The 115,069-nt window shown below is 61.0% G+C and carries 105 protein-coding genes (2 of these 105 cut by a window edge); 53 read left to right on the top strand and 52 right to left on the bottom strand.

From position 1 onward, the window contains the following. On the top strand, positions 1-401 hold the end of the coding sequence (locus tag BM017_RS03445) for an aminotransferase class V-fold PLP-dependent enzyme (protein ID WP_092241260.1). It extends 781 nt beyond the left edge of the window; the window shows 401 of its 1,182 coding nt (coding positions 782-1,182); its start codon lies beyond the left edge, outside the window; the stop codon is at positions 399-401. On the opposite strand, the gene BM017_RS03440 is transcribed toward BM017_RS03445, so the two are convergent. Next, positions 398-739, bottom strand: a complete 342-nt coding sequence (locus BM017_RS03440) for an aspartate-semialdehyde dehydrogenase (RefSeq protein ID WP_092241258.1) — start codon at positions 737-739, stop codon at positions 398-400. The two genes, BM017_RS03445 and BM017_RS03440, sit on opposite strands and share 4 nt — an antisense overlap. 219 nt (positions 740-958) lie before the next feature. On the opposite strand from BM017_RS03440, the gene rapA reads away from it, so the two are divergent. Beyond that, the gene (gene rapA / locus BM017_RS03435; protein ID WP_092241256.1) at positions 959-3,805 is read left to right on the top strand and encodes an RNA polymerase-associated protein RapA; all 2,847 of its coding nucleotides are present in this window, start codon (positions 959-961) and stop codon (positions 3,803-3,805) included. A 167-nt stretch (positions 3,806-3,972) separates the two neighbouring features. Here the strand turns inward: rapA and BM017_RS03430 are convergent, their stop codons facing one another. After that, on the bottom strand, positions 3,973-5,319 hold the full coding sequence (locus BM017_RS03430) for a spinster family MFS transporter (protein WP_092241254.1): 1,347 nt from the start codon (positions 5,317-5,319) through the stop codon (positions 3,973-3,975). A gap of 251 nt (positions 5,320-5,570) precedes the next feature. Here BM017_RS03430 and BM017_RS03420 point away from each other — a divergent pair, with 251 nt between their 5' ends. The 3 genes from BM017_RS03420 to BM017_RS03410 all read left to right on the top strand — a co-directional run bounded on the left by BM017_RS03420 (position 5,571) and on the right by BM017_RS03410 (position 10,722). Beyond that, positions 5,571-5,936, top strand: a complete 366-nt coding sequence (locus BM017_RS03420; protein ID WP_071488855.1) for a YkgJ family cysteine cluster protein — start codon at positions 5,571-5,573, stop codon at positions 5,934-5,936. 139 nt (positions 5,937-6,075) lie between these two features. Next, the gene (locus BM017_RS03415; protein ID WP_092241250.1) at positions 6,076-8,340 is read left to right on the top strand and encodes a putative bifunctional diguanylate cyclase/phosphodiesterase; all 2,265 of its coding nucleotides are present in this window, start codon (positions 6,076-6,078) and stop codon (positions 8,338-8,340) included. 204 nt (positions 8,341-8,544) lie between these two features. Beyond that, complete coding sequence (locus BM017_RS03410; RefSeq protein ID WP_071488853.1) at positions 8,545-10,722, top strand: hypothetical protein; 2,178 nt, start codon at positions 8,545-8,547, stop codon at positions 10,720-10,722. Positions 10,723-11,010: 288 nt separating this feature from the next. On the opposite strand, the gene BM017_RS03405 is transcribed toward BM017_RS03410, so the two are convergent. Next, a complete protein-coding gene (locus BM017_RS03405) occupies positions 11,011-11,316 on the bottom strand; it encodes a DUF2288 domain-containing protein (protein WP_092241248.1) in 306 nt (101 codons plus the stop codon). 341 nt (positions 11,317-11,657) lie between these two features. On the opposite strand from BM017_RS03405, the gene BM017_RS03400 reads away from it, so the two are divergent. The 9 genes from BM017_RS03400 to BM017_RS03360 all read left to right on the top strand — a co-directional run bounded on the left by BM017_RS03400 (position 11,658) and on the right by BM017_RS03360 (position 19,318). Further along, a complete protein-coding gene (locus tag BM017_RS03400; RefSeq protein WP_058425228.1) occupies positions 11,658-12,785 on the top strand; it encodes a branched-chain amino acid ABC transporter substrate-binding protein in 1,128 nt (375 codons plus the stop codon). Positions 12,786-13,014: 229 nt separating this feature from the next. After that, positions 13,015-13,938 (top strand): high-affinity branched-chain amino acid ABC transporter permease LivH, encoded by a 924-nt coding sequence (gene livH, locus BM017_RS03395; protein WP_071488852.1) that lies wholly within the window; start codon positions 13,015-13,017, stop codon positions 13,936-13,938. Beyond that, complete coding sequence (locus BM017_RS03390) at positions 13,935-15,188, top strand: high-affinity branched-chain amino acid ABC transporter permease LivM (RefSeq protein WP_058425230.1); 1,254 nt, start codon at positions 13,935-13,937, stop codon at positions 15,186-15,188. The genes livH and BM017_RS03390 overlap by 4 nt, the downstream gene beginning before the upstream one ends. Next, the gene (gene livG / locus BM017_RS03385; protein WP_016975067.1) at positions 15,185-15,952 is read left to right on the top strand and encodes a high-affinity branched-chain amino acid ABC transporter ATP-binding protein LivG; all 768 of its coding nucleotides are present in this window, start codon (positions 15,185-15,187) and stop codon (positions 15,950-15,952) included. The genes BM017_RS03390 and livG overlap by 4 nt, the downstream gene beginning before the upstream one ends. 1 nt (position 15,953) lies before the next feature. After that, positions 15,954-16,655, top strand: coding sequence for an ABC transporter ATP-binding protein (locus BM017_RS03380; protein WP_017844798.1), 702 nt, complete (start codon positions 15,954-15,956; stop codon positions 16,653-16,655). A gap of 200 nt (positions 16,656-16,855) precedes the next feature. Further along, the gene (locus BM017_RS03375; RefSeq protein WP_092241246.1) at positions 16,856-17,161 is read left to right on the top strand and encodes a BufA1 family periplasmic bufferin-type metallophore; all 306 of its coding nucleotides are present in this window, start codon (positions 16,856-16,858) and stop codon (positions 17,159-17,161) included. Between the two features lie 23 nt (positions 17,162-17,184). After that, positions 17,185-18,063 (top strand): MNIO family bufferin maturase, encoded by an 879-nt coding sequence (locus tag BM017_RS03370; RefSeq protein WP_092241244.1) that lies wholly within the window; start codon positions 17,185-17,187, stop codon positions 18,061-18,063. Next, the gene (locus tag BM017_RS03365) at positions 18,060-18,836 is read left to right on the top strand and encodes an HvfC/BufC N-terminal domain-containing protein (RefSeq protein WP_092241242.1); all 777 of its coding nucleotides are present in this window, start codon (positions 18,060-18,062) and stop codon (positions 18,834-18,836) included. The genes BM017_RS03370 and BM017_RS03365 overlap by 4 nt, the downstream gene beginning before the upstream one ends. Continuing rightward, a complete protein-coding gene (locus BM017_RS03360) occupies positions 18,833-19,318 on the top strand; it encodes a DoxX family protein (protein WP_092241240.1) in 486 nt (161 codons plus the stop codon). Before BM017_RS03365 ends, BM017_RS03360 begins: the two co-directional genes overlap by 4 nt. Here the strand turns inward: BM017_RS03360 and BM017_RS03355 are convergent. After that, positions 19,315-20,223, bottom strand: a complete 909-nt coding sequence (locus tag BM017_RS03355; RefSeq protein ID WP_092241238.1) for a LysR family transcriptional regulator — start codon at positions 20,221-20,223, stop codon at positions 19,315-19,317. The two genes, BM017_RS03360 and BM017_RS03355, sit on opposite strands and share 4 nt — an antisense overlap. A gap of 103 nt (positions 20,224-20,326) precedes the next feature. On the opposite strand from BM017_RS03355, the gene BM017_RS03350 reads away from it, so the two are divergent. Continuing rightward, entirely contained in the window at positions 20,327-20,926 is a 600-nt protein-coding gene (locus tag BM017_RS03350; protein WP_092241236.1) for a short chain dehydrogenase, read from the top strand. On the opposite strand, the gene BM017_RS03345 is transcribed toward BM017_RS03350, so the two are convergent. Then, on the bottom strand, positions 20,911-21,291 hold the full coding sequence (locus BM017_RS03345; RefSeq protein WP_092241234.1) for a hypothetical protein: 381 nt from the start codon (positions 21,289-21,291) through the stop codon (positions 20,911-20,913). The two genes, BM017_RS03350 and BM017_RS03345, sit on opposite strands and share 16 nt — an antisense overlap. 181 nt (positions 21,292-21,472) lie before the next feature. Here BM017_RS03345 and BM017_RS03340 point away from each other — a divergent pair, with 181 nt between their 5' ends. Together BM017_RS03340 and BM017_RS03335 are read left to right on the top strand one after the other, a co-directional pair. After that, positions 21,473-22,144 carry a COG3650 family protein gene (locus BM017_RS03340; RefSeq protein ID WP_092241232.1) on the top strand — a complete coding sequence of 224 codons (672 nt, stop codon included), beginning with the start codon at positions 21,473-21,475 and terminating at the stop codon, positions 22,142-22,144. Positions 22,145-22,250: 106 nt separating this feature from the next. Beyond that, a complete protein-coding gene (locus BM017_RS03335) occupies positions 22,251-23,864 on the top strand; it encodes an NAD(P)/FAD-dependent oxidoreductase (RefSeq protein WP_092241230.1) in 1,614 nt (537 codons plus the stop codon). A 42-nt stretch (positions 23,865-23,906) separates the two neighbouring features. Here the strand turns inward: BM017_RS03335 and BM017_RS03330 are convergent, their stop codons facing one another. Beyond that, positions 23,907-25,001 carry a PLP-dependent cysteine synthase family protein gene (locus BM017_RS03330; RefSeq protein ID WP_092241228.1) on the bottom strand — a complete coding sequence of 365 codons (1,095 nt, stop codon included), beginning with the start codon at positions 24,999-25,001 and terminating at the stop codon, positions 23,907-23,909. A 216-nt stretch (positions 25,002-25,217) separates the two neighbouring features. On the opposite strand from BM017_RS03330, the gene nhaA reads away from it, so the two are divergent. After that, positions 25,218-26,405 (top strand): Na+/H+ antiporter NhaA, encoded by a 1,188-nt coding sequence (nhaA, locus tag BM017_RS03325; protein ID WP_092241226.1) that lies wholly within the window; start codon positions 25,218-25,220, stop codon positions 26,403-26,405. A 72-nt stretch (positions 26,406-26,477) separates the two neighbouring features. On the opposite strand, the gene BM017_RS03320 is transcribed toward nhaA, so the two are convergent. Next, positions 26,478-26,942: an outer membrane lipoprotein gene (locus BM017_RS03320; protein ID WP_003189251.1), complete on the bottom strand. Its 465-nt coding sequence runs from the start codon at positions 26,940-26,942 to the stop codon at positions 26,478-26,480. A gap of 157 nt (positions 26,943-27,099) precedes the next feature. Here BM017_RS03320 and BM017_RS03315 point away from each other — a divergent pair, with 157 nt between their 5' ends. Next, complete coding sequence (locus BM017_RS03315; protein WP_092241224.1) at positions 27,100-27,360, top strand: hypothetical protein; 261 nt, start codon at positions 27,100-27,102, stop codon at positions 27,358-27,360. A gap of 36 nt (positions 27,361-27,396) precedes the next feature. Here BM017_RS03315 and pdxH read toward each other — a convergent pair whose 3' ends face one another. From pdxH to dinG, 5 genes are all read right to left on the bottom strand, one after another. Then, positions 27,397-28,044, bottom strand: a complete 648-nt coding sequence (pdxH, locus tag BM017_RS03310; RefSeq protein ID WP_092241222.1) for a pyridoxamine 5'-phosphate oxidase — start codon at positions 28,042-28,044, stop codon at positions 27,397-27,399. A 27-nt stretch (positions 28,045-28,071) separates the two neighbouring features. Continuing rightward, a complete protein-coding gene (locus BM017_RS03305) occupies positions 28,072-29,232 on the bottom strand; it encodes an OmpA family protein (protein WP_092241220.1) in 1,161 nt (386 codons plus the stop codon). 142 nt (positions 29,233-29,374) lie between these two features. Beyond that, positions 29,375-30,520, bottom strand: a complete 1,146-nt coding sequence (locus tag BM017_RS03300; RefSeq protein WP_071489102.1) for a serine hydrolase domain-containing protein — start codon at positions 30,518-30,520, stop codon at positions 29,375-29,377. 82 nt (positions 30,521-30,602) lie between these two features. Then, positions 30,603-32,900, bottom strand: a complete 2,298-nt coding sequence (locus tag BM017_RS03295) for a beta-galactosidase (protein ID WP_092241219.1) — start codon at positions 32,898-32,900, stop codon at positions 30,603-30,605. 89 nt (positions 32,901-32,989) lie between these two features. Continuing rightward, positions 32,990-35,134 (bottom strand): ATP-dependent DNA helicase DinG, encoded by a 2,145-nt coding sequence (gene dinG / locus BM017_RS03290; RefSeq protein ID WP_071488837.1) that lies wholly within the window; start codon positions 35,132-35,134, stop codon positions 32,990-32,992. Between the two features lie 99 nt (positions 35,135-35,233). On the opposite strand from dinG, the gene BM017_RS03285 reads away from it, so the two are divergent. Further along, a complete protein-coding gene (locus BM017_RS03285) occupies positions 35,234-35,698 on the top strand; it encodes a CopD family protein (protein ID WP_092241217.1) in 465 nt (154 codons plus the stop codon). A 101-nt stretch (positions 35,699-35,799) separates the two neighbouring features. On the opposite strand, the gene BM017_RS03280 is transcribed toward BM017_RS03285, so the two are convergent. After that, positions 35,800-36,558: a hypothetical protein gene (locus BM017_RS03280; protein WP_092241390.1), complete on the bottom strand. Its 759-nt coding sequence runs from the start codon at positions 36,556-36,558 to the stop codon at positions 35,800-35,802. A gap of 159 nt (positions 36,559-36,717) precedes the next feature. Then, entirely contained in the window at positions 36,718-37,413 is a 696-nt protein-coding gene (locus BM017_RS03275) for a PA1041 family peptidoglycan-binding anchor lipoprotein (protein ID WP_092241215.1), read from the bottom strand. 190 nt (positions 37,414-37,603) lie between these two features. Between BM017_RS03275 and BM017_RS03270 the strand changes: the two genes are divergently transcribed. Genes BM017_RS03270 through BM017_RS03255 form a run of 4 tightly spaced genes read left to right on the top strand, consistent with a single transcriptional unit; the run spans position 37,604 to position 39,275 of the window. Further along, positions 37,604-38,101 carry a DUF6231 family protein gene (locus tag BM017_RS03270; protein WP_071488834.1) on the top strand — a complete coding sequence of 166 codons (498 nt, stop codon included), beginning with the start codon at positions 37,604-37,606 and terminating at the stop codon, positions 38,099-38,101. Positions 38,102-38,105: 4 nt separating this feature from the next. After that, complete coding sequence (locus BM017_RS03265) at positions 38,106-38,576, top strand: YchJ family protein (RefSeq protein WP_058425250.1); 471 nt, start codon at positions 38,106-38,108, stop codon at positions 38,574-38,576. Positions 38,577-38,595: 19 nt separating this feature from the next. Then, complete coding sequence (locus tag BM017_RS03260) at positions 38,596-39,078, top strand: LEA/WHy family protein (protein ID WP_092241213.1); 483 nt, start codon at positions 38,596-38,598, stop codon at positions 39,076-39,078. Then, a complete protein-coding gene (locus tag BM017_RS03255; protein WP_003189235.1) occupies positions 39,075-39,275 on the top strand; it encodes an SEC-C metal-binding domain-containing protein in 201 nt (66 codons plus the stop codon). The genes BM017_RS03260 and BM017_RS03255 overlap by 4 nt, the downstream gene beginning before the upstream one ends. 110 nt (positions 39,276-39,385) lie before the next feature. Here the strand turns inward: BM017_RS03255 and BM017_RS03250 are convergent, their stop codons facing one another. Together BM017_RS03250 and BM017_RS03245 are read right to left on the bottom strand one after the other, a co-directional pair. Further along, positions 39,386-40,771 (bottom strand): ATP-binding protein, encoded by a 1,386-nt coding sequence (locus BM017_RS03250; protein WP_092241211.1) that lies wholly within the window; start codon positions 40,769-40,771, stop codon positions 39,386-39,388. Then, positions 40,768-41,478, bottom strand: coding sequence for a response regulator (locus BM017_RS03245; protein ID WP_058425253.1), 711 nt, complete (start codon positions 41,476-41,478; stop codon positions 40,768-40,770). Before BM017_RS03245 ends, BM017_RS03250 begins: the two co-directional genes overlap by 4 nt. 197 nt (positions 41,479-41,675) lie before the next feature. Between BM017_RS03245 and BM017_RS03240 the strand changes: the two genes are divergently transcribed. The 15 genes from BM017_RS03240 (at position 41,676) to pdeM (ending at position 60,891) form a co-directional block, all read left to right on the top strand. Then, positions 41,676-44,066 (top strand): TonB-dependent receptor, encoded by a 2,391-nt coding sequence (locus BM017_RS03240; protein ID WP_092241209.1) that lies wholly within the window; start codon positions 41,676-41,678, stop codon positions 44,064-44,066. Between the two features lie 130 nt (positions 44,067-44,196). Further along, entirely contained in the window at positions 44,197-45,309 is a 1,113-nt protein-coding gene (locus BM017_RS03235; RefSeq protein ID WP_092241207.1) for an ABC transporter substrate-binding protein, read from the top strand. Continuing rightward, positions 45,306-46,364: a FecCD family ABC transporter permease gene (locus BM017_RS03230; protein ID WP_092241205.1), complete on the top strand. Its 1,059-nt coding sequence runs from the start codon at positions 45,306-45,308 to the stop codon at positions 46,362-46,364. Before BM017_RS03235 ends, BM017_RS03230 begins: the two co-directional genes overlap by 4 nt. Then, the gene (locus BM017_RS03225; RefSeq protein WP_092241203.1) at positions 46,361-47,146 is read left to right on the top strand and encodes an ABC transporter ATP-binding protein; all 786 of its coding nucleotides are present in this window, start codon (positions 46,361-46,363) and stop codon (positions 47,144-47,146) included. Before BM017_RS03230 ends, BM017_RS03225 begins: the two co-directional genes overlap by 4 nt. Positions 47,147-47,251: 105 nt before the next feature. Continuing rightward, a complete protein-coding gene (locus BM017_RS03220) occupies positions 47,252-47,896 on the top strand; it encodes a glutathione binding-like protein (protein ID WP_092241201.1) in 645 nt (214 codons plus the stop codon). Positions 47,897-47,998: 102 nt separating this feature from the next. After that, a complete protein-coding gene (locus tag BM017_RS03215) occupies positions 47,999-50,440 on the top strand; it encodes a penicillin acylase family protein (RefSeq protein WP_092241199.1) in 2,442 nt (813 codons plus the stop codon). A gap of 199 nt (positions 50,441-50,639) precedes the next feature. After that, entirely contained in the window at positions 50,640-51,644 is a 1,005-nt protein-coding gene (locus tag BM017_RS03210) for a ligase-associated DNA damage response exonuclease (protein ID WP_092241197.1), read from the top strand. After that, entirely contained in the window at positions 51,641-53,275 is a 1,635-nt protein-coding gene (locus BM017_RS03205; RefSeq protein ID WP_092241195.1) for an ATP-dependent DNA ligase, read from the top strand. Before BM017_RS03210 ends, BM017_RS03205 begins: the two co-directional genes overlap by 4 nt. 250 nt (positions 53,276-53,525) lie before the next feature. Continuing rightward, entirely contained in the window at positions 53,526-54,305 is a 780-nt protein-coding gene (locus BM017_RS03200) for a transporter substrate-binding domain-containing protein (protein WP_014717255.1), read from the top strand. 57 nt (positions 54,306-54,362) lie between these two features. Next, complete coding sequence (locus tag BM017_RS03195; RefSeq protein WP_071488823.1) at positions 54,363-55,091, top strand: ABC transporter permease; 729 nt, start codon at positions 54,363-54,365, stop codon at positions 55,089-55,091. After that, positions 55,088-55,798, top strand: a complete 711-nt coding sequence (locus BM017_RS03190; RefSeq protein ID WP_071488822.1) for an ABC transporter permease — start codon at positions 55,088-55,090, stop codon at positions 55,796-55,798. The genes BM017_RS03195 and BM017_RS03190 overlap by 4 nt, the downstream gene beginning before the upstream one ends. Before the next feature lie 9 nt (positions 55,799-55,807). Next, entirely contained in the window at positions 55,808-56,926 is a 1,119-nt protein-coding gene (locus BM017_RS03185; RefSeq protein WP_092241193.1) for a succinylglutamate desuccinylase/aspartoacylase family protein, read from the top strand. Positions 56,927-56,939: 13 nt separating this feature from the next. After that, a complete protein-coding gene (locus BM017_RS03180) occupies positions 56,940-57,704 on the top strand; it encodes an ABC transporter ATP-binding protein (RefSeq protein WP_092241191.1) in 765 nt (254 codons plus the stop codon). A gap of 56 nt (positions 57,705-57,760) precedes the next feature. Then, positions 57,761-60,241, top strand: coding sequence for a ligase-associated DNA damage response DEXH box helicase (locus BM017_RS03175; RefSeq protein ID WP_092241189.1), 2,481 nt, complete (start codon positions 57,761-57,763; stop codon positions 60,239-60,241). Continuing rightward, complete coding sequence (pdeM, locus tag BM017_RS03170; RefSeq protein ID WP_092241187.1) at positions 60,241-60,891, top strand: ligase-associated DNA damage response endonuclease PdeM; 651 nt, start codon at positions 60,241-60,243, stop codon at positions 60,889-60,891. Before BM017_RS03175 ends, pdeM begins: the two co-directional genes overlap by 1 nt. A gap of 3 nt (positions 60,892-60,894) precedes the next feature. On the opposite strand, the gene BM017_RS03165 is transcribed toward pdeM, so the two are convergent. Next, on the bottom strand, positions 60,895-61,092 hold the full coding sequence (locus BM017_RS03165; protein WP_058425267.1) for a hypothetical protein: 198 nt from the start codon (positions 61,090-61,092) through the stop codon (positions 60,895-60,897). A gap of 108 nt (positions 61,093-61,200) precedes the next feature. After that, complete coding sequence (gene dcd, locus BM017_RS03160; protein ID WP_071488817.1) at positions 61,201-61,767, bottom strand: dCTP deaminase; 567 nt, start codon at positions 61,765-61,767, stop codon at positions 61,201-61,203. 389 nt (positions 61,768-62,156) lie between these two features. Here dcd and BM017_RS03155 point away from each other — a divergent pair, with 389 nt between their 5' ends. Beyond that, a complete protein-coding gene (locus BM017_RS03155) occupies positions 62,157-62,366 on the top strand; it encodes a cold-shock protein (protein ID WP_002554837.1) in 210 nt (69 codons plus the stop codon). A gap of 212 nt (positions 62,367-62,578) precedes the next feature. Here the strand turns inward: BM017_RS03155 and rpoS are convergent, their stop codons facing one another. From rpoS to BM017_RS03115, 8 genes are all read right to left on the bottom strand, one after another. Further along, positions 62,579-63,583 carry an RNA polymerase sigma factor RpoS gene (gene rpoS / locus BM017_RS03150; protein WP_025855149.1) on the bottom strand — a complete coding sequence of 335 codons (1,005 nt, stop codon included), beginning with the start codon at positions 63,581-63,583 and terminating at the stop codon, positions 62,579-62,581. 106 nt (positions 63,584-63,689) lie between these two features. Continuing rightward, entirely contained in the window at positions 63,690-64,526 is an 837-nt protein-coding gene (locus BM017_RS03145; protein ID WP_092241185.1) for a peptidoglycan DD-metalloendopeptidase family protein, read from the bottom strand. Between the two features lie 209 nt (positions 64,527-64,735). Beyond that, the gene (locus tag BM017_RS03140; RefSeq protein ID WP_170856035.1) at positions 64,736-65,371 is read right to left on the bottom strand and encodes a protein-L-isoaspartate(D-aspartate) O-methyltransferase; all 636 of its coding nucleotides are present in this window, start codon (positions 65,369-65,371) and stop codon (positions 64,736-64,738) included. Positions 65,372-65,412: 41 nt separating this feature from the next. Next, complete coding sequence (gene surE / locus BM017_RS03135) at positions 65,413-66,162, bottom strand: 5'/3'-nucleotidase SurE (RefSeq protein ID WP_071488814.1); 750 nt, start codon at positions 66,160-66,162, stop codon at positions 65,413-65,415. Further along, complete coding sequence (truD, locus tag BM017_RS03130) at positions 66,150-67,208, bottom strand: tRNA pseudouridine(13) synthase TruD (protein ID WP_092241183.1); 1,059 nt, start codon at positions 67,206-67,208, stop codon at positions 66,150-66,152. Before truD ends, surE begins: the two co-directional genes overlap by 13 nt. Continuing rightward, complete coding sequence (gene ispF / locus BM017_RS03125; RefSeq protein ID WP_092241181.1) at positions 67,205-67,678, bottom strand: 2-C-methyl-D-erythritol 2,4-cyclodiphosphate synthase; 474 nt, start codon at positions 67,676-67,678, stop codon at positions 67,205-67,207. The genes truD and ispF overlap by 4 nt, the downstream gene beginning before the upstream one ends. Positions 67,679-67,732: 54 nt before the next feature. After that, positions 67,733-68,578, bottom strand: a complete 846-nt coding sequence (gene fghA, locus BM017_RS03120) for an S-formylglutathione hydrolase (protein WP_071488812.1) — start codon at positions 68,576-68,578, stop codon at positions 67,733-67,735. Positions 68,579-68,586: 8 nt separating this feature from the next. Then, on the bottom strand, positions 68,587-69,699 hold the full coding sequence (locus BM017_RS03115; RefSeq protein WP_071488811.1) for an S-(hydroxymethyl)glutathione dehydrogenase/class III alcohol dehydrogenase: 1,113 nt from the start codon (positions 69,697-69,699) through the stop codon (positions 68,587-68,589). A 110-nt stretch (positions 69,700-69,809) separates the two neighbouring features. On the opposite strand from BM017_RS03115, the gene BM017_RS03110 reads away from it, so the two are divergent. Then, positions 69,810-70,706 (top strand): LysR substrate-binding domain-containing protein, encoded by an 897-nt coding sequence (locus BM017_RS03110; protein WP_071488810.1) that lies wholly within the window; start codon positions 69,810-69,812, stop codon positions 70,704-70,706. Between the two features lie 112 nt (positions 70,707-70,818). Here the strand turns inward: BM017_RS03110 and ispD are convergent, their stop codons facing one another. From ispD to rpsB, 23 genes are all read right to left on the bottom strand, one after another. Further along, the gene (gene ispD, locus BM017_RS03105) at positions 70,819-71,526 is read right to left on the bottom strand and encodes a 2-C-methyl-D-erythritol 4-phosphate cytidylyltransferase (RefSeq protein WP_092241179.1); all 708 of its coding nucleotides are present in this window, start codon (positions 71,524-71,526) and stop codon (positions 70,819-70,821) included. Beyond that, the gene (gene ftsB, locus BM017_RS03100; RefSeq protein ID WP_003172294.1) at positions 71,523-71,801 is read right to left on the bottom strand and encodes a cell division protein FtsB; all 279 of its coding nucleotides are present in this window, start codon (positions 71,799-71,801) and stop codon (positions 71,523-71,525) included. Before ftsB ends, ispD begins: the two co-directional genes overlap by 4 nt. 184 nt (positions 71,802-71,985) lie before the next feature. Further along, positions 71,986-73,275, bottom strand: coding sequence for a phosphopyruvate hydratase (gene eno / locus BM017_RS03095; RefSeq protein ID WP_071488808.1), 1,290 nt, complete (start codon positions 73,273-73,275; stop codon positions 71,986-71,988). A gap of 157 nt (positions 73,276-73,432) precedes the next feature. After that, positions 73,433-74,278 carry a 3-deoxy-8-phosphooctulonate synthase gene (kdsA, locus tag BM017_RS03090; RefSeq protein ID WP_027604465.1) on the bottom strand — a complete coding sequence of 282 codons (846 nt, stop codon included), beginning with the start codon at positions 74,276-74,278 and terminating at the stop codon, positions 73,433-73,435. A 5-nt stretch (positions 74,279-74,283) separates the two neighbouring features. Then, positions 74,284-75,915: a CTP synthase gene (locus BM017_RS03085; RefSeq protein WP_071488807.1), complete on the bottom strand. Its 1,632-nt coding sequence runs from the start codon at positions 75,913-75,915 to the stop codon at positions 74,284-74,286. Between the two features lie 273 nt (positions 75,916-76,188). After that, positions 76,189-77,508 (bottom strand): tRNA lysidine(34) synthetase TilS, encoded by a 1,320-nt coding sequence (gene tilS, locus BM017_RS03080; RefSeq protein ID WP_092241177.1) that lies wholly within the window; start codon positions 77,506-77,508, stop codon positions 76,189-76,191. A gap of 101 nt (positions 77,509-77,609) precedes the next feature. Beyond that, the gene (locus BM017_RS03075; protein ID WP_058425278.1) at positions 77,610-78,557 is read right to left on the bottom strand and encodes an acetyl-CoA carboxylase carboxyltransferase subunit alpha; all 948 of its coding nucleotides are present in this window, start codon (positions 78,555-78,557) and stop codon (positions 77,610-77,612) included. A gap of 129 nt (positions 78,558-78,686) precedes the next feature. Then, positions 78,687-82,208 (bottom strand): DNA polymerase III subunit alpha, encoded by a 3,522-nt coding sequence (gene dnaE, locus BM017_RS03070; protein ID WP_071488805.1) that lies wholly within the window; start codon positions 82,206-82,208, stop codon positions 78,687-78,689. Positions 82,209-82,280: 72 nt separating this feature from the next. Beyond that, positions 82,281-82,913: a ribonuclease HII gene (rnhB, locus tag BM017_RS03065; RefSeq protein ID WP_071488804.1), complete on the bottom strand. Its 633-nt coding sequence runs from the start codon at positions 82,911-82,913 to the stop codon at positions 82,281-82,283. Next, a complete protein-coding gene (gene lpxB / locus BM017_RS03060) occupies positions 82,910-84,049 on the bottom strand; it encodes a lipid-A-disaccharide synthase (RefSeq protein ID WP_092241175.1) in 1,140 nt (379 codons plus the stop codon). Before lpxB ends, rnhB begins: the two co-directional genes overlap by 4 nt. Before the next feature lie 2 nt (positions 84,050-84,051). Beyond that, positions 84,052-84,828, bottom strand: coding sequence for an acyl-ACP--UDP-N-acetylglucosamine O-acyltransferase (gene lpxA / locus BM017_RS03055; RefSeq protein ID WP_071488802.1), 777 nt, complete (start codon positions 84,826-84,828; stop codon positions 84,052-84,054). Further along, positions 84,825-85,265: a 3-hydroxyacyl-ACP dehydratase FabZ gene (gene fabZ / locus BM017_RS03050; protein ID WP_003172281.1), complete on the bottom strand. Its 441-nt coding sequence runs from the start codon at positions 85,263-85,265 to the stop codon at positions 84,825-84,827. The genes lpxA and fabZ overlap by 4 nt, the downstream gene beginning before the upstream one ends. Positions 85,266-85,376: 111 nt before the next feature. Beyond that, on the bottom strand, positions 85,377-86,432 hold the full coding sequence (gene lpxD / locus BM017_RS03045) for a UDP-3-O-(3-hydroxymyristoyl)glucosamine N-acyltransferase (RefSeq protein WP_092241172.1): 1,056 nt from the start codon (positions 86,430-86,432) through the stop codon (positions 85,377-85,379). Between the two features lie 3 nt (positions 86,433-86,435). Further along, a complete protein-coding gene (locus BM017_RS03040; protein ID WP_003172279.1) occupies positions 86,436-86,939 on the bottom strand; it encodes an OmpH/Skp family outer membrane protein in 504 nt (167 codons plus the stop codon). Positions 86,940-86,984: 45 nt separating this feature from the next. Further along, positions 86,985-89,372, bottom strand: coding sequence for an outer membrane protein assembly factor BamA (gene bamA, locus BM017_RS03035; RefSeq protein ID WP_092241170.1), 2,388 nt, complete (start codon positions 89,370-89,372; stop codon positions 86,985-86,987). A gap of 74 nt (positions 89,373-89,446) precedes the next feature. Next, positions 89,447-90,799, bottom strand: coding sequence for a sigma E protease regulator RseP (rseP, locus tag BM017_RS03030; protein ID WP_092241168.1), 1,353 nt, complete (start codon positions 90,797-90,799; stop codon positions 89,447-89,449). A gap of 57 nt (positions 90,800-90,856) precedes the next feature. Then, positions 90,857-92,047: a 1-deoxy-D-xylulose-5-phosphate reductoisomerase gene (gene ispC, locus BM017_RS03025; protein ID WP_092241167.1), complete on the bottom strand. Its 1,191-nt coding sequence runs from the start codon at positions 92,045-92,047 to the stop codon at positions 90,857-90,859. Next, entirely contained in the window at positions 92,044-92,850 is an 807-nt protein-coding gene (locus BM017_RS03020) for a phosphatidate cytidylyltransferase (protein WP_092241166.1), read from the bottom strand. Before BM017_RS03020 ends, ispC begins: the two co-directional genes overlap by 4 nt. Beyond that, positions 92,851-93,606, bottom strand: coding sequence for a polyprenyl diphosphate synthase (uppS, locus tag BM017_RS03015; protein ID WP_016974405.1), 756 nt, complete (start codon positions 93,604-93,606; stop codon positions 92,851-92,853). A gap of 17 nt (positions 93,607-93,623) precedes the next feature. Beyond that, complete coding sequence (gene frr / locus BM017_RS03010) at positions 93,624-94,181, bottom strand: ribosome recycling factor (RefSeq protein ID WP_012722596.1); 558 nt, start codon at positions 94,179-94,181, stop codon at positions 93,624-93,626. Then, complete coding sequence (gene pyrH, locus BM017_RS03005) at positions 94,178-94,921, bottom strand: UMP kinase (RefSeq protein WP_003189161.1); 744 nt, start codon at positions 94,919-94,921, stop codon at positions 94,178-94,180. Before pyrH ends, frr begins: the two co-directional genes overlap by 4 nt. Before the next feature lie 212 nt (positions 94,922-95,133). Next, a complete protein-coding gene (gene tsf / locus BM017_RS03000; RefSeq protein ID WP_058425287.1) occupies positions 95,134-95,997 on the bottom strand; it encodes a translation elongation factor Ts in 864 nt (287 codons plus the stop codon). A 191-nt stretch (positions 95,998-96,188) separates the two neighbouring features. Continuing rightward, positions 96,189-96,926: a 30S ribosomal protein S2 gene (gene rpsB / locus BM017_RS02995; RefSeq protein WP_003189158.1), complete on the bottom strand. Its 738-nt coding sequence runs from the start codon at positions 96,924-96,926 to the stop codon at positions 96,189-96,191. A gap of 387 nt (positions 96,927-97,313) precedes the next feature. Here rpsB and map point away from each other — a divergent pair, with 387 nt between their 5' ends. The 3 genes from map (at position 97,314) to dapC (ending at position 102,239) form a co-directional block, all read left to right on the top strand. Further along, entirely contained in the window at positions 97,314-98,108 is a 795-nt protein-coding gene (gene map / locus BM017_RS02990; RefSeq protein WP_058425288.1) for a type I methionyl aminopeptidase, read from the top strand. Positions 98,109-98,173: 65 nt separating this feature from the next. After that, positions 98,174-100,876: a [protein-PII] uridylyltransferase gene (locus BM017_RS02985; RefSeq protein WP_092241163.1), complete on the top strand. Its 2,703-nt coding sequence runs from the start codon at positions 98,174-98,176 to the stop codon at positions 100,874-100,876. A 163-nt stretch (positions 100,877-101,039) separates the two neighbouring features. Further along, entirely contained in the window at positions 101,040-102,239 is a 1,200-nt protein-coding gene (dapC, locus tag BM017_RS02980; RefSeq protein WP_092241162.1) for a succinyldiaminopimelate transaminase, read from the top strand. Between the two features lie 12 nt (positions 102,240-102,251). Here the strand turns inward: dapC and BM017_RS02975 are convergent, their stop codons facing one another. Further along, on the bottom strand, positions 102,252-103,895 hold the full coding sequence (locus tag BM017_RS02975) for a Na+/H+ antiporter (protein WP_092241160.1): 1,644 nt from the start codon (positions 103,893-103,895) through the stop codon (positions 102,252-102,254). A 267-nt stretch (positions 103,896-104,162) separates the two neighbouring features. Between BM017_RS02975 and BM017_RS02970 the strand changes: the two genes are divergently transcribed. From BM017_RS02970 to BM017_RS02955, 4 genes are all read left to right on the top strand, one after another. Then, the gene (locus BM017_RS02970; RefSeq protein ID WP_231999482.1) at positions 104,163-104,471 is read left to right on the top strand and encodes an arsenate reductase; all 309 of its coding nucleotides are present in this window, start codon (positions 104,163-104,165) and stop codon (positions 104,469-104,471) included. Positions 104,472-104,504: 33 nt separating this feature from the next. Beyond that, positions 104,505-105,539, top strand: a complete 1,035-nt coding sequence (dapD, locus tag BM017_RS02965) for a 2,3,4,5-tetrahydropyridine-2,6-dicarboxylate N-succinyltransferase (RefSeq protein WP_058425293.1) — start codon at positions 104,505-104,507, stop codon at positions 105,537-105,539. A gap of 64 nt (positions 105,540-105,603) precedes the next feature. Then, entirely contained in the window at positions 105,604-106,809 is a 1,206-nt protein-coding gene (locus BM017_RS02960) for an aminotransferase class V-fold PLP-dependent enzyme (protein WP_092241158.1), read from the top strand. Next, positions 106,806-107,219, top strand: a complete 414-nt coding sequence (locus BM017_RS02955) for a SufE family protein (protein WP_092241156.1) — start codon at positions 106,806-106,808, stop codon at positions 107,217-107,219. Before BM017_RS02960 ends, BM017_RS02955 begins: the two co-directional genes overlap by 4 nt. A gap of 116 nt (positions 107,220-107,335) precedes the next feature. Here BM017_RS02955 and tcdA read toward each other — a convergent pair whose 3' ends face one another. Then, a complete protein-coding gene (tcdA, locus tag BM017_RS02950; RefSeq protein WP_083351546.1) occupies positions 107,336-108,151 on the bottom strand; it encodes a tRNA cyclic N6-threonylcarbamoyladenosine(37) synthase TcdA in 816 nt (271 codons plus the stop codon). A 212-nt stretch (positions 108,152-108,363) separates the two neighbouring features. Between tcdA and BM017_RS02945 the strand changes: the two genes are divergently transcribed. From BM017_RS02945 to BM017_RS02930, 4 genes are all read left to right on the top strand, one after another. Beyond that, positions 108,364-110,955, top strand: a complete 2,592-nt coding sequence (locus BM017_RS02945; protein WP_092241154.1) for a glycosyltransferase — start codon at positions 108,364-108,366, stop codon at positions 110,953-110,955. Between the two features lie 174 nt (positions 110,956-111,129). Further along, complete coding sequence (dapE, locus tag BM017_RS02940) at positions 111,130-112,281, top strand: succinyl-diaminopimelate desuccinylase (RefSeq protein WP_092241152.1); 1,152 nt, start codon at positions 111,130-111,132, stop codon at positions 112,279-112,281. Then, the gene (locus BM017_RS02935) at positions 112,281-113,090 is read left to right on the top strand and encodes a putative RNA methyltransferase (protein WP_071488790.1); all 810 of its coding nucleotides are present in this window, start codon (positions 112,281-112,283) and stop codon (positions 113,088-113,090) included. The genes dapE and BM017_RS02935 overlap by 1 nt, the downstream gene beginning before the upstream one ends. Before the next feature lie 54 nt (positions 113,091-113,144). Further along, complete coding sequence (locus BM017_RS02930; RefSeq protein WP_058425300.1) at positions 113,145-113,522, top strand: hypothetical protein; 378 nt, start codon at positions 113,145-113,147, stop codon at positions 113,520-113,522. 178 nt (positions 113,523-113,700) lie between these two features. Here the strand turns inward: BM017_RS02930 and BM017_RS02925 are convergent, their stop codons facing one another. Then, complete coding sequence (locus BM017_RS02925) at positions 113,701-113,910, bottom strand: cold-shock protein (protein ID WP_024073812.1); 210 nt, start codon at positions 113,908-113,910, stop codon at positions 113,701-113,703. A 182-nt stretch (positions 113,911-114,092) separates the two neighbouring features. Here BM017_RS02925 and plsB point away from each other — a divergent pair, with 182 nt between their 5' ends. After that, a protein-coding gene (plsB, locus tag BM017_RS02920; protein ID WP_092241150.1) for a glycerol-3-phosphate 1-O-acyltransferase PlsB crosses the window boundary here: on the top strand, positions 114,093-115,069 show its 5' end (the start). The gene runs 1,528 nt beyond the window's last position; the window shows 977 of its 2,505 coding nt (coding positions 1-977); the start codon lies at positions 114,093-114,095; its stop codon lies off the right edge, out of view.

The raw sequence follows: 115,069 nt of genomic DNA, 5'->3' as shown, positions 1-115,069 counted from the left end.
GCTTTGAAACCAGCGAGGCATCCTTCGCCTTGCTGGCCGGGCTGGGCAATGCGCTGCAGGAGATGAATCGGCTGGGGGTCGAGCGCGCCTGGGAGAGGGTTTCGCAGACCAGCGCGCAAATCCGTGAAGCGTTGCGTGGGATTGCGGGCATTACCCTGCATGACCTGGGCACTTGCCAATCCGGCTTGATCGCCTTCAACCTCGCCGGCTGGGATGCCTTTGAACTCAAGCGGCGCCTGGGCTTGAAACGCATCAATATCGGCGCCAACGGCGTGGCCTACACCCCGCTGGATATGCAGGCGCGTGGCCTGGAGAGCGTGGCGCGGATCTCGGTGAGCCCGCTCAACAACGAGCATGATATCCAGCTGCTGATAGCGGCTCTGCGTGAGTTGCGCGACTAAACCTCGACGTCCACCCAAAGGCCCTGGCGCGGTGCATCTTCGATCAGCGGCGCCACTGGCACGGTGTTGTCGGCATTCAACAAATCGCCCGGAATGGCCAGGTGCTGCTCCGGGTCTTCATCGGCTTCACGCCGGCGTCTCTGCTGTTCCTGCTGGCGGCGCTGTTCTTCGCGCAGCAAAAAGGTCGACGTCTCGGCATCGCCTTTTTTCAGGTCGATGGTGCTCTCGTTGGAGCCCGGCTGGACGGGCACCACGGGCGGTATGTCCGGCTTCTGGCGCACCGGATCGAGTTGTGACGTGACCGGCACAACGCTGACGGGCAGCATGGGTGGAAGCATAGTGATTATTCTCCTGATCAACAGGCTGTCGGCGGGTTGCAGGGTGACTTGAGCACAGGCTCGCCAACCTGTGACCCAGTCGACACTCCCAAGTGCCCGCCACCCGTCGATTCGGTTTCCGGCCCCCCACGCAAACGGAGTAGTTTTTGTCAGAGTCCTTGGGCGTGGGGGCTTGTTCCGTTAAGATAGTCGGCTTTTTCACGGCGGGAGTCAGGCAGCATGGCGCAGCAGTATCAACCGGGGCAACGCTGGATTAGTGACAGCGAAGCAGAGCTGGGGTTAGGCACCGTTCTGGCACAGGACGGGCGCTTGTTGACCGTGCTCTATCCGGCCACTGGCGACACTCGTCAGTATGCGCTACGGAATGCGCCCCTCACCCGCGTGAGGTTCTCGCCGGGCGACAGCATCACCCATTTCGAAGGCTGGAAAATGACCGTGCAGGAAGTCGACGACGTCGACGGCCTGCTGGTGTACCACGGCCTCAATGGGCAGAACGAGCAGGTCACCCTGCCGGAAACCCAACTCTCCAACTTCATCCAGTTCCGCCTGGCCAGCGACCGTCTGTTCGCCGGGCAGATCGACCCGCTGGCCTGGTTCTCGCTGCGCTATCACACCCTGGAACACACCAGCCGCCAGTTGCAGTCCTCGTTGTGGGGCCTGGGTGGCGTGCGTGCGCAGCCTATCGCGCACCAACTGCACATCGCCCGTGAAGTCGCCGACCGTATCGCGCCACGGGTCTTGCTGGCGGACGAAGTGGGCCTGGGCAAGACCATCGAAGCCGGCCTGGTGATCCATCGCCAACTGTTGTCGGGCCGCGCCAACCGCGTGTTGATCCTGGTTCCGGAAAACCTGCAGCACCAATGGCTGGTGGAAATGCGCCGCCGTTTCAACCTGCAGGTGGCGCTGTTCGACGAAGAACGTTTTATCGAAAGCGATGCCACCAACCCGTTCGAAGACACCCAGCTTGCGTTGGTCGCCCTGGAGTGGCTGGTCGACGACGAGAAGGCCCAGGACGCGCTATTTGCCGCCGGCTGGGACCTGCTGGTGGTCGACGAAGCCCACCACCTGGTGTGGCATGAAGACAAGGCCAGCCCCGAGTACGCGCTGGTCGAGCAACTGGCCGAAGTGATTCCCGGCGTGCTGCTGCTCACCGCCACCCCGGAGCAATTGGGCCAGGACAGCCACTTCGCGCGCCTGCGCCTGCTCGACCCGAACCGCTTCCATGACCTCGCCGCCTTCCGCGCCGAGAGCGAGAACTATCGCCCGGTGGCCGAAGCCGTGCAGGAGCTGCTGGACAAGGGTCGCCTGTCCCCTGCCGCACACAAGACCATCCAGGGTTTCCTCGGCGACGAAGGTGAAGCCCTGCTCACCGCCGTCAACGATGGCGACACCGAAGCCAGCGCGCGCCTGGTGCGTGAGCTGCTCGACCGCCACGGCACCGGCCGTGTGCTGTTCCGCAACACCCGCGCCGCCGTGCAGGGTTTCCCGGAGCGCAAGCTGCATGCCTACCCGCTGCCGAACCCGGACGAATACCTGGAGCTGCCGCTGGGCGAACACGCCGAGCTGTACCCCGAAGTCAGCTTCCAGGCGCAGCCGGACGTCGAAGAAGAAAATCGCTGGTGGCGCTTCGACCCTCGGGTCGAATGGCTGATCGACCAGCTGAAAATGCTCAAGCGCACCAAGGTCCTGGTGATCTGCGCCCACGCCGAAACTGCCATGGACCTGGAAGACGCCCTGCGCGTACGCTCCGGCATTCCGGCCACGGTGTTCCACGAGGGCATGAACATCCTCGAGCGTGACCGCGCCGCCGCCTACTTCGCCGATGAAGAGTTTGGCGCCCAGGTATTGATCTGCTCGGAAATCGGCAGTGAAGGCCGCAACTTCCAGTTCTCCCATCACCTGGTGCTGTTCGACCTGCCGTCCCACCCCGACCTGTTGGAACAGCGCATCGGCCGCCTGGACCGGATCGGCCAGAAACACGTGATCGAACTGCACGTGCCGTACCTGGAAACCAGCCCGCAAGAGCGCCTGTTCCAGTGGTACCACGAAGCGCTGAACGCGTTCCTCAACACCTGCCCGACCGGCAACGCCTTGCAGCATCAGTTCGGCCCGCGCCTGCTGCCGCTGCTGGAAAACGCCGACGACGGCGAGTGGCACGCCCTGATCGACGAGGCCCGTGCCGAGCGAGAGCGCCTGGAAGAAGAGCTGCACACCGGTCGCGACCGCCTGCTGGAACTCAATTCCGGCGGCGCGGGTGAAGGTGATGCCTTGGTCGAAGACATCCTCGAGCAGGACGACCAGTTCGCCCTGCCGATCTACATGGAAACCCTGTTCGACGCGTTCGGTATCGACAGCGAAGACCATTCGGAAAACGCGCTGATCCTCAAGCCCAGCGAAAAAATGCTCGACGCCAGCTTCCCCCTGGGCGACGACGAAGGGGTGACCATCACCTACGACCGTAACCAGGCACTGTCCCGTGAAGACATGCAGTTCATCACCTGGGAACACCCGATGGTGCAGGGCGGCATGGACTTGGTGCTGTCCGGCTCCATGGGCAACACCGCCGTGGCGCTGATCAAGAACAAGGCGCTCAAGCCGGGCACCGTGTTGCTGGAACTGCTCTACGTCAGCGAAGTGGTTGCCCCGCGCTCCCTGCAACTGGGCCGTTACCTGCCGCCGGCCGCCCTGCGCTGCCTGTTGGATGCGAACGGCAACGACCTGTCCAGCCGCGTGTCGTTCGAAACCCTCAACGACCAGTTGGAAAGCGTGCCACGCGCCAGCGCCAACAAGTTCGTGCAGGCCCAGCGCGATCAACTCACGCCACGGATCAACGCCGGTGAAGAGAAGATCACTCCGCGCCACGCCGAGCGTGTGGCCGAGGCCAAGCGTCGCCTGGCGGCGGACACCGACGAAGAACTGGCGCGCCTGACGGCGTTGCAGGCGGTCAACCCGACCGTGCGTGACAGTGAGCTGGTGGCCCTGCGCAATCAGCGCGAGCAAGGTTTGGCCATGCTGGACAAGGCGGCGCTGCGGTTGGAAGCAATTCGGGTGTTGGTGGCGGGTTGATCACCGCCCTGCCCTGTTAAATGAAAAAGACCCGCGCAATGCGGGTCTTTTTCATTGGCCTTGGAGGCCCCATCGGGGCAAGCCCCCTCCCACAACTGATCGGTGATCGACATGACAGCACCGTCAAATGTGGGAGGGGGCTTGCCCCCGATGGCGTCACCTCACTATCAGGCCGTTGCAGCAGCAGCCGGCACCTCAACCGTCCCCAACCCATCCTTCATCCGCTTGGAATCGCGCACAAAACTGCGCGACGCCTGGAACAGGAACAGCATGGTCAGGAACAACGCCACCGGAATCAGGTACATGGCATCGTGCAATCCCACCGCCTTGTAAGCCTCGGTCATCTGCTGCGCCCCCGCTGCATACATCGCCGAATGGGCAAAGTAGTCAGATAAGCCACCCACCACGATCGGCCCCATCCCGCCGCCCAGCAAATACAAGCCTGCGAAGAACAGCGCCATCGCCGTGGCCCGCAGGCGCGGCTCGACCACGTCCTGAATCGCTGTGTACACGCAGGTGTAGAAGTTGTAGGCAAACAACCAGCCCACGCTGAACAGCGCCACGAACACACCAATCTCGATGCGCCCGGCGTGCAAAGCCCACGCGGTGGTCACGGTAGAGATGATCAGACTGAACGCCGCAAACAAGAGACGGCCATTGGCGACCCGCTGATGGATCTTGTCGGCAACCCAGCCGCCCAGGGTCAGGCCCACCAGGCCGGTCAGGCCGACGATCACCCCGGTGGCGACCGCAGCGTCCTGCAAGGGCATCAGGAAGTAACGCTGCAACATCGGCACCAGGAACGAATTGCAGGCGTAGGTGGCGAAGTTGAAGCACAACCCCGCCAACACCAGCCACAGGAAGGTCGGCACCGCCAGCACGCGACGGATCGGGCGGTCGACACGCTCCTGGGAAACCTGCACGGTTTCTGCCGCGCCGCGCTTGGGCTCCTTGATATAGAACATGAACACCGCCAGGATCAACCCCGGCACAGCGGCGATAAAGAACGGAGCGCGCCAGCTGTCGAACGCCTTGACCATCCAACCGATGGTGAAGAATGCCAGCAGCAACCCCAACGGCAGGCCCAGCATGAAGATCCCCATGGCCCGCGCACGGCGGTGTGCCGGGAACAGATCGCCAATCAGCGAGTTGGCGGCCGGCGCATAGCTGGCCTCACCAATACCGATGCCCATGCGCACCAGCAGAAACGTCCAGAAACTGCCGACCAGGCCATTGACCGCCGTCAGCCCGCTCCAGGCGAACAGGCCCCAGCCCATCAGTTTGCTGCGTGAGCCGGTGTCGGCCAGCCGCCCGAGCGGTAGCCCGGCAATCGCGTAGACGATGGTGAAGGCGGTGCCGATAATACCGAGCTGAAAGTCGCTCAGGTGCCATTCCATGCGGATTGGCTCGATGATGATCGCCGGGATGGTGCGGTCGAAGAAGTTGAACAGGTTGGCGAGGAACAGCAGGAACAGAATGCGCCAGGCATTCGCCGCTTGGGTCGAGTTCTGCATGGGTCCGTCTCTTTTATTGTTATGAGAGCTGCGATGCCCGATGCATCCTGCCCGGTACCAGCAACATAGTCAGGCAGGGCCCGGTTGTCTGTAATGATTCGTAAAGCTGATAGGGCATGATTTCGCCCGGCAACACGGGACTTTCCCCACAAAAATATAAGTGCGCGCCCCCCTTCCCAACGGCCATGGCACGGATAGAATGGCGAGCCTTCCGTAGCATCCCCAACCTACTTTTCTTATTGATGACGCCCATGTCCGAAGCCAGTCCGTGTCTGAATTGCGGTGCCTGCTGTTCACACTTTCGTGTGTCTTTCTTCTGGGGTGAGTGCGCCTCGTCGGGGGGCACGGTGCCCGATGACCTGGTGGTGCAGATCAACCCGACCCGCGTTGCAATGATCGGCACCGACCAGAAACCCGCGCGCTGCTGCAGCCTTGAGGGCGAAGTGGGCCAGGGCACCCGTTGCACGATCTACGAACAGCGCTCAAGCGTGTGCCGCGAGTTCGAGTCCTCGTGGTACGAGGGCGTGCACAACGCCGATTGTGATGCAGCCCGTGCCGCCTTTGGCTTGGCACCGCTGGAACAGCCTTTGGAACTGGCGTTGCCGATCAGCGCTTAGCATCAAACGCTATGGACGGCATGCCAAAATCGTAGCAAAGCAAAATGCCATTATTCCTTGCGCATTCTCCTATGCTTCTATACTCGACCTCATAGGTCATCGCCTCAGGCAGTGACGTGACTCTATGACGGGACATGCTATGGAATGGCTAGGTCTGCATTTTTTTACCGAGCTTCCAGAGAGCGGGCACTTATTACTCAATTGCAGTCATAACCCCTTCCTGGTGCTGCTCGCCTATCTGGTCGCTTGCGCGGCCGGCTTCGGTACGCTGGACATGGCCGAACGTGTCGGCCATGTCGAGGACGCTACCGCCAGACGTCATTGGCGCTGGCTCGGCGCCGGTTGCCTGGCAGGCGGGATCTGGTCCACCCATTTCATCAGCATGCTGGCCTTCCAGGCCCCCATCGCAATCCACTACGAATTATTGATGACGTTTGCTTCGCTGTTGATTGCGTTGGTCGCCTCGTTGTTCGCCATGCAAACCCTCAGTCATTCCAACCTGCGTTTCCACCAGTACCTGCTGGCGTCGGTGTGGATGGGCATCGGCATCGCATTGATGCACTACGTCGGCATGTCTGCCATGCGCTCACAGGCCCAGGTCTATTTCGAGTCCGGACTGTTCATGGCCTCGGTGGGCATCGCCATCGGTGCCAGCCTGTCTGCGCTGTTGCTGTCGAGCTACCTGCGTACCGGCGCCGGTGTGTTCCATCAACTGCTCAAGTACGCTGCCAGCCTGGTACTCGGCGCCGGGATCCTGAGCATGCACTTTACCGGCATGGCGGCCATGCGACTCATCGTTCCCACCGGGGCCGACCTTTCGTTACCCCTGGATAACAACCCCATTCAACTGGGCCTGTCGGTGGCCGTTATCACCCTGCTGGTGATCGGCAGCAGCATCAGCGCCGCCCTGGCGGACAAGAAACTGCAGCACAAGGAACGCGACCTGCGGCGGGTCAACGCCCTGCTCAGCGAACTGGACCAGGCCCGAGCATCGCTGCAACAGGTGGCGCATTACGACGCCCTCACCAGCCTGCTCAATCGCCGCGGCTTCAACCAGATCTTTGCGGAGAAGCTCGCCGAAAAAACCGCGTCCAACGGCATGATGGCGGTGATCTTCCTCGATATCGACCACTTCAAGCGCATCAATGACAGCCTCGGGCATGACGCCGGCGACCAGTTGCTCACCGTGCTGGCCGGGCATATCAAGGGCTCGGTACGCAGCCACGCGGATGTGGTGGCGCGCTTTGGCGGCGATGAATTCTGCATCCTGATCAGCATCCACCACCGCGACGAAGCGCGGCACCTGGCCCAACGCATCATGCAGCAGATGAAAGAACCCATCGAACTGGCCGGCCGGCGCATGGTGATGACCACCAGTATTGGCATCAGCCTGTTCCCCGACGATGGCCTGACCTGCGAAGAGCTGCTGAAAACCGCCGACCTGGCGCTGTACCAGTCCAAGGACGCCGGGCGTAACAACCTGAATTTCTTCAGTTCCAACCTGAAGACCCGCGCGTTCCTCGAACTGCAACTGGAGGAAGAACTGCGCAGCGCCCTGCGCACCCGCAACCAACTGGTGTTGTTCTATCAACCGATCTTTGACATGAAACTCGGCAAGGTCACACGCCTGGAAGCCTTGGTGCGCTGGCAACATCCCCAGCATGGGTTGCTGGCGCCGGACCGGTTTATCGGTATCGCAGAAAGCAACGGGCTGATTGCCGAACTGGACCACTGGGTATTGCGCCAGGCCTGTCATGACCTGAGCCTGCTGTCTGACCGGGGCTACACCGATCTGACCATGGCGGTGAACTGCTCGGCCCTGAACCTGGCCCGTGACGAGCTGGCGGACGAAATCGAAGACGCCTTGCGCTTCAGTGGCATCGGCGCGAACCGCCTGGAACTGGAAGTCACCGAAAATGCACTGATGGGCAACATCAGCAGTACCCTGGCGTTACTGCGGCAAATCCGCGCGCTGGGCGTATCGCTGGCCATCGACGACTTTGGTACCGGCTACTCTTCCCTTGCCTACCTCAAGCGCCTGCCACTCAACACGTTGAAGATCGACCGCTCGTTTATCCAGGATATTCCCAGGTCCACCGCCGATATCGAGATTGTCCAGGCGGTTATCGGCATGGCCCATACCCTGCACCTGGAAGTCGTGACCGAAGGCGTGGAAACCCAGGCCCAGTTCGAGGTGCTGCTCAAGCATGGCTGCGATTTCGTCCAGGGTTACCTGCTGAGCCCGGCGGTGCCGGCCAGTGACATCGTTGGTGTGATGCAAGGCATCAACATGCGTAACCCGCTACACACAACCAGTACGCTGGCCGCCAAAGACATCAGTGCACCAAAGGAACCTGCCCCGGGTCGCGGTGGGTCCACGTCCATCGTCAGGCCAATTCGCTGACGCCGAATCTTTGGCATTTCGCCATCATTTGCCTAAAGAACTCCGACGAACGGCCGATTCACCAGAGTCCGGCCGTGTTTTCCCTGAAATCAAAGGGGTAAAACCCAATCGTCCAGGACAAGGACGCACTGCAAAGTCGCGAACACCCATTCCGTGATGGCCCCTTGATCTGTTTCAGCCATCCGCCCAGGCACATGGCGCACAATGACTTCTAAAAATAACTCTGCCACCGTGGTATCCGACGTATTGCTCCCAGCTCCTGCGGACACACCCCCAGGTTCAAAGTCATTGAGCACCGCCCGCCCGCTGGCCACCCAGCAATACCTGTACTTCACCGAAACCAATACCGACCGCATCCTCGACAACCTCGACGGCCTGCGCGACATGGTGTTCCCGCGCCCGCCCCACCTGGAAGGCGACAGCGACCCGCGCAACGAACAGGAATTCCCCTCGGTATGCCTGATCGGCCTGGGCCGCTGCGGTTCGAACATCGCGCTGGACGTAGCGGAACTGGTGTACAACGCGCGCAAGTTCTACCTGAACGAATTCAGCAATGAAGATAAGTCACAGGACAAGGGTTACAGCCCGGCCCAGTGGATCCGCAACAACCTGCGCCTGGGCAGCGGCAAGGCCAGCAAACCGGTATTCCTCGTCGAGCCGCTGGTGATGCTGGGCGACCTGGACAAGGACATCGCCGGACGTATCCGCTTCTCGCGCAAGGGCGAGAAAAGCGGTTTCCTGCGCGACTACAGCAAGATGAAAATCATGGACCTGTCGGAAGTCCATGCTGGCGGCGCCGGTAACGCGCCAATCCTCGGCCAGTACCTGGCCAAGATCATCCTGAACAAAGACACCCAGCGTTTTTCCAGCCCCGACTGGAAGATGATCCACTCGTACCTGATCGACTCCTGCGGTATCAAGGCCAACCAGTCGCGCCTGTACTTCTCGATCTTCAGCGCCGGCGGCGGCACGGGTTCAGGCATGGCCTCGGAATTCGGCCTGGCCCAGCAACACTCGTACATGAACAAGACCTTCGACACCAAGCCCGCCGATGAGCACGACAGCAAAAGCGGTCACGCCTTTGTGTTCGAGCCGATCTTCACCAGCGGCATCTGCGTGCTGCCGAACATTTCCGACCACCGCAGCGAAATGTCCGAGGCGCTGCACATCAACGCCGGGCGACTGCTGTGCAAATACCTGTCGGAAGAATGGGATTTCTCGTACAACTTCGCCAATGAAGACAGCAGCGAAGCCAGCGTGAAGGGACGGATCCGGCCGTGGAACGCGATGATGCTGATCTCCAATGACATCATGCGTTATGCCGAAGAAAGCGATGACGGCAATATCCAGAACATTGACGTCAATGCCATGGAAAAACACGCCAACCAGTATATTTCCCAGCAGATCTTCAACATCCTCACCGCCCAGGCCGTGACCACCGACTACGACCAGAACTACTTCCGGCGCGCTGGCATCGACATCGGCGAAACCATTCGCCTGGATGCCAACGACCTGTTCATGAGCCTGGCCGGCCCGGTGGCGATTGCCTACGCCGAGTCCGTGGTCCCGGAAACCCCGGCGCCGTCGAACGACAAGTTCAAGGTGTTCGAGAAAGAGCCGCAGCGCCTGAACATCGACGATCTGTTCTTCCGTTCCATCGACCTGCCGCACTTCAACAAGGTCACCCAGGCCATCGAAGGCATCAGCCTGTTGCCGATCGAATCCAAGCGCTACAAGGCGTCCCTGGAACAGTACAAGAACTCTGGCTACGACGCCGCCGCGCTGCATGACCTGCACTTCTTCAAGAACTGCTCGTCGGTGGTCTCGATTGTGTCGCTGCCCAAGGACTACAAGCTGTCCTACATGGACCTGAATCGGCTCAAGACCCACCTCAACAGCCTGTTCCCCAACACCACGCTCAAGCGCTACGCCCTGGTGATCGGCGCCTCGGCCAACCTGTCGCTGACCACCCTGATCGCCAAGAGCCCGTGCCTGTCGGATGACTTCCTCACATTGATCGTGGCCTTCATCAAACGCTGTTTTGCGCGCAACCCGTACCGCTTCGATGACACGCTGGATAACTCGATCCTGGACTTCATCATCCACGAGGACTTCGACGAAGATCGTATCGACGAGTTGCTCAACGAGTTCGAGAACCCGGCGAAGATCCTCGATACCAACTGGTACGCGATCAAGCCGATGTATGAGAAGAAGTACCGCGAGCTGATCAACGACAAGGAGAAGTTCGTGTCGATCAATGACATTCGCCTGTCACGGGATTGCGTGAAGAAGGCGATCAAGTACCTGCGTGAGATCTACCGCCACCGAATTGGCAAGACCAAAGTTATCTCCTTGAACAACCATACCGGCAAGACGGCTTAGACCGAGGCGCGCCCATCGCAGGCAAGCCAGCTCCCACACTTGGAATGCATTTCAAATGTGGGAGCTGGCTTGCCTGCGATGACGGCCTGTATTGCAAAAAAATGTATAGCCTTGCCACACCACGAAACAATTCTGCAGCCGTTTAGCCACCCGCCCAACTGTTCCCGTGACGCGCACGTCACCCTCGGCTGTGACCTTTCTCTACGGCAAGATGCCATCACCGCCTCAGCGGTTACTCCGCTACACACTTACCGCGGCAAAAAAGACGCACCTTTTTCGTGCGGGCTTTTATTGCGCCGCCCTTTCCTGGATCAGAATCCACGGCGAAACCACCACCGCCCACAGGCTCGGATCGCGCTCCACCAGGTCCAGCGCCCGCGTCGCAGACACTTCGCCAAGGCTCCCCGCAGCCAGCCACCCGGCGACTTTGTCGCGGTTATCCTCGGCCATGCCTTCGGCCGCTTCGATCAAATCCAGGCCAGCGTCGACCCACAATAGGGCACCCTTGGCAAAGAACGGCTCAAGCTCCTTCCAGGAAATTTCGGCAGTTTCACCGAGCAGCTTGGCATAGAGGGTGCTAGGTTCTTGCGTCATGGGAGTTCACCTGAATAAAAAATCGGCGCAATCATAACGTCGAGCGTCAGGCAGAAAAACCCAGTTGCAAATGCGTCATCGATTGAAAGGGTCAGGAAAGCCAAGGATTGCCCGGAACTCTGGCATCACCCCGCCGCAATTCTGTCTTTTTCTTTCATTTAAGCGACATACCCGGGTTTTGCCCCCAGCAGCCAGCTTTTCAAGCGATCAACCGGCGCTCTACACTGTACCGGTACAGTTGCCAGGGCACTGCCGGGGGGATATCCGAGATATCTGATCCGGTTCTGCAGCTCACAAGGCCGCTAGAACTATAAAAAATACAACAGTAAGAGTGGAGCACTATGAATAAGGCTACTAAGCAGATTTCCAAACTGTTTGCCGCTATGGTCCTGGCTGGGGTTGCCGGCCATTCGTTCGCAGCCGACACCATCAAGATCGGTATCGCAGGTCCTAAAACCGGTCCTGTGACGCAATACGGCGACATGCAATTCATGGGTGCCAAGCAAGCCATCGCCGACATCAACGCCAAGGGCGGCGTCGACGGCAAAATGCTTGAAGCCAAGGAGTACGACGACGCTTGCGATCCTAAACAAGCCGTTGCCGTGGCCAACAAAGTGGTCAACGACGGCGTCAAGTTCGTGGTCGGCCACCTCTGCTCCAGCTCCACTCAGCCAGCCTCCGACATCTATGAAGACGAAGGCGTGATCATGATCACCCCGGCTGCCACCAGCCCGGAAATCACTTCCCGTGGTTACAAACTGGTCTTCCGCACCATCGGCCTGGACAGCGCCCAAGGCCCTGCGGCCGGTAACTACATCGCCGACCACGTGAAGCCAAAAGTCGTTGCGGTCATTCACGACAAACAGCAGTACGGTGAAGGCATCGCCACCGCCGTTAAACAGACCCTCGAGAAGAAAGGCGTGAAAGTTGCCCTCTTCGAAGGCATCAACGCCGGCGACAAAGACTTCGGTTCGCTCATTCAGAAGCTCAAGCAAGCCAACGTCGACTTCGTCTACTACGGCGGCTACCACCCTGAGCTGGGTCTGATCCTGCGCCAAGCCAAGGAAAAAGGTGTGAACGCCAAGTTCATGGGCCCGGAAGGTGTCGGCAACGACTCCATCTCGCAAATCGCCCAGAACGCTTCCGAAGGCCTGCTGGTTACCCTGCCGAAGTCGTTCGACACCGATCCGGCCAACAAGGCCATCGTTGAAGAGTTCACCAAGAACAAGCAGGACCCTACCGGTCCGTTCGTGTTCCCGGCCTACTCGGCTGTTGAAGTCATCGCCGGCGGTATCGCTGCCGCGAAGTCCGAAGACACCGCCAAAGTGGCTGCGGCCATCCACGCTGGCACCTTCAAGACCCCAACCGGCGACCTGAGCTTCGACGCCAAGGGCGACCTGAAGGACTTCAAGTTCGTGGTCTACGAATGGCACTTCGGTAAACCAAAAACCGAAGTTTCCCCTCAGTAAGCCAGGCGTTACTGGTCCAACAAGCCCACTGTGAGAGCAGTGGGCTTTGTTTTACGAGGTTTATGGGCCTGACACCCGCGATCCGGGCGCTGGCTCACCTGAAAATCTTAAAACCGTCACCAGCGGTTCGCTGGCAAACGCTTTGTGCAAATGTGCTCACAGAACACAGCACGGGGCCGGAACATGACTCCACCAGTGAAATGCGTATCGGGTTTTTAGGAGCGCTGTAATGCCTGAGATCTATCATTTTTTCCAAACGCTGGTTAACGGCATGACCGTTGGCAGCACCTATGCCTTGATAGCCATTGGCTACACAATGGTTTACGGCATCATTGGAATGATTAACTTCGCCCATGGCGAGGTGTACATGATTGGCTCCTACGTGGCCTTCATCGCCCTTGCCGGGCTGGCCATGCTGGGTATCCACTCCCTGCCGCTGTTGATGACCGCTGCGTTCCTTGCATCGATCGTCGTGACCAGTGCCTATGGCTACAGTATCGAGCGTGTTGCCTACCGTCCCTTGCGTGGCAGCAACCGTTTGATCCCGCTGATTTCCGCCATCGGCATGTCGATTTTCCTGCAGAACACTGTACTGCTGTCCCAGGACTCCAAGGACAAGTCCATTCCCAACCTGATTCCGGGGAGCTTCTCCTTCGGCCCGGGTGGCGCACAAGAAGTGCTGGTTTCGTACATGCAGGTCCTGGTCTTCGTCGTCACCCTGGTGGCGATGCTGGGCCTGACCCTGTTCATCTCCCGCTCCCGTCTGGGGCGTGCCTGCCGGGCCTGCGCCGAAGACATCAAGATGGCCAACCTGTTGGGCATCAACACCAACAACATCATTGCCCTGACCTTCGTGATCGGTGCTGCGCTGGCCGCCGTCGCGGCGGTGCTGCTGAGCATGCAGTACGGCGTGATCAACCCCAACGCCGGTTTCCTGGTAGGCCTAAAGGCTTTCACCGCGGCGGTATTGGGCGGCATCGGCAGTATCCCGGGCGCGATGCTCGGTGGCCTGGTGCTGGGTGTGGCTGAAGCCTTTGGTGCCGATATCTTCGGTGACCAATACAAGGACGTCGTGGCGTTCGGCCTGTTGGTTCTGGTGCTGTTGTTCCGTCCGACCGGCATCCTGGGCCGTCCGGAGGTTGAGAAAGTATGAGCAGATATCTTAAATCGGCGTTTTTCAGCGCCTTGCTGGTATGGGCCGTGGCCTTCCCGGTACTCGGCCTCAAGCTGAGCATTGTCGGCATCAACCTTGAAGTGCATGGCACAGGGCCCGTCACCCTGACCGTCATCGCCCTGTGTTCGGTGCTGATGTTCCTGCGCGTGTTGTTCAGCGATCAGTTCAATGCCTTGCTCAAGAGCAACCGTGGTCCGTTGGTATCGCCCAAGGTCAGCCAATTCCTGACCCTGCCGCGCACCCAACGCTACATCATCATTGCCCTGATCATCGCCGCGTTGATCTGGCCGTTCTTCGGCTCGCGCGGTGCGGTCGACATCGCCACCCTGATCCTTATCTACGTGTTGCTGGGCCTGGGCCTGAACATCGTGGTGGGCCTGGCCGGCCTGCTCGACCTGGGTTACGTGGGCTTCTATGCCGTGGGTGCCTACACCTATGCGCTGCTCTCACATTACCTGGGCTGGAGCTTCTGGATCTGCCTGCCACTGGCTGGCATGGCGGCGGCGACGTTCGGCTTCCTGCTGGGCTTTCCGGTGCTGCGCCTGCGCGGTGACTACCTGGCGATCGTGACCCTGGGCTTCGGTGAAATCATCCGCCTGTTCCTGCGTAACCTCACCGATATCACCGGTGGCCCCAACGGCATCAGCAGCATCCCCAAGCCAACGTTCTTCGGGCTGTCGTTCGACCGTTCCGCCGCTGAAGGCATGCAGACGTTCCACGAGTACTTCGGGATCGACTACAACCCGGTGAGCAAAGTGGTGTTCCTGTACCTGGTGGCGCTGCTGCTGGCACTGGCCGCCCTGTTCGTGATCAACCGCCTGCTGCGCATGCCCATCGGCCGTGCATGGGAAGCGCTGCGCGAAGATGAGATCGCCTGCCGCGCACTGGGCCTGAACCCGACCATCATCAAGCTCTCCGCCTTTACCCTGGGCGCTGCGTTCGCCGGTTTCGCCGGCAGCTTCTTCGCCGCGCGCCAAGGCCTGGTGACCCCGGAGTCGTTCACCTTTATCGAGTCGGCGATCATCCTCGCCATCGTGGTACTGGGGGGCATGGGCTCGCAACTGGGCGTGATCCTCGCGGCGATCGTGATGATCCTGCTACCGGAAATGATGCGTGAGTTCAGCGAATACCGCATGTTGATGTTCGGCGCCATGATGGTGCTGATGATGATCTGGCGTCCTCAAGGTTTGCTCCCGATGCAACGCCCACACATGGAGTTGCGCAAATGAGCCGCGAGATCCTGAAAGTTGAAAACTTGAGCATGCGCTTCGGCGGCTTGCTGGCGGTCAACGGCGTGGCCCTGACCGTGAAAGAGAAACAAGTAGTCGCGCTCATCGGCCCCAACGGGGCCGGCAAGACCACGGTGTTCAACTGCCTCACCGGCTTCTACAAGCCGAGCGGTGGCAGCATCCTGCTGGACGGTCAGCCGATCCAGGGCCTGGCCGGTCACGAGATCGCCCGCAAGGGCGTGGTGCGGACCTTCCAGAACGTGCGCTTGTTCAAGGACATGACGGCGGTCGAGAACCTGTTGATCGCCCAGCATCGTCACCTGAACACCAACTTCTTTGCGGGACTGTTCAAGACCCCGGCGTTCCGCAAGAGCGAGCGCGAGGCCATGGAATACGCCGAGTACTGGCTGGACAAGGTCAACCTCACCGAGTTTGCCAACCGCCCTGCTGGCACCCTGGCCTACGGTCAGCAACGTCGCCTGGAAATCGCCCGCTGCATGATGACCCGTCCGCGGATCCTGATGCTCGACGAACCGGCCGCCGGCCTGAACCCCAAGGAAACCGAAGACCTCAAGGCGCTGATCAGCGTGTTGCGTGAAGAAAACAACGCCACGGTGTTGTTGATCGAACACGACATGAAGCTGGTCATGAGCATTTCCGACCACATCGTGGTGATCAACCAGGGCACGCCTTTGGCCGACGGGACACCGGAGCAGATCCGCGACAATCCTGAAGTGATCAAAGCCTATTTGGGGGAAGCGTAAAATGCTGCAATTCGAAAACGTTTCCACTTTCTACGGCAAGATCCAGGCCCTGCACAGCGTCAACGTGGAAGTGCGCCAAGGTGAGATCGTCACGCTGATCGGTGCCAACGGCGCCGGCAAGTCGACCTTGCTGATGACCTTGTGCGGATCGCCCCAGGCCCATAGCGGCAGCATCCGCTACATGGGTGAAGAGCTGGTGGGGCAGCAGTCGTCCCACATCATGCGCAAAAGCATTGCGGTAGTGCCGGAAGGCCGCCGCGTGTTCTCGCGCCTGACGGTCGAAGAAAACCTCGCCATGGGCGGCTTCTTCACCGACAAGGGCGACTACCAGGAGCAGATGGACAAGGTGCTGCACCTGTTCCCTCGGCTCAAGGAACGCTTCAGCCAGCGCGGCGGCACCATGTCCGGCGGCGAGCAGCAAATGCTCGCCATCGGCCGGGCGCTGATGAGCAAGCCCAAGCTGTTGCTGCTGGACGAACCTTCCCTGGGCCTGGCGCCGATCATCATCCAGCAGATCTTCGACATCATCGAACAACTGCGCAAGGACGGTGTGACGGTGTTCCTGGTGGAACAGAACGCCAACCAGGCCTTGAAGATTGCTGACCGCGCCTATGTGCTGGAAAACGGCCGGGTGGTGATGCAGGGCACGGGCGAGCAGTTGCTGACCGATCCGAAGGTACGTGAAGCGTACTTGGGCGGGTAATCGTTCTGCTCCTGAAAACGGCCTTTACAGGCCGTTTTTTTATGGGCGCTAGAACGGTCATCTCGACACAACAGTTCAATTTCCTACAAAAATAAAAGAAATTTCAAAACCGTCTGTAACGTACGAATCTCGACGTTCTCTAGTAGGTTAAGCATGCATCATCGCTTCCTTGACTCACCTTATCAAACTGGAGAAACACCATGAAAACTTCGAACCGTTCCCTGTCTGCAGCTTCCCTGATCCTGGCCTTGGGTTCTGCCCTGAGCCTATCCACTCTGACCACCACCGCCCATGCTGCCGACGACATGCAAAAATGCTACGGCGTCGCTGAAGCCGGCAAGAACGATTGCGCTGCAGGCGCCGGCACTTCCTGCGCCGGTACTTCGAAAGTCAAAGACCAGGCCAACGCCTGGAAGCTGGTTCCTGCCGGCACTTGCCTCAAAACCCCGAGCTCCACCTCGCCGACCGGTTACGGCCAGGAAGCGGCATTCACCGCCAAATCCTGATCCCTCGCAAAACCTGAGTACTGATGATGACTCTTTCATCCCTGCCAGCCGTCTCCCAGGCTCAGGCGCCCGGCCTTCCCGGCCGGGCCGGACTGGGGCTCAAGCATGAGCACTTCATTGAAGTGCTCGAGACCTCACCCGATATCGGTTTTTTTGAAGTGCACGCCGAAAACTACATGGTGGCCGGCGGCCCGTTTCATCATTACCTGGGGTTGATCCGCGCACAGTACCCACTGTCCTTGCACGGTGTGGGCCTGTCCATCGGTGGCGAAGCCCCACCGGACCGTGAGCACCTGGCACGGTTGGCGGCACTGATCGAGCGCTATCAACCTCATTCCTTTTCCGAACACTTGGCCTGGTCCAGCCACGGCCCGGTGTTTCTCAATGACCTGCTGCCCCTGGCTTACGACAACGCCACCCTGCAACGGGTGTGCGAACACGTAGACCAGGTGCAAAGCACGCTCAAGCGCACGATGCTGCTGGAAAACCCGTCGACCTACCTGCAATTCCAACGCTCCACCCTGGACGAAACCGACTTCATCAGTGAAATCATTCGCCGTACCGGCTGTGGCTTGCTGCTGGATGTGAATAACGTGTACGTGTCGTGCATCAATCATCAACGTGATCCGCAGTCCTACATCGATGCCTTGCCGTTGCACACGGTGGGAGAGATTCATCTGGCCGGGTTTGCCGAAGACACCGACAGCCTGGGTGATCGCTTGTTGATCGATGACCACGGCGCCTCTATCGATAACGCCGTGTGGCAACTCTACGAGTCGGTACTGGCACGCATCGGTCCAGTGGCAACGCTGATCGAGCGGGATAACCAGTTGCCCGCGTTCAGCGTGCTGCAAGCCGAGGCCCGACAAGCCGAATGGCATCTTTCACAGGTGACGCCATGAGCCGGCATGACGCTTTTACCGCCGCCTTGTTGGCACCCGAACTGCCTTGCCCCGATGGCCTTTTCAGCAGTAACGGCGCCGATCCGGCCAGCCGCTTCGCGGTGTACCGCAACAATGTGCACAGCTCACTGATCAACGCCTTGGCGGCGGCTTATCCCGTGACATTGCAACTGGTGGGCGACGCGTTTTTCCGCGCCATGGCCGGCCTTTATGCACAGGCGCACCCGCCCACCAGCCCATTGATGAGCGAGTACGGTAGCGCGTTCGCCTGCTTCATCGAGACGTTCGAACCGGCAGCCAGCGTGCCTTACCTCGCAGACATGGCCCGGTTGGAGCGCTTGCGGGTACAGGCCTACCACGCGGCGGACGAGCATCCCCTGGATCAGCAGACCGTACTGCAAGCGCTGCAAGGACAAGCGGAACTGGGCGAGCTGCGCCTGCAATGGCACCCCTCCCTGGCCACGCTGGATTCAGCCTATGGCGTAGTAGCGCTGTGGGCGGCGCACCAGACCGAGGGAGGTCTGGAAAACCTGGATCCCTGGCAGGCACAGAGTGCCCTGGTGTTGCGCCAGGGTCTGGAAGTCAAGGTATTCGCCGTCAGCCCTGCTGCAGTGGCGTTCATCAACAGCCTGGTCCGGGGCGCGACCTTGGAAAACGCCGTGGAGCGCGCGCTTGAGGCTGACGCCCAGTTTGACTTGCACCAATGCCTGGCGCTGCTGATCAGCCACAACGCCATTACTCATCTGCATCCAGAACAAGAGGTATCGCCATGAACACTCACCCTTCGGGTCTGATCAATCAGGTCATCGCACTTTTCGAGCAAATTCCCTACAGCCTGATCGCCTTTCTCGCGCGCTTTTCGATTGCCGCGGTGTTCTGGAAATCCGGGCAAACCAAAGTCGAAGGCTTTGCCGTGGACCTGATCAACGGCACCTTCCAATTCGGTGAACCGCGCCTCGCGGCCTCGACGCTGCCGCTGTTTCGCAGCGAATACCATGTGCCGTTGCTATCGCCGGAAGTCGCAGCGCACTTGGCTGCGTTTGCCGAGCACTTTTTCCCGGTGCTGATCCTTGTCGGGTTCGCCACGCGCTTCTCGGCCCTGGCTCTGATCGGCATGACTCTGACCATTCAATTGTTTGTCTACCCGGATGCTTACCCAACCCATGGCACCTGGCTCGCGTTATTGCTGTTGCTGGTCGCGAAAGGCCCGGGTCGCTTGTCGATCGATCACCTCATCGCTCGCCGCTACCGTTAAAGGCGGTCCAGGGCTTCGCCGCTACGCTTGAACCACTCCACCAGGTAGTCGGCCAACACCTGGGTGCGACGCGGCAAGCCGCCCTGATACGGATGCACCAGGTACATCGGCATGCTGCGCGTCTGATAATCGCGCAGGAGCCAACGCAATCGGCCTTCCGCCAATTCCGTCGGCAACACGTAGGACGGCAGCCGTGCAATGCCCGCTCCCACCAGCGCAGCCTTTTTCAGCAGGTTGTAGTGGTTGGACGCAAAGGTGCCGCTGACGCGTACTCGCAGTAATTCGTGCTGCTGGTGGTACAACCACTCTTCACGGCCGCTGTAGTGGCTGTTGAGCAGGCAAGCATGGTTGGCCAGGTCGGCCGGCGTCTCAGGTTCGCCGTGTTGCTCAAGGTAAGCCGGGCTGGCGCAAGTCATCTCACGCCAGGCCAGCAACGGCTTGACCACCAGGCGCTCGCTCTCAATGGAACCTGAGCGTACCCCCAGGTCGAACCCATCTCGCGCCAGGTCTCGATAGTTGTTATTGAGCTCCAGCTCAATTTGCACCTGCGGGTATTGCTTGGAAAACTCCAGCAGCAGCCCATCAAAAAAGGTTTCCCCCAAGGACACTGGCACCGTCATGCGCACTGGCCCGGCAAGATCGTCCTTGAGCCGGGCCAATGCCTGACGTGCACGATCCACCTGCACCACCAGGGCCTGGGCCTGGGGCAACAAGGCCGCACCGGCTGCCGTCAGGCTGAGCCTGCGCGTGGTGCGGTGCAGCAACACCACAGAGAACCGCGCTTCCATCTGGCTGATACGCTTGGACAATTGCCCTTTGCTACAGCCCAGTTGCTCGGCGGCGACGGTAAAACTGCCGGCTTCGATCAGCACGGCAAAGGCTGCCAAGTCATCCATCTCGCTCATGGATTGTTTCCAAAAGAAAACTAAAGGTTGCCTATTAGCGCGTTTATCCAGCAAAAAAGCCACTCTAGACTGAACCTTCACTTACTCCCGGAGGAACAGCACCATGAAAATCCTATTGATTGGCGCCAGCGGCACCGTCGGCTCGGCGGTCAAGGCGGAACTGGCTCAGCGTCACGAGGTGATCAGCATCGGCCGCAGCAGCGGTGACTTCCAGGTGGATATCAGCGACAGCGCGTCGATCCGCAAGCTGTTCGAACAGACCGGTAAATTCGACGCCCTGGTCTGCGCAGCAGGCAGCGTGAACTTCGTGGCATTGGGAGAAATGAGCGAGAGCGATTTCGAGCTGGGCTTGCGTGACAAGCTGATGGGCCAGGTCAATCTGCTGCTGATCGGCCGTGAGTTCGCCAACGATGGTGCCTCGTTCACCTTCACCAGCGGCATCCTCAACCGCGACCCGATCCGCACCGGCGCCTCGGCTGCATTGGTCAATGGCGCCATCGATGCCTTCGTCAAAGCGGCCGCCATCGAGCTGCCACGAGGCCTGCGCGTAAATGCTGTCAGCCCGACAGTGCTGGTGGAAGCCATGGGCAGCTATGCACCGTATTTTCGTGGTTTCAAACCCGCGGCAGGTGCTGACGTGGCGTTGGCCTACGCGAAGAGTGTCGAGGGTTTGCAGACCGGGCAGACCTACATCGTCGGTTGAGCGGCAACTGTCTCAGGTGATAACTGAGACATCCACTCAACCACCAGCGCACGCGGGGCTATAAGCCTTAACGCCCCGCCCAGTTGGCTGTGAACCCGGACCGTACTTATCTGATACCCGTCTACATAAAATGTGACGTACTTTAGGTAGGCCAGCAACGTGATGGATTTTGTCCTTGCTGTCGCCTCTGGGCTCAGTGAAACATTCACTTCGACATAACCCGGCACAGGGTGCTCACTTCCCTTGAGTATCACCGAAATATCCGTGAAATCGGTGGCTGACGAGTAGGAGAGCTGGGCGGGCTCGCCTGAGAAGGCTGCATTGGCCCAGAGCATGAGCACACAGATACACCATTTGATATTCATTGCTGCTCCCACTCAAAAGAGCTCGACGCTCTCATGCCTCTCCAAACCCAAGTGTAGGAAACGCCTGATCGGCGGCGCTACTTTTCCCATCCGTTCAGGGCCGATGGTTCAAACCATGTCACGGGCTTGTGATACGGCGCCGGCCTGAGTAACGTGACGGCACTTGCCTGGAGACCCGATAATGCGTGCCGCCCATACCCTGTTCCTGCTTGCCCTGCTTCCCTTGTTCGCTGCCTGCCAAATGTTCGAGAGTGATCCTGCCAGGCCGTCGCTGGCCGGGCTGACGCGCATGCAGGGTGAACTGACTGCGGTTGGCGGCAAACTGCTGTTCCAGCCGTGCAACGACAAGCGCAACTACGTGGTCAACGACACCGGTGGCACCAGCATCCTGCAGGAAGCGGCCTCCCTGGCCGGTCAGCAAGGCGCGTTGTTTGCCGACCTGCGCGGCAAGTTCTCCGGGGTTGCCAGCGGCACCGAGGGCAGCGTCGACCTGCAACAACTCTACCGCGTCGAGCGCTCTACCTCGGCCTGCGGCGACCCGGACTTCAAGCGCATGATCCTGCGCGCCAACGGCCACAAGCCGACCTGGGTGATGAACGTGACCGCCAAGGGCCTGGTGCTGGAACGCGAGGGCCAGCCACCACTGGCGGTGCCCTATGTGGAAGAGCAAATCGGTGACGGTCGCTTTAACCTGATGACCGAGGCCAACAATCAGCACGTGGAATTGTGGGTGACGCCGCAGCGTTGTGTCGACCCGGTCAGCGGCAGTTTGCAACACATGACCGCCGAGTTGCGCGTCAATGGCCAGGTCCAGCGCGGTTGCGCATCGTTCGGCGGCTCGCGCGACGACTGACGCGACGCCATGCTGTTTTAACATGACGGGAAACGGTCATTGGGGCTTATAATCGCCGGTTTGCAAAACAGCCGGCCTCTCTGCCCGCCGCCTACCGGATCCCGTCATGTTACGAATCACCGAACTCAAGCTGCCCATCGACCATCCCGAAGAAGACCTGCGGCCTGCCATCGTGCAGCGCCTGGGCATCGCCAGTGATGACCTGCTCGATTTCACCCTGTTCAAACGCAGCTACGATGCGCGCAAGAAGTCGTCGGAACTGTGCTTCATCTACACCATCGACCTGAACGTAAAGGGCGAAGCCGCCCTGCTGCTCAAATTCGCCGACGACCGCAACGTCAACCCGGCGCCGGATGTCAGCTACAAGGTCGTAGGCCAGGCACCGCAAGGCCTGACCGAACGCCCGATCGTCGTCGGCTTTGGCCCCTGTGGAATCTTCGCCGGGCTGCTGCTGGCGCAGATGGGCTTCAAGCCGATCATCCTCGAGCGCGGCAAGGAAGTGCGCCAGCGCACCAAGGACACCTGGGGCCTGTGGCGCAAAAGCGTGCTCAACCCCGAGTCCAACGTGCAGTTCGGTGAAGGCGGCGCCGGGACCTTTTCCGACGGCAAGCTGTACAGCCAGATCAAGGACCCGAAATTCCACGGCCGCAAAGTGCTGCACGAGTTCGTCAAGGCCGGTGCGCCGGAAGAAATCCTCTACGTCAGTAAACCGCACATCGGCACGTTCCGCCTGACCGGCGTGGTGGAAAACATGCGCGAGCAGATCATCGCCCTGGGCGGTGAAGTGCGCTTCGAGCAGCGGGTGACCGATGTGCTGATCGAAGACGGCCAGTTGAATGGGGTGGTCATCGATGACGGCGAACAGATCCTGTCCAAACATGTGATCCTGGCCTTGGGCCATAGCGCCCGTGACACCTTCCGCATGCTCCACTCCCGTGGCGTGTACATGGAAGCCAAGCCGTTCTCGGTGGGTTTCCGTATCGAACATCCGCAGTCGCTGATCGACGCCGCGCGCCTGGGCAAATACGCCGGGCACCCGAAACTCGGCGCCGCCGACTACAAGCTGGTGCACCACGCCAAGAACGGCCGCTCGGTGTACAGCTTCTGCATGTGCCCGGGCGGCACCGTGGTGGCGGCGACTTCCGAGCCGAACCGCGTGGTCACCAACGGCATGAGCCAGTACTCGCGCAACGAGCGCAACGCCAACTCCGGCATCGTGGTCGGTATCACCCCAGAGGTGGACTACCCAGGCGGCCCGCTGGCCGGTATCGAGTTGCAGGAACGCCTGGAGTCCCACGCCTATGTCCTCGGCGGCAGCAACTACGAGGCTCCCGCACAACTGGTAGGTGATTTCATCGCTGGCAAGCCGTCCACCGCGATTGGCAGCGTGGAGCCTTCCTACAAACCTGGCGTGTCTCTTGGCGATTTGGCCCTGGCCTTGCCCGACTTCGCCATTGAAGCGATCCGTGAAGCGTTGCCGGCGTTCGAGAAGCAGATCAAGGGCTACTCGCTGCACGACGCGGTGTTGACGGGTATCGAGACGCGCACCTCATCACCGTTGCGGATCACCCGTAACGAATCGATGCAGAGCTTGAACGTGAAAGGGCTGTTCCCTGCCGGTGAAGGCGCTGGTTACGCCGGTGGGATTCTATCGGCGGGCGTGGATGGGATTCGGATTGCCGAGGCGTTGGCGCGGGATATGCTGGGGCTGCACGGCTGACACATAACCTGTAGGAGCCCGGCAAGCCGGGCTCCTACAGATTCAGATATTGGCGCGCAAGATGCTGTCCGGCAACGGCTCGCCCCGTTCGACACTGGCAGCAACAGCCGCAATCAAACCGTCCAATTCATAACCCTGCCCCGCCAGCCAGGCCTGATCGTAGTACGTCGTCGCATACCGCTCACCACCGTCACACAATATCGCCACGATCGACCCCGACTCCCCCTCCGCTTTCATCTGCTGCGCCGCCACCAGGGCACCAATCAGGTTGGTCCCGCTGGAGCCACCGACCCGTCGTCCCAGCCGGTCGGCCAGGTAATGCATGGCCGCCAGCGACAGGGCATCCGGTACCTTGACCATCGCATCGATGACCTTGGGCAAAAACGATGCCTCGACCCGTGGTCGGCCAATGCCTTCAATCCGCGAACCGCAGTCCAGGCGCAAACTGGCATCACCACTCTGGTAGAAATCAAAGAACACCGAACGCTGCGCATCGGCACACAACACGCGGGTGCAATGCTGGCGATAACGCACATAACGACCGAGCGTAGCGGTGGTGCCGCCGGTGCCGGGGCTGGAGATCAACCAGCTCGGCTCCGGATGCTGCTCGAAACGCATCTGCTGGAAGATCGACTCGGCAATGTTGTTGTTCGCCCGCCAGTCGGTGGCACGTTCGGCGTAGGTGAACTGGTCCATGAAATGACCACCGCTTTCCCGCGCCAGGCGTTCGGATTCGGCGTAGATCTGCGTGGGATCCTGTACCAGGTGGCTCTTGCCGCCGTAGAAGGCAATCTGTGCGATTTTTTCCTGGGACGTGGTGGCTGGCATTACCGCAATAAACGGCAAACCCAGCAGACGCGCAAAGTAGGCTTCGGAAATCGCCGTCGAGCCACTGGATGCTTCGATCACCGGCGCACCAGGCTTGAGCCATCCATTACACAATGCGTACAGGAACAACGAGCGTGCCAGCCGATGCTTCAGGCTGCCGGTGGGATGGCTGGACTCGTCCTTGAAGTACAACTCGATACCCGGCAATCCTGGTAACGGCAAGGGAATCAGGTGCGTATCGGCACTACGCTGGAAGTCTGCTTCAATGATACGAATGGCTTCGCGGGCCCAGGGACGGTGGTCGCTCATGGAGAGTTTCTCTGAAGGTGTCAGCCCTGATTTTAGGGGGTTTCCTACACGCCACACAGATACAGTACCGACTCAATCAGACACACAATTGCTAGGCTTGGCGGCAACATCACCCCAGCCAGCCACTTATAACAAATAAGAATATAACTTTTGTTTTAACAACTAACGGTACGGGTTAGGGTACCCACCTATTGAACCTGGATTGGAGAGCATCCCTTGCCTCTGCGTAGCACTTTCACCCGTTTCTTCCAGCTGGAAGCCGCCAGCGGTCTGTTGTTGATCGCGGCTGCGGCCTTGGCGCTGATCATCAACAATTCACCGTTGTCGCACCTGTACAGCGCGTTTCTCGATGTGCCGGTGGTGGCGCAGATCGGCGCGCTGAAAATCGCCAAGCCCGCCCTGCTGTGGATCAATGATGGCCTGATGGCTCTGTTCTTCCTGCTGATCGGCCTGGAGGTCAAGCGCGAGTTGCTCGACGGCCACCTGTCCAAGCCCTCGCAAGTGGTGCTGCCTGGCGCCGCGGCCATCGGCGGCATGGTGGTGCCGGCGCTGATCTACTGGGCGATCAACAAGGACTACCCCGCCGCGCTTTCCGGTTGGGCGATTCCCATGGCCACCGACATTGCCTTCGCCCTCGGCGTACTGGCCTTGCTGGGCAAACGCGTGCCGGTGTCGCTGAAACTGTTCCTGATGACCCTGGCGATCATTGACGACCTCGGCGCGATCATCGTGATCGCCGTGTTCTATTCTGCCGATCTGTCCGGTGCCGCCCTGGCGGGTGCGGGCGCCTGCCTGATTGGGTTGATCGCGATGAACCGCCTGGGCGTGATCAAGCTCGGGCCGTACCTGATCGTCGGGCTGATCCTGTGGGTGTGCGTCCTAAAGAGTGGTGTGCACGCAACGCTGGCCGGTGTGACATTGGCGTTCTGCATCCCGATGCGCACCAAAAACGCCGAGCCCTCGCCGCTGCTCACGCTGGAACATGCCCTGCACCCCTGGGTGGCCTACGGCATCCTGCCGCTGTTCGCCTTTGCCAACGCCGGCGTGTCCTTGACCGGCGTAAGCCTGGAAAGCTTCACCCACCATGTGCCCATGGGCATCGCCGCGGGCCTGCTGATCGGCAAGACCATCGGTGTGTTCGGCCTCACCTGGCTGGCCATCAAGACCGGCCTGGCCGCCCTGCCCACCGGCGCGAACTGGGGCCAGGTATTTGGCGTGGCGATCCTGTGCGGTATCGGCTTTACCATGAGCCTGTTTGTTGGCTCCCTGGCATTCGTACCGGGGGCCAGTGAGTTTGCCGGGGAAGACCGGATGGGGATTTTGACCGGGTCGATACTGGCGGCGTGTATCGGGTATGCGGTGACGGCAATGGCGAGTCGTAAAAAGGCCGCACCTCAGGTTTGAATTTGACAGCCTCGAAAACCAAAAACCCCAACCAGTCACCCGGTTGGGGTTTTGTGTTTCTACAACCGACGGTTAGCGAGTAACGCGGCTGGTACCGTCAACGGTCATGATGCGTACGCGGTCGCCGATGCGGAAGATTTCATTCTCCTGCACGGCCTGCACGTAGGCACGCATGCTGCCGTCGTCTTCGCGCACGGTGATTTCCACACCTTGGGTACGGGTCAGGCCTTCTTCGGTGGCCGAACCCAGCAGGCCGCCAGCAACAGCGCCGATCACCGCGGTCACGATACTGCCACGGCCACCGCCGATGGCACTGCCGCCAACACCGCCGATAACGGCGCCGGCAGCGCCGCCGATTGGGGTCTTGGTGCCTTCGATTTTCACCGGACGCAGGGATTCGATGGTCCCCATGCGCACGGTCTGGACACGACGCGCCTCGTCACGGGAGTACGAGTCGCCGGTCAGACTCGAGGCGCAGCCACCCAGTAGCAACGACAGGGTAGTAAAGCAGGCAACCAGTAAAACAGACTTACGCATAGCATCAACTCCAAAGGACAGGTGGTCATTAAACGCTGCAGCTTGACGCCTGTCACGGCAAGCACCGCAGAAAATTGCTTTCATTCAGCCTTAGTACAGACTGCCCACACCAGAAAAACAGACGAACGGTAGCGCTGCTCTCTCAACCGGGATCTTCATGGATTACTTCATCATTGTAGTCACAACCCTTGCGGGACTGTATTTCCATGCCTGGTTGTACCTGCGCATCAGGCGTTGGATAGACCGTGACCTGGCACTGTCGCTGGCGGGTAATGATCTGCACAAGCGCACCTTCATGCTGCAACAGCTGCAAGAGGCTCGCCGCTTGAAGATCAAACGGTCCCACTTGCCTCACTGGCTGAAGAACGCGGCACAGCAGTACACGCCCGAAGCCTCTTCAATAGAGACGTCGGGGTGACAGGCATCATTCAAGCGGAGTGACGAAAGGTGCAGCTCAGGGTGCCAGGCGTTCGCGGGTCCAGTCGGCCCCTTGCAGGCGATAGTTCAGGCGGTCATGCAAGCGGCTGGCGCGGCCTTGCCAGAACTCGATGCGCTCGGGTAACAGGCGATAACCACCCCAGTGCTCCGGGCAGTCAGGCTGGGTATCGCTGAAACGCTGCTCGGTAGCCTTGAGCAGGTCCTGCAGCTCTTCCCGGTCACGGATGACCTGGCTTTGCGGAGACGCCCATGCCCCCAGGCGGCTGCCCAAGGGACGAACCTGATAATAAGCATCCGACTCTTCAGGCGTGACCTTCACCACTCGACCCTCAATGCGCACTTGGCGCTCCAGGGTCGGCCAGAAAAACGTCATGGCTGCAAACGGCCGCGCCGCAAGCTGTTGGCCCTTGGCGCTCTGATAATTGGTGAAGAAGGTAAAGCCCTGCGCATCCAGGCCCTTGAGCAACAGGATGCGGCAGTGCGGGCGACCGTCCTGGTCGACCGTGGCCAAGGTCATTGCATTGGCCTCAACCGGTGGCTGCTCGGTTTTCACCGCGTCGGCAAACCACTGGCGGAACAAGGCAAACGGCTCGCTCGGGGCCTGGGCCTCGCTCAAGCCATCCCGTGTATAGTCACGGCGCATATCGGCCAGTGCCTGGGTCATGCGGCTTTATCCTTCTGGTTCAGCAGATCAGTTTTTCGCCTGGTCGTTTGCCGGTGCAGCAGCCTTGGCTTTGGCGGGTGCCGCTTTTTTCGCCGCTGGCTTGGCCGGGGCTTTCTTGGCCGCTGGCTTGGCAGCCGCTTTCTTGGCAGTCAAAGCCTTCTTGGCCGGGGCCTTGGCGGCTGGAGCCGGGGCTGGAACGTCCTGCACCGCCACCATTTCGGCGACAGGCGGGGTCTTGCCCGACTGATACTTGCTCAGCAGCGCCAACATGGTAGTGCGCTGGGTGAACATGATTTCCATGCGACGGTTCAAGGCGCGGCCCTGGCTGCTGTCGTTGGCGGCACGTGGCATCAGGTCGCCCATGCCGCGCAGCATCAGGCGGTCCTGCTTCAAACCGCTGAGGCTGAAGATCGAGGCGATGGACTGTGCACGCTCCTTGGTCAGCGCCTGGCTGGCCGGGGCGGTGCCGGTGGCATCGACGTGACCCAGTACCAGCACGGCAGTCTTCGGATCGGCTTCAACGGCCTTGGCAACCCGGGTGAACGGACCGAGGGTGACCGGCAGCAGCATGGCCGGGCGTTTCGGGTTGTAGGAACCATCAACCGGGGCAATCACCACGAGCACGTTGTCGCGACGCTCGAGTTGCAGGTTGCTGTCCTTGATAGCCGCACGCAGACGCGGCTCATAGTCGTCCAGCCAGGCTTGGGTGATTTTCGGGTCGGGCATCGGCACGTTGGTCACGTCGACCTTGGCCAATGGCTTGGGTTTGCTTTCGAACGGCCACCACCAGTGGGTTTCGGTGTCGGTCTTGGCGACTGCTGGGGCTGGATCAGCGGCCTTCAGGTCGGCTTTCAGGTCGGCCTTCGCATCGGCTGCCTTCTCATCGGCGCTCTTGGAGGAAAACGGCCACCAGCTGGAACCGGTGTCCGCCTTGGCGGCGGAAGCTGGAGCCGAAGCTGGCGCTGCGGCGGCGGCAGCTACCGGTGCGGCAGGCTTGGCGCCTGCAGCCGGCTTGGCGTCTGGCTTAGCTTCCGGCTTGGTGTCGGCCTGGGTCACTGCGTCCTTGGTCGAGGCCTTATCGGATCCAAATGACCACCAATGCCCGCCCTCGGCATCATTTTGTGGAGTTTGTGCGCAACCGGTAATAGTGAGACATAGCGCAAGAGCCAAGGACTTGTTCGATAACATGAGATATCCACAAAATGAGAAAAAACCAGGGACCTAGATGATCCGTTAAACAGACGCTTGCAGAAGAATAAAGTTACAACTTTTCCTACAGCGTCTTCTTATAGTTGCCTTTGTAACAAAAAAATGTGAAACAGCAAGGGGTTTACAGACAACCGGCCAATATTCTGACCAACTTCTGTGCCCGCGGGTCCATAAGTACATAAGGTCCGAGTGTATTAGTCACGAAACCGAACGCAACATCATGTTCAGGATCGGCAAACCCCACCGAACCACCAGCACCCGGATGCCCGAATGCACGTGGGCCAAGGCCGAAGGTGGCATTGGCCAACTGCGGCTGATCCAACATGCAGCCCAGGCCGAAACGGGTTTGTGTCAATAATGTTTTATCCGGGCCGATGCTGTGCTCGCGAGTCAATTGTTCGAGCATGTCGGCCTCCAGCAAACTACCGTCCAACAGTCCACTATAAAAACCCGCCAGGCTGCGCGCATTGCCGTGACCATTTGCCGCCGGCTGCTGCATACGGCGCCATTCGGGTTTATTAGTGCTGGTCAGAATAGACGGTGGATTGGCAAATGCACGCGTGGTCATCGCCGTCGGTTCGCGCATCATTACTTGCAGTAAACGTTGCGCGGCTTCATCGCCCATATTGCCTTTGCTGCGCGCTATATGGGCCACGCGATAAAACTCTTCGTCCGCCAGGCCCACATGGAAGTCCAAGCCCAATGGCCGTGCGACCCGCGCCACGATGGACTCTCCCGGCCCGCGCCCATCGGCACGCCTCAGCAACTCACCGACCAGCCAGCCGTAGGTGATCGCCTCGTAGCCATGGCCCTGGCCCGGCGTCCACCACGGGGCTTCGGCCGCCAGGGTGTCGACCATCAGTTGCCAGTCGTACAGGGCTTCGGTGGGGAGCATCTCGCGGATCGCCGGCAACCCGGCCTGATGGCACAACAACTGGCGCAGGGTGATGGTTTCTTTCCCGGCCGCGGCAAACTCCGGCCAGACGTTGGCGACCGGCGCATCCAGTTGCAACTTGCCTTCGGCCACCAATTGCAGGGCCGTGACGGCGGTAAAGGTCTTGGTACAGGAGAACAGGTTGACGATGGTGTCGCTGTGCCAGGCCTCGGCGCCGTCCTTGTCGGCGGTGCCGGCCCACAGGTCGACGACCGTTTCGCCGCCGATCTGGATGCAGAGCCCGGCACCACGCTCCTGCGGGTCATCGAACAACGCGGCGAACGCTTCACGTACCGCTTCGAACTGGAGTTCGTAATGACCCTGGATCTGCACCTGAGCGCCCTCGGAAAACATCGAAAAAAGTGGCCGACATTGTTCCAGCCCTGGTGGGTTTTGTGAACCCGTCAGCGTTCAATCAATGACCGTTCCCGGAGTGACCGCCTGCATGCCCGGCGCCCTGCCCCGGGCCTTTGCCTTCATGCCCGGCCCTGCCACCTTCGCTTTCACGCGTGGCGCCTGCCGCCTTGGCCTTTTGCGCTTCCTTGCCCAGTTGGTCGACCGCCGCCAGGTTGCTTTTGCGCACACTCTCCACAAAACCCTGGAACGGTACGTCGGTAATACCGACCAGGCCAAAGTGACCGTTTTCACCGTCCAGCAGACGCCCGGTCACCGGCTGGTCCAGATACTGGAACCAATGCACGCCGACAATCGACGGTTCGGCCATGGCCTGCTTGAGGAAGTTGCCATACGCCGCGCCACGATCTTCTTCCCTGGCCAACTGTGTCACGCCGCCCCAGAACGGCCCACGGTCGGCCGAGCCGAAATTGAATTCGGTGATCAGCACCGGCTTGTCCAACGCCCGCAATGCGGCGAAGTCGTAGCCGTCCTGAGGCTTGAGGGTGTACATGTTGAAACTCAACACATCGCAGTATTGCGCGCAGGAGGCCACGGCTTCCGGCGTGCTGACCGCATAACGGCCACCCAGCAGCAGTTGATGGGGCGCGTGCCATTTCAGCGAGTCGGAAATGGTCTTGAAGTAGGCATCGGCGAAGGTCTTCTGGAAGTATTTGAAGTCCGCCTCGATTTCCGGGTGCTCGGGATTCGGCATCGGCGGTTCGAAACCCGGGTCCTCCATCAGCTCCCAGCCCTTCAATTCGATACCCCAGGCTTTCGACAAGCCCTCTTCGTTGCGGTACTTGTCGCGCAGTTGCTTGAGGAACGCGCGCTTGGCCGGTACGTCGGTGGTCATGCGCAACGTGCCGTACGCCAAGGCGTAGCGGGATTTCGGATCATCGCCAGGGCCGGCCCAGGCCAACTCGTTGTCGGCAAAAAAGCCGATCAACCACGGGTCATCGCGGTGGTCACGGGCGGCAATCGCCACGGCGCGCTCGGTGGCCATGGCGAAGCGCGGGTCGAACGGGTCGGGCATGCCGCCCCACCAGTCGGTGCCGGTGCTGATGCTGGCGTAATCGCCGACGATCGACAGCGGCAAGGTGTAGGGAACCCGGCCGGCGGTGGCCAGGCTCTCGTCGCTCCAGTTGCCGACGGTGTTGAAACCCCAGGCCTGCAAGCGATCGAGGGTGTGAGTGACCCAACGTTTCTGGTCGAAGCCGTCACCGCCATAGGTACGCTGCAAGTTGGCGCCGTAAAAGTCATACCAACGCCCGGCACCGAAGCCACGGCCTTCCCCCGCGCCATTGCCGGTGCGGTTGTCGCCGCTGCCGTAATACTTGTCGAAGGGTTCGCCGCCCTTGGGCAGCGCGGCGAACATCCATTCACGGCCGGCCACATAGGTCTGGCTGTTGTCCGGGGCCACGGTATTGACGCCCAGGGAGTAGAACGGATGCCCTTGCGGTGTCACCAGGTACCAGCGTCCGTCGCGCTTCTCGGTACGGAAAAACCCGCTGGGGTCGAATGCCGGGCCTTTGTTCCAGCCACCGTATTGGTCCAGCGCGGATTTATCCCGCGTGGCCAGCCAACCCTGGAGCTGCTGTTGCTCCTTGGCGGCAGCGGCTTTGAGTTGTTCGTCGCTGCTGACTTTTTCCGGCCACCGCGCACGGGTGGATTGACCATAGGCATCCACCAGCTCGCTGTAGGCCGCCTTCAGCACCGGCTCGCTGTCCTGCACGCCGAAGCGCTCCAGCAGGATGCTCTGGGCGGCGTTGGGTTTGAGCATCGACAGCGTCACCGAAACCACCTGGCTGCGGTCGATCTCGCCAGCGCTACTGGCCAGCAACACACGCTGGCCGTCCACGGTGATCGGCATCGGTGGGCCGGCCTTCATGCCCTGGCTCAGCGGCGAATTGGCCTGCAGCGGAACCAGCAAGGTCTGAGCCGGGCCGGCGGGCAGGTCGATGCGGCTGACCAGGGTCTTGCCATCCGCGCTCTGCACCTTGACGTAGAGGGTCAACGCCCAGTCCATCGCACTCTGGATGCGCAGGCTCATGGCACCCGACCGGGACCAGTCCCAGGCGCCGGTCTGCGGGCTCAGCACCAGGCTCGGTTCGGCGGCCGGGTTGAACGTGATGCGGCGCAGCACTTCGCCTTCGGGGGTTTGTTCGGCGTTGTATTGCGGCAGGCTGGCGTCCTGGGTCGCCACCTTGACCACATCGGCAGGCCGGACGAAGTTGAACAAAGTCTGTTGCCCCGCAGGCGCAGCCATCAAGGGCGCGGCGAGCAGCAAGGCAAAAAGAGCGGGCAGCGTGCGAATCATACGAACAAGGTTCTCCCAGACGGCCGATGAATGGCCTGATGAAATACAGTGAGATAGACCACGAAGTGGGCGAAACCGCCCACTGTGGCTTAAGAAATTTCGCGCCTGAAAGGCGGCAAGGCATTCAGGATAGCCTTGCCATAGCGCTGGGTGACCAGACGCCGATCAAGCAAGGTGATGGTGCCCCGGTCCTCTTCGGTACGCAGCAAGCGACCGCAGGCCTGGACCAGCTTCAAGGAAGCATCCGGCACCGAGATCTCCATGAACGGATTACCGCCCCGCGCCTCGATCCACTCGGCCAAAGCCGCCTCGACCGGATCGTCCGGCACCGAGAACGGGATCTTGGCAATCACCACGTGTTCGCAATAGGCACCCGGCAAGTCCACCCCTTCGGCGAAGCTGGCCAGGCCGAACAGCACGCTGGAGTCGCCGCCGTCTACACGCGCCTTGTGTTTGTTCAGGGTCTCCTGCTTGGACAGGTTGCCCTGGATAAACACTTGCTTGCGCCAATCACGGTCGAGGCCGTCGAACACGTCCTGCATCTGTTTGCGTGACGAGAACAGCACCAGGGTACCGCGCGAACCTTCGACCAGCTCCGGCAGGTCGCGGATGATGGCGGCGGTGTGCGCCGCTGCGTCCCGTGGGTCGGCCTTGAGGTCCGGCACTCGCAGCACACCTGCGTCGGCATGATGGAACGGGCTCGGCACCACGGCAGTGACGGCCTTTTTCGGCAGGCCGGCGCGCATCCGGAAGCGGTCGAAGGTGCCTAGGGCGGTCAGCGTCGCGGAAGTCACCAGGCAACCGTAGGCCACGTTCCACAGGTTGCGGCGCAGCATTTCGGCGGCAAGGATGGGACTGGCGTTGACCTCGATATCGAACAGCGCACCGCTTTCCGACAGGGTCAGCCAGCGCGCCATGGGCGGGTTGTCTTCCGGGTCCTCGACGGTGAAAGCAGTCCACAGCTCCCAGTTGCCCTGGGAACGGGACAGCAGGCTGCCGAACAACGGGTACCATTCTTCGGCCTGGTTGCTGGCAATGCCGATATTGACCTCGCCATCCATGCCTTCTTTAAGCAAGTCAGTGAGACGGGTGAACAGGTCGGTCAGGCGTGAAAAGCCTTTCTTCAGCTCGATGCCCATCTCTCGCATGTGCTCGGGGATCAGCCCACCGACGAAACGGTGACGTGGCCGCTCACGGCCCTCGACGTCTTCACCCGGTTTGAAGTCGGCGACCTGTTCGCAGGCACTGAACATGAACTGCTGCTGGGTCTTGATCTCGCGCGCCAGCTCCGGCACCTGTTCGATCAGCTTGCCCAGGTCGCCCGGAAGCGGGTGCTGGGCCAGCAGTTTGGTGAGGTTCTTCGCGGTGGTTTCGAGCCAGTCGGCGGTGGAGCGCAGGCGCGTGTAATGGGCGAAATGGCCGATGGCCTTGTCGGGCAGGTGGTGGCCTTCGTCAAACACATAGAGGGTGTCGCGCGGGTCCGGCAACACCGCACCGCCGCCCAGGGCCAGGTCGGCCAGCACCATGTCGTGGTTGGTGACGATCACATCGACCTTGCCCATGCCTTCGCGAGCCTTGTAGAAGGCGCACTGGCCGAAGTTGGGGCAATGACGGTTGGTGCACTGGCTGTGGTCGGTGGTCAGGCGCGCCCAGTCGGAATCCTCCAGGGCGGTGGGCCAGCTGTCGCGGTCACCGTCCCATTTATTGCCGGCCAGTTTCTCGATCATGCTGGTAAAAAGCTTCTGGCTGGCCTCATCGACTTCGATCTTGAAGCCTTCTTCTTCGAACAGCTGGGCGGTGGCGGTTTGCGCGTGACCTTCCTGCAACAGCACGTCGAGCTTGGACAGGCACATGTAGCGGCCACGACCCTTGGCCAGGGCGAAGGTGAAGCTCAGGCCACTGTTGCGCATCAGGTCGGGCAGGTCCTTGTAGACGATCTGCTCCTGCAGGGCGACGGTGGCGGTGGCGATCACCAGGCGCTTGCCGGCGGCCTTGGCGGTCGGGATCGCGGCCAGGCTGTAGGCCACGGTCTTGCCGGTACCGGTGCCGGCCTCGACGGCCACGACCGCGGGCTCACCCTCGCGGCGGCCTTCGTCGTCGGTGTCGATATCCCCGAGGACCTTGGCCACTTCGGCGATCATCAGGCGTTGGCCGTAGCGCGGTTTCAAGCTCTTGGCTTCGAGAAAACGCGAATAGGCACCCTGGATCGTGGTTTTGAGTTCAGTGCTGATCATGGATAGTCGGGCGCAAAAAACGCTGGATAAATTTTCAGTGGTTCGGATCGGCGGCTATCATACCCCGCTAATGAATCCCGCGCAGAACGGAGTACCACAATGACCGCGTTTAGCCTCGCTTACACCCTGCATGTATTGGCCGCCCTGGTATGGGTGGGCGGTATGTTTTTCGCCTGGATGATCCTGCGCCCCGCCGTTGTGGCGGCACTTGAAGGCCCTGCCCGGCTCAAATTATGGGCAAATGTGTTTCAACGTTTTTTCGTATGGGTGTGGATCGCCGTGGCGGTTTTGCCGATCAGCGGCATTGGCCTGCTGCACTTGCGCTTCAACGGGTTTGAGACGGCACCGCGTTATGTGCAGGTGATGATGGGTTTGTATCTGGTGATGACGGCGCTGTTTATCCGCATCCAGGCGCTGAAGTTCCCGGAGTTGCGCAAGGCAGTGGCGGCTGAGGATTGGCTGGCGGGTGCGGCGGTGCTGGGGCAGATTCGCCGATTGGTGGGCATTAACCTGATTGTGGGGTTGGTGGTGGTGGCGATTGCTTCGGCTCGACCGATGTTCTAAGGCGGGCTTTAGTCCGCTATCGGGGGCAAGCCCCCTCCCACAGTTGGAATGCAATCCAATTGTGGCAGGGGGCTTGCCCCGATGGCGTCAGAGCAGGCAATTCAAAGCCGCTGGATGGTCACAGTCCCCGCAGGCCCAGCCGGCCCCGGCTGCCCTTCCAAGCCTGGACGGCCTTTCTCGCCGCCATCGGCGCGGTACACCAGGCAGCCTTTGGACTGGCCGCCCTTGCCCGGCTTGCCCGCCGTGCCGGCCAATCCACCGGGACCGCCATCGACCCAGACCTTTATATGCTCGGCCGGAAAGTCCTGCGGCAACTCGACCCGCACCTGCGCGCCCGACGCGCCAGGCAAGCCATCACCGCCGTTATCCCCGTTGGCACCGCGACCGGCCGAGCCCCAGGTGCACCCTGGGTCTTCGCCGTTGGCGCCATCCAGCCCGGCATAACCCTGGGCGCCGGCACCGCCACGGGCGTCCACCGAGAGTTCTTCTGCCGCCAGGGAGTTGATACGCAAGGTCAGGTCACGCCCGGACTTGGCCGGTTTTTCGTGGGTGCCGGGAGCGCCGCGGGAGGTGATCTGGCTACCGTGGTCCAATTGCGCATGGCGCACCTGCAATTGCAGAGCGGTGTTGCCGGGCACAATGGCGATACGGGCGTCGCGGCCCAGGTGCAGCTCATCCACGGAGACCTGGCTGATGTTGGCGGGAATCAGCAAGGTGCCGTAGTCCGCCACCTCCAGGCGCTCCAATTGCAACACGCTGGTGCTGTTGGGCAGGCGCATCAACGAGTTGGGTTCAACACTGACGCTCTGGGCCAGGGCAACGGGGCTGAGCAACAGGGCCAACAGAAAAACCTTACGCATCATGGAGCTCCCCTGATTTTTTTCAAAAAATATTTCTAGTTTTTCTTTGGACGCACAGTAACGACTTCCGCAGGCGCTTTGCCAGTGAAGGATCAAAAAAGTTGATAAAGGGGGAGGATTGGCAGCAATGCCCCTGTGTATCCCACAGGGGCAGGGCCGTCAGCGGTTGATCTGGATTTCCGTACGACGGTTCAAGGCACGGCCTTCAGCGGTTTTGTTGTCGGCTACCGGATGGCTCTCGCCTGCACCGGTCACCGATACAAAACTGCTGCGCGGCACGCCGGACTTGATCAGGTACTCGACCACCGAATGCGCGCGTTTTTCCGAGAGTTTCTGATTGTAGGCCTCTTTGCCGACGCTGTCGGTGTGGCCACTGACACGCAACTGGGCGCCTGGGGCTTCCTGTTTCAGGCGGGCGGCGACGGTGTCGAGCTTGGCGGTATCCGCCGCCGTCAACTTCGCCGAGTCGAACTGGAAGTGCACGTCACGGATCACGATGGTTTCCTCCTTGACCACGACCACTTCCTCAACCACGGCCGGTGGCGGTGCGGGCGGGCAACCATTGGCATCCACCTGCACACCTTTTGGCGTGCCCGGGCACTTGTCGCGGCTGTCCGGCACGCCATCGCCATCTTCGTCACCGTCGCCATGCACCCAGCAATAGGCGCCGGCCATACCGCCGATCAACAACGCGCCATAGCCTGCATAGGCCGAGCTTTCAGTGGCACCGATCGCCGCACCGGTCACACCGCCAACGGCGGCGCAGGTGGGCCAGTCGGTTTTTTGCAAACCTGCGCAACCTGTCAATACTCCGGTTAGCAGAACCAAGGGTAGAGCTGTCCGCATGATGCTCATCTGATTTCTCCTGAGGGGATCGGCGGGGGCCGATGAGTGGAGTAAAGACGGCTCTTTTCATCTGCGCCACTACGCCGCGCCCCCGTATTCATTGAGGATCGTCGCCCTCGTAGGAGTTTTCGCCACCACCCGCTCTAGGCCCGCACGCTCAGCCGCGCTAGTCTCTACGGTCCTGATGTGAGGATCTCTGATGACCGCCGGTATTTCTGACCGTACACCCCAGCAGGCCCTGGCCGCCTTGCTCGACCTGCACCAGCCCAAACGCCTGTTGCTGTTGGGCGCCAGCCAGTTCCCGGCGCTGGAGGCTTTTCAAGCAGCACACCCCGGCACCCAGGTTGCCGTTGCCCCACCCGGCCCACTGCCGGCGGAGCTGGCCGCGCAGCGTTTTGACCTGGCGCTGGTGGTGGATTGCCTGGAGCACCTGTCAAAACCGCAAGGCCTGACCCTGCTGGGCGGTATCCGCAACCTCAACGCCAGCCGCATTGCGGTGCTGGTTGACCTGGGGGCCTGCGACTGGAAGGACACCGACTTCTTCTCCCTGGCCCTGCAGGCCGGCGAGCGTTTCCAGCGTGACGAACAGGTTCTGACGCTGTTTACCTATGATCTGCTTGACTATAAACAGGTACCGGACTGGCTCAATGCCCGCTTCTGGGCCAACCCGGAAAACTTCGGAAAGTATTGGTGGTAACCCGATGAGTACATCCATTTGCCCCTGCGGCAGTGGCAACCTGCTGGATGCCTGCTGCGGCCATTATCACGCCGGGCACCCCGCGCCCTGCGCGACCGCGTTGATGCGCTCGCGCTACAGCGCCTACGTACTGGGCTTGGTGGACTATCTGGTTGCCACCACGCTGCCCGCGCAACAGCCCGGCCTGGACCGTGCCGCCATCGCCGCGTGGAGCGCCCAGAGCACCTGGCTCGGCCTTGAAGTGGAAAGCTCCGAGGTATTCGGCGGCCAGCCGGAACACGCGTTCGTGACCTTCACCGCGCGCTGGCATGACAGCACCGGCGAACATAGTCACCGCGAGCAGTCTTCTTTCGTACAGAATGACGGGCGCTGGTACTTCATCGACCCGACCGTGGAAGTGAAGACCGGACGTAACGATGCCTGCCTGTGCGGCAGCGGGCAAAAATTCAAGAAGTGTTGTTCCAGCTATCTATAGCCACCACAGGACTCACGCCATGCTCCGGATCTACAGCTTGATGCTGGCGTTAACCCTTGGCCTGACCGGCTGCGCGTCGTGGTTCGAGGACGACGCGCCGCCGCCCCACATCTCCCTGGTGAAGGTCGAAGTGGTGCGAGCCAAGCTGCTGGAGCAGAAATTCAAGCTGTACTTTCGCGTGGACAATCGCGACGACGCCGACCTGACCGTGCGTGGCCTGATCTACAAAGTGACGCTGGATGACTTTGTGCTGACCGAAGGCGAGTCCAACCAATGGCTTACCGTGCCGCCGCGCGGCCATGCCTTTTTCAAGGTGTCGGTGCGCACCAACCTCTGGCCGCAGATCCGCGATGTGGTGCAGATGCTGAAAAAACCCGACCGCCCCGTGCCCTATCGCCTCGAAGGCGAGCTGAAAACCGGATTATTCATCGGTTATGACGTGCAGGTGAATCGCAATGGCGAGATAATCCCCGGCGATTTTATTCCGGAGCGACATCGATGACTCAGCAACCCCATGTCCATGGTCCTGACTGCAACCATGATCACGATCACCATGATCACGACCACGGCCATGTCCACGGCCCGAACTGCGGCCACGCTCACCAGGAGCCGGTGCGCAATGCCCTGAAGGACGTGGGCCGCAACGATCCTTGCCCGTGCGGCAGCGAGAAGAAATTCAAGAAGTGCCACGGGGCGTAAAGCCACGCTGAAGATTTAAATGTGGGAGGGGGCTTGCCCCCGATAGCGGTATACCAGTCTCCTATTCAGTGCCTGACAGCCAGCAATCGGGGGCAAGCCCCCTCCCACATTCAGGATTTGCGTTGAAACACCAGTTCCACCTCAAGCCCTCCGCCGTCCCGGTTGCGCAACGCCAAACGCCCGTCATGCGCCTTGGCGATGGTGTGGGCAATGCTCAATCCCAGGCCATACCCGCCGGTCTCGGCATTGCGTGAACCTTCCACGCGATAGAACGGCTCCATTACCTGCTCCAACTGTTCCCGGGGAATCCCGGGGCCACGGTCACTGATGACGATCTTCAAGCTGTCCGCCTGGTCCTCGACCCGCACCACCACATCACGGCCATAACGCACAGCGTTCTCCAGCAGGTTCTGCACGCAACGTTTAAGGCTGCGGGCATACCCCGGCAATGGCTGCTTCGCCCGGCCTTCGATCACCACCTGCTCGCCAACGTCCTGCAAGTCCGCCTGCAGGCTTTGCAGCAAGGCGTTGATATCGATGTTCTGCCGCGTCTCGTTGATTTCGCCGCTGCTGACAAACTCCAGCGTGCTGGACACCATGTGCTCCATTTCTTCCAGATCGCTGCGAAAACGCTCCTTGGTGCGATTGTCCTCAAGCATCTCGGTGCGCAGGCGCAGTCGTGTGATCGGTGAACGCAAATCGTGGGAAATCGCCGCAAGGAAACGCGTGCGCTCGGCGATGTTGGCGATCAGCCGCTGTTGCATCGCATTAAATGCCTGGGCGGCGCGGCGAACTTCAGTGGGACCGTCCACCGACAGCGGCGGGCGCTGGATATCCCGGCCCAACGCCTCGGCGGCCTTGGCCAGGGTGTTGAGCGGGCGAATCGCCAGGCGTACCGCGACCAGCGCGATCACCACCAACACCAGCACCCGCAACAGGTAGATGCGCATCACGTAATCGAACAGCAGGTCCAGCGGCGAGGTACTGGTCCAGCCCTGCTCTTCACTGGCATCCACCTGCAACCAGCGCCCGTCGGGCAGGCGCAGGTCGATCAAAAATTGTCCCACCACCGGTTGGGAACCGAGCAAGGTCGACAGGCCGGCGGTCTGCCCGTCGCCATCGATCAGAGACAGGCGCAACAGGATCAGGGTTTGGGCGTAACCGGTTTTTTCCGACAGCACCTTCTTGATCAATCGCTCGGTGGGCCGGTCACTTTCGTGCAGGGTGCTCGGGGTGTTGCTGGCCTGGTCGCTGAGGGTCAGGCGGAAGTTTGGCGTGTCGAGCAGCTTGATCAGCACATCCGCTTGCTGCGGATCGCTGTGCACCAGGCGCACCACGTCCGCCAGGCGCGTGGCGATCAACCGCGCCGGGATTTCCAGCACCTGCCCATGGCGTCGGTCGTACCAGATGCTGCTGGTCAGGGCCTGCGCGGCGAGCATGCCGCTGACGAGAATCAGCACCAGCCGGCCGAACAGCGAACGCGGCAGCAGTCTCACGACTCCAACACCACGTCATCGGCGGTGAGCATGTAGCCCTCGTTGCGCACGGTCTTGATCAACCCTGCCGGCAATTGCGAGCGCAGGCGGCTGACGCACACATCGATGGAGCGGTCGAACGGCGTGCTGTCCTTGTCGAACACATGGTTGAGCAGAAAGTCGCGGTTCAACGGGCGATTGGGGTGCTGCAACAGCAGGCGCAACACGCGGTAATCCGAGTTGCCCAGGCTGACCACCACGCCCTGCGGCGACAGCAATTGCCGCGCCCGCGTGTCGAGTTGCCAGCCTGCGAAACGAATGCTCGGCGCTTCATCCAGGCGGGCGCGGTCGGGAAAGCTCTGTACCCGGCGCAGCACCACTTTTATCCGCACCAGCAACTCACGTGGGTCGAAGGGTTTGGGCAAGTAATCGTCGGCGCCGATTTCCAGGCCGACGATACGATCGATCAACGAGCCCTTGGCGGTGAGCATCACCACCGGCGTGTTGGAGTTAACCCGCAGTTCGCGGCAAAGGCTCAGGCCGTCTTCGCCGGGCAGCATCAGGTCGAGCACGATCAAGTCGATCACATTCAGCGCCAGGCGGCGGCGCATTTCCTTGCCGTCGGCGGCGGTGGACACCTGGAAGCCGGCGTCGCTCAGGTAGTCGCAGAGCAGTTGGCGGATTTGCGGGTCGTCGTCAACGATCAGCAGGTGGTCTTGCTTGGCCATGGGCAGTCAATCCGAAAAACGATGAAACGCAGCAAATAGCCGAAAGTTCAGCCGGCAGCGCAGGCAAATGTAATGGAATGTTGTGGGAAACCCTAATCACGCATCAGCGATACAAACCTGGGGTATGGCAGGAGGAATCGCTCTTTAGACTACCGAACCTAAATGAGAGTAATTGTAATTTAGACTCGGACGCTACCATGTCATTGCCCCTATCATTGCCCACGCCTCACCGCCACACGCGGCACACCCTGGCACCGATGTTCGGTTTGCTGGCTGCCGGCAGCGTCGCACCGGTGGCCCTGGCTGGCGCCCCAACCGCCACGTCCAGCGATTCGGTGTTGAGCCTGCCGGAAATCAAGATCGACGGCGAAGCCACTTCCACCTTCAAGGTGGACCGCGTCACCTCGGCCAAGATCAGCCAGCCGCTGCTGGACGCACCGCAAAGCGTGACCATCGTGCCGCAACAGGTGCTCAAGGAGCAGAACGCGCAGACCTTGCAGGAAGTGTTGCGCAATGTCCCGGGCATTACCTTTATGTCCGGCGAGGGCAACCTGGGCTGGGGCGATCTGTTTTCGATCCGCGGTTTTTCTTCCGAGCAGAGCCTGACCGTCGACGGTGTGCGCGATGCCGGCATGTCCACGCGCACCGACACCTTCAACCTGCAGCAGGCCGAAGTGTTCAAGGGCACCGGTTCCATCGAGTCCGGGGTCTCGGCCGTGGGCGGCAGCGTCAACCTGGTCAGCAAGGAAGCGCATCTGGGCGATGCCAACAAAGTCTCGGCCGGGATCAGCACCGACAGCTACCGCCGCCTCACTGCCGACCTGAATAAACAGCTGAACGACACCAGCGCCGTGCGCATCAACCTGATGAAGCACTACAACCAGGTGGCCGAACGCGACGATGTGGACTACGACCGCTGGGGCATTGCCACCTCGTTCGGCTTCGGCCTGGGCACCGACACGCGGTTGTTCATCGACACCTTCTACCAGAAAGACACCAACACCCCGGACGGCGGTGTGCCGATCCAGCGCGGCACCAACGGCGACCGCATGCCGGGCGTGAAACGCTCCAACTGGTACGGCGACTCCCACCTCTACACCCAAGAGAACAAAACCACCTCGCTCACGGCGCGCTTTGAGCATGACTTCGCCTGGAACGACGCCAACCTGCGCAACCAGACGCGCTGGGAACGCAGCGACAACTTCGCCGTGCTCTCGCCGGCGCGCTTCTTCGCCGCCAACGCCAGCGGCCAGAAGACCTGCACCGGCACCCGCTGTGCGACTTTGGGCTACACCGGCGTAGGCCCGATCAGCCAAGTGCCGGGCAGCACGGTGAATGCCTACACCGACTACGTAAACAACAGCAACACCGCCTACAGCATCCTGCGCGGCAGCGACTTTGGTTTGTCCAAGCGCTACACCATCCTGGACAACCAGACCGACTTCAATTTCAACCTCACCACCGGCAGCCTGCAGCACGCGGTGGTCAGCGGCCTGGAGTTCTATCACGAGACCTACGGCGGCCTGAAACGCAACGCCGAAGTGCCGGCAGGCAACATGCTGTTTGATATGCACGACCCCAGCCACAGCTTCGCCAGCACCTACGTGACCAAAGGCGAAGGCGACCCGCGCTCGGTGATCGACAACGCCGGTCTCTACCTGGGCGACACCCTCACCCTCAACGAGCAGTGGCAAGTACTCGGCTCGTTGCGCTACGACAACTGGCGCGCCGAAACCCGCCAGCGCGGCCAGGCGACGATCAGCAGTACCGACGGTGCCGTCAGCGGTCGGGTTGGCGCCGTGTTCAAACCGTTGCCCAATGGCAGCATCTATGTGTCCTACAGCGAGGCGGCGCAGCCCTCGGCGCTGGGCGCGTCCACCAACAACCAGATCTACGGCGCGGCCAGCACCCGTCGTTACAGCCCGGCCAAATCCAAGACCTATGAACTGGGCACCAAGTGGGACATCGCCCATGACATGCTCAACGTTACGGCGGCGATCTTCCGCACCGAACTGGACAACGCCTGGGAATACCAGGACGGCGAATCCGCCCCGGTACGCGCCCTGCCCGCCAAGCGCGTCGACGGCATCGAGTTGGGCCTGCAAGGCAATATCACCCCGCGCTGGACCGCCTACAGCGGTTTCTCGGCCCTCAAGAGCACCCAGACCAAAGGCATCAACAAAGGCGCCGAAGCCAAGAACGTCCCGGACCTGACCGCCAACCTGTGGACCACCTACGCCGTCACCGACGCTCTGAGCCTCAGCTACGGCGAGCAATACGTGGGCCGGCGCCGCTACACCGACAACAAATACGTCGGGGGGTTGAACAACAACAGCAGCTACGCCGACGGCCCGTCCGGGGTCTACGCGATCTACACCCGCGACCACGAAAAAGCCCCCGGCTACTGGCTGAGCAACCTGGCCGCGCAATACAAGGTGAACAAGGACACCACGGTCAACCTCAACCTCAACAACGTGTTCAACACCTTCTATTACAGCCAGGTCGGCGCGTCCCTCGATGGCTTCCAGCTCTACGGCATTCCGGGCGCCGGGCGCACCCTCACTGCCAGCGTCGACTATGAGTTCTGAACCGTGCTGGTCGAGATCCCGGCACTGCTCAACGCCTGCGAAGTCGACACCTGCCTGGCCGCCTTGCCTCACAACCCCTTGCGGCGCTGGAGCGATACCTGATGCGCCGCCTTCACCTGGAGTTCCTGCCATGTTGAAACCCCGTAATGTCCTCAAGCTGTGCGTGCTGTTCGCCGCGCTGGTCCTCGGCCATGCCGAAACCGCTGCCGCCCATGAAGTCACCGATGTGCTGGGGCGCAAGGTCGACGTGGCGGACAACGTCAAGCGCGTGGTTCTCGGTGAAGGCCGCTTGATTTCGGCGTTTGCCCTGCTGGACCGCGATGCGCCGTTCCAACGCATCGTCGGTTGGCAGAACGATTTGAAGCTGCTGGACCAGCACACCTATAACGCCTACGTGGCGAAATTTCCCAGCGTGAAAGACATCCCGCTGATCGGCCAGGCGTCGGAACAAAGCGTCAGCGCCGAGGAAATCCTCTCGCTCAAACCCGACCTGGCGGTGTTCAGCATTTCCGGCCACGGCCCGACTGAACACAGCCCGGTCGCCGATGTGCTGGCCAAGGCGGGCATCCCGGTGCTGTTCGTCGACTTTCGCATCAACCCGGTGCAAGGCACCCACACCAGCATGAACGCGCTGGGCCAGGCGCTGGGGCGCGAAGCCCAGACCAAGGCCTTCCTGGACTTCTATGACCAGCACCTCAAGGTCATCACCGACGCGGTCGCCACCTTGCCGGCCGGCCCGCGTCCGAGCGTGTTCCTCGAACTGCTGGCCGGCGCCTGGCAAGCGCCGGGGCACACCACGGGCAAGAGCGGCATGGGGGAAGTGATCAAGCTGGTGGGCGGGCGCAACATCGCCGCCGATGTGGTACCGGGGGCACTGGGGGATATCAGCGTGGAATACGCCTTGAAAGCGGACCCGGATATTTATGTCGCCACCGGTAACCACAAGCCGGGGCTGATCCTGGGTGCCGGCGTGAGCCATGACGAGGCGCGTGAAGCCTTTGACCGCGTATTGGCGCGCCCCGAGTTCGCCAACCTGCGTGCCATCCGCGCAGGCAATGCCCACGGCCTGTGGCATGACTTCTACAACTCGCCGTACAACCTGCTGGCGATTGAGTCGCTGGCCAAGTGGGTGCATCCGCACTTGTTCGCCAAGCTGGACCCGCAGGCGACCATGGAACAGATCAACCAGCAATTCCTGGGGATGCCGTTGCAGGGTGCCTATTGGATCGACACCTCTAAATGACCACGCAAACCCTCGACCTCGCCTCAGCCACCCACGGCTATCGCCGCCTGCTGGCGCGGCGTGCCTGGCTATTGGCGCTACTGGGCATGGCGCTGGTGTGCGCCATGCTGGTGGACCTGGCCAGCGGCCCGTCCGGCATGGGCCTGCTGGCCTTGCTTGACGGGATTGCGCACCCGTCCCACCTCAGCGCCACCGACCAGGTGATCATCTGGAACGTGCGCCTGCCCTACGCGTTGATGGCGGTGCTGGTGGGCTGTGCGTTGTCGCTGGCCGGGGCGGAGATGCAGGCGATCTTGAACAACCCGCTGGCCAGCCCGTTTACCTTGGGCGTGTCGTCGGCGGCGGCGCTGGGGGCATCCCTGGTGATTGTGTTTCCGGTGACGACCTTGTGGGTGTCGGCCAACACGGCGATTTCCATTTCGGCGTTCATCTTCGCCGCCGCCTCGGTGTTTTTGCTGCAAGCCATGTCGCGCCTGCGGGGCGCCGGCGTAGAGAGCCTGGTGCTGTTCGGCATCGCCCTGGTATTCAGTTGCAACGCGGTGGTGGCTTTGTTGCAACTGGTGGCCACCGAGGACGTGCTGCAACAACTGGTGTTCTGGACCCTGGGCAGCGTGACCCGGGCCAACTGGGACAAGCTCGGTATCCTGGCCCTGGTGGTCGCGGTGGTGTTGCCGTTTTCCTTCGCCGCCGCACCGCGCCTGACCTTGCTGCGCATGGGCGAAGACCGCGCGCAAAGCTTCGGCGTGGACGTCAAGCGCCTGCGGTTTTTCTCGTTGCTGCGCATCAGCCTGTTGTCGGCTACCGCCGTGGCGTTCGTCGGCACCATCGGCTTTATCGGCCTGGTGGGTCCGCATATCGCGCGGATCCTGGTCGGTGAAGACCAGCGCTTCCTGCTGCCGGCCAGCGCCCTGACCGGCGCGCTGTTGCTGGCGCTGTCGTCGATTGCCAGCAAGCTGATCATGCCCGGTATGAGCGTGCCGGTGGGCATCGTCACGGCGTTGGTGGGCGTGCCGATTTTCGTGATGCTGGTGTTCAAGCGCGGGAGGCAGTTATGAGCGAAGGGTTAAGCGTGCACAACGCCAATGTAAGTTATGGCCGCCGGCAGATCGTGCATGACCTGAGCCTGCCGACCTTGCCCCACGGCAGCCTGACCGCCCTGATCGGCCCCAACGGCGCCGGCAAGTCCACTTTGCTGCGCGCCGTGGCCGGGCTGGAAAAGATGCACGGTGTCGTACGACTGGGTGACCTCGACCTGTCAGCCATGTCCGTGGCCGAGCGCGCCAGGCGTGTGACCTACATGCCGCAGAACCTGCCACCGGGCCTGAGCCTCAGCGTAATGGAGAGCGTGATTGCTGCGTTGCGCGTCACCCCTGTGGACGGCCTTCCATTGTCCAGCGGCGCCTGTCTGCGCGAAGCCTTCGAGGCATTGCAGCGCATTGGCATCGCGCACCTGGCCGATCAGTGGTTAAGCACGCTGTCGGGCGGCCAACGCCAACTGGTCAGCCTCGCACAACTGATTGCACGGCGCCCCCAAGTGATGCTGCTGGACGAACCCACCAGCGCCCTCGACCTCAATTACCAATTGAAAGTCATGGAGTGCGTGCGTGGGCTGGTGCGCGAACACAACCTGATCGCCGTGGTGGTGTTGCACGACATCAACCTTGCCGCACGTTTTGCCGACCATATTGCCGTGCTGCGCCAGGGTCGCTTGTACGCCAGTGGCGCAGCAAACGAGGTGCTCAATCCGCTGTTGTTTGCCGAGGTGTATCGCGTGCGGGCGCGCATCGAGCGCTGTTCAGAGCAGTCGCTGCAGGTGTTGGTGGATGGCGCTTTTTGATTTGCTTCTAAGGGTATGCGCAAATGTTTCATTGAATTTTCGCACGCCCAACATTACCTATACCTACAGGCATCCGTTCAAGCATCACCACTTTTGGAGAGCTTCATGATCGACCTGTATTACTGGACCACCCCCAACGGCCACAAAATATCGTTGTTCCTGGAAGAAGCCGGCCTGCCCTACAAGGTGCACCCGATCAACATCGGCCAGGGTGAACAGTTCAAGCCTGACTTCCTGAAGATCGCTCCCAACAACCGCATCCCGGCCATCGTCGACCAGACCCCGACCGACGGCGGTGCACCGATTTCCCTGTTTGAGTCCGGCGCGATCCTGTTGTACCTCGCGGAAAAAACCGGCGAGTTCATTCCAAAAGACCTGCGCGGTCGCCAGGAAGTACTGCAATGGCTGTTCTGGCAAATGGGCGGCTTGGGCCCGATGGCGGGGCAGAATCATCACTTCAGCCAGTTCGCCCCGGAGAAAATCCCCTACGCGATCAAACGCTACGTGGATGAAACCGCACGCCTCTACGGGGTGCTCGACCGACGTTTGGCAGATCGTGCATTCGTCGCGGGCGAGGACTACAGCATTGCCGACATGGCGATCTACCCCTGGATTGTTTCCCACAAATGGCAAAGCCAGCGCCTGGAAGATTTCCCACACCTGCATCGCTGGTTCAACAGCATCAAGGAACGGCCGGCGACGGTCCGGGCGTATGAGCTGGTGCAGAAAGTCAACCCGCCCAAGTCTTGATACGCAATTCCTGAAAATAAGGCATGGCTCCCGCTTGCGTCGTTTCGCCGCGCTCACTAACGTAGCGCCTTTACTGACGCTACCCCCCGCAGGAGCTTTGCCATGGCCTCGCCAGCCCTCTCACATTTTCTTCCCCGGTTCGGCGTTGCCGCGGCAGTGGCCAGCGCGTTAAGCCTGGCCGGTTGCCAGCTCCAGAGCACCCAGGACACCCTGCCGCCGGTTGCCGGCGTACAGCCGATCAAAGGCCTCGCGCAGAATGTATCGGTACGCCGCAATGCCCAGGGCATGCCGCTGATCGAAAGCAACACCTTCCACGACGCGCTGTTCAGCCTCGGTTACGTGCATGCCAGTGATCGCATCACCCAGATGGTCACCCTGCGCCTGCTGGCCCAGGGCCGCCTGGCGGAAATGTCCGGGCCTGAAGTGCTGGATGTCGACCGCTTCATGCGCGCGGTCAACCTGAAGAAAAGCGCCGGCGAGCTGTACAACGCCTCCAGCCCGCGTCTCAAGCGCTTCTTTGAAGTGTATGCGCGTGGCGTCAACGCCTACCTGTTCCGCTACCGCGACAAGTTGCCGCCGGACCTGGCCCAGACCGGCTACAAGCCCGAGTACTGGAAGCCGGAAGATTCGGCGCTGCTGTTCTGCCTGCTGAATTTCAGCGAGTCGGCCAACCTGCAGGAAGAGATTTCGTCGCTGGTGCTGGCGCAGAAAGTCGGCGTCGACAAACTCGCCTGGCTCACCCCAAGCGCGCCGGATGAAGCGATCCCGCTGGCCGAGGCCGAAAAACTCAAGGGCGTGAACCTGGGCCAGATCACCGGCCTGGCCGGGCTGGACGCGGTCAGCCAGCAACTGGGCAGCCTCAACGCCCTGGCGGTCACCACCTCAAGCAACTGGGCGATCGGCCCACAGCGCAGCCGCAGCGGTAAAAGCCTGCTGGCGGGCGACCTCGCCGCCCAGCCGCAGGCACCGTCGCCGTGGAGCTACGTGCAGATCCGCGCACCGAAATACCAGGCCGCCGGCGCTTCGATTGCCGGCCTGCCGACGCTGCTGTCCGGCTTCAACGGCAAAGTCGCGTGGAGCATGAGCACGGTCAAGGGCGACACCCAAGACCTGTTCCTTGAAAAAGTCAGACGCCAGGGCAGCGCGCTGTATTACGAGAACAACGGCAAATGGCTGCCGGCGGGCGTGCGTAACGAAACCTACTTCGTCAAAGGCCAGCGCTCGATCCGCGAAGTGGTGTACGAAACCCGTCACGGCGCCCTGCTCAACAGCAGCCAGGCGCTGACAACCGGTCTGGGCCTGGCCCTGCAAACCGCCGATTTCAAGGACGACAAGAGCCTGGATGCGTTCTTCGACCTATCCCGCGCGCAAACCATCGGCAAGGCCTCGGACGCAACCCGGGAAATCCGTGCCATCGCGTTGAACATGATCTTCGCCGACGCCGGCAGCATTGGCTGGCAAGTCACCGGCCGTTTCCCCAACCGCCGCGAAGGCGAAGGTTTGCTGCCGTCGCCGGGCTGGGACACGCGGTTTGACTGGGATGGCTACGCCGACGCCATGCTGCATCCCTATGACCAGGACCCGGCCCAAGGCTGGATCGGCACCGCCAACCAGCGCACCGCGCCGCGTGGCTATGGCATGCAACTGTCCAATTCCTGGGATGCCCCGGAGCGCAGCGAGCGCCTGGCGCAACTGGCCAATGCCGGCAAGCACGACAGCCGCAGCCTGATCGCCATGCAGTACGACCAGACCACCACCTTCGCCGCCAAACTCAAGAGCATGTTCCAGGCGCCGGGCATGGCCCAGCCGCTGAAACAGGCGATTGACGCACTGCCTGCGGCGGAACAGGCCAAGGCCCGTGAAGCGCTGGGTCGCCTGATGGCCTTCGACGGTCGCCTGGTGTCGACCTCCGCCGACGCTGCGCTCTATGAACTGTTCCTGCAGGAAAGCACCAAACAGATCTTCCTCGACGAGCTGGGTCCGGAAAACAGCGCAAGCTGGAAAGCCTTTGTCAGCAACGCCAGCCTGTCCTATGCCGCCCAGGCCGATCACTTGCTGGGCCGCGAAGACAGCCCGTTCTGGGATGATGTGCGTACGCCGCAGAAAGAAGACAAACCCGCGATTCTCGCCCGCAGCCTGGCCGCCGCGATCAGCGCCGGCGACAGTCAGCTGGGCGCCGACCACAAGGCCTGGCAGTGGGGCAAGCTGCACACAACCACCTGGAAAAACGCCAATGGCCAGGTGATTCGTGGCCCACTGGCCTCCGGTGGCGATCACAATACCTTGAACCCGGCGCCCTACAACTGGGGACAGGACTTCGCCACCACACAGGTGCCCGCGCTGCGCCTGATCGTCGATTTCGGCCAGGTGGAACCGATGATGGGCCAGGGTGGCATCGGCCAGTCCGGCAACCCGGCCAGCCCGAACTATGCCAATGGCATCGACCCGTCGCTCAAGGCGCAATACCTGAGCTTCCCGATGCAGCCGCAGAACTTCGAGAAGGTGTACGGGAAGGCCAGGTTGACCCTGACACCCGGCAAGTAACCCGGCTTTCCTGAAAAACCTGGATCTAATGTGAGAGGGGGCCTGCCCCCGATTGCGGTGGGTCAGTTGCACCTTGGCTAGCTGATACACCGCTATCGGGGGCAAGCCCCCTCTCACATTTGGACCGCATGCATTCAGATAGAACTTCCCAGCCCACACCCGCCTCATAAGTAACAAGCCCACCTCCCCCGGTCACCCCATGGACCTTGTCATCGCCCGCCCCGAAGGCCTCTACTGCCCCGCCGGAGATTTCTATATCGACCCCTGGCGCCCGGTGGAACGCTCGGTCATCACCCACGCCCATGGCGACCACGCCCGCACCGGCAACCAGCACTACCTGGCGGCGGCCCCCGGCGAAGGCATCCTGCGCTCCAGGCTGGGCCAGGACATCAACCTGCAGACCCTGGCCTACGGCGAGCCACTGGTGCACCACGGCGTCACCTTGAGTTTCCACCCGGCCGGGCATGTGCTCGGCTCGGCTCAGGTGCGCCTGGAATACCAGGGCGAAGTCTGGGTCGCGTCCGGTGACTACAAGGTCGAGCCCGACGGCACTTGCACGCCGTTCGAGCCGGTGCGCTGCCACACCTTTATCACTGAATCCACCTTCGGCCTGCCGATCTACCGCTGGCAGCCCCAGGCGCAGATCTTCGCCGGGATCAACGACTGGTGGCAGGCCAACATCGCCGCCGGCAAGGCCAGCGTGTTGTTCTGTTATTCGTTCGGCAAGGCCCAGCGTATCCTGCATGGCATTGACGCCAGCATCGGGCCCATCCTCAGCCACGGCGCGGTCGAACCGTTGAACCGGGTGTACCGCGAGGCCGGCATCCATATCCCCGAAACCCTCTACGCCGGCGACTTCAACAAGACCGACCCATTGCTGCGCCAAGCCTTGATCATCGCCCCACCCTCCGCTGGCGGCAGCAGTTGGATCAAACGCTTCGGCGACTACAGCGACGCCTTCGCCAGTGGCTGGATGCGCCTGCGCGGCACCCGGCGGCGGCGTGGAGTCGACCGGGGCTTTGTGCTCTCGGACCACGCCGATTGGCCCGGCCTGTTGTGGGCCATCGAGCAGACCGGCGCCGAGCGGGTGATGGTCACCCACGGTTCTGTCGGCGTATTGGTGCGCCATCTGCGGGAAAAAGGCCTGGATGCCCAGGGCTTCACCACCGAATACGGCGATGACGAAGAAGAGGCCGGCGCATGAAGGCCTTTGCCGAGCTGTACGCGAATCTCGACGCCACCACTTCCAGCAACGCCAAGCTGGCTGCGTTGCAAGCCTACTTCCGGGATGCCGCGCCAGAAGATGCCGCCTGGGCCGTGTATTTCCTGTCCGGCGGACGGCCACGGCAACTGGTGCCGACGCGCCTGCTGCGGGACATGGCCACAGAAGCGTCCGGCATCGAGCCGTGGCTGTTTGAGGAAAGCTACCAGTCAGTGGGTGACCTGGCGGAGACCATTTCCCTGCTGCTGCCGGAATCTACCTACACCTCGGAGGACGGCCTGGCCGTATGGCTGGAGGAAAAACTCCTGCCATTGCGCGGCTTGCCTCCCCTGGAATTGGCTGAGCGCCTGCCGGCGTTGTGGGCGCAACTGGATCAACCCAGCTTGATGGTGTGCATCAAATTGATCACCGGCAGCTTTCGCGTCGGCGTGTCCAAGTTGCTGGTTACCCGTGCCCTCGCCGCCATGGCCGACCTCGACAGCAAGCGTGTGGCGCAGCGGTTGGTGGGCTACACCGACCTGTCCAATCGTCCGACCGCTGAGGGCTACCTCAAGCTGATCGCTGCCGAATCGTCCGACGAGCATGCACAACGGGGCGGCCAGCCTTATCCGTTTTTCCTGGCTCATGGCTTGGCGCAACCGGTGGAGCAATTCGACGCGCTGCTCGGTGCCCCCACCGACTGGCAGGTGGAATGGAAATGGGATGGTATCCGCGCACAACTGGTCAAGCGCGACGGGCGCCTGTGGATCTGGTCCCGTGGCGAAGAGCTGGTCACCGAACGTTTTCCCGAACTTCACAGCCTGGTGAGTGGGTTACCGGACGGCACGGTGATCGACGGCGAGATCGTGGTGTGGAAGGACGCAGTGCAACCCTTCGCCCTGCTGCAACAGCGGATCGGCCGCAAGACCTTGAGCAAGAAAGTGCTGGAGGATGCGCCGGTGGCAATCCTGGCCTACGACCTGCTGGAACATCGGGGCGACGACTGGCGCAACCATACCCAGGCCGAACGCCGCGCCCAGCTTGAGCAGGTGGTCACCCAGTGCAACCAACCGGTATTGCTCGCCTCACCGTTGCTGAACGCAACCACCTGGCAAGCGCTGGCCGAACAACGCGAAGCTTCGCGCAGCCTGGGCGTGGAAGGCATGATGCTCAAGGCCCGCGATGGCCTGTACGGCGTCGGCCGCACCAAGGACATGGGCGTGTGGTGGAAGTGGAAGGTCGACCCGTTCAGCGTCGACGCGGTGTTGATCTACGCCCAGCGCGGCCACGGTCGGCGCGCCAGCCTCTACAGCGACTACACCTTCGCGGTGTGGGACGGCCCGCCCGGCAGCGAACGCACGCTGGTGCCCTTTGCCAAGGCCTACTCCGGGCTGACCGATGAAGAAATGCGCAAGGTCGACGCGATTGTGCGCAAAACCACCGTAGAGAAGTTCGGCCCGGTGAGCAGTGTCACGCCCAGCATGGTGTTTGAGCTGGGGTTCGAGGGCATTGCCTTGTCCAAACGGCACAAGAGCGGGATTGCGGTGCGATTTCCGCGGATGTTGCGCTGGCGGCAGGATAAGGCGGTGGATGAGGCCGACAGCCTTGCCACTCTGCAAGACCTGCTGGCCTGACGCCGATCAACTGGTGGGAGGGGGCAAGCCCCCTCCAACATCTGAATTCCTTTACGACCCGAAATGGTGCACCCAGTTTTCAGCGCCCATTTGCGGGCATCTCCTACACTCAGATCTCCCTTGTCCCACCTTTTAAAACGCTCATTCGGAACTATGGTGCAGAAATTGCTACTTGTGATCCGTCTGACACCGTTCAGTAACAGTCCTAAACGCGCCACAAGCGCTTATCTTGGTTTCCAGGGATTACATAATGAAAAAAGCATTGCTGACCCTTTCTGCACTGGCTCTGTGCATGGCCGCGGGTGTAGCCACGGCCAAGGAATACAAGGAACTGCGTTTTGGTGTCGATCCGTCCTACGCGCCATTCGAATCCAAGGCAGCGGACGGCAGCCTGGTGGGCTTCGATATCGACCTGGGCAATGCGATCTGCGCCGAGCTGAAAGTGAAGTGCAAGTGGGTCGAAAGCGATTTCGACGGCATGATTCCAGGCCTGAAAGCCAACAAGTTCGACGGCGTGATTTCGTCCATGACCGTGACCCCGGTGCGTGAAAAGGCCATCGACTTCTCCAGCGAACTGTTCTCTGGCCCGACCTCGCTGGTGTTCAAGAAAGGCGCGGGCTACTCGACACCTGAGTCTCTCAAGGGCAAGTCCGTAGGCTACGAGCAGGGCACCATCCAGGAAGCCTACGCCAAGGCCGTGCTGGATAAAGCCGGTGTGACCACCAAGGCCTACGCCAACCAGGACCAGGTGTACGCCGACCTGACCTCCGGCCGTCTCGACGCCTCCGTGCAGGACATGCTGCAAGCCGAACTGGGCTTTCTGAAGTCGCCGGCCGGTGCCGGTTACGAAGTCAGCGCGGCCATCGACGACCCTTTGCTGCCGTCGAAAACCGCCATCGGTATCAAAAAAGGTAACACTGAACTGAAGGCGCTTTTGGATAAAGGTATCAAAGCGTTACACGATGATGGCACCTACGCCACCATCCAGAAGAAACACTTTGGCGATCTGAACCTGTACAGCGGCAAATAATGCCTGGAGCGCCCTTCCCTGGGAGGGGCGCTTTTTTATCGCCATAGGTCCTGATTTATGTTCGAAGAACTGTTGCAAACCCTCGGGTTGAGCGCGCTCAGCCTGAAGGGTTTCGGCCCGCTGTTGCTGCAAGGCACCTGGATGACCATCAAGTTGTCGGTACTGTCCCTGGCCGTCAGCGTGGTGCTGGGCCTGCTCGGCGCCAGCGCCAAACTTTCCAGCCTGCCCTTCCTGCGCATCCCCGCCCAGCTCTACACCACCCTGATTCGCGGCGTGCCCGACCTGGTGCTGATGCTGCTGATTTTCTACAGCCTGCAAACCTGGCTTACCGGCCTGACCGACTTCATGGAATGGGAATACATCGAGATCGACCCGTTCAGCGCCGGGGTGATCACCCTGGGCTTTATCTACGGGGCGTATTTCACCGAGACTTTTCGCGGCGCGATCCTCGCGGTGCCCCGTGGCCAGCTGGAAGCCGCTACCGCCTATGGGCTCAAGCGCGGGCAGCGGTTTCGCTACGTGACCTTCCCGCAAATGATGCGCTTTGCCCTGCCGGGTATCGGCAATAACTGGATGGTGATGCTCAAGGCCACGGCCCTGGTGTCGATCATCGGCCTGGCCGACCTGGTCAAGGCCGCCCAGGATGCCGGCAAGAGCACCTACCAACTGTTCTACTTCCTGGTCCTCGCCGCGTTGATCTACCTGTTGATCACCAGCGCGTCCAACTTCGTCTTGCGCCGCCTTGAACGTCGCTACTCCGCTGGCGCCCGGGAGGCCGTGCGATGATCGAACTCTTGCAGGAATACTGGCGCCCCTTCCTTTATAGCGACGGCCAGCACATCACCGGCCTGGCCATGACGATGTGGTTGCTCAGCGCCGCCCTGGTCATCGGCTTCCTGGTGTCAATCCCGCTGTCCATTGCCCGCGTGTCGCGCAAGCGCCTGATTCGCTGGCCGGTGCAGTTCTATACCTACCTGTTCCGGGGCACGCCGCTCTATATCCAGTTGCTGATCTGCTACACCGGCATCTACAGCCTCGCCGCCGTGCGCGAACAACCGTTGCTGGATGCGTTCTTTCGCGACGCGATGAACTGCACCATCCTGGCCTTCGCCCTCAACACCTGCGCCTACACCACGGAGATTTTCGCCGGGGCGATCCGCAGCATGGCCCATGGCGAAGTCGAGGCGGCCAAAGCCTACGGCCTCAGCGGCTGGAAGCTCTATGCCTACGTGATCATGCCGTCGGCGTTGCGTCGCTCGCTGCCCTACTACAGTAATGAAGTGATTTTGATGCTGCACTCGACCACGGTGGCCTTCACCGCGACGATTCCAGACATCCTCAAAGTGGCGCGGGATGCCAACTCGGCCACCTTCATGACCTTTCAATCATTCGGTATCGCTGCGCTGATCTACCTGACCGTGACCTTTGCCCTGGTCGGTCTGTTTCGTCTGGCGGAGCGCCGTTGGCTGGCCTTTCTCGGGCCGAGCCATTAAGGAGCGTTCATGCGGCATCAGATTCATGAGTTGATCGCGCCGGTGCCCGGCACGGCGCGGCAGATTCACAGTTTTCACTTCGGCCCGGAGCAGGCCGAGGGCAAGATTTACATCCAGTCGTCGCTGCATGCCGATGAACTGCCGGGCATGCTGGTGGCCTGGCACCTCAAGGTGCAGTTGGCGAAATTGGCCGCCGCCGGTCGCCTGCGCAGTGAAATCGTGCTGGTGCCCATCGCCAACCCGGTCGGCCTGGAACAGGTGTTGATGGACATCCCGCTGGGCCGCTACGAACTGGAAAGCGGGCAGAACTTCAATCGCCGGTTTGTCGACCTCGGTGAAGCGGTGGGTGACCAGGTCGAGGAGTTACTCGGGGATGATCCCCGGCACAACGTCGAACGGATCCGCAGCGCGCTGTCCACCGCCCTCGCAGAGCAAAGCGCCGACACCCAACTGCAGTCCCAGCGCCTGGTACTGCAACGCCTGGCCTGCGACGCCGATATGGTGCTGGACCTGCATTGCGACTTCGAAGCCGTGGCACACCTGTACACCACGCCCGAGGCCTGGCCGCAGGTGGAACCCTTGGCGCGCTATATCGGCTCGGAGGCGAATCTGCTCGCCACCGACTCCGGCGGGCAATCCTTCGACGAGTGCTTCACCCTGGTGTGGTGGCAGTTGCAGCAACGCTTCGGCGAGCGCTTCCCGATCCCGATGGGCAGCTTTTCGGTGACCGTCGAGCTGCGCGGGCAAGGCGACGTCAACCATGGCCTGGCGGCGCTCGACTGCCAGGCGATCATCGATTACCTGATTCACTTCGGCGCCATTGCCGGCGATGTCGCACCGCTGCCGGACCTGCCCTACCCCGCCACGCCACTGGCCGGCGTTGAACCGGTGGCGACGCCGGTGGGCGGCCTGCTGGTGTTCAGCGCCCTGCCCGGTGAGTACCTGGAAGCCGGGCAACTGATCGCCGAAATCATCGACCCCATTACCGACCGCGTAACGCCCGTGCCCTGCCAGAAGGCCGGCCTGCTTTACGCCCGTTCGCTGCGCCGCATGGCCACTGCCGGGATGGTCATCGGCCATGTCGCAGGCTTAGAGGCCTACCGCAGCGGCTACCTACTTTCGCCTTGAGGATGCACGCCCCATGTACAAATTGACCGTTGAAGGCCTGCATAAAAGCTATGGCGACAATGAGGTGCTCAAAGGTGTGTCGCTCAAGGCCAGGACCGGTGACGTGATCAGCCTGATCGGCGCCAGTGGCTCGGGCAAGAGCACTTTTTTGCGCTGCATCAACTTCCTGGAAACCCCCAACGACGGCGCGATGACCCTCGACGGCCAGCCGATCCGCATGGTCAGCGACCGCCAGGGCATGCGCGTGGCCGATGACGCCGAATTGCAGCGCCTGCGTACACGCCTGGCCATGGTGTTCCAGCACTTCAACCTGTGGAGCCACATGAGCGTGCTGGAAAACATCACCATGGCTCCGCGCCGGGTGCTGGGTTGCAGCAAGAAGGACGCCGAAGACCGTGCCCGTCGCTACCTCGACAAGGTCGGCCTGCCGGCACGCGTGGCCGATCAATACCCGGCGTTCCTGTCCGGCGGCCAGCAGCAACGCGTCGCCATCGCCCGCGCCCTGGCGATGGAGCCGGAGGTGATGCTGTTCGACGAGCCCACCTCGGCCCTCGACCCGGAGCTGGTGGGCGAAGTGTTGAAGGTGATCCAGGGCCTGGCCGAGGAAGGTCGCACCATGATCATGGTGACCCACGAGATGAGTTTTGCGCGCAAGGTGTCGAGCCAGGTGCTGTTCCTGCACAAGGGCCTGGTGGAAGAGCAAGGCGCGCCGGAGGACGTGCTGGGCAATCCGAAGAGCGAGCGTTTGCAGCAGTTCCTGAGTGGCAATTTGAAGTAAACCTTTGCGCGCTCTGGAAGGTCTGTGGAATAGACCTTCCAGAGTTCCGCCGCCCCATGGCAAAACCCATCGACTTCGCCAACCAGTGGTTTGCCGCCAAAGGCTGGAAGCCGTTCGCTTTTCAGAAAGAGGTGTGGGCGGCGGTCAAGGGCGGCCAGTCGGGGTTGCTGCATGCCAGCACCGGCGCCGGCAAGACCTACGCGCTGTGGTTTGCGGCGCTCAATCGCTTTGCCATCACTCGCCCGCCTGTTGTGGGTAAACGTAAACCACCCGCTGAACCGCTGACGGTGCTGTGGATCACGCCCATGCGTGCCTTGGCGGCCGACACCGCCCGCGCCCTCGAAGCACCGCTTGCAGCCTTGCAGATTCCCTGGAGCATCGGCCTGCGCACCGGCGACACCAGCAGCAGCGAGCGCGCTCGCCAGACCCGTCGCCAGCCGACCGCGCTGGTGACCACCCCGGAAAGCCTGACCCTGATGCTGGCCCGCGCCGACAGCCAGGTGAGCCTGGCGCACCTGCGCATGGTGATCGTGGATGAATGGCATGAATTGATCGGCAACAAGCGCGGCGTGCAGTTGCAATTGGCACTGGCGCGGCTGCGGCGCTGGCATCCGGAACTGATAGTGTGGGGCATTTCGGCGACCTTGGGTAACCAATCCCATGCCTTGGAGGTGTTAGTCCCGCAAGGCGACGGGATCAATGTACAGGGGCAAACGGCCAAAGAGTTAAAGGTCGACACCTTGCTGCCGCCGGTCGCCGAGCGCTTTCCCTGGGCCGGGCACATCGGCTTGAAGATGTTGCCCCAGGTAGTGGCCGAGGTCGAAAGCAGCAGCAGTTGCCTGGTGTTTACCAATACCCGGGCCCAGTCGGAAATCTGGTACCAGGCGTTACTGGACGCCCGGCCCGACTGGGCTGGAGTGATTGCCTTGCACCATGGCTCGCTGTCTCGGGAAACCCGCGACTGGGTGGAACGGGCGTTGAAGGATGGCCAGCTCAAGGCCGTGGTGTGCACCTCCAGCCTGGACCTGGGGGTGGACTTCCTACCGGTGGAACGGGTGCTGCAGATCGGCTCGGCCAAAGGCGTCGCACGCCTGATGCAACGCGCCGGGCGCTCGGGGCACGCGCCGGGGCGGCCCTCGCGGGTGACGCTGGTGCCGACCCACAGCCTGGAACTGGTGGAAGCGGCGGCGGCCCAGGATGCGATTGCCCAGCGGCGCATCGAAGCGCGGGAATCGCCGCACAAACCGTTGGATGTACTCGTACAACATTTGGTGAGCATGGCGCTGGGCGGTGGCTTCACGCCAGATGCGCTGCTGGCGGAAGTGCGCGGGGCCTGGGCGTACCGTGACCTCACGGACGCAGACTGGGCATGGGCCCTGGGGTTTGTGCGCCATGGCGGCCTGTCGCTGACGGCCTATCCGGATTACCGTCGCGTAGAGCCGGACGAACAGGGCGTCTGGCGTGTCCCCGATGCCCGTCTGGCGCGCCGTCACCGCATGAGCGTGGGCACCATCGTCAGTGACGCGAGCATCCATTTGAAATACTGGAGCAAGGGCGGGGGCGGCAAGAACCTGGGCAGTGTCGAAGAAGGTTTTATTGCGCGGCTCAAGCCCGGGGATGGTTTCCTGTTCGCCGGGCGTCTGCTGGAGCTGGTGCGCGTGGAAAACATGACCGCCTACGTGCGCCGCAGCACCGCCAAAAAAGCCGCCGTGCCGCGCTGGAATGGCGGGCGCATGCCACTTTCCAACGAGCTGGCCCAGGCGGTGGTGGAGCGCTTTGATGCGGCGGCGCACGGGCATTTCAAGGGGCCGGAAATGCAAGCGGTGCAACCGTTGTTACAGACGCAGTTGCGTTGGTCGGGCCTGCCGACACGCGAGCATCTGCTGGCCGAAGCGCTGAAATCGCGGGAAGGCTGGCACCTGTTTCTTTATCCGTTCGCCGGGCGCCAGGTGCACCTGGGGCTGGCGAGTCTGTTGGCGTGGCGGGTGAGCCAGGGGCAGGCGGTGACGTTTTCGATTGCCGTGAATGACTACGGGCTGGAGTTGCTGAGCGCCACGCCTGTGGATTGGCCGGTGTTGTTGAATGACGCGCTGCTGAGCCCTGAGAACCTGCTGGAAGACGTGGCCGCCAGCCTGAATGCCGGGGAACTGGCCCTGCGCCGCTTTCGCGAGATCGCACGCATCGCCGGGCTGGTGTTCGCCGGCTACCCCGGTGCGCCGAAAAGTACGCGGCAGGTGCAGGCGTCCAGCGGTCTGTTCTTCGAGGTGTTCAAACAGTACGACCCGCAGAACCTGTTGCTGACTCAGGCTGGGGAAGAAGTCCTGTGCGATGAGTTGGATATTCGTCGGCTGGAAGTGGCGTTGCGTCATCTGTCGGCGTTGAAGCTGGACCTGCACCGGATCGAACGGCCGACTCCCCTGGCCTTTCCGCTGCTGGTCGAGCGGATGCGCGAAAGCATGAGTTCGGAAAAACTCTCGGAGCGTATTGCAAGGATGGTCAAGGACCTGGAAAAAGTCGCGGATAACGGGAAGCGCTGATGGTCTGTTCGATAACGCTCGAGGGTGAGCAATTGTGGTTGCTGGCAGACAAGGCGATCTACTGGCCTGCGCGCGGGTGCCTGTTGATTGCCGATGCGCACTTTGGCAAGGCCTCGGCGTACCGCAGCCTGGGGCAGCCGGTGCCGCAAGGAACCACCACTGCCAATCTGGAGCGGCTGGACCGGCTGCTCGCTTCGCATGGGTGCGCGCAGGTGATCTTTCTTGGCGACTTCCTGCATGGTCCCGGCTCTCACGCCAGCGGCACCCTGGGCGCCTTGCGGGCCTGGCGCGAGCGCCATCCCGCGCTGGCCCTGACGCTGGTGCGCGGCAATCACGATAAACGCGCCGGTGACCCACCGCTGGACCTGAGGATTGAAGTGGTTGCGGAACCACTGCTGATGGGCCCCTTTGCCTTGCAGCACGAACCTGACGCCCACCCCAGCCACCACGTGCTGGCGGGGCATGTGCATCCGGTGTACCGCTTGCGCGGCAAGGGCCGGCAAAGCCTACGGTTGCCGTGCTTTCAGATCGGGACACGGGTCAGCTTGTTGCCGGCGTTCGGTGCGTTTACCGGTGGCTTTGCGGTGGAACAGGCCAATGACCACCGACTCTATGTGGTCGGTGATCAGCAGGTGTGGCCAGTGCGCTAGGTATCAGGCGACAGGTGCGGGTGGTGGCTCGTCCGGCAGGGTCGGCTCACCGGGTTCGGTGGGTTGTGGGTAGTCCGGCTCGGGTTGGCCGGGGATGCCGCCCCCGTATGCGGGGTCGGCCATCAGGGACCAGGCCAGAACGCCAATCTGGTTGGGTTCAAGCCGGGCAAGTTCTGCGCTGATTCGCGGGTCGAGCTTCATAAGGTACTCCTCAAGCGTGGCCCGGCACGTTTTACACGCGCCGAGGCAGTACACCTAGATAGAGTCACTTTCTGCAGACTAATTCCCTTAGCATGTAAGACCTTTCGATCAAGCGCGTGGGAGGGTGACGCCGCGCTGGCCCTGGTACTTGCCGGCACGGTCTTTGTAGGACACTTCACAGGCCTCGTCGGACTGCAGGAACAGCATCTGCGCCACACCTTCGTTGGCGTAGATCTTCGCCGGCAAGGTGGTGGTGTTGGAGAACTCGAGGGTTACGTGGCCTTCCCACTCCGGCTCAAGCGGCGTCACGTTGACGATGATGCCGCAGCGCGCGTAGGTGCTTTTACCCAGGCAGATGGTCAGCACGTCACGCGGGATACGGAAGAACTCCACGGTGCGCGCCAGGGCGAAGGAGTTGGGCGGGATGATGCACACGTCGCTCTTGATGTCGACGAAGCTCTTTTCGTCGAAGTTCTTCGGATCGACGATCGCCGAGTTGATATTGGTGAACACCTTGAACTCATCGGCGCAGCGCACATCGTAGCCGTAGCTGGAAACACCGTAGGAAATCACCGGGGCATCGCCTTGGCCACGGATCTGGCGCTCGACGAACGGTTCGATCATGCCGTGCTCTTGCGCCATGCGGCGAATCCACTTGTCCGATTTGATGCTCATGGCGGGTGTCCTGAATAGCGAGGTGGAAAAATTCTGTGGGGCATCTTACCGGGGCCGGCGTTGGGGTTCAAAGGCCACGCGGCTTTTCTTGATGAACGCGCCTGCTGCTATGAGCCGCAGCCAGCGGGGCCGGGACCCGCATTGACGTGCAGGGTGACCGGAAATACCACCGCCAGTCACGAAAATGGAGAAACCTTCGGAAATACCATTGGCACGTTCCGGAAAAAGGGTTAAGGTGGCGCCACTGTGCTGCTTGTGTCACTGAGAATCTCTACACGATATGTTGAATTTCGATCCAACCATCTCCAAGAATTTTTCCTGCTCTTTGCACTCAGTCTCGGCCAGGGCTTTTCCTGAGTCGCAGTTAACTTTGTCCAAGGAGATACACCATGTCTAATCGCCAAACTGGTACCGTTAAGTGGTTCAACGATGAAAAAGGCTTCGGCTTCATCACTCCACAATCCGGTGACGACCTGTTCGTTCACTTCAAAGCTATCCAATCCGACGGCTTCAAAAGCCTGAAAGAAGGCCAACAGGTTTCTTTCATCGCTACCCGCGGTCAGAAAGGCATGCAAGCTGAAGAAGTTCAAGTTATCTAACTTGTACTGACTCAGTCAAAAAGACCCCGCCCTTAAAAGCGGGGTTTTTTTATGCCTGGGATTTGACCCTATGCCCCCTATAAGACTCTGCATAAAACCAATGTGGGAGGGGGCTTGCCCCCGATTGCGGTGTGTCAGTCAATAAAGATTTGACTGAGTCACCGCTATCGGGGGCAAGCCCCCTCCCACATTCAAGCGTTAAAGCTGGGTCGTTACTGAAACAACGACTCACTCGACAAGCCATTCTTCTCCAGGATCTCGCGCAAGCGCTTGAGCCCTTCTACCTGGATCTGCCGTACCCGCTCACGGGTCAGGCCGATCTCCAGGCCTACGTCTTCCAGGGTGCTGCTCTCATGGCCACGCAGGCCGAAGCGGCGAATCACCACCTCGCGCTGTTTGTCCGTGAGCTCCGACAACCACTGGTCAATGCTTTGGGACAGATCATCGTCCTGCAACAGCTCGCAAGGATCCGTAGGACGATCATCGGTCAGGGTGTCCAGCAGGGTTTTATCCGAATCCGGACCCAGCGAGACGTCGACCGAAGACACACGCTCGTTGAGGCCCAGCATGCGCTTGACCTCCCCTACCGGTTTTTCCAGCAGGTTGGCGATTTCTTCGGGCGAAGGTTCATGATCGAGTTTTTGAGTAAGCTCACGCGCTGCCCGCAGGTAGACGTTGAGCTCCTTGACCACATGGATCGGCAACCGGATCGTGCGGGTCTGATTCATGATCGCCCGTTCGATGGTTTGGCGAATCCACCAGGTGGCATAGGTCGAAAAGCGGAAACCCCGCTCAGGGTCGAACTTCTCCACCGCCCGGATCAGACCCAGGTTGCCTTCCTCGATCAGGTCCAACAGGGACAGCCCACGATTGACATAGCGTCGGGCGATTTTCACCACCAGGCGCAGGTTGCTTTCAATCATGCGCTTGCGCCCAGCCGGATCGCCCTTTTGCGACAAGCGCGCAAAATGGACTTCTTCTTCGGGGGTCAGCAGAGGGGAAAAGCCGATTTCATTGAGATACAGCTGGGTCGCATCGAGCGCCCGTGTGTAGTCGATGTACTTGTGTTGCTTTAACGCGGTGGAGTTCTTGGATTTGGTGCGAACTGAAGGTACAGCAGGTCCCTCATTCGACATCGATTCCGTAGCGATACCGGTCTCCATCAGGAGAACCTCATCGTCGATGTCAAACTCCGGCGCTTCTTTACTGAGAGCCATTGTTATAGTCCTTTGGTGAGTTCGACCTCAAGCTCAAGCGGCGCCTTTATCCTTGGCAACGCTGGAGCCTGTTCCTTCTACGTGAGGGAACAGGCTGTGCAACATATCAACGACGGGGTAGGAATTGCAGTGGATCTACAGGCTTCCCTTGACGGCGAATCTCAAAGTGCAGTTTCACCCGGTCTGTACCAGTTGACCCCATTTCGGCAATTGTCTGTCCGACTTTGACCTGCTGCCCCTCCCGAACCAACAGCCTGCGGTTGTGACCGTAAGCACTGACGTAGGTATCGCTGTGTTTGATGATGACCAGCTCGCCGTAGCCCCGTAAACCACTCCCGGCGTACACCACTGTCCCATCAGACGCAGCTAAAACAGGCTGTCCCAAATCTCCGGCGATATCAATGCCTTTATTCAAACTACCGTTTGAAGAGAATTTTCCAATCAGCACTCCGTTTGAGGGCCATCCCCAACCGGTCGGTGCAGGCCCGGCAGGTGGCAACGGCGCGGGTGCCGGCTTGCTTGCAGGAGCGGGCGCCGCGGTGCCTGCAGGCCGGGTAATGATGGTGGTTTTGCTGGAGGACGACGGCGAAGATCCGGTGTTTGTCACAACTGCCGTAGGCGCAGAACCGGTGCGGCCGTCGAAACGAATCGTCTGACCGGGATGTATCGTGTAGGGCACGGGAATATTGTTACGGGCTGCGAGCGCCTTGTAGTCCCAGCCATACCGGAAGGCAATCGAGAACAATGTATCGCCTTTGCGCACCACGTATTGCCCGGTGGTCACCGTCGGCTTTTGCGGGACGGCATTGTTACGGTCAACCACCCGTGCGCCGCTGCTTGGCGAGCTGGAGCAGCCGACCAGCACGGAACTGAAGACGAGGCCAAGCACCAGTCGATGAAAGCTTGTTTTACTCATACGCTGCGCAAGACCTGTGAGACTCACCCGCCGCTCCCTTTGTGGTGGCTGAACATGAATGCCTGTATCAGGCTTGAAATATGACGCAAGTATAACTGGGCATTGGAGTTTTACCGGCACACGACGGAAACGAAACATTCATCGCGTTTAATTCCGACTCCCGATCATGTTGACTCGATGGACCCCGCCGTAAGACACATCCCCGCCAACAGAATTCACTGCCCGCGAACAAATGATCAGGCCAGCGGCCCATTGAGCAACGGCACAAAACGCACGGCCCCCAGCACATGCCGGGAAAAGCCTTCGTCCTCACGGATAATGAGCATCAATTGTTGCACTTCGCCGGAGCCCACCGGTATCACCAGGCGTCCGCCTGGGGCCAGTTGATCGAGCAACGCTTGCGGGATATCGGTGGCCACAGCGGTGACGATGATACCGTTGTACGGCGCCAGCGCCGGCCAGCCTTCCCAGCCGTCACCCCAGCGGAATACCACGTTGCGCAGGTTCAACTCCACCAGACGCTCCTTGGCCCGGTCTTGCAGCACCTTGATGCGCTCGACCGAGAACACGCGCTCCACCAGTTGCGCCAGCACGGCGGTCTGGTAGCCGGAGCCGGTGCCGATTTCCAGCACCTTGTCCAACGGCCCCGCCGCCAGCAGCAGCTCGCTCATGCGCGCCACCATGTACGGTTGGGAGATGGTCTGGTTATGGCCGATGGGCAACGCTGTGTCTTCGTAGGCTCGGTGAGCCAGGGCTTCATCGACAAACAGATGGCGAGGCGTACGCCGGATCACTTCCAGCACCTGGGCGTTGGACAACCCTTCTTCGTACAGGCGCTGGATCAGGCGTTCGCGGGTACGCTGGGACGTCATCCCGATGCCGCGACGCAGCAAGTCGTCTTGTTCACGGCCCATCAGCGCAGCCCCTCCAGCCAGCCATCGAGACCACTGAAGGCATCACTGAAGGTGCGATCAAATTGCAATGGGGTAATCGACACATAGCCTTGCATCACCGCATGAAAGTCCGTGCCTTCACCGCCATCTTCGGCATCACCCGCTGCGGCAATCCAATAGCCTTCCTTGCCACGCGGGTCGACCACCTTCAACGGCGCCGCCGCACGGGCACGATGGCCCAGGCGCGTCAGCTTGATACCGCGAATATGATCAAGGGGCAGGTTGGGAATATTGACGTTGAGCACCGTACGCGGTGGCAGATCCAGAGAGCCATGGGCCTCCACCAGCTTGCGCGCGAAATGCGCAGCGGTTGCCAGGTTATCCAGTTGCCGCGAGGCAAACGAAAAGGCGAACCCAGTACGACCCAGGAAGCGCCCCTCAAGGGCCGCCGCCACGGTCCCGGAATACAGCACATCATCCCCCAGGTTTGCACCCAGGTTGATGCCCGACACCACCAGGTCCGGCGCCTGCTCCAGCAGACTGTTGATTGCCAGGTGGACGCAGTCGGTAGGCGTGCCGTTCACACTGATAAAGCCATTGGCCAGGACTTGCGGGTGCAGCGGACGGTCGAGCGTCAACGAACTGCTGGCGCCACTCTTGTCCTGGTCGGGGGCAACCACCACGCACTCGGCATAATCCTGCAGCGCAGCATAAAGCGCGGCAAGACCGGGTGCGGTGGCACCGTCATCGTTTGATATCAGAATACGCATGGGTTGTCCGTCTGCCCCACCGGCACCAGATCAACAAGCTCGCGCACCAACACAGTGGCGAAGCATCCGGCCGGCAGGACGAATTCCAATTGCAGAATGTCCAGCGAGGGATAATGCCACGTCAAACCGCCAATGGGCAGTCGAAGAATGCGACGTTCCTGGCTCATGCCGGCATTCACCAGCCAATCTCGCAGGTCGGCTTCACCAGCGGCAACCGCCTGTTCCAGCTCGAAGGTTGCACCACTGGCCGGCGAGTCGCCCTCGCCCCACTGCGGCCCGGTCGGGTGCAGGTCCAGGATTGCCAGGCGCGGGTCACTGCATTCCGCTTCGCCAGCCGGAAAAAAACTGCGGCTGTCGGTAAACGCCAGCAGGTCGCCGACCTGGGCCCGTTGCCACGAGCCATCGGCCACACGTGCCGCCAGCACTTTGTTGAACAAAAAGCTGCGGGCGGTGGACAACAACCGCGAACGCACATTGCGCTGTTCCGGCAAGGCTTTGCGGGCGGCCCACTCGCGAGCGTCCACGACATTGCCGCCATTGTGGCCAAAGCGCTGGGCACCGAAATAGTTGGGAATGCCGTGTTGGGCAATCTGTTGCAACCGCGCATCGATGGCTGCGGTATCACCGGCCAACTGCGTCAGACGCAAAGTGAACCCATTGGCCGAATGCGCACCGCGCTGCAGCTTGCGCTTGTGGCGAGCGGTCTTGAGAACCTTGAGCGTGTCGTTCTCTGCCGCGCTCATGTCCGGGTCGGCCTTGCCCGGCAGTTGCACGCTGAACCATTGGCGAGTCAACGCCTGGCGATCCTTGAGCCCGGCATAGCTGACGGTGCGTAACGGCACGCCGGCCGCCCTGGCGATACGCCGCGCGGCTTCCTCGGTGTTGAGGCCGCGCTTTTCCACCCACAACCACAGGTGTTCGCCTTCGCCGGTCAGCGGAATGTCCAGCACTTCGTCAACCTGGAAGTCTTCGGCCGTCGCCTTCAGTACCGCGCTGCCCAAGGCCTCGCCATAGGCCCGAGGGCCCAGCAGTTGCAGGTCATTCATGCGCGCAGCAACAAGGCAACGGAGTGCACGGCAATGCCCTCTTCACGGCCGGTGAACCCGAGCTTTTCGGTGGTGGTGGCTTTCACGTTGACTTGATCCAGTTCAATTTGCAGGTCGGCGGCAATCAGCGCGCGCATCGACTCGATATGCGGGGCCATCTTCGGCGCCTGGGCCACGATGGTGTTGTCGACGTTGCCGACTTTCCAGCCCTTGGCATGGATCAGGCCAACCACATGGCGCAGCAAGACGCGGCTGTCCGCGCCCTTGAACGTCGGGTCGGTGTCCGGAAAGTGCTTGCCGATATCACCCAACGCCGCCGCGCCGAGCAAGGCATCGCTCAAGGCATGCAACACGACGTCGCCGTCGGAATGAGCCTGCAAACCATGGTGGTGCGCAATGCGCACGCCGCCCAGGGTGATGAAATCGCCTTCGGCGAAACGGTGCACATCGTAGCCGTGGCCAATACGCATAAAAAAACGCCCCGATTTAATTCAGGGCGTGATTCTACCTACTTTTGCCTCACATTAACCGAGCAAAGCACGGCCATGGTGTCGCAAATGGTCTTCGATGAAGCTGGCGATAAAGAAGTAGCTGTGGTCATAGCCCGGTTGCAGGCGCAGTTCCAGCGGGTGGTTGGCCGCCTTGGCTGCCTGCTGCAGGGCTTCGGGCTTGAGTTGCACGGCGAGGAAGTCGTCGCGGTCGCCCTGGTCAACCAGCAGTGGCAGCTTTTCCGTAGCTTCGCTGATCAGCACACAGGTGTCCCACTCGCGCCATTTTGAACGCTCTTCGCCCAAGTAGCGGGAGAACGCTTTCTGGCCCCACGGGCAATCCATCGGGTTGTTGATCGGCGAAAACGCCGACACCGACAGGTAGCGCCCGGGGTTGCGCAAGGCACAGACCAGCGCACCGTGGCCACCCATGGAGTGGCCGCTGATGCCACGTTTATCCGAGGCAGGGAAATGCCCTTCGATCAACGCCGGCAATTCTTGCACGACGTAGTCATACATCCGGTAGTGCTTGGCCCAGGGTTCCTGGGTGGCATTCAGATAAAAGCCGGCACCGAGACCGAAATCCCAAGCGTTATCCGGGTCGTCCGGCACACCCGGACCTCGCGGGCTGGTGTCCGGCGCCACGATGATCAACCCCAGCTCGGCAGCCATGCGCTGCGCGCCCGCCTTCTGCATGAAGTTCTCATCGGTGCAAGTGAGACCGGACAGCCAGTACAGCACCGGCAACTTGCCGCCCTGCTCCGCTTGCGGCGGCAGGTAGACAGCGAAGGTCATGTCACAACCAAGCACATCGGAATGATGCTTGTAGCGTTTATGCCAGCCGCCGAAACTCTTCTGGCACGACAGGTTTTCCAGACTCATGGCGAACCTCAGAAGTGGATGACGGTACGAATGCTCTTGCCTTCATGCATCAGGTCAAACGCTTTGTTGATGTCTTCCAGGCCCATGGTGTGGGTGATGAAGGTGTCCAGCGGGATCTCGCCGGTCTGGGCCATTTCTACGTAGCTTGGCAGTTCTGAGCGACCACGCACGCCACCGAAGGCCGAACCGCGCCAGACGCGACCGGTCACCAACTGGAATGGACGGGTGGCGATTTCCTGGCCGGCACCGGCCACGCCGATGATCACCGACTCGCCCCAGCCTTTGTGGCAGCACTCGAGGGCGGCGCGCATCAGTTGCACGTTGCCGATACATTCGAAGGAGAAGTCCACGCCGCCGTCGGTGAGGTCGACGATCACGTCCTGGATCGGACGATCGTAGTCTTTCGGGTTGATGCAGTCGGTGGCGCCCAGTTGCTTGGCGATTTCAAACTTGGCCGGGTTGATATCGATGGCGATGATGCGACCCGCCTTGGCCTTGACCGCACCGATCACTGCCGACAGGCCGATACCGCCAAGGCCGAAGATGGCCACGGTATCGCCTGGCTTGACCTTGGCGGTGTTGATTACCGCGCCGATGCCCGTGGTGACGCCGCAACCGAGCAGGCAGACTTTTTCCAGGGGCGCCTCTTTAGGAATCCTGGCCACGGAGATTTCCGGCAGCACGGTGTATTCGGAGAACGTCGAAGTGCCCATGTAGTGGAAAATCGGCTGGCCTTTGTAGGAGAAACGCGTGGTGCCGTCCGGCATCAGGCCTTTGCCCTGGGTGGAACGGATGGCCTGGCACAGGTTGGTCTTGCCCGACAGGCAGAACTTGCACTTGCCGCATTCCGGGGTGTACAGCGGGATCACATGGTCGCCGACAGCCACCGACGTCACGCCTTCGCCGATCGCTTCAACCACGGCACCGCCTTCGTGACCGAGGATCGACGGGAAGATACCTTCCGGGTCGGCGCCCGACAGGGTATAGGCGTCGGTATGGCACACGCCGGACGCGACCACGCGCAACAGCACTTCACCCGCCTTGGGCATGGCGACATCCACTTCGACGATCTCAAGGGGCTTCTTGGCTTCGAAGGCTACGGCGGCGCGGGACTTGATCATCCAGGTTTCTCCAGGAAGTTAAAAAACTGAGTGTGTGAGTGTAAAACATGCCTGACTGATGAATAATCCAGGCAAAAGCAAAACTTTATTGCTGTACAGGGATAATCGACGTGCTTGAAAACCGCTGGGAAGGTATCGACGAATTTGTCGCGGTGGCCGAATGCGGCCAATTCACAGCGGCGGCGGAACGGCTGGGGGTGTCGTCTTCCCATATCAGCCGGCAGGTGGCGCGTCTGGAAGAACGCCTGCAAACCCGCTTGCTATATCGCAGTACGCGCAAAGTGACGTTGACCGAAGCAGGCCAGACGTTCCTGCAACACTGCCAACGCCTGCAGGACGGGCGTGAAGAAGCCCTGCGCGCCGTAGGTGACCTCACCAGCGAGCCCAAGGGCATGTTGCGCATGACCTGCGCGGTGGCGTATGGCGAGCGCTTTATCGTGCCGCTGGTCACCCGGTTCATGGGGCTGTATCCGCAATTGCGGGTGGATATCGAGCTGAGCAACCGCCAGTTGGACCTGGTGCACGAAGGCCTCGACCTGGCGATCCGCCTGGGGCGTTTGCAGGATTCGCGCATGGTCGCCAGCCGACTGGCGCCGAGGCGCATGTACCTGTGTGCGTCGCCGTCCTACCTCGCTCGGTATGGTCGGCCACATAGCTTGTCGGAATTGAGCCGGCATAACTGCCTCATCGGCAGCTCGGATATCTGGCAACTGGCCCAGGACGGCCGGGAATTTTCCCAGCGCGTGCAGGGAAACTGGCGCTGCAACAGTGGGCAAGCGGTGTTGGATGCGGCGTTACAGGGCGTCGGGTTGTGCCAGTTGCCGGACTATTACGTGCTGGAGCATTTGCACAGTGGCGCGCTGGTGTCGTTGCTGGAGGCGCATCAACCGCCGAATACGGCGGTGTGGGCGCTGTATCCACAACAGAGGCATTTGTCGCCGAAGGTCAGGAAGTTGGTGGATTTCTTGAAGGAGGGGCTGGCTGAAAGGCCGGAGTACAGCAGTTGACTGTTGGTGGTTTGGACGGGCCTCATCGGGGGCAAGCCCCCCTCCCACACTTGGAATGCATTTCAATGTGGGAGGGGGCTTGCCCCCGATGAGGTCGACACGGTATCGCGGATTACCTGCGGTTGACCCACCGCAGCCGTAGCCATTCCAGATCTTCGGGCCGGGTCACCTTGATGTTGTCCGAGCGCCCTTCGATCAGGCGTGGCGACTGGCCGGACCACTCCATGGCCGAAGCTTCATCGGTAATCACCGCATCCGCCACCAGACTGTCGGCCAAGGCACGATGCAAAGCCCCCAGGCGGAACATCTGCGGCGTATAAGCCTGCCAGATCAGGCTGCGATCGACGGTCTCGACCACACGGCCACGCTTGTCGACGCGCTTGAGGGTGTCGCGGGCCGGTACGGCCAACAGGCCGCCGACCGGGTCGTCCGCCAGTTGGGCGAGCAAGCTGTCCAGATCATCACGGCTCAGGTTCGGCCGTGCCGCATCATGCACCAACACCCAATCGTCATCACTGGCGCCCAGGGCATTGAGCTGAAGCAGCGCATTGAGCACAGACCCCGAACGCTCGTCGCCGCCGTCCGCACGCACGATGCGCGGGTCGTTGGCACAAGGCAGGTTGGGCCAGTAAGGATCATCGACAGCAAGACTGACCACCAACCCTTTAAGGTCTGGATGGTCAAGAAAACAGCCAAGGCTGTGTTCGAGAATAGTGCGCCCACCCAGTTGCAGATATTGCTTGGGACGGTCCGCGGCCATACGGGCACCGACGCCCGCGGCAGGAATCACGGCCCAGAAGGCCGGCAAACGGCTACTCATTGGGCCAACTGGTAGAGGGTTTCACCCTCCTTGACCATGCCCAATTCATGACGAGCCCGCTCTTCAACGGTCTCCGTACCTTTTTTCAACTCAAGCACTTCGGCATCGAGGACGCGGTTGCGCTCCAGCAGGCGTTCGTTTTCGGCGTGCTGGTCGGCAATTTGCTGGGTCAGGTCTTTTACCTGCGCAAAGCTGCCATTACCCACCCATAGGCGGTACTGCAGGCCAGCCAGCAACAAGAGCAAGACGAGGAACAACCAATTGGGACTGCGCATCGAATATCGGGTATCCAGTGAAAAAAGACCGCCATGCAAAACTTTTGCAGCAACTGATAGCACGAAGCCTGGAAAAACCAGGCTTGTGCTTGATCGCCATCAGATTAGCGTCGAAATCCACACTGTCGTGAGTTTTCCGACGCAATCCGCCGACTTTTTACCATGTTTCACCATCAACTAGCGATCAGCCGCGAAACTCGCCGCGACCGTTGTACTTGGCCTTGCCAGCCAGTTGCTCTTCGATACGCAGCAATTGGTTGTACTTGGAAACACGGTCGGAACGGCACAGGGAACCGGTCTTGATCTGGCCAGCCGAGGTGCCCACGGCCAGGTCGGCAATGGTCGAATCTTCGGTTTCGCCGGAGCGGTGCGAGATCACGGCGGTGTAGCCCGCAGCCTTGGCCATCTGGATGGCCTCCAGGGTTTCGGTCAGGGTGCCGATCTGGTTGAACTTGATCAGGATCGAGTTGGCGATCTTTTTATCGATGCCTTCTTTCAGGATCTTGGTGTTGGTCACGAACAGGTCGTCGCCCACCAGTTGGATTTTCTCGCCGATCTTGTCGGTGAGGATTTTCCAGCCGTCCCAATCGGACTCGTCCAGGCCGTCTTCGATCGAGATGATCGGGTAGCGCTGGGTCAGGCCCTTCAGGTATTCGGCGAAACCTTCGGAGTTGAACACCTGGCCTTCGCCGGACAGGTTGTACTTACCGTCCTCGTAGAACTCGCTGGCCGCGCAGTCCAGGGCCAGGGTCACGTCGGTGCCCAGCTTGTAGCCAGCGTTGGCCACGGCTTCGGAGATCACTTTCAGAGCATCTTCGTTGGACGCCAGGTTCGGTGCAAAACCGCCTTCGTCACCCACCGCAGTGCTCAGGCCACGGGCCTTCAGCACAGCCTTGAGGTGATGGAAAATCTCGGTGCCCATGCGCAGGCCTTCGGAGAAGGACTTGGCGCCGACCGGCTGTACCATGAATTCCTGGATATCGACGTTGTTATCGGCATGCTCGCCACCGTTGATGATGTTCATCATCGGTACCGGCATCGAGTAGACGCCCGGGGTGCCGTTCAGGTTGGCAATGTGCGCGTACAGCGGCAGGTCCTGGTCCTGTGCGGCGGCCTTGGCGGCAGCCAAGGACACGGCGAGGATGGCGTTGGCGCCCAGGCTGCCTTTGTTTTCGGTGCCGTCGAGCTTGATCATCGCGTGGTCCAGGGCTTTCTGGTCCAGCGGGTCCTTGCCCAGCAACAGGTCACGGATCGGGCCGTTGATGTTGGCCACGGCTTTCAGTACACCTTTGCCCAGGTAACGGCCCTTGTCGCCATCACGCAGTTCCAGCGCTTCGCGCGAACCGGTAGAAGCACCGGACGGCGCGCAGGCGCTGCCGATGATGCCGTTATCGAGAAGCACGTCGGCTTCGACGGTGGGGTTGCCACGGGAGTCGAGAACTTCACGACCTTTGATGTCGACGATTTTTGCCATTGTTGTAAACACTCCAAAGTTGACGAAAACGACGCAGCTGAAGGGAATCTTTTGACCGACCGCAAGGGTGGAACAACGGGGCAGGCTTGCAGGCGACAAGGCTCAGGCCCGTAGGCCTGAGCGTAAAGCGTGGGAAAGTCTACCGGAGAAACGACGCTTACGCGGTCTCTACCGTCGGAAAACTCTTGACCAGTTCGTCCAACTGCTTGAGCTGGGCCAGGAACGGCTCCAGCTTGTCCAGGCGCAGGGCACATGGGCCGTCGCATTTGGCGTTGTCCGGGTCCGGGTGGGCTTCCAGGAACAGGCCAGCCAGGGACTGGCTGATGCCTGCCTTGGCCAGGTCCAGCACCTGGGCACGGCGCCCGCCCGCGGAATCGGCGCGACCACCGGGCATTTGCAGCGCGTGGGTCACGTCGAAGAACACCGGGTATTCGAACTGTTTCATGATGCCGAAACCAAGCATATCCACCACGAGGTTGTTGTAGCCGAAGCTCGAACCCCGCTCGCAGAGGATCAGTTGGTCGTTACCCGCTTCCACGCACTTGTTCAGGATGTGTTTCATCTCCTGGGGTGCGAGGAACTGGGCTTTCTTGATATTGATCACAGCGCCGGTCCTGGCCATCGCGACGACCAGGTCGGTCTGGCGCGACAGGAAGGCCGGCAACTGGATGATGTCGCACACCTCGGCGACCACGGCAGCCTGCTCAGGCTCGTGGACGTCGGTGATGATCGGCACGCCGAAGGCTTGCTTGATGTCCTGGAAGATCCGCATGCCTTCTTCAAGGCCCGGGCCGCGATAGGATGTCACGGACGAACGGTTGGCCTTGTCGAAGCTGGCCTTGAATACGTAAGGGATACCGAGCTTCTCGGTGACCTTGACGTACTCTTCACAGACCTGCATCGCCATGTCACGGCTTTCCAGCACGTTCATGCCACCGAACAGCACCATGGGCTTGTCGTTGGCAATCTCGATGTCGCCTACGCGAATGATCTTCTGGGCCATCAGGGTTACGCCTTCTTCTGGTGTTGCGTCAGGGCTGCCTTGACGAAACCGCTGAACAACGGGTGACCGTCGCGCGGCGTCGAGGTGAACTCAGGGTGGAACTGGCACGCCACGAACCACGGATGATCCGGCGCCTCGACCACTTCAACCAGCGCGCCGTCACCGGAGCGACCGGAGATCTTCAGGCCGGCCTCTTTGATCTGCGGCAGCAGGTTGTTGTTCACTTCGTAGCGGTGACGGTGACGCTCGACAATCACGTCCTTGCCATAGCAGTCGTGAACCAGCGAGCCCGGCTCCAGCAGGCAGTCCTGCGCACCCAGGCGCATGGTGCCGCCCAGGTCGGAGGCTTCGGTGCGGACTTCGACGGCGCCGGTGGCATCTTCCCACTCGGTGATCAGGCCCACGACCGGGTGACCGCTCTTGCTGTCGAACTCGGTGGAGTTGGCGTCTTTCCAGCCCAGCACGTTACGGGCGAACTCGATGACAGCCACTTGCATGCCCAGGCAGATCCCCAGGTACGGCACCTTGTTTTCACGAGCGTACTGAACCGCGGTGATCTTGCCTTCCACGCCACGCAGGCCGAAACCGCCTGGCACGAGGATCGCGTCGACACCTTCGAGCAGCGCGGTACCCTGATTCTCGATGTCTTCGGAGTCGATGTAGCGCAGGTTGACCTTGGTACGGTTGCTGATACCCGCGTGGCTCATCGCTTCGATCAGCGACTTGTACGCGTCCAGCAGCTCCATGTACTTGCCGACCATGGCGATGGTGACTTCGTGCTCAGGGTTGAGCTTGGCGTCGACCACGGCTTCCCACTCGGACAGGTCCGCGCCGTTGCATTGCAGGCCGAAGCGCTCGACCACAAAATCGTCCAGGCCTTGGGAGTGCAGGATGCCCGGGATCTTGTAGATGGTGTCGGCGTCTTCCAGCGCGATCACCGCACGTTCTTCAACGTTGGTGAATTGCGCGATCTTGCGACGCGAGGAAATGTCGATCGGGTGATCGGAGCGGCACACCAGCACGTCCGGCTGCAGGCCGATGGAACGCAGTTCCTTGACCGAGTGCTGGGTAGGCTTGGTTTTGGTTTCGCCGGCGGTGGCGATGTACGGCACCAGGGTCAGGTGCATCAGCATCGCGCGCTTGGCGCCGACTTCGAAACGCAACTGGCGGATGGCTTCGAGGAACGGTTGGGACTCGATGTCACCCACGGTGCCACCGATCTCGACCATCGCCACATCGGCATCACCGGCACCCTTGATGATGCGGCGCTTGATTTCGTCGGTGATGTGCGGGATCACCTGGATGGTTGCACCCAGGTAGTCACCACGGCGCTCCTTGCGCAACACGTGCTCGTAGACACGGCCGGTGGTGAAGTTGTTGTTCTGGGTCATGGTCGTGCGGATGAACCGCTCGTAGTGGCCCAGGTCCAGGTCGGTTTCGGCGCCGTCGTGGGTGACGAACACTTCACCGTGCTGGAACGGGCTCATGGTGCCCGGGTCAACGTTGATGTACGGGTCCAGCTTGAGCATGGTGACCTTAAGTCCCCGCGCCTCCAGGATGGCCGCCAATGAAGCGGAGGCAATGCCTTTCCCCAATGAAGAAACAACACCGCCCGTGACGAATATGTAGCGCGTCATGAAAAACCCTAGAAGTCTGCGTTAAAGCGGTCCGAGCCGCCGGGGAAAGCGAAGGAAGGCCGAAGCCCCCGATCACCTGCATTAATCACAGTGCACCTTTCAAAAAAACCGCCGCGTGGTGACAGACCAGCAATGAAACACCGGTACGTTGATCGCTACACATTTTTTGGAATCGCCCAGCAAAGACTGCTTGGTAATCGGCAACTGCTGCGATTCAGCCGAATCCACAGAAGTTGTATCAAGAAGGGAGCGTAGTCTACCGGAAAGGCGCTATCAGCTCAAACCTTGATCGCAGGTCTGTGGCATCCAATGTAATTGCCAGTCACCACTTGCCGCCGGCCACAGTCCCACAAGGCTGGGTGCACCCAGCAATTGCTGGCCGCGATACAGCAGCGGCAATCTGCCACGGACGAAACCCGGCAGGCCACTTTCGTTAAGCAGGCGCTTCAAATCACGCCGGCCTCGACCGGGTACGTCGAGGATTTCGCCGCCCTGGCGGTAGCGGACCTCCAGCGGGCCTGCGGGCACGCTGCCCGTGAGCGTCAACTGACCATTACCGGGTAACTCTAGTGGGTTTTGTGGATCGGACCAGCTCAGCGATGCGTCGGAAAATTCTGATCCTGCGCGAGGCAGCCACCAGATGCGCTCGCCACCGCGATGCAACTCACCGTCGGCCAGGCGCCATAGAGGTTGTGCGTCACCCCTGGCATCGCGCAGGGAATACCAGCCTGCCCAGTGGTCACTGTCGGGCAGGCGCGTCAGCGGCGTCAGCCAATGACGCAGGGCGTTGCGCTGACGGGCGTCGGAAAGCTCACGCAGCGGCGCAAGAGCCAAGGACGGCAAATTCAGCCAGGGAAAAGGGGAAGGTTGATCGGCGGCCTGCAGGTCCATCTGCGCCAGCTCATCGAGCAGGCCCTGGGCTTCACTCAGGTGTTCGGCGGTGCGCGCCAGGCTTGAGACGGCCTGAGGCCAGCGTTCCGTCAGTGCAGGAAGCACGCGGTGACGCAGGTAATTACGGGAGAAACGCAAATCTGCGTTGGAAGGGTCTTCGATCCATTTGAGCTGATACTGGCGTGCGTAGGCTTCCAACTCGTCCCTGGAGACACGCAACAATGGCCTTACCAGGTAGCCACTTGCCAATCGGCGCTGCACGGGCATCGCTGCCAACCCGCGCACCCCAGCCCCACGCAGCAGGCGGAACAACAGTGTTTCTGCCTGGTCTTCACGATGCTGGCCGGTGAGCATCACCTGCCCCGCCCCGATCACCTCGGTAAATGCCTGGTAGCGCGCATCACGGGCGGCACGCTCGAGGCTGGCGCCGGGTTGTACCTGCACGCCCATCACGCGCAAAGGCACGCCCAGGCTGTCACAGATCGACTGGCAATGAGCCGGCCACGCGTCGGCGGCAGCCTGCAGGCCGTGGTGGACATGGACAGCGCTGAGGGGTGGCAGGGTTTCGGTTTTCGCCAGGTTGGCCAGGAGGTGCAGCAGGACGGTGGAATCAAGGCCACCGGAGAGTGCGATGTGCCAGGCCGGGGCGCTGCGCCAAGGCGCTAGGATTTGCATGAGTTTGGCGGGCAGAGCCGGTTTCATGACAAGTTACCGCCTCTGGTCTGGAATACGCTCACCAAGCATACACAACGCAAATGTGGGAGGGGGCAAGCCCCCTCCCACATTTGGGTATTGCGTGGGTCTTAGAGACCGTAGCTCATCAGGCGCTCGTAACGACGAGCCAGCAGCGCTTCGTTATCCAGCTTCTTGAGCATCGCCAGTTGCGAACCCAGTTCGGCACGGATGGTCGCAGCAGCAGCAGCCGGGTCACGGTGAGCGCCGCCCAATGGCTCGGCGATCACTTTGTCCACGATCCCAAGGCCTTTGAGGCGATCGGCGGTGATGCCCATGGCTTCGGCAGCGTCCGGTGCCTTTTCGGCGGTTTTCCATAGGATAGAGGCGCAACCTTCCGGCGAGATCACCGCGTAGGTCGAGTATTGCAGCATGTTCAACTGGTCGCAGACGCCGATGGCCAGTGCACCGCCGGAACCGCCTTCACCAATCACGGTGGCAATGATCGGGGTTTTCAGGCGGGCCATGACGCGCAGGTTCCAGGCGATAGCCTCGCTCTGGTTACGCTCTTCGGCGTCGATCCCGGGATAAGCGCCCGGGGTGTCGATGAAGGTCAGGATCGGCATCTTGAAGCGCTCGGCCATTTCCATCAGGCGGCACGCCTTGCGGTAGCCCTCTGGACGCGGCATGCCAAAGTTGCGACGGACCTTCTCGCGCACTTCACGGCCTTTCTGGTGACCGATCACCATCACCGGCTGGTCGTCCAGGCGAGCGATACCGCCGACGATGGCTGCGTCGTCGGAGAAGTGGCGGTCGCCATGCAGCTCGTCGAACTCGGTGAAGATGTGCTGAATGTAGTCCAGGGTGTACGGGCGGCGCGGGTGGCGAGCCAGGCGCGCAATCTGCCAGCTGGTCAGCTTGCCGAAGATGTCTTCGGTGAGCGTTTTGCTCTTGTCTTGCAGGCGGGAGATCTCATCGCCGATATTCAGCGAATTGTCATTGCCGACCAGGCGCAGCTCTTCGATCTTGGCTTGCAGGTCAGCGATCGGCTGTTCGAAATCAAGAAAATTCGGGTTCATAAGCGTCCGTCTTGGGTCGACGGCCAGGGCGTGCCTGGCCAGCCGGTTGTCTATTCGCGCCCTACCTTAAGGGAGAGGCGCGTTTAGGTCGAGATTAAATGTTTAGCCGAGGTCAGACATATCTGACCATCAACGGTATTGGAGGAAGACGTTGTCTCGCCCGAACTGGTCACGCAAAGCTTGAATCAAGCCATCAGCGGGATCGATTCGCCAGGTCTCGCCAAACTGCAACATGGCCTTGGCGTCATTGCCGGTGTACTCCATGGTCACCGGGCACGCGCCACGGTGGCGTTTGAGCAGGTCGCCCAACCAGCGTAGCTGATCGCCCTTGAGCGCTTCGGTTTTCACCTTCAAGCGCAGGCTCTCGGCCAGATTGGTGCGCGCATCTTCCATGCTCATCACCCGCTTGATCCGCAGGCGCAGGCCGCCGGAGAAGTCATCGTTGCTGACCTCCCCTTCGACGACCACCATGGCGTCGGTCTGCAACAACGACTGGGCGGAGTGGAACGCGTCGGCAAACAGCGACGCTTCGATGCGGCCCGAGCGGTCGTCGAGGGTGATAAACCCCATCTTGTCGCCCTTCTTGTTCTTCATCACCCGCAGGGCAATGATCATACCGGCGACGGTCTGGGTGTCCCGCGCCGGTTTCAGGTCGATGATGCGCTGACGGGCGAAGCGACGGATTTCACCTTCGTATTCGTCAATCGGATGGCCGGTCAGGTACAAGCCCAGGGTATCTTTCTCACCCTTGAGGCGTTCCTTGAGGGTCAGTTCCTTGGCCTTGCGGTGGTTACCGTAGACATCCGCATCGTCTTCGACGAACAACCCGCCAAACAGGTCGGCATGGCCGCTGTCATGGGTACGTGCAGTCTGTTCGGCCGCCTTGATCGCTTCTTCCATGGCGGCGAGCAGCACCGCACGGTTACGGTCGATATTGGCCTGGTAGGCCTTCGGCTCGTCATGGAAATACGGGCCGAGACGGTCGAGCGCGCCGCTGCGGATCAGGCCATCGAGGGTTCGTTTGTTGATGCGCTTGAGGTCCACCCGTGCGCAGAAGTCGAACAGGTCCTTGAACGGACCGTCCTGGCGCGCTTCGGTAATGGCTTCCACCGGGCCTTCACCGACGCCTTTGATCGCGCCCAGGCCATAGATGATGCGGCCTTCGTCGTTTACCGTGAACTTGAACTCCGAGGCGTTCACATCCGGCGCATCAAGGCGCAGCTTCATGGTGCGCACTTCCTCGATCAAGGTCACGACCTTGTCGGTGTTGTGCATATCCGCCGAAAGTACCGCAGCCATGAACGGCGCCGGGTAGTGGGCTTTCAGCCAGGCAGTCTGGTACGACACCAGGCCGTAGGCGGCGGAGTGGGATTTGTTGAAGCCGTAACCGGCGAATTTCTCCACCAGGTCGAAGATGTTACCCGCGAGGTCGGCGTCGATATTGTTGGTCGCGCAACCTTCAATGAAACCGCCGCGCTGCTTGGCCATTTCCTCGGGTTTTTTCTTACCCATGGCTCGACGCAGCATGTCCGCGCCACCCAGGGTGTAACCGGCCATCACCTGGGCAATCTGCATCACCTGTTCCTGATACAGGATGATGCCGTAGGTCGGTGCCAATACCGGCTTGAGGCCTTCGTACTGGTAGTCCGAGTGCGGGTAGGCCAGCTCGGCGCGCCCGTGTTTACGGTTGATAAAGTCGTCCACCATGCCCGATTGCAGCGGGCCCGGACGGAACAGGGCCACCAGTGCGATCAAGTCTTCCAGGCAGTCGGGCTTGAGCTTTTTGATCAGCTCTTTCATGCCGCGCGATTCAAGCTGGAATACCGCCGTGGTTTCGGCTTTTTGCAGCAGGGTGTAGGTCGGCTTGTCGTCCAGCGGGATGAAAGCGATGTCCAGCGGTTCTTCGCCCACCTTGGCGCGGTCGCGGTTGATGGTCTTGAGCGCCCAGTCGATGATGGTCAGGGTCCGCAGGCCGAGGAAGTCGAACTTCACCAGGCCGGCCGCCTCCACATCATCCTTGTCGAACTGGGTGACCAGGCCGTCGCCTTCTTCATCGCAATAGATCGGCGAAAAGTCAGTCAACTTTGTCGGCGCGATGACCACGCCACCCGCGTGCTTACCGACGTTACGCACCACGCCTTCAAGCTTGCGGGCCATCTCCCAGATCTCGGCCGCTTCTTCATCGACCTTGATGAAGTCGCGCAGGATTTCTTCTTGCTCGTAGGCCTTTTCCAGGGTCATGCCGACTTCGAACGGGATCATCTTCGACAGGCGATCCGCCAGGCCGTAAGACTTGCCCTGCACCCGGGCCACGTCGCGGATTACCGCTTTGGCCGCCATGGAACCGAAGGTGATGATCTGGCTTACCGCGTTGCGGCCGTATTTCTCGGCCACGTATTCGATCACGCGGTCACGGCCATCCATGCAGAAGTCGACGTCGAAGTCGGGCATGGAAACCCGTTCCGGGTTCAGGAAACGTTCGAACAGCAGGTCATATTCCAACGGATCAAGGTCGGTGATCTTTTGCACATAGGCCACCAGCGAACCGGCACCTGACCCCCGGCCCGGACCAACCGGCACGCCGTTGTTCTTGGCCCACTGGATAAAGTCCATCACGATCAGGAAGTAACCGGGGAATCCCATCTGGATGATGATATCCAGCTCGAAATTCAGCCGGTCCACATAAACCTGGCGCTTGGCCTCGTAATCTTCGGTGGTGTCCCTGGGCAGCAGAACGGCCAGCCGCTCTTCCAGCCCATCGAACGAGACTTTGCGGAAGTACTCGTCGATGGTCATGCCATCCGGAATCGGGAAGTTGGGCAGGAAGTGCTTGCCCAGCTTGACCTCGATATTGCAGCGCTTGGCGATCTCGACGGAGTTTTCCAGCGCCTCGGGCAGGTCGCTGAACAGCTCGGCCATTTCCTCAGCGCTTTTGAGGTACTGCTCTTCGCTGTAGTTCTTCGAACGACGCGGGTCATCCAGGGCCCGGCCTTCACCGATGCACACGCGGGTTTCGTGGGCTTCGAAGTCTTCCTTCTTGATGAAGCGCACGTCGTTGGTCGCCACCAGTGGCGCGCCCAGCTTGTCGGCCAGGGCCACCGCAGCGTGCAGGTGCTCTTCATCGTTGGGGCGGTTGGTCCGCTGGACTTCCAGGTAAAAACGGTCGGGGAAGACCTGCATCCATTCCCTGGCCAGCACTTCGGCTTCTTGGGGGTTGCCGCCCAGCAGCGCGATACCGATTTCGCCCTCTTTGGCGGCCGACAGCATGATCAGGCCTTCGCTGGCCTCGGCGACCCATTCGCGCTCGATGATGATCGAGCCATTGCGCTGGCCGTCAATGAAACCACGGGAAATCAGTTCAGTGAGGTTGCGGTAACCCACGCCGTTCATCGCCAGCAGGCTGATGCGGCTCAGGGGGTTATCCGGGTCTTTGTTGGACAGCCACAGGTCGGCGCCGCAGATCGGCTTGATGCCGGCGCCCATGGCGTTCTTGTAGAACTTGACCAGGGAACACATGTTGTTCTGATCGGTGACCGCCACCGCAGGCATGTTCATGCCCACCAGGGTTTTGACCAGCGGTTTGATCCGTACCAGGCCGTCGACCAGGGAGTATTCAGTGTGCAGGCGTAGGTGAACGAATGAAGCCGGCATAGTGATCTCTTATACGTGGAAACAACAAGGCCCGGATTGTACCGGGCCTTGGCAAAAACATCAGCCTCGCGACTACACCTCGCTGAGACTCTCCCGCGCCTCGCAAGCCTGGCGCACCGGAGCGAACGAGCGGCGATGGATCGGTGTCGGGCCCAGACGTGCGAGGGCTTCCAGATGAACGGGCGTCGGGTAGCCTTTATGACCGCCGATGCCATAGCCGGGGTAGATCAGCTCGAAAGCCGCCATTTCACGATCACGACTGACCTTTGCCAGGATGGAGGCCGCCGCAATCGCCGGCACCTTACTATCGCCCTTCACCACCGCTTCCGATGGCATGGCCAGTCTGGGGCAGCGGTTGCCATCGATCATCGCCAGTTTGGGCGTAATGTGCAGGCCCTCCACTGCACGCTGCATGGCGAGCATGGTGGCGTGGAGGATGTTCAGTTCGTCGATTTCCTCAACTTCGGCCCGGGCGATGTGCCAGCTCAGGGCTTTCTCGCAAATCTCGTCGTAGAGTTTTTCACGGCGCGCTTCGGTGAGTTTTTTCGAGTCGTTGAGGCCAAGGATCGGACGGTTCGGATCAAGAATCACCGCCGCCGTGACGACCGCACCGCACAAAGGTCCGCGCCCGACCTCGTCCACACCGGCTACCAGTTCGTGGGCTTGGGCAACCAGGCTGAAATCCAGGCCCATTTGCGTACTCATAACGCCTCCTGCTTCTGGCCGATCAGAGTCAACACGGCGTCTGCCGCCTGGTTCGAGGCGTCACGGCGCAGTATGCGATGGATGTCGTCGAAACCACGGGTCTGTTCTTCGCCACCCTCGATCAAGGGGAGCAAGGTTTGCGCGAGCGCCTCAGGCGTTGCATCGTCCTGCAACAACTCCGGCACCAACAGGCGCTGGGCCAGCAGGTTGGGCAGGGAGATGTAAGGACTTTTGACCATGCGCTTGAGAATCCAGAACGTCAGCGGCGCCAGGCGGTAGGCCACGACCATCGGACGCTTGTACAGCAAGGCCTCCAGCGTGGCCGTCCCCGAAGCGATCAACACCGCATCGCAGGCCGCCAGGGCCAGGTGCGATTGACCATCGAGCAGGGTCAACGGCAGGTTGCGCCCTTCCAGCAATGTCTCGATCTGCGCACGCCGTTGCGGGCTGGCGCAGGGCAAGACGAAACGTACGCCCGGCTTCAAGACCTGCAGACGCTCTGCGGCGTCGAAAAATACCGAGGCCAGGCGGCCGACTTCGCCGCCCCGGCTGCCCGGCATCAGCGCAACCAATGGGCCTTCGGGCAAGCCCAACTCGGCACGCGCGGCCGCGCGATCCGCCTGCAAGGGAATAGTGTCGGCCAGGGTGTGCCCGACAAACCGCACCGGCACGCCCTTTTCTTCATAGAACCGCGCTTCGAACGGCAGTAAGGTCAGCATCAGGTCGCAGCCTTCGCGGATCTTGAGCACGCGCTTCTGCCGCCATGCCCAGACGGACGGGCTGACATAGTGCACCGTCTTGATGCCGGCCTGGCGCAACTTGAGTTCGATATTGAGGGTGAAGTCCGGCGCGTCGATTCCGATAAAGACGTCCGGCTTTTCTTCGATCAGGGTCTGGATCAGCAGCTTGCGGCGGGCCAGCAGCTCGCGCAGGCGGCCCAGCACCTCGACCAGCCCCATGACAGACAAACGCTCCATGGGGAAGTAGGACGTAAGCCCCTCAGCCTGCATCAGCGGGCCGCCGACGCCGATGAACTCTACCGCTGGATGCTGGGCCTTGAGGGCCCGCATAAGACCTGCACCCAGAATGTCGCCGGAAGCTTCCCCGGCCACCAGCGCGATACGCAGATTAGCCATGATCAGCGGGTGATGCCGCGAGTCGACGCCTGGATCGAGTCACGGAACACCGCGACTTCCGGGAACAACGCTGCCGGCTCGGTCAGTTGGGTCAACGCCTGGTCCACCGTGAGCCCCTGGCGGTAAACCACCTTGTAGGCGCGGCGCAGGGCGTGGATGGCTTCTTCGCTGAAACCCCGACGACGCATGCCTTCGAAGTTCATGCTACGGGCTTCGGCGGGGTTACCGAATACCGTGACGAATGCCGGAACATCCTTGCCAATGGCGGTACCCATGCCGGAAAAGCTGTGAGCACCGATATGGCAGTACTGATGCACCAGGGTGAAACCGGACAGGATTGCCCAATCGTCAACATGCACATGGCCGGCCAACGCGGTGTTATTGACCAGGATGCAATGATTGCCGATCACGCTGTCGTGGCCGATATGGGCGTAGGCCATGACCAGGTTGTGGTCACCCAGCGTGGTCTCGGCCCGATCCTGCACGGTGCCACGGTGAATGGTCACGCCTTCACGGATGATGTTGTGATCACCGATTACCAGGCGGGTCTCTTCACCCTTGTACTTCATGTCCGGGGTGTCTTCGCCTACCGAGGAGAACTGGTAGATGCGATTGTACTTGCCAATGCGGGTCGGACCTTTGAGGATCACGTGCGGCCCGATGACAGTCCCCTCGCCGATTTCCACACCTGCGCCGATGATCGACCAGGGGCCGACCTCAACGTCGGCGGCCAGAACGGCCGACGGATCGATGATTGCGCGAGGGTCAATCAAACTCATAGTTTGCGTTCCGCACAGATGATCTCGGCAGAGCACACCGGCTTGCCATCCACCGAGGCCTGGCATTCGAACTTCCAGATCTGGCGCTTGCAGCTGATGAACTTGGCTTCCAGGATCAACTGGTCACCCGGGGTAACCGGATTGCGGAAACGCAACTTGTCGGAGCCCACGAAATAGTAAAGCGTGCCATCGGCAGGCTTGAGGTCGAGCATTTTGAAACCAAGGATACCGGCAGCCTGGGCCATCGCCTCGATGATCAACACACCCGGCATGATCGGATGCGCAGGAAAGTGACCATTGAAGAACGGTTCGTTGATGCTGACATTCTTGTAGGCACGAATGCGCTTTTCCTCGACATTGAGGTCCACTACGCGATCCACCAACAGGAACGGGTAACGGTGAGGCAGGTATTCGCGAATCTCGTTGATGTCCATCATTTCGGGGGGAAGCCTGTAATAAAGATTGGGGGCGGGCGAACTAAAAGCACGCCCCGCTAGCAAATCAAGGAGGCAGTCTAGCGGCTGTGCACACTTGATATGGAAATGGTATCAGCCTTCTGATGAAGCATTACCGCCAGGGGTCACGTCCCCAACACGCTTTTCCAGCTGTTTGAGACGTCGAGCCATGTCGTCGAGCTGCCTCAACCGTGCTGCACTCTTGCGCCATTCAGCCGCAGGCTGCATGGCGGTACCGGAAGAATAAGCACCCGGTTCGGTAATCGAGTGGGTGACCATGGTCATGCCGGTGATGAAGACGTTGTCGCAAATATCGATGTGCCCCACCAGCCCGACGCCACCGGCCAGCATGCAATGCTTGCCGATCCGGGTGCTGCCGGAGATACCCACGCATGCTGCCATGGCGGTGTGATCGCCAATCTGCACGTTGTGGGCGATCTGGATCTGGTTGTCGAGCTTTACGCCGTTGCCGATCACGGTATCGGCCAGGGCCCCGCGATCAACAGCTGTGTTCACGCCAATTTCCACGTCGTCGCCGATCAATACGCCGCCGACCTGGGCAATCTTGTTCCAGATGCCCTTGGAATTGGCAAAGCCAAAGCCTTCACCACCGATCACGGCACCTGACTGGATGACCACACGCTCACCGATACGCACGTCGTGGTACAGGGTTACGCGGGGTGCCAGCCAACCGCCTGCGCCGATTTCGCAGCGCGCACCGATAAAACAATGGGCACCAATGGTCACGCCCGCCGCAATGCGTGCACCGCTCTCGATCACCGCAAAGGCACCGACGCTGGCAGCAGGGTCAACCTGGGCATCATCGGCGATCACCGCAGACGGGTGAATACCGCTGGCGGCCTTGGGTTTCGGATCGAACAGGTGCGACACCCGCGCATACGCCAGGTATGGGTCGGCCACCACCAGCGCATCCCCGGCAAACCCTTCGGCATCAGCGGCCTTCAGCAACACGGCTGCGGCTTGGCTGTCGACCAGGTATTTACGGTATTGGGGGTTTGCGAGGAAGCTCAACTGAGCTGGGCCAGCCTCCTGCAAGGTGGCTAGCCCAGTGATTTCCTTCTCCGGGGAGCCACGCAAGGTGGCCCCCAGGAACTCGGCCAACTCGCCGAGCTTGATAGTCGCGGTCATGGCTTACTTCAGCTGGTTCATGCGCTCGATCACCTGACGGGTGATGTCGTATTGAGGCTTGACGTCGATCACAGCGCCACGCTCGAACACCAGGTCAAAGGCACCTTTCTTGATGACTTCTTCCACAGCGCTGTCGAGTTTCGGCTTCAGCTGTTTCAGCATTTCACGGTCAGCAACAGCCTTGGCTTCGTTCAGTTCTTTGGACTGGAACTGGTAGTCACGGGCCTTTTGCTTGAATTCAAGCTCCAGACGCTCGCGCTCGCCTTGCTGCATCTTGTCACCACCGGCTACCAGACGATCCTGGATGCCCTTGGCGCTGCTTTCCAGGGTCTTGAGCTTGGTCAGTTGCGGACCGAATTTTTTCTCGGCATCCACGGCGTATTTCTTGGCCGCATCGGATTCCAGCAGGGCCATCTGATAGTTCAGGACGGCGATTTTCATTTCGGCGAAGGCCGGGGTGGTTACCAGCACGGTTGCCAGCAGCACCAATTGAGTCAACTTGCGCACGATGTACTCCTACAGAATCCGTTGTCGTTATCTTGGGTCAGACGCTTAGAACGTCTGGCCGAGGGAGAATTGGAAAATCTGGGTTTCAGCGTTATCCGGTTTCTTGATCGGCATGGCCAGAGCAAAGCTCAATGGGCCAAGCGCAGTCACCCAGGTCACACCCACGCCCACGGAGCTTGCCAGATTACTCAGGCTCACGTCGTTACACTGGGTGTTGGACTTCACGCCGCTCGGGTTACGGATCTGCTCGCACTTGGAATCGAACACGTTACCCACATCCCAGAATACCGAAGTACGCAGGGAGCGCTGATCTTTCACGAACGGCAGCGGGAACAGGATTTCCGCACCACCCTGGATCAGGACGTTACCACCGAACGGCAGTGGGTCGTTGTCGGAGTCCACTACGGTGCCCTGGTTACCGGTTACACCAACACCACGGCTCGGAGTACCACGCGGGCCCAGGGTGCTGTCTTTGAAACCACGTACGGAGTTGAAGCCACCCGCATAGTAGTTCTCGTAGAACGGTAGACCATTGGTGGAGCCATAACCATCGCCATAACCCAGCTCAGTGTGCAGGCGCATGGTGTAGTTGTCGCTCAACGGCTGGAACAGCTGGCCGCGGTAGTCGAGCTTGAAGAACGACAGGTCGCTGCCCGGCGTGGTGGTTTCCAGGGTCAGGCTCTGGGAATGACCACGGGTCGCCAGTACACCTTTGTTCAGGGTCGACTCGGACCAGCCGGCGGACGCCTTGAAGTTCAGGAACTTGTCACCTTCACGACGGGTAAAGTCGAAGATTTCGTCCACGGTGTACACACCGGTCTTGATCTCATCCTGCTGCGCAGTCAAGCCGAACGTCAGGCGCGAGGTCTCGCTGATCGGGTAACCAACGTTCACGCCAGCACCAAGACTATCGATTGCATAGCTGGCTACGTCAACGTCGAGGTCTTTGTAGTCAGTGGTGCGATAAAAGGCGTTGTAGCCCAGGCTCACACCGTCAGCAGTCCAGTAGGGGTCGGTATAACCGAAGTTATATCGGCTCTGGTATTCGCTTCGGGTCAGGCCGATGGAAACTCGGTTACCGGTACCCAGGAAGTTGTTCTGGGTGATCGAACCACCGAGGATCAGGCCGGCGCTCTGTGCGAAGCCAACACTGGCGGTGATGGAGCCCGATGCCTGTTCTTCTACGGCGTAGTTCACGTCAACCTGGTCATCCACACCCGGTACGGCCGGGGTTTCGACGTTGACTTCCTTGAAGAAGCCCAGACGCTCAAGGCGGGTCTTGGACTGGTCGATCAGGTAAGTCGACGCCCAGCCACCTTCCATCTGACGCATTTCACGACGCAGCACTTCGTCCGCAGACTTGGTGTTGCCACGGAAATTGATACGGTTTACGTAGGCGCGCTTGCCTGGATCGACCACGAAGGTGATGTCCACGGTGTGGTCATCATCATGGGGCGTCGGCACGCCGTTGACGTTGGCGAAGGTGTAGCCTTCGTTGCCCAGGCGACGGGTGATCAGTTCGGACGTGGTGGTCATCAGCTTGCGCGAGAACACCTGGTCTTTCTGCACCAGCAACAGCGCCTTAACCTGGTCTTCAGGCACCTTCAGGTCGCCGCTCAGCTTGACGTCGCGAACCTTGTACTTCTCGCCTTCGTTGACGTTGACGGTGATGTAGACGTGCTTCTTGTCCGGGGTGATGGACACCTGGGTCGAAGCGATATCCATATTGATGTAGCCACGGTCCAGGTAGTAGGAGCGCAGGCGCTCCAGGTCACCGGACAGTTTTTCGCGGGCATACTTGTCATCGTTCTTGAAGAACGACAGCCAGTTGGTGGTCTTGAGTTCGAACAGGTCGATCAGGTCGTCATCAGAGAACTTGGTATTGCCTACCACGTTGATGTGCTGGATCGCCGCCACAGTGCCTTCGTTGATGTTGACCTTGAGGCCGACACGGTTACGCGGCTGCGGCACCACTTCCGTTTCCACGGTCGCGGAGTAGCGGCCCTGCGCAACGTACTGGCGTTGCAGCTCGTTACGCACACCTTCGAGGGTGGCGCGCTGGAAGATCTCGCCTTCGGCCAGGCCGGATTGCTTCAGACCCTTCATCAGGTCTTCAGTCGAGATCGCCTTGTTGCCTTCGATCTCGATACTGGCGACGGAAGGTCGCTCGACCACGGTGATGACCAGGACGTTGCCTTCGCGACCCAGTTGGATGTCTTGAAAGAAACCGGTTTTGAACAGCGCACGAGTGGATTCCACCAGGCGACGGTCATCAGCCTGTTCCCCAACGTTCAACGGCAAGGCACCAAAGACGCTACCCGCGGAAACCCGCTGGAGGCCGTTGACGCGAATATCGGAGATGGTGAAGGACTCGGCGTGAACTTCGGCGATCATCAATACGGTGAGAACCGCAGTTAGCAGCAGACGTTTCATGAAGTCCTTTCTTATTCCAACTGGCAATAAACAAACTGCCGCAAAATGCGGCAGATTCGCAATTCAGCGAAGCGTTACAGTCGACCCAGATCGTTGACCAGGGCTAACAACATCACCCCGACCACCAAACTGATACCGATCTGTATCCCCCAACCCTGCACCCGATCCGACAAGGGGCGACCACGCACCCACTCGACCAGATAAAACAACAGATGCCCCCCATCCAATACTGGAATGGGCAGCAAATTCAGAACCCCCAGGCTAATACTCAGATAAGCCAGGAAATTCAGGAAATCCGCGACACCCGACTGGGCAGAAGCGCCCGCCACTTTAGCAATGGTTATCGGTCCACTCAAGTTTTTTACCGAGAGCTCGCCGAACAACATTTTCTTGAGCGATTCCAGGGTCAGCACACTCATGGTCCAGGTGCGTTTCGCACCCTCGCCAATTGCCGCCAACGGCCCGAAACTCACCTCACGCACCATCGATGGCGGCCAATCGACACCCTTGACTCCAGCACCCAGGTAACCCCCGGCCGCCTTGGCTTCCCCGCGAACCGACAAGGTCACAGGGACGTCGATTTGAGCACCGTCGCGTTCAACTTTCAGCACAATTTTGGTATCAGGACGTACACGAACCAGATCGACCACCTGCTGCCAGTCACCCAATGGCTGACCATCGAGGGCCAACAGGCGATCGCCGGTTTTCAGGCCAGCAGCCTGGGCCGGACCTTTCGGATCCAGCTCGGCAAGCACCGGCGGCAAGGCCGGACGCCATGGACGTATGCCCAGGGATTTGATCGGATCAGGCTCATCTGCGCCCTTTAGCCAGTGGTCGAGAGCCAGTTCACGCGGGCTTTCGGTGGTGGAGCCCTGCTCGCGCACCACTACATTCACAGTCCCGCTTTCGCCCAGGCGACGCACCAACTGCAAATTGACTGCGCCCCAACCCGTGGTGGGTTCGCCATCAATGGAAACAATTTCCTGCCCAGCGACCAGCCCGGCCTTGGCGGCGATGCTGTCCGATTCAACCGCACCGATCACCGGACGCACCTGCTGGCTGCCCAGCATGGCCAACACCCAGAAGAACACCATCGCCAACAGGAAGTTGGCGATCGGACCCGCGGCAACAATGGCGATACGCTGACGAACGGTCTTGCGATTGAAGGATTGATCCAACTGGTCTGCAGGCACTTCGCCTTCGCGCTCATCGAGCATCTTGACGTAGCCACCCAACGGGATGGCCGCAATCACAAACTCGGTGCCACGACGGTCATGCCAGCGCAGCAGCGGCATGCCGAAGCCGACGGAAAAGCGCAATACCTTGACGCCGCAACGACGCGCCACCCAGAAGTGGCCGAATTCGTGGAAGGTGACCAGCACGCCCAGAGCAACCAGGGTGCCGACAATCATGTAAAGCGCACTCATCTAATTTCTCCGCATTCCAATCCAGTGCCTGAAGGCTCGAACCCATCCGCCCACAGGCTAACGCGTGTTGCGGCTCAACCATTGCTCTGCCAGGGCTCGAGCCTTGGTATCGGCTTCGAATACCGCCGCCAGGTCACTCACCGCCACGACAGGCTCAAGCGCCAGGACGTCCTCGATGATACTCGCGATCTGCGGAAAGCGGATGCGCCGTTCGAGAAACGCCGCCACAGCCACTTCGTTGGCCGCATTCAGCATTGCTGGCGCGCTGTTCCCCACCTCGGCCGCTTGCCGGGCCAGGCGCAGGCAAGGAAAACGCTGCTCGTCCGGCGCTTCAAAGTCCAGGCGGGCCACTGCAAACAGATCCAGCGGGGCGACACCGGAATCAATCCGCTCCGGCCAGGCCAAGGCATTGGCAATCGGCGTGCGCATATCGGGGTTACCCAACTGCGCAAGTACCGAACCGTCGACGTAATCGACCAGGGAATGAATCACACTTTGCGGGTGAATTACCACTTCGACCTGATCCGGCCGTGCATCGAACAGCCAGCACGCCTCGATCAGTTCCAGCCCCTTGTTCATCATGCTCGCCGAATCCACCGAGATCTTACGCCCCATGGACCAGTTCGGATGAGCGCATGCCTGGTCGGGCGAAACATGCTCAAGCTCGGCCAGCGGGGTTTGCCGGAACGGACCACCGGAGGCGGTCAGCAGAATCCGACGCACGCCAACCTGACCCAAACCACGCGCATAGTCGCCAGGCATGCATTGCAAGATCGCGTTGTGCTCGCTGTCGAGCGGCAGCAGCACCGCGCCGCTTTTACGCACTGCCTGCATGAAGAGCGCGCCAGACATGACCAGCGCTTCTTTGTTGGCCAGCAGGATCTTCTTGCCGGCATCTACAGCGGCGAGGGTTGGACGCAGGCCGGCGGCACCGACGATAGCGGCGACTACCGTATCCACCTCAGCGTCAGCCGAGACCTGACACAACCCCTCCTCGCCCACCAGCACTCGAGTCGCCAACCCGGCAGCCCGCAGATCATCCTGCAAGCCACGCGCCGCTCCTGCCTCAGGGACTACCACGAAGCGCGGTGCGTGGCGCACACACAAAGCCAACAGCTCGCTCAGACGGCTGAACCCAGTCAGGGCAAAGACCTGATAGCGATCAGGATGACGCGCAATCACATCCAGGGTGCTCAACCCCACCGAGCCGGTTGCACCCAGCACGGTCACTTGTTGAAGGCGGCTCACGAAGCAGTCATCCATAGCAACACAGCGAAGATCGGAATAGCCGCCGTCAGGCTGTCGATACGGTCCAACACACCACCGTGCCCGGGCAGCAGGTTACTGCTGTCCTTGATACCGGCCTGACGCTTGAACATGCTTTCGGTGAGGTCACCCACCACAGAAACAAACACGACAATGGCTGTGGCCAGCAGCGCCAGGAAGATTTCCTTCACCGCCCAGCCACGCACGACACCAACCACCAGCGCAATCACCAGTGTCAACGCCAAACCACCATAGACCCCCTCCCAGCTCTTGCCCGGACTGACCGCCGGCGCCAACTTGCGCTTGCCGAAGGCCCGACCGGAGAAGTAGGCACCGATATCAGCCCCCCATACCAGCACCATGACTGCCAGGATCAACCAGTTACCCATTGGATAACGCTTGATCTCCACCAGCCCTTGCCAAGCCGGCAAGAGGATCAGCAAACCAATCACCAGCTTGCAGGCAACGCTGGACCATTGGCCGCTGGTGCGCGGATAGGTCAGCACCAGGAACGTCGCCAGCGCCCACCACAGCACCGCCGCCCCCAACACCCAGGGCGCGAGGTCCGGCAGGATGTACAAGAGGAACGCCAGCGCGGCCACGACGGCGGCATACACCACGCGCGGCAACTGCGCGCCGAACCCGGCCAGGCGCGCCCATTCCCAGGCGCCCAGGGTGACGACCAGGCCAATGAACAGCGCAAAGCCGGAACCCTCGAGCAGGAAAAACCCGCACAAGGCGATCGGCAACAGGATCAGTGCAGTGATGATTCGTTGTTTAAGCATTTAAACCCGGGCTCCAGCTTCGATCTGCTCACTCGTTTTACCGAAGCGACGCTGACGGGAAGCGAAATCGGCCAGTGCATTACGCATGGCATCGTGTTTGAAGTCCGGCCAGAACAGGTCGGAGAAGTACAGCTCGGTATAGGCCAGCTGCCACAGCAGGAAATTACTGATGCGGTGCTCACCACCGGTCCGGATGCACAGGTCCGGCAACGGCAGGTCACCGGTCACCAGGCAGGTTTGCAACAGTTCGGGCGTGATGTCGTCGGGCCGCAGGTGCCCGGCCTGCACTTCGCGAGCCAGCCGCTGCGCTGCCTGGGCGATATCCCACTGGCCGCCGTAGTTGGCTGCGATCTGTAGCACAAAACGGTTGGCACCAGCGGTGATTGCCTCAGCCTCGCGCATGGCAGCCTGAAGTTCCGGGTGGAAGCGCGAGCGGTCGCCAATGATGCGCAGGCTGATGTTGTTGTCGTTAAGGCGCTTGGCCTCACGACGCAAGGCCTTGAAGAACAGATCCATCAAGGCACTGACTTCTTCGGCGGGCCGCTGCCAGTTCTCACTGGAGAACGCAAACAGGGTCAACACTTCGACCTTGGCCTCGGCACACACCTCGATCACAGCCCTTACCGCATCGACACCGGCTTTATGCCCGGCGACACCCGGCATAAAGCGCTTCTTCGCCCAGCGATTATTCCCATCCATGATGATCGCGACATGGCGCGGCACCACGGAGGGTACAGTCTGCTTGGTCTTTTCCATGAAGGCGTCCTGACCCCTTATACGGCCATCAGGTCCTTTTCTTTTTCTTCCGTGGCCTTGGTGATCTGGGCCTCGGCATCCTTGGTCAACTTGTCGATATCGGCGGTGGCACGACGCTCTTCGTCTTCACTGATTTCCTTGTCCTTGACCAGCTTCTTCAGGTCACCCAGGGCATCGCGACGGATATTACGTACGGCAACACGCGCGTCTTCTGCAGCGCTGCGGGCCTGCTTGGTGAAGCCCTTGCGGGTCTCTTCAGTCAGGGCCGGCATGGAGATCAGCAGCAACTCACCCAGGTTGGTCGGGTTGAGGTTCAAACCGGCGCTCTGGATGGCCTTGTCGACAGCACCCAGCATGTTGCGCTCAAACGCTACGACTTGCAGGGTGCGCGAGTCTTTAACGGTAATGTTGGCGACGCTGCTGATAGGGGTATCGGAGCCGTAGTAAGGCACCATCACGCTGCCCAGGATGCTCGGGTGCGCCTTGCCGGTACGAATCTGGCCGAATGCATGGCTCAGAGACTCCAGGGATTTCTGCATACGCGCTTGGGCGTCTTTCTTGATTTCGTTGATCATTGTTGGCCTTCCTCGATCAGAGTCCCTTCTGCGCCGCCGTGTACGATGTTCAGCAGGGCGCCGGGCTTGTTCATGTTAAATACGCGCAGTGGCATCTTGTGGTCGCGGCACAGGCAGATAGCCGTCAGATCCATTACGCCTAGCTTGCGATCCAGTACTTCATCGTAGGTCAGATGATCGAACTTCTCGGCATGCGGGTCTTTGAATGGATCTGCGGTGTACACGCCGTCTACCTTGGTCGCCTTGAGCACCACGTCCGCATCGATCTCGATGGCGCGCAGGCAGGCTGCCGAATCGGTGGTAAAGAACGGGTTACCCGTGCCGGCCGCGAAGATCACCACTTCCTTGGAATTCAGGTGGCGCATGGCTTTGCGGCGGTCATAGTGATCGGTTACGCCGACCATGGAAATAGCCGACATCACGATAGCCGAGATATTGGCGCGCTCCAAGGCGTCACGCATGGCCAGGGCATTCATCACAGTGGCCAGCATGCCCATATGGTCGCCGGTGACCCGGTCCATGCCAGCAGCACTCAGGGCCGCGCCACGGAACAGGTTGCCACCACCGATCACCAGGCCAACCTGCACGCCGATACCGACCAGTTGGCCGACTTCCAGCGCCATGCGGTCGAGCACCTTGGGATCGATCCCGAACTCTTCCGAGCCCATCAGGGCCTCGCCGCTAAGCTTGAGTAGAATGCGTTTATAGCGAGCCTGATAACCACTGCCCTGCTGAGCCATTGCGAATCTCTCCTGCGGCGTATTTTTTAAAAATTCTTGGCGAGCCGTTTTACGGCTTGCGTTCACTCTAGCTGGACGCTGTAACAGCGCCATCGGAACACGGCTTTGTAAGCCAGTTCCGGAGGGATGCCAATTAAAATCGGCCTTCCCATTTGAAAAGAGGCTGCGCGCGTGAGCGGGCAGCCTCTTTCGGGCGACAGTTGAAAGCTGTCTTATTGCTTGGCGGCAGCCAGCTGGGCAGCAACTTCTTCAGCGAAGTTGTCGACCGGCTTCTCGATGCCTTCGCCTACTTTGTAGTAAGTGAAGGAAACGATTTCAGCACCGGCTTTCTTGGCCAGTTCGCCAACCTTGATTTCAGGGTTCTTGACGAACGCCTGCTCAACCAGGCTCGCTTCAGCCAGGAACTTGCTGATACGGCCTTTGATCATGTTTTCCACGATGTTTTCTGGCTTGCCGGCGATCTTGTCGGCGTTCAGGCTCAGGAACACCGCTTTTTCACGCTCGATCGCTTCGGCAGACACTTCCGAAGGCAGCAGGAACTCAGGGTTGCTGGCAGCAACGTGCATAGCGATGTCTTTGGCCAGCTCAACGTCGCCGCCTTTCAGAACAACAGCTACACCGATTTTGTTGCCGTGCAGGTAACCACCGACGACATCACCTTCAACGCGAGTCAGGCGACGGATGTTGACGTTTTCGCCAACTTTGCCGACCAGTACCAGGCGATCCGCTTCTTGAGCTTCGATCAGAGGCTCAACGGTGGTCAGCTTCTCATCGAATGCCTTCTTGACGCTGGCAGCAACGAATGCCTTGAAGTCGTCTTGCAGGGCCAGGAAGTCGGTCTGCGAGTTCACTTCCAGCAGAACGGCGGCTTTACCGTCTTCAACCAGGGCGATAGCGCCTTCAGCAGCGACGTTGCCGGCTTTCTTGGCGGCCTTGATGGCGCCGGAAGCGCGCATGTCGTCGATGGCTTTTTCGATGTCGCCGCCAGCCTTGGTCAAGGCCTTTTTGCAATCCATCATGCCTTCGCCGGTACGCTCACGCAGTTCTTTAACCAACGCTGCAGTAATCTCTGCCATTTCAAAATCCTCTTGGATAGGTTTTCAACCATTCCACCCGATCAGACGGGCGATCAATTCTTCCCGAATCTCCCTTGTAGGCCGCTGCACGTTACAGATGATGTAGCCGCGCTGCCGACAAATGGTTTTCGAGGTGGCAAAAAGGGGGCCAAGCCCCCTTTTTGCTTACTGAGTCAACGCCAGGGCGCTAATTACTCAGCGGCAGCTACCGGAGCTTCTTCAACGAACTGCTCGGTACCGCCAGCAACGTGGTTGCGACCACGGATGACAGCGTCAGCCATCGAACCCATGTACAACTGGATAGCGCGGATTGCGTCATCGTTGCCTGGGATGATGTAGTCAACGCCTTCCGGGCTGCTGTTGGTATCGACTACGCCGATAACAGGGATGCCCAGCTTGTTGGCTTCGGTGATCGCGATGCGCTCGTGATCAACGTCGATAACGAACAGTGCGTCAGGCAGACCGCCCATGTCCTTGATACCACCCAGGGAACGATCGAGCTTTTCCAGGTCACGGGAGCGCATCAGCGCTTCTTTCTTGGTCAGCTTGGCGAAAGTACCGTCTTCGGCTTGCACTTCAAGGTCACGCAGACGCTTGATGGAAGCACGGATGGTTTTGAAGTTGGTCAGCATGCCGCCCAACCAGCGGTGATCGACGTACGGCGAACCGCAACGTGCTGCTTCTTCAGCAACGATCTTGCCAGCGGAACGCTTGGTGCCGACGAACAGAATCTTGTTTTTGCCCTGGGCCAGGCGCTCTACGAAAGTCAGCGCTTCGTTGAACATTGGCAGGGTTTTTTCAAGGTTGATGATGTGGATCTTGTTACGCGCGCCGAAAATGTACTTACCCATTTTCGGGTTCCAGTAACGGGTCTGGTGACCGAAGTGCACACCGGCCTTCAGCATATCGCGCATGTTGACTTGGGACATGATAGTTCCTTAATAAGTCGGGTTTGGCCTCCACGTATCCCAATGACCAACCAGCGGCATCAAGGCCTCCGGCACCCAGGTCATCGTGTCGACACGTGTGTGGATTTAAGCTTTGCGGGGTATCCCCGGAAAGCGGCGCATTTTATACCACAGCATCGGCAAAAACGGAACACGCAATCACATTTGCCGTCGGGCGCGTTCGTGTAACCCCTTGAATAGAGGTGACATAGCCCTACCTTATAGACAGAAGCGATCATCAGAGGCTCATGATTTGACGCCATGGTCTGTTAGAATCGCGTTTTCTGTGGCTTGTGCGAATTTTGCAACCTTTTGTCGCACGCCCGTAAACCGTATTGATTTCAGCGCGTCGCGCTAGAGAGAGCCTGTATGACCGTTAGTTTGAAAACCGCCGAAGACATCGCTGGCATGCGCATCGCCGGCAAACTGGCCGCCGACGTGCTGGAAATGATTGCCGAACACGTCAAGCCCGGCGTCACTACCGAGACCCTCAACCAGATCTGCCACGACTATATCGTCAACGTGCAGGGCGCCATCCCTGCGCCGCTGAACTACAAGGGCTTCCCCAAGTCGATCTGCACCTCGGTCAACCACGTGGTTTGCCACGGAATTCCGGGCGACAAGCCGCTGAAGGACGGCGACACCCTGAACATCGACGTCACCGTGATCAAGGACCGCTACTTCGGCGACACCAGCCGCATGTTCCACGTCGGCAACGTACCGGTCTGGGCCGAACGCCTGTCCCAGGTCACCCAGGAATGCATGTACAAGGCCATCGAGATCGTCAAGCCTGGCTGCCGCCTGGGCGACATCGGCGAAGTGATCCAGAAGCATGCGGAAAAGAACGGTTTCTCGGTGGTACGCGAGTTCTGTGGCCACGGTATCGGCACGGTCTTCCACGAAGAGCCACAGATCCTGCACTACGGCCGCGCCGGCACCGGCATGGAGCTGAAGGCAGGCATGACCTTCACCATCGAGCCGATGATCAACCAGGGCAAGGCCGACACCAAGGTGTTGGGCGACGGCTGGACGGCCATCACCAAGGACCGCAAGCTTTCGGCCCAGTGGGAACACACTTTGCTGGTCACCGAGACCGGCTACGAGATTTTCACGCTGCGAGCCGATGACACGATCCCGCGTACGTCGGGTACAACGTCGGCATAAACGTTGCTCAGGTTTTCCCCCACTGTGTTGTGACTGACTGAATAGATAGAAAGGAAAGCCGATCAATGCCTCAGGTGGATCCCGAACTCTTCGACCGTGGCCAGTTCCAGGCCGAACTGGCCCTGAAGGCGAGCCCCATCGCCGCGTTCAAGAAGGCGATCCGCCAGGCCCGCGAGGTGCTCGACGAGCGCTTTCGCAGGGGGCGGGACATCCGCCGGCTGATTGAGGACCGAGCCTGGTTCGTCGATAACATCCTGCAAAAAGCCTGGGAACAGTTCAGTTGGAGCGAAGACGCCGACATCGCCCTGGTGGCGGTCGGCGGCTACGGTCGCGGTGAGCTGCACCCTTACTCCGACATCGACCTGCTGATCCTGCTGGACAGCGCCGACCATGAGATCTTTCGCGATTCCATCGAGCGCTTTCTCACATTGTTGTGGGACATCGGCCTGGAAGTCGGCCAAAGCGTACGCTCGGTGGACGAATGCGCCGAAGAAGCCCGCGCCGACCTCACCGTCATCACCAACCTCATGGAAAGCCGTACCATCGCCGGCCCCGAGCGCCTGCGCCAGCGTATGCTTGAAGTCACCAGCACCGCGCACATGTGGCCGAGCAAGGACTTCTTCCTGGCCAAGCGCGCCGAGCAAAAGGCCCGGCACCACAAGTACAACGACACCGAATACAACCTGGAACCCAACGTCAAAGGCTCGCCGGGCGGGCTGCGGGATATCCAGACGATTCTGTGGGTTGCGCGTCGCCAGTACGGCACCCTGAACCTGCGCGCCCTGGCCGGCGAAGGCTTCCTGGTGGAAAGCGAAAACGCCCTGCTGGCCTCCTCCCAGGAATTCCTCTGGAAAGTGCGCTACGCCTTGCACATGCTGGCCGGGCGTTCCGAAGACCGCCTGCTCTTCGACCACCAGCGCTCCATCGCCACCCTGCTGGGCTTTGAAGGCGAAGACGCGAAGACCAGCATCGAAAGCTTCATGCAGCAGTACTACCGGGTGGTCATGAGCATTGCCCAGCTCAGCGACCTGATCATCCAGCATTTTGAAGAAGTGATCCTGGCCCCCGAAGACGAGGCGCCGCCGCAACCGATCAATGCGCGTTTCCAACTGCACGATGGCTATATCGAGGCGCGCAACGACAACGTGTTCCGCCGCACACCGTTTGCCATGCTGGAAATCTTCGTGCTGATGGCCCAGCAGCCGGAAATCAAAGGCGTGCGCGCCGATACCATTCGCCTGTTGCGGGAAAACCGGCACCTGATCGACGACGATTTCCGCAACGATATCCGCAACACCAGCCTGTTCATCGAGCTGTTCAAGTGCAAGATCGGCATCCACCGCAACCTGCGGCGCATGAACCGTTACGGCATCCTCGGGCGCTACCTGCCGGAGTTCGGTTTTATCGTCGGGCAGATGCAACACGATCTGTTCCACATCTATACCGTGGACGCCCACACCCTGAACCTGATCAAGCACCTGCGTAAGCTGCAGTACACCCAGGTGTCGGAGAAATTCCCGCTGGCCAGCAAATTGATGGCCAAGCTACCCAAGCCCGAGCTGATCTACCTGGCCGGCCTGTACCACGACATCGGCAAGGGCCGGCATGGCGATCACTCCGAGGTCGGTGCGGTTGATGCCGAGGCCTTCTGCCAGCGCCACCAGTTGCCGCTGTGGGACAGCCGCCTGATCGTCTGGCTGGTGCAGAACCACCTGGTGATGTCGACCACCGCCCAGCGCAAGGACTTGTCCGACCCGCAGGTGATCCACGACTTTGCGCAGATCGTCGGCGATGAAACCCGCCTCGACTACCTGTATGTGCTGACCGTCTCGGATATCAACGCGACCAACCCGACGCTGTGGAACTCGTGGCGCGCCAGCCTGCTGCGCCAACTGTACACCGAGACCAAGCGCGCCCTGCGCCGCGGCCTGGAAAACCCGGTGGACCGCGAAGAGCAGATCCGCCGCACCCAAAGCGCCGCCCTGGATATCCTGGTGCGCGGCGGCAACGACCCGGACGATGTCGAACAACTGTGGTCGCAACTGGGCGACGATTACTTCCTGCGCCACACCGCCGGTGATGTGGCCTGGCACACCGACGCGATCCTGCAGCAACCGGCCGACGGCGGCCCACTGGTGCTGATCAAGGAAACCACCCAGCGCGAATTCGAAGGCGGCACGCAGATTTTCATCTACGCGCCGGACCAGCACGACTTCTTCGCCGTGACCGTAGCGGCCATGGACCAGTTGAACCTGAACATCCATGACGCACGGGTAATCACCTCCAGCAGCCAGTTCACCCTCGACACCTATATCGTGCTCGACACCGATGGCGACTCGATCGGCGACAATCCAGCGCGAGTGAAGAAGATCCGCGAAGGCCTGACCGAAGCCCTGCGCAACCCTGACGACTACCCGACCATCATCCAGCGTCGAGTGCCGCGCCAACTCAAACACTTTGCGTTTGCGCCCCAGGTGACCATTTCCAACGACGCCCAGCGCCCGGTGACGGTGCTCGAACTGAGCGCCCCGGACCGCCCAGGCCTGCTGGCGCGTATCGGTGGGATTTTCCTGGAGTTCGACCTGTCGTTGCAGAACGCCAAGATTGCGACCCTCGGCGAACGCGTGGAAGACGTGTTCTTCATCACCGATGCCGACAACCAGCCGTTGTCCGACCCGGAGCTGTGCCTGAGGTTGCAGGAAGCGATCGTCCAGCAATTGAGCGTGACCCAGGAACCCGGCGTCGAGCTGACACGCCTGACTCTCTAAAAAACAAACAGGGCCCGTGTGGGAGGGGGCTTGCCCCCGATAGCGGTGGATCAGATAAAAATGCTTTGGCTGGCACACTGCAATCGGGGGCGAGCCCCCTCCCACATTTAGATGGCTTCGCCCAGCAGACCGCATGCTTTAAACCGAATTGAACGAGATGCCCATGAACAACGCCCTGAACCAACTGCAACCCTACCCGTTCGAGAAACTGCGCTCCCTGCTCGGCAGCGTTACGCCAAACCCGGACAAGCGCCCGATTGCGCTGTCCATCGGCGAGCCGAAGCACAAGTCTCCCACGTTCGTGGCCGAAGCGTTGAGCAACAACCTCGACCAGATGGCCGTGTACCCGACCACCCTGGGTATCCCGGCGCTGCGCGAAGCCATCGGTGCCTGGTGCGAACGTCGCTTCAACGTGCCCAAGGGCTGGCTCGACCCGGCGCGCAATATCTTGCCGGTCAACGGCACACGTGAAGCGCTGTTCGCCTTCACCCAGACCGTGGTCAACCGTGGCGACGATGCACTGGTGGTGAGCCCGAACCCGTTCTACCAGATCTACGAAGGCGCCGCGTTCCTGGCCGGGGCCAAGCCACACTACCTGCCGTGCCTGGACGCCAATGGCTTCAACCCGGACTTCGACGCCGTGACGCCGGACATCTGGAAACGCTGCCAGATCCTGTTCCTGTGCTCGCCCGGCAACCCGACCGGCGCGCTGATCCCGGTCGACACCCTGAAAAAACTCATCGCCCTGGCCGACGAATACGACTTCGTCATCGCCGCCGACGAGTGCTACAGCGAACTGTACTTCGACGAACAAACCCCGCCGCCCGGCCTGCTGAGCGCCTGTGTCGAACTGGGTCGCCAGGACTTCAAGCGCTGCGTGGTGTTCCACAGCCTGTCCAAGCGCTCTAACCTGCCGGGCCTGCGTTCCGGTTTCGTGGCCGGCGATGCCGACATCCTCAAGGCGTTCCTGCTGTACCGCACCTACCACGGCTGCGCGATGCCGGTGCAAACCCAGCTGGCGAGCATTGCCGCCTGGCAGGATGAAGCCCACGTGCACGCCAACCGTGACCTGTATCGCGAGAAATTCGACGCGGTGCTGGCGATTCTCAAGCCGGTGCTGGATGTGCAGAGCCCGGATGGCGGCTTCTATCTGTGGCCGAATGTGAACGGCGACGATGCCGCATTCTGCCGCGATCTGTTCGTGGAAGAACATGTGACCGTGGTGCCGGGTTCGTACCTGTCCCGTGAAGTGGACGGCGCCAACCCCGGCGCTGGGCGAGTGCGTATGGCGTTGGTCGCGCCGTTGGCCGAGTGTGTGGAAGCGGCTGAGCGCATTCGCGATTTTATTCAGCGTCGCCGCTAACGGGCTTGAGGGTCATTTCACCTGACCCAGATTCGCCTCACTCATATCCAGATCCGCCAACACCTCCCTCAGCACGTCATCACCAATCTGGTGATGACGACTCAGGCTGTATAACTCCAGGCGCTGTGCCCGCAGCGCCTTGAGGCGCAATTTGCGCTCGAGCAGGTCCATCTGCCGTGCCAACGCCTGGGCTTCGGCCGAGTCGTTGAACACCTCCAATTGATGGCGATATTCCGACATCAGCCGTGCCTTGAGTTCGGTGGCGAGCGCAGCCTGGGCGGCGTCCTGGGTTTCAGGCTCAACGGGCTCTTCCGTTTCCAGCGCATGGATCGCAGCGACGGCCGTTTTTTTCCAAGCCTCGCGGACCTCTTTGTGGCGTTTCTCGTCCGGGCTCTTTTCAATGCCGCGTAACAACAACGGCAAGGCGATACAGGCGGCGACCAGCGACAGGAGGATCACGCCTGCCGCGATGAAGATCAGCAGGTCACGCTCGGGAAAGTCCTGGCCCGGCGCCAGCAGTAACGGCACCGACATCACACCGGCCAACGTCACCGCACCGCGCACACCACCCACGGTCAACAACCAGCAAGAGCGGGCGGTCGGCACCAGCGTCAGCTCGCTTTTCCCACGAATCCGGCGTAACAGGCCTGACAGCCGCCAGATGCTCTGCACCCAGATAAAACGCAGCACTACCAACACCAGGAAGATCGCAATCACATCCAGGCAGCGATAAAACAGGGTCGGCCACAGTGTCGGCTCATGGCTGACCACGGCCTTGATGATGTCCGGCAGTTGCAGGCCCAGCAGCAGGAAGATCAGGCCATTGAAGGCAAACTCCAGCAGCGACCAGACGCTGCGGTTGAGCAAGCGCGTGCTGGTCTGGCGCGGTAGCAGATCAAGCCAGCTTTGCATCATGCCTGCCGCGACCGCCGACAAGATGCCCGAGGCCCCCAGGCGCTCGGCCAGCACATAGGCGGCAAAGGGCAGCAACAACATGAACACCACGTGGGTTGCCGGGTCATCCCAGCCACGGGCGATCATCCAGGCGCGCAGTCGGCCGACCAGCCAGCTCAGGGCCACGCCAACGGCCAGGCCACCGACGGCGACCAACACGAAGGTCAGGCTGGCATCCGCCAGGGAAAACACCCCGGTCAACGCCGCCGCCAGGGCAAACTTGAACGTTACCAGGCCCGATGCGTCGTTCATCAAGGCCTCGCCCTGCAACATGTGCATCAGTGGCGTAGGTAAACGATTCTGGGAAATGGCCGACACCGCCACGGCATCCGTCGGCGACAAAACCGCCGCCAGGGCGAAGGCCACCGGCAACGGGATCGTAGGCAATATCCAGTGAATGAAATAACCAGCACCGACCACCGTGAACAACACCAGCCCCACCGCAAGCGTCAGGATCGGCCCACGCAACCGCCACAACTCACGCTTGGGCATACGCCAGCCATCCGAAAACAGCAACGGTGGCAGGAACAGAAACAAGAACAGCTCCGGGTCCAGCGCCACATGCAGGCCCAGCGTCGGCCAGGCCAGCAAGGCACCGGCGGCGATCTGCACCAGGGGCAACGGCAGAGGAATGACACGCCCAACCAGACGCGAAACGCTGACCAGCATCAGCAGGATAAGAACGGTGTAGGCGGTTTGCATAACGCGGGTTTCCCGGACAATCGACTTGCAACGACACACATGAGGCAACAACTGGCCGCTGAAGTGCCATATTACCCAGCTATGTTAACCGCCTATGCTGCCTGCCGGCCTTTGCACATAAGTCGCACGCCGCATGACGAGGGGCACCCGCCCGCTGGTCGTGGCATAATCCGTGACCTTTAATTTTCACTTGGTCCAAAGGGGGGCAATTCCTTGACCGCTTCAAGCAAAACGTTGCACCTTTTCGGCATCAAAGCCTGCGACACCATGAAAAAAGCGCGCACCTGGCTCGATGAGCACGGCGTGGGCTATGAGTTCCACGACTACAAAACGGCCGGTATCGACCGCGAACACTTGACCCAATGGTGCAACGAGCACGGTTGGCAGGTGGTGTTGAACCGTGCGGGCACCACCTTTCGCAAACTCGAAGACGAACGCAAAGCCGATCTCGATCAGTCGAAAGCCATTGAATTGATGCTCGCACAACCCTCGATGATCAAGCGCCCGGTGCTCGATCTCGGTGACAGAACCCTGATTGGCTTCAAGCCAGATAGTTATTCGGCGGCCCTCAAGTAGGCCAGCCCTTTCCATTTTTGTAGAGGTAACAGCATGTCCAATTCCCTGTTCAGCCTGGGCTTCGGCGTCGGCACTCAGAACCGCCAAGGTGCTTGGCTGGAAGTGTTTTACGCACAGCCGCTGCTCAACCCATCGGCTGAAATCGTCGCGGCCATCGCGCCGATCCTCGGTTACACCGAAGGCAACCAGGCCATCACCTTCACCATCAGCCAAGCGCTGCAACTGGCCGATGCCCTCAAGAATGTCGACGCCACCCAAGCCGCGCTGCTCAACCGCCTGGCCGAAAGCCACACCCCGCTGGTCGCCACCCTGCTGGCCGAAGACGCCGCACTGACCTCCACGCCTGAGGCCTACCTCAAGCTGCACCTGCTGTCCCATCGCCTGGTCAAGCCCCACGGCCTGAGCCTGGCCGGTGTGTTCCCGCAGCTGCCGAACGTGGCCTGGACCAGCCAGGGCGCGATCGACATCAACGAACTGGCCGAACGCCAGCTGGAAGCCCGCCTGCGTGGCGAGCTGCTGGAAGTGTTCTCGGTGGACAAGTTCCCGAAAATGACCGACTACGTGGTGCCGAGCGGCGTGCGTATCGCTGATGCCGCGCGTCTGCGCCTGGGCGCCTACGTGGGCGAAGGCACCACCGTGATGCACGAAGGTTTCATCAACTTCAACGCAGGCACCGAAGGCCCGGGCATGATCGAAGGCCGTGTATCGGCAGGCGTGTTCGTCGGCAAGGGTTCGGACCTGGGTGGCGGTTGCTCCACCATGGGCACCTTGTCCGGCGGCGGCAACATCGTGATCAAGGTCGGCGAAGGCTGCCTGATCGGCGCCAACGCCGGTATCGGTATCCCGTTGGGCGACCGCAACACCGTGGAGTCGGGCCTGTACGTCACCGCCGGCACCAAGGTCGCGCTGCTGGATGAGAAAAACCAACTGGTCAAAGTGGTCAAGGCCCGTGAGCTGGCCGGCCAACCGGACCTGTTGTTCCGCCGCAACTCCGAGACCGGTGCCGTGGAGTGCAAAACCCACAAATCGGCCATCGAACTGAACGAAGCGCTGCACGCTCACAACTAAGCAGCCACTCGATGCCACTTGCGGGCCCCGACCCTGGGGCTCGCTTATACGAGTCTTGAACACCATGCTAGTGCCCTCCCCCTGGCGCGCCGATTTCCCGGCCATCGCCACCCTGCAACGGCAAGACCAGACGTACCTGGACAACGCCGCCACTACACAAAAGCCCCAGGCCCTGCTGGATGCCATCAGCCATTACTACGCCAATGGCGCAGCCAATGTGCACCGTGCCCAGCACTTGCCCGGCGCCCATGCGACCCAGGCGTTCGAAGACAGCCGCAGCAAGGTCGCGCAGTGGTTGAATGCAGGCGACAGTGGGCAGATCGTGTTCACCCACGGCGCGACTTCTGCGCTGAACCTCTTGGCCTACGGCCTTGAGCACTTATTCAATGCGGGCGATGAGATTGTGGTCAGCGCCCTGGAACACCACGCCAACCTGCTGCCCTGGCAGCAACTGGCCAAACGCCGCGCTGCCACGCTGGTGGTGTTGCCGTTGAACGACGACGGCGTGATCGACCTGACAGCCGCCGCCGAATTGATCGGCCCGCGTACACGCCTGCTGGCGGTAAGCCAGCTATCCAACGTGCTGGGCGCCTGGCAACCCTTACAGACGCTGATCACAACGGCCAAGGCCCACGGCGCACTGACCGTGGTCGATGGCGCCCAAGGCATCGTCCACGGCCGCCACGACGTGCAGGCCCTGGGCTGCGACTTCTATGTGTTTTCCAGCCACAAGTTGTACGGGCCGGACGGCGTCGGCGTGCTGTTTGGCCGCAACGAAGCCCTGCACCACCTGCGCCACTGGCAGTTTGGCGGCGAAATGGTGCAACAGGCCGACTACCACAGCGCCAGTTTCCGCCCGGCGCCGCTGGGTTTCGAAGCGGGCACACCGCCGATTGCCGGCGTGATCGGCCTGGGCGCCAGCCTGGATTATCTGAATTCGCTGGACCAACCGGCAGTGATCGCCCATGAGGCAGCGTTGCATGACTACCTGTTGCGTGGGCTCAAAGCGCGCAATGGCGTGCGCGTACTGGGCTCGCCGCAGGTGGCGTTGGTCAGTTTCGTCGTCGATGGCGTGCATAACGCCGATCTCGCGCACTTGCTCACCGAGCAAGGGATTGCCGTGCGCGCAGGGCACCATTGCGCGATGCCGTTGCTCAAGGCGATGCACTTGCCAGGGGCGATCCGGGTATCCCTGGCGCTGTATAACGATTCGGATGACCTGGAACGTTTCTTTGAAGCGCTGGACCAGGCGCTGGATATGTTGCGATGAGCTTGCCACCGGATGCGGCGACCGCGCTGGAAGCCTTTCAGTCCGTCGGCAGTTGGGAACAGCGCGCGCGGATGCTGATGCAGTGGGGCGAGCGGCTGCCCGCCCTGGCCGCCGAGGACAAAGTCGACGCGAATATGGTACAGGGCTGTGAAAGTCTGGTGTGGTTGGTGGGGCGTTTGCAGGACGGCCACTGGCAGTTCACCGCCAGCAGCGATGCACGGATGATTCGTGGGTTGGTAGCGCTGTTGCTGGCGCGGGTCAATGGATTATCCGCCATAGAATTGCAGGCAGTTGACCTTCCCGACTGGTTCGATCAGTTGGGCCTCTCTCGCCAACTGTCACCGTCACGCAGTAATGGCCTGAATGCCGTGCTGCAGCGTATGCGGGCATTAAGTCTTACACAAAACTAAATGTGGGAGGGGGCTTGCCCCCGATTGCAGGGCGTCAGTCACTGGATAAGTTGGCTGACCCACCGCTATCGGGGGCAAGCCCCCTCCCACATTTGAATTGTGTAGGGTTCCGAGATTTAAGTGGGCTTGACCCGCTCCGACGGCCTGCGCACCCCGGCCACAATCTTGTCCACCGCCTTGGTCGCCGCCACCATGCCGAACGTGGCCGTCACCATCATCACCGCACCAAACCCACCCGCGCAGTCCAGCTTCACGCCATCCCCGACAAAACTCTTCTGCAAACAAATGCTGCCATCCGGCTTGGGATAACGCAGTTGCTCGGTGGAAAACACGCACGGCACGCTGTAATGACGGGTCACGGTGCGTGAAAAACCATAGTCGCGACGCAGGGTGGAACGCACTTTCGAGGCCAGCGGATCGTTGAACGTGCGGTTCAGGTCGCAGACCTGGATCAGTGTCGGGTCGATCTGCCCGCCGGCGCCGCCGGTGGTGATGATCTGGATCTTGCGGCGCTTGCACCAGGCGATCAGCGCAGCTTTGGCGTTGACCGCGTCAATGCAGTCGATCACGCAATCGATGTTGGGGGTGATGTATTCGGCCATGGTGTCGCGGGTCACGAAGTCGGCCACCGCATGCACCGTACAGTGCGGGTTGATGCCGCGCAGGCGCTCGGCCATCACCTCGACCTTGGGTTTGCCCACGGTGCTGTCCAGGGCGTGCAACTGGCGGTTGCTGTTGCTGACACAGACGTCATCCAGGTCAAACAGCGAAATCTCGCCCACCCCACAACGGGCCATGGCTTCCGCCGCCCAGGAGCCTACGCCGCCGACGCCGACGATCGCCACATGGGCCGCTTTCAAGCGCTCCAGGCCTTCAATGCCATACAAGCGGGCGACGCCTGCAAACCGCGGATCTTCTGTACTCATGACCATTACCCCAAAAACCGGCGCGCATTATAGGGCTACGCAGCGACAAGTTCGAAGCTTCAAGCTACAAGTTAAGAACTAAGATGGCCTTTCGCTGACTAATGTCCGGTTTTTCTCTGCTTGCTGTACGGTCAGGGAAGGGCCGGTGTAGGATGCGCGCCGTTCGGCGCAGGCCGACACCTCTTTTCGTTCCACACCTTTTGGAACCCGAAATAGCCATGGCATCGCGTAAATTTGGACTCAACCTGGTGATCGTGCTGGCAATCGCCGCGTTGTTCACCGGCTTCTGGGCGCTGATCAACCGCCCCGTCACCACCCCCAACTGGCCCGAACAGATCTCCGGTTTTTCCTACTCGCCGTTCCAGCAAGGCCAGTTCCCACAGAAAGACCAGTACCCGACCGACGACCAGATGCGTCAAGACCTTGCGATCATGAGCAAGCTGACAGACAACATCCGCACCTACTCGGTCGACGGCACCCTGGGGGACATCCCCAAGCTGGCGGAAGAGTTCGGCCTGCGCGTGACGCTGGGGATCTGGATCAGCCCGGACCTGGAGCGCAACGAGCGAGAAATCCAGCGTGCCATCGAAATCGCCAACACCTCGCGCAGTGTGGTGCGGGTAGTGGTGGGTAACGAAGCCCTGTTCCGGGAAGAAATCACCCCTGAGGCACTGATTGTGCTGCTGGACCGGGTGCGCGCCGCCGTGAAAGTACCGGTGACGACCTCCGAGCAGTGGCACATCTGGGAAAAGAACCCGCAACTGGCCAAGCACGTCGACCTGATCGCCGCGCACATCCTGCCGTTCTGGGAATACATCCCGATGGACAAGGCCGGCCAGTATGTACTCGACCGTGCCCGTGACCTGAAGAAACTGTTCCCGAAAAAACCGCTGCTGCTGTCGGAAGTGGGCTGGCCGAGCAACGGCCGCATGCGCGGGGGTAATGAAACCTCCCCGGCCGACCAGGCGATTTACCTGCGTACGCTGGTAAACAAGCTGAACCGCCAGGGCTACAACTACTTTGTGATCGAGGCCTTCGATCAGCCGTGGAAAGTCAGCGACGAAGGCTCGGCGGGCGCCTACTGGGGCGTGTACAACGCCGCACGCCAGCAGAAATTCAACTTTGAAGGCCCCGTGGTCGCGATCCCGCAATGGCGCGTGCTGGCCATCGGTTCGGTGGTGCTCGCGCTGTTGTCGCTGACGCTGCTGATGATCGACGGCTCGGCCCTGCGCCAGCGTGGCCGTACCTTCCTGACCTTTATCGCGTTCCTGTGCGGTTCGGTGCTGGTGTGGATCGGCTACGACTACAGCCAGCAATACAGCACCTGGTTCAGCGTGACCGTGGGCATTCTCCTGGCCCTCGGTGCCCTGGGCGTGTTTATCGTGTTGCTGACCGAAGCCCACGAACTGGCGGAAGCGGTCTGGACCCACAAGCGCCGGCGTGAATTCCTGCCAGTAGTGGGGGATTCGGACTACCGCCCAAAAGTGTCGATCCACGTGCCCTGCTACAACGAGCCGCCGGAGATGGTCAAACAGACCCTCGACGCGTTGGCCGCGCTCGATTACCCGGACTACGAAGTCCTGATCATCGACAACAACACTAAGGACCCGGCCGTGTGGGAGCCGGTGCGCGACTACTGCGAAACCCTGGGCCCGCGCTTCAAGTTCTTCCATGTCGCGCCCCTGGCCGGTTTCAAAGGTGGCGCACTGAACTACCTGATCCCGCACACCGCCAAGGATGCCGAGGTGATCGCGGTGATCGACTCCGATTACTGCGTATCGCCGAACTGGCTCAAGCACATGGTGCCGCACTTCGCCGACCCGAAAATCGCCGTGGTGCAGTCGCCGCAGGATTACCGCGACCAGAACGAAAGCACCTTCAAGAAGCTCTGCTACGCGGAATACAAAGGCTTCTTCCATATCGGCATGGTCACCCGCAACGACCGCGATGCGATCATCCAGCACGGCACCATGACCATGACCCGTCGCTCGGTGCTCGAAGAACTGGGCTGGGCCGACTGGTGCATCTGCGAAGACGCCGAACTGGGCCTGCGTGTGTTCGAGAAAGGCCTGTCGGCGGCGTATTACCACGACAGCTACGGCAAGGGCCTGATGCCGGATACCTTTATCGACTTCAAGAAACAGCGTTTCCGCTGGGCCTACGGCGCGATCCAGATCATCAAGCGCCACACCGCGAGCCTGTTGCGCGGCAAGGACACCGAACTGACCCGTGGCCAGCGTTACCACTTCCTGGCGGGCTGGCTGCCGTGGGTGGCGGACGGCATGAACATCTTCTTCACCGTGGGTGCGCTGCTGTGGTCGGCGGCGATGATCATCGTGCCGACGCGGGTCGATCCGCCGCTGCTGATTTTCGCGATCCCGCCGTTGGCGCTGTTCGTGTTCAAGGTGGGCAAGATCATCTTCCTGTACCGTCGTGCGGTAGGCGTGAACTTGAAGGACGCATTCTGCGCGGCGCTGGCCGGTCTGGCGTTGTCCCACACCATCGCCAAGGCGGTGCTGTATGGCTTCTTCACCACCAGTATCCCGTTCTTCCGTACACCGAAAAACGCCGATAACCACGGCTTCTGGGTGGCGATTTCCGAAGCCCGCGAAGAGATGTTCATCATGCTGCTGTTGTGGGGCGCGGCGCTGGGGATCTACCTGGTGCAGGGCCTGCCGAGCAATGACATCCGCTTCTGGGTGGTGATGTTGCTGGTGCAGTCGCTGCCGTATGTGGCGGCGCTGGTCATGGCGTTCCTGTCTTCGCTGCCGAAACCGGCGGCGGCAACGCAACCCGCACCGGCTGCGTAAAAACTTGCGCAATGCACTAAACGGCGGCCTCTGGCCGCCGTTTTGCTATAAGATAACGGCCGTTTTATGAGTCTTGGCTCGGCCAATGCTTTGTGTGGGAGGGGGCAAGCCCCCTCCCACACTGAATCTGCGCCCCTTACGTCCTGCGCCCATCACATGCTTCCGGAGTTTCCAATGACGGCTCATGCCGACCTTTCGCCGACCCTTCAACTTGCCATCGACCTGATCCGTCGCCCCTCGGTGACGCCGATCGACGCCGATTGCCAGAAGCTGATGATGCAGCGCCTGGGCGACGCCGGTTTTGCGCTTGAGCCGATGCGCATCGAAGACGTGGACAACTTCTGGGCCACCCACGGCAAGCACGATGGCCCGGTGCTGTGCTTTGCCGGCCACACCGACGTGGTACCGACCGGCCCGGTGCAGGCGTGGCAGAACGACCCGTTCGACGCGCTGATCGATGAAAACGGCATGCTCTGCGGGCGTGGCGCAGCGGACATGAAAGGCAGCCTGGCGGCCATGCTGGTGGCGGCGGAGCGTTTTGTCGCCGACTACCCCGACCACAAGGGTTCGGTGGCTTTCCTGATCACCAGCGATGAAGAAGGCCCGGCGCACCACGGCACCAAGGCCGTGATCGAACGCCTGGCTGCACGCAAGGAACGCCTGGACTGGTGCATCGTCGGCGAACCGTCGAGCACCACGCTGGTGGGCGACGTGGTCAAGAACGGCCGTCGCGGCTCCCTCGGCGCCACCCTGACCGTGCGCGGCGTGCAAGGTCACGTAGCCTACCCGCACCTGGCAAAGAACCCGATCCACCTGGGCGCGCCGGCCCTGGCCGAACTGGCCGCCGAGCACTGGGATGACGGCAACACCTTCTTCCCGCCGACCAGCTTCCAGATTTCCAACCTCAACTCCGGCACCGGCGCGACCAACGTGATCCCCGGTGACCTGAAGGCGGTGTTCAACTTCCGTTTCTCCACCGAGTCCACCGTCGAAGGTCTGCAGCAACGGGTTGCCGAGATTCTCGACAAGCATGGCCTGGACTGGCACGTGGAATGGGCGCTGTCGGGCCTGCCGTTCCTCACCGAACCGGGCGCCTTGCTGGATGCGGTGTCGGCAAGCATCAAGGCGATCACCGGGCGTGAGACCCAGGCGTCCACCAGCGGTGGCACCTCCGATGGGCGTTTCATCGCCACCCTCGGCACCCAAGTGGTCGAGCTGGGCCCGGTCAACGCGACGATCCACCAGGTCAACGAGCGCATCCTGGCCAGCGACCTCGATGTGCTGACCGAAATCTACTACCAGACCCTGATCAAGTTGCTCGCCTGATGCTCGCCTGCCCCATTTGCAGCGCGCCGCTCAACACGGTGGACAATGGCGTGGCGTGCCCGGCCGGGCATCGTTTTGACCGTGCGCGCCAGGGTTACCTGAACCTGTTGCCGGTGCAGCACAAGAACAGCCGCGACCCGGGCGACAACCTGGCCATGGTCGAAGCGCGCCGCGATTTCCTCAACGCCGGGCACTACGCCCCGGTGGCCAGGCGCCTGGCCGAACTGGCCGCCGAACGCGCGCCGCAGCGCTGGGTCGATATCGGCTGTGGCGAGGGTTACTACACCGCGCAAATCGCCGACGCCCTGCCCCACGCCGATGGCTACGCACTGGACATTTCCAAGGAAGCGGTCAAGCGTGCATGCAAGCGCAACCCTGCGCTGACCTGGTTGATCGCCAGCATGGCCCGCGTGCCGTTGGCGTCAGGCAGCTGCCAGTTTCTCGCCAGCGTGTTCAGCCCATTGGACTGGGAAGAGGCCAAGCGCCTGCTCAGCCCCGGCGGCGGTCTGATGAAGGTCGGTCCGACCAGCGGCCACCTGATGGAATTGCGCGAGCGCTTGTACGACGAAGTGCGTGAATACACCGACGACAAGCACCTGGCCCTGGTGCCGGACGGCATGAGCCTGGCGCACAGCGAAACATTGGAATTCACGCTGAACCTGGCCGAGCCCCGGGACCGCGCCAACCTGCTGGCCATGACGCCTCACGGCTGGCGTGCCAGTGCCGAGCGCCGTGCACAAGTGATCGAGGCGGCCGAGCCGCTGGTGGTCACCGTGTCGATGCGCTACGACTATTTCGTGCTTCAATAAACACCTTTCCAATACCCGCGAATGGATTTTCGAATCCCGCAACGAGGAACATCCATGCGCCAACCCGATATCGAGATTTACCTGAAGGACGCCGACGTCGACCACAAGGCCATTGCCGCCTGGCTGGGCGCCGCCCTGGGCCCTTGCACCGATTGGGTCCAGAAAGGCCAGACCTACAAATGCAAGGCCGGCAACGTGCCGGTCACCTGGCTGCCCAAAGCCGTCGGCAAATGGAACAGCCTGTACCTGGAAAGTGACCAGACGCCGTGGGACGACGACATTGCCTGCGCCCGCGCTGCGTTTGCCGCACTGAACGTGGAAGTGCGTTGTGCACCGGGGACCTGGGTCGAGGAAGAAGGCGAAGAAAGCGCCGATACCTGGATTCGGATCAGCGTGGACGGTGAAGAGCAGATCACCTGGAAAACAGCCTGATCCTGAAAGCATGAGGGAAGGGCTTGTGTGGTGAGCGGGCTTGCCCCGCGCTGGGCTGCGAAGCGGCCCTAAAACCCTACGCCGCGGAGTGCCTGACACAACGCGGCGTTCTTATTAGGGCCGCTTCGCAGCCCAACGCGGGGCAAGCCCGCTCACCACAACAGGGGTTCAGCGCGCGTTAAAGCCCCACCACATCTTCCGCCTGCAACCCCTTCTCGCCGCTCACCACGGCGTACTCCACCTGCTGTCCCTCGGCCAGGGAGCGATGGCCTTCACCGCGAATGGCGCGGTAGTGCACGAACACATCCTTGCCGTCTTCGCGTTGAATGAAGCCATAGCCCTTTGCATCGTTGAACCATTTCACATTGCCGGTTTCACGCGTTGCCATTCTGTTTTTGCTCCCACAGTTTTTTATTGTTGGGTCAGTCGCATTGAACTGCCGAGTATAAGACAGGCTCAAAAACGATCAACTCAAGTTTACATCGCTGCTTTTTTGCCGATTTTCGGCGAATACGGCACACTACCCGCCCGAGCGCCTGCTCGGTTTTTTCCACTTGAAGCAGCACGCCTATGACCCGCTCCCCGTTCCGCCGTCTAGTGTTTGGCACCTTGCGCCGACTGTTGTACCTCTGGGTTCGCTCGGAGACGATCAACCAGTCGTCCCTAACCCTCAACCTGGACCGCAGCCGGCCGGTGTTCTACGTCCTGCAATCACCCTCCCTCACCGAATTGGCCGTGGTCGATGCCGAGTGCACCAAGGCCGGCCTGCCGCGCCCGGTGCTGCCGGTTTCGGTCGGCCCGCTGATGGAACCGGCGGCGTTCTTCTACCTCACGCCGGAACCGGACTGGCTCGGCCGCCAGGACAAGCGTGGTGCACCGCCCACGCTGACCCGCCTGGTCGATACCCTCAGCGAGCACGCCGAAGAGAATGCACAAATCATTCCGGTCAGCGTGTTCTGGGGCCAGTCCCCCGAGAGCGAGTCCAGCCCGTGGAAGCTGTTGTTTGCCGACAGCTGGGCGGTCACCGGGCGTCTACGTCGCCTGTTGAGCATCCTGATCCTGGGTCGCAAGACCCGCGTGCAATTCTCTGCGCCAATCAACCTGCGTGAATTGATCGAGCACAATAAAGGGCACGAACGCACGGTGCGCATGGCCCAACGCATCCTGCGTGTGCACTTTCGTAACCTGAAGACGGCGGTGATCGGTCCCGATCTGTCACACCGGCGCAATCTGGTGAAGGGCCTGGTCAACATGCCGCTGGTGCGCCAGGCCATCATCGACGAGGCCGAACGGGAAAAGATCAGCCCGGAAAAAGCCAAGGCCCAGGCCTTGCGCTACGGCAACGAAATCGCCTCGGACTACACCTACACCGCGATCCGCTTTCTCGAAGTGGTGCTGAGCTGGTTCTGGAACAAGATCTACGACGGCATCAAGGTCAACAACATCGAAGGCGTGCAAAAGGTTGCCCAGGGCTACGAGGTGATCTACGTCCCTTGCCACCGCAGCCATATCGATTACCTGCTGCTGTCCTACCTGCTGTTCAAGAA

The sequence above is a fragment of the Pseudomonas sp. NFPP04 genome (assembly GCF_900113815.1).
Classification (GTDB): Bacteria; Pseudomonadota; Gammaproteobacteria; order Pseudomonadales; family Pseudomonadaceae; genus Aquipseudomonas; species Aquipseudomonas extremorientalis.
The sequence above is the reverse complement of the archived record's forward strand: the minus strand, read 5'-3'. Positions and strand labels throughout refer to the sequence as shown.

Bases quoted from the DNA above. Each gene is read 5' to 3' on its own strand.
- rpoS (WP_025855149.1), bottom strand. From the start codon at position 63,583: ATGGCTCTCAGTAAAGAAGCGCCGGAGTTTGACATCGACGATGAGGTT.
- tcdA (WP_083351546.1), bottom strand. From the start codon at position 108,151: ATGGTCATGAGTACAGAAGATCCGCGGTTTGCAGGCGTCGCCCGCTTG.
- BM017_RS03185 (WP_092241193.1), top strand. From the start codon at position 55,808: ATGCGGCATCAGATTCATGAGTTGATCGCGCCGGTGCCCGGCACGGCG.
- rapA (WP_092241256.1), top strand. From the start codon at position 959: ATGGCGCAGCAGTATCAACCGGGGCAACGCTGGATTAGTGACAGCGAA.
- BM017_RS02985 (WP_092241163.1), top strand. From the start codon at position 98,174: ATGCCTCAGGTGGATCCCGAACTCTTCGACCGTGGCCAGTTCCAGGCC.
- BM017_RS02945 (WP_092241154.1), top strand. From the start codon at position 108,364: ATGGCATCGCGTAAATTTGGACTCAACCTGGTGATCGTGCTGGCAATC.
- dcd (WP_071488817.1), bottom strand. From the start codon at position 61,767: ATGAGCATCAAATCGGACAAGTGGATTCGCCGCATGGCGCAAGAGCAC.
- truD (WP_092241183.1), bottom strand. From the start codon at position 67,208: ATGAATGACCTGCAACTGCTGGGCCCTCGGGCCTATGGCGAGGCCTTG.
- surE (WP_071488814.1), bottom strand. From the start codon at position 66,162: ATGCGTATTCTGATATCAAACGATGACGGTGCCACCGCACCCGGTCTT.
- BM017_RS03175 (WP_092241189.1), top strand. From the start codon at position 57,761: ATGGCAAAACCCATCGACTTCGCCAACCAGTGGTTTGCCGCCAAAGGC.
- BM017_RS03115 (WP_071488811.1), bottom strand. From the start codon at position 69,699: ATGATCAAGTCCCGCGCCGCCGTAGCCTTCGAAGCCAAGAAGCCCCTT.
- ftsB (WP_003172294.1), bottom strand. From the start codon at position 71,801: ATGCGCAGTCCCAATTGGTTGTTCCTCGTCTTGCTCTTGTTGCTGGCT.
- pyrH (WP_003189161.1), bottom strand. From the start codon at position 94,921: ATGGCTCAGCAGGGCAGTGGTTATCAGGCTCGCTATAAACGCATTCTA.
- dapE (WP_092241152.1), top strand. From the start codon at position 111,130: ATGACGGCTCATGCCGACCTTTCGCCGACCCTTCAACTTGCCATCGAC.
- lpxD (WP_092241172.1), bottom strand. From the start codon at position 86,432: ATGACCGCGACTATCAAGCTCGGCGAGTTGGCCGAGTTCCTGGGGGCC.
- BM017_RS03140 (WP_170856035.1), bottom strand. From the start codon at position 65,371: ATGACGTCCCAGCGTACCCGCGAACGCCTGATCCAGCGCCTGTACGAA.
- BM017_RS03075 (WP_058425278.1), bottom strand. From the start codon at position 78,557: ATGAACCCGAATTTTCTTGATTTCGAACAGCCGATCGCTGACCTGCAA.
- pdxH (WP_092241222.1), bottom strand. From the start codon at position 28,044: ATGACCCAGGCACTGGCCGATATGCGCCGTGACTATACACGGGATGGC.
- pdeM (WP_092241187.1), top strand. From the start codon at position 60,241: ATGGTCTGTTCGATAACGCTCGAGGGTGAGCAATTGTGGTTGCTGGCA.
- BM017_RS03245 (WP_058425253.1), bottom strand. From the start codon at position 41,478: ATGGCCAAGCAAGACCACCTGCTGATCGTTGACGACGACCCGCAAATC.
- BM017_RS03365 (WP_092241242.1), top strand. From the start codon at position 18,060: ATGAGCCGGCATGACGCTTTTACCGCCGCCTTGTTGGCACCCGAACTG.
- BM017_RS03340 (WP_092241232.1), top strand. From the start codon at position 21,473: ATGCGTGCCGCCCATACCCTGTTCCTGCTTGCCCTGCTTCCCTTGTTC.
- BM017_RS03360 (WP_092241240.1), top strand. From the start codon at position 18,833: ATGAACACTCACCCTTCGGGTCTGATCAATCAGGTCATCGCACTTTTC.
- BM017_RS03205 (WP_092241195.1), top strand. From the start codon at position 51,641: ATGAAGGCCTTTGCCGAGCTGTACGCGAATCTCGACGCCACCACTTCC.
- BM017_RS03420 (WP_071488855.1), top strand. From the start codon at position 5,571: ATGTCCGAAGCCAGTCCGTGTCTGAATTGCGGTGCCTGCTGTTCACAC.
- BM017_RS02955 (WP_092241156.1), top strand. From the start codon at position 106,806: ATGAGCTTGCCACCGGATGCGGCGACCGCGCTGGAAGCCTTTCAGTCC.
- BM017_RS03390 (WP_058425230.1), top strand. From the start codon at position 13,935: ATGAGCAGATATCTTAAATCGGCGTTTTTCAGCGCCTTGCTGGTATGG.
- BM017_RS03210 (WP_092241197.1), top strand. From the start codon at position 50,640: ATGGACCTTGTCATCGCCCGCCCCGAAGGCCTCTACTGCCCCGCCGGA.
- BM017_RS03350 (WP_092241236.1), top strand. From the start codon at position 20,327: ATGAAAATCCTATTGATTGGCGCCAGCGGCACCGTCGGCTCGGCGGTC.
- fghA (WP_071488812.1), bottom strand. From the start codon at position 68,578: ATGAGTCTGGAAAACCTGTCGTGCCAGAAGAGTTTCGGCGGCTGGCAT.
- BM017_RS03335 (WP_092241230.1), top strand. From the start codon at position 22,251: ATGTTACGAATCACCGAACTCAAGCTGCCCATCGACCATCCCGAAGAA.
- kdsA (WP_027604465.1), bottom strand. From the start codon at position 74,278: ATGGCCCAGAAGATCATTCGCGTAGGCGACATCGAGATTGCCAACGAC.
- BM017_RS03180 (WP_092241191.1), top strand. From the start codon at position 56,940: ATGTACAAATTGACCGTTGAAGGCCTGCATAAAAGCTATGGCGACAAT.
- rseP (WP_092241168.1), bottom strand. From the start codon at position 90,799: ATGAGTGCGCTTTACATGATTGTCGGCACCCTGGTTGCTCTGGGCGTG.
- BM017_RS02930 (WP_058425300.1), top strand. From the start codon at position 113,145: ATGCGCCAACCCGATATCGAGATTTACCTGAAGGACGCCGACGTCGAC.
- BM017_RS03275 (WP_092241215.1), bottom strand. From the start codon at position 37,413: ATGAGCATCATGCGGACAGCTCTACCCTTGGTTCTGCTAACCGGAGTA.
- BM017_RS03215 (WP_092241199.1), top strand. From the start codon at position 47,999: ATGGCCTCGCCAGCCCTCTCACATTTTCTTCCCCGGTTCGGCGTTGCC.
- BM017_RS03225 (WP_092241203.1), top strand. From the start codon at position 46,361: ATGAGCGAAGGGTTAAGCGTGCACAACGCCAATGTAAGTTATGGCCGC.
- dapC (WP_092241162.1), top strand. From the start codon at position 101,040: ATGAACAACGCCCTGAACCAACTGCAACCCTACCCGTTCGAGAAACTG.
- fabZ (WP_003172281.1), bottom strand. From the start codon at position 85,265: ATGATGGACATCAACGAGATTCGCGAATACCTGCCTCACCGTTACCCG.
- BM017_RS03200 (WP_014717255.1), top strand. From the start codon at position 53,526: ATGAAAAAAGCATTGCTGACCCTTTCTGCACTGGCTCTGTGCATGGCC.
- BM017_RS03260 (WP_092241213.1), top strand. From the start codon at position 38,596: ATGCTCCGGATCTACAGCTTGATGCTGGCGTTAACCCTTGGCCTGACC.
- ispF (WP_092241181.1), bottom strand. From the start codon at position 67,678: ATGCGTATTGGCCACGGCTACGATGTGCACCGTTTCGCCGAAGGCGAT.
- BM017_RS03020 (WP_092241166.1), bottom strand. From the start codon at position 92,850: ATGCTTAAACAACGAATCATCACTGCACTGATCCTGTTGCCGATCGCC.
- BM017_RS03255 (WP_003189235.1), top strand. From the start codon at position 39,075: ATGACTCAGCAACCCCATGTCCATGGTCCTGACTGCAACCATGATCAC.
- BM017_RS02935 (WP_071488790.1), top strand. From the start codon at position 112,281: ATGCTCGCCTGCCCCATTTGCAGCGCGCCGCTCAACACGGTGGACAAT.
- BM017_RS02975 (WP_092241160.1), bottom strand. From the start codon at position 103,895: ATGCAAACCGCCTACACCGTTCTTATCCTGCTGATGCTGGTCAGCGTT.
- BM017_RS03400 (WP_058425228.1), top strand. From the start codon at position 11,658: ATGAATAAGGCTACTAAGCAGATTTCCAAACTGTTTGCCGCTATGGTC.
- BM017_RS03370 (WP_092241244.1), top strand. From the start codon at position 17,185: ATGATGACTCTTTCATCCCTGCCAGCCGTCTCCCAGGCTCAGGCGCCC.
- BM017_RS03190 (WP_071488822.1), top strand. From the start codon at position 55,088: ATGATCGAACTCTTGCAGGAATACTGGCGCCCCTTCCTTTATAGCGAC.
- BM017_RS03440 (WP_092241258.1), bottom strand. From the start codon at position 739: ATGCTTCCACCCATGCTGCCCGTCAGCGTTGTGCCGGTCACGTCACAA.
- bamA (WP_092241170.1), bottom strand. From the start codon at position 89,372: ATGAAACGTCTGCTGCTAACTGCGGTTCTCACCGTATTGATGATCGCC.
- BM017_RS03265 (WP_058425250.1), top strand. From the start codon at position 38,106: ATGAGTACATCCATTTGCCCCTGCGGCAGTGGCAACCTGCTGGATGCC.
- BM017_RS03380 (WP_017844798.1), top strand. From the start codon at position 15,954: ATGCTGCAATTCGAAAACGTTTCCACTTTCTACGGCAAGATCCAGGCC.
- dapD (WP_058425293.1), top strand. From the start codon at position 104,505: ATGTCCAATTCCCTGTTCAGCCTGGGCTTCGGCGTCGGCACTCAGAAC.
- BM017_RS03230 (WP_092241205.1), top strand. From the start codon at position 45,306: ATGACCACGCAAACCCTCGACCTCGCCTCAGCCACCCACGGCTATCGC.
- BM017_RS03220 (WP_092241201.1), top strand. From the start codon at position 47,252: ATGATCGACCTGTATTACTGGACCACCCCCAACGGCCACAAAATATCG.
- eno (WP_071488808.1), bottom strand. From the start codon at position 73,275: ATGGCAAAAATCGTCGACATCAAAGGTCGTGAAGTTCTCGACTCCCGT.
- BM017_RS03155 (WP_002554837.1), top strand. From the start codon at position 62,157: ATGTCTAATCGCCAAACTGGTACCGTTAAGTGGTTCAACGATGAAAAA.
- BM017_RS03295 (WP_092241219.1), bottom strand. From the start codon at position 32,900: ATGATTCGCACGCTGCCCGCTCTTTTTGCCTTGCTGCTCGCCGCGCCC.
- lpxA (WP_071488802.1), bottom strand. From the start codon at position 84,828: ATGAGTTTGATTGACCCTCGCGCAATCATCGATCCGTCGGCCGTTCTG.
- rpsB (WP_003189158.1), bottom strand. From the start codon at position 96,926: ATGTCCCAAGTCAACATGCGCGATATGCTGAAGGCCGGTGTGCACTTC.
- BM017_RS03430 (WP_092241254.1), bottom strand. From the start codon at position 5,319: ATGCAGAACTCGACCCAAGCGGCGAATGCCTGGCGCATTCTGTTCCTG.
- BM017_RS03285 (WP_092241217.1), top strand. From the start codon at position 35,234: ATGACCGCGTTTAGCCTCGCTTACACCCTGCATGTATTGGCCGCCCTG.
- BM017_RS03345 (WP_092241234.1), bottom strand. From the start codon at position 21,291: ATGAATATCAAATGGTGTATCTGTGTGCTCATGCTCTGGGCCAATGCA.
- BM017_RS03410 (WP_071488853.1), top strand. From the start codon at position 8,545: ATGACTTCTAAAAATAACTCTGCCACCGTGGTATCCGACGTATTGCTC.
- tsf (WP_058425287.1), bottom strand. From the start codon at position 95,997: ATGGCAGAGATTACTGCAGCGTTGGTTAAAGAACTGCGTGAGCGTACC.
- BM017_RS03355 (WP_092241238.1), bottom strand. From the start codon at position 20,223: ATGAGCGAGATGGATGACTTGGCAGCCTTTGCCGTGCTGATCGAAGCC.
- BM017_RS03235 (WP_092241207.1), top strand. From the start codon at position 44,197: ATGTTGAAACCCCGTAATGTCCTCAAGCTGTGCGTGCTGTTCGCCGCG.
- BM017_RS03315 (WP_092241224.1), top strand. From the start codon at position 27,100: ATGGATTACTTCATCATTGTAGTCACAACCCTTGCGGGACTGTATTTC.
- lpxB (WP_092241175.1), bottom strand. From the start codon at position 84,049: ATGGCTAATCTGCGTATCGCGCTGGTGGCCGGGGAAGCTTCCGGCGAC.
- dnaE (WP_071488805.1), bottom strand. From the start codon at position 82,208: ATGCCGGCTTCATTCGTTCACCTACGCCTGCACACTGAATACTCCCTG.
- BM017_RS03405 (WP_092241248.1), bottom strand. From the start codon at position 11,316: ATGACGCAAGAACCTAGCACCCTCTATGCCAAGCTGCTCGGTGAAACT.
- BM017_RS03415 (WP_092241250.1), top strand. From the start codon at position 6,076: ATGGAATGGCTAGGTCTGCATTTTTTTACCGAGCTTCCAGAGAGCGGG.
- BM017_RS03240 (WP_092241209.1), top strand. From the start codon at position 41,676: ATGTCATTGCCCCTATCATTGCCCACGCCTCACCGCCACACGCGGCAC.
- dinG (WP_071488837.1), bottom strand. From the start codon at position 35,134: ATGATCAGCACTGAACTCAAAACCACGATCCAGGGTGCCTATTCGCGT.
- map (WP_058425288.1), top strand. From the start codon at position 97,314: ATGACCGTTAGTTTGAAAACCGCCGAAGACATCGCTGGCATGCGCATC.
- BM017_RS03330 (WP_092241228.1), bottom strand. From the start codon at position 25,001: ATGAGCGACCACCGTCCCTGGGCCCGCGAAGCCATTCGTATCATTGAA.
- BM017_RS02960 (WP_092241158.1), top strand. From the start codon at position 105,604: ATGCTAGTGCCCTCCCCCTGGCGCGCCGATTTCCCGGCCATCGCCACC.
- BM017_RS02970 (WP_231999482.1), top strand. From the start codon at position 104,163: ATGAAAAAAGCGCGCACCTGGCTCGATGAGCACGGCGTGGGCTATGAG.
- BM017_RS03195 (WP_071488823.1), top strand. From the start codon at position 54,363: ATGTTCGAAGAACTGTTGCAAACCCTCGGGTTGAGCGCGCTCAGCCTG.
- BM017_RS03085 (WP_071488807.1), bottom strand. From the start codon at position 75,915: ATGACGCGCTACATATTCGTCACGGGCGGTGTTGTTTCTTCATTGGGG.
- BM017_RS03270 (WP_071488834.1), top strand. From the start codon at position 37,604: ATGACCGCCGGTATTTCTGACCGTACACCCCAGCAGGCCCTGGCCGCC.
- BM017_RS03320 (WP_003189251.1), bottom strand. From the start codon at position 26,942: ATGCGTAAGTCTGTTTTACTGGTTGCCTGCTTTACTACCCTGTCGTTG.
- uppS (WP_016974405.1), bottom strand. From the start codon at position 93,606: ATGGAAAAGACCAAGCAGACTGTACCCTCCGTGGTGCCGCGCCATGTC.
- rnhB (WP_071488804.1), bottom strand. From the start codon at position 82,913: ATGAGTACGCAAATGGGCCTGGATTTCAGCCTGGTTGCCCAAGCCCAC.
- tilS (WP_092241177.1), bottom strand. From the start codon at position 77,508: ATGAAACCGGCTCTGCCCGCCAAACTCATGCAAATCCTAGCGCCTTGG.
- BM017_RS03280 (WP_092241390.1), bottom strand. From the start codon at position 36,558: ATGCGTAAGGTTTTTCTGTTGGCCCTGTTGCTCAGCCCCGTTGCCCTG.
- BM017_RS02925 (WP_024073812.1), bottom strand. From the start codon at position 113,910: ATGGCAACGCGTGAAACCGGCAATGTGAAATGGTTCAACGATGCAAAG.
- BM017_RS03375 (WP_092241246.1), top strand. From the start codon at position 16,856: ATGAAAACTTCGAACCGTTCCCTGTCTGCAGCTTCCCTGATCCTGGCC.
- BM017_RS03305 (WP_092241220.1), bottom strand. From the start codon at position 29,232: ATGTTATCGAACAAGTCCTTGGCTCTTGCGCTATGTCTCACTATTACC.
- frr (WP_012722596.1), bottom strand. From the start codon at position 94,181: ATGATCAACGAAATCAAGAAAGACGCCCAAGCGCGTATGCAGAAATCC.
- BM017_RS03165 (WP_058425267.1), bottom strand. From the start codon at position 61,092: ATGAAGCTCGACCCGCGAATCAGCGCAGAACTTGCCCGGCTTGAACCC.
- livH (WP_071488852.1), top strand. From the start codon at position 13,015: ATGCCTGAGATCTATCATTTTTTCCAAACGCTGGTTAACGGCATGACC.
- ispD (WP_092241179.1), bottom strand. From the start codon at position 71,526: ATGAGTAGCCGTTTGCCGGCCTTCTGGGCCGTGATTCCTGCCGCGGGC.
- livG (WP_016975067.1), top strand. From the start codon at position 15,185: ATGAGCCGCGAGATCCTGAAAGTTGAAAACTTGAGCATGCGCTTCGGC.